The sequence below is a fragment of the Pseudohalocynthiibacter sp. F2068 genome (assembly GCF_023015645.1).
GTDB lineage: Bacteria > Pseudomonadota > Alphaproteobacteria > Rhodobacterales > Rhodobacteraceae > Pseudohalocynthiibacter > Pseudohalocynthiibacter aestuariivivens.
The window spans coordinates 56,960-172,302 of record NZ_JALKAK010000006.1 but is presented as its reverse complement, the minus strand read 5'-3'; the positions used below and the strand labels follow the sequence as shown (position 1 = coordinate 172,302).

107 protein-coding genes and 1 pseudogene (2 of these 108 running past the window's edge) are annotated in these 115,343 nt (G+C 52.9%); 50 read left to right on the top strand and 58 right to left on the bottom strand.

Features of this window, described 5'->3' with window-relative positions; all coding sequences use genetic code 11:
* The 4 genes from MWU63_RS09395 to MWU63_RS09380 form a co-directional block, all read left to right on the top strand.
* Positions 1–378 carry the end of a 1-acyl-sn-glycerol-3-phosphate acyltransferase gene (locus MWU63_RS09395; RefSeq protein ID WP_213887584.1) on the top strand. Its footprint begins 999 nt before the window's first position, so only the last 378 of its 1,377 coding nucleotides appear in the window; its start codon lies off the left edge, out of view; the stop codon is at positions 376–378.
* A gap of 147 nt (positions 379–525) precedes the next feature.
* The gene (gene ccrA / locus MWU63_RS09390) at positions 526–1,815 is read left to right on the top strand and encodes a crotonyl-CoA carboxylase/reductase (RefSeq protein ID WP_247077651.1); all 1,290 of its coding nucleotides are present in this window, start codon (positions 526–528) and stop codon (positions 1,813–1,815) included.
* A 209-nt stretch (positions 1,816–2,024) separates the two neighbouring features.
* Entirely contained in the window at positions 2,025–3,554 is a 1,530-nt protein-coding gene (locus MWU63_RS09385) for an AAA family ATPase (RefSeq protein ID WP_213887586.1), read from the top strand.
* A gap of 1 nt (position 3,555) precedes the next feature.
* Positions 3,556–4,293 carry an SDR family oxidoreductase gene (locus MWU63_RS09380; protein WP_213887587.1) on the top strand — a complete coding sequence of 246 codons (738 nt, stop codon included), beginning with the start codon at positions 3,556–3,558 and terminating at the stop codon, positions 4,291–4,293.
* On the opposite strand, the gene MWU63_RS09375 is transcribed toward MWU63_RS09380, so the two are convergent.
* The 10 genes from MWU63_RS09375 to fosX all read right to left on the bottom strand — a co-directional run bounded on the left by MWU63_RS09375 (position 4,290) and on the right by fosX (position 13,106).
* On the bottom strand, positions 4,290–5,045 hold the full coding sequence (locus MWU63_RS09375) for a TIGR02186 family protein (RefSeq protein WP_213887588.1): 756 nt from the start codon (positions 5,043–5,045) through the stop codon (positions 4,290–4,292). The genes MWU63_RS09380 and MWU63_RS09375 overlap by 4 nt on opposite strands.
* Positions 5,045–5,959 (bottom strand): sulfite exporter TauE/SafE family protein, encoded by a 915-nt coding sequence (locus MWU63_RS09370; RefSeq protein ID WP_213887775.1) that lies wholly within the window; start codon positions 5,957–5,959, stop codon positions 5,045–5,047. Before MWU63_RS09370 ends, MWU63_RS09375 begins: the two co-directional genes overlap by 1 nt.
* 86 nt (positions 5,960–6,045) lie before the next feature.
* Positions 6,046–7,164: an ABC transporter permease gene (locus tag MWU63_RS09365; RefSeq protein WP_246531574.1), complete on the bottom strand. Its 1,119-nt coding sequence runs from the start codon at positions 7,162–7,164 to the stop codon at positions 6,046–6,048.
* Positions 7,164–8,258: an ABC transporter permease gene (locus MWU63_RS09360; RefSeq protein WP_213887589.1), complete on the bottom strand. Its 1,095-nt coding sequence runs from the start codon at positions 8,256–8,258 to the stop codon at positions 7,164–7,166. Before MWU63_RS09360 ends, MWU63_RS09365 begins: the two co-directional genes overlap by 1 nt.
* Positions 8,258–9,823 (bottom strand): ABC transporter ATP-binding protein, encoded by a 1,566-nt coding sequence (locus MWU63_RS09355; protein ID WP_247077649.1) that lies wholly within the window; start codon positions 9,821–9,823, stop codon positions 8,258–8,260. The genes MWU63_RS09360 and MWU63_RS09355 overlap by 1 nt, the downstream gene beginning before the upstream one ends.
* A 9-nt stretch (positions 9,824–9,832) precedes the next feature.
* Positions 9,833–10,822: a BMP family ABC transporter substrate-binding protein gene (locus MWU63_RS09350; protein WP_213887591.1), complete on the bottom strand. Its 990-nt coding sequence runs from the start codon at positions 10,820–10,822 to the stop codon at positions 9,833–9,835.
* A 189-nt stretch (positions 10,823–11,011) separates the two neighbouring features.
* Positions 11,012–11,425: a GNAT family N-acetyltransferase gene (locus MWU63_RS09345; RefSeq protein WP_213887592.1), complete on the bottom strand. Its 414-nt coding sequence runs from the start codon at positions 11,423–11,425 to the stop codon at positions 11,012–11,014.
* The gene (gene tsaB, locus MWU63_RS09340; protein WP_247077647.1) at positions 11,422–12,057 is read right to left on the bottom strand and encodes a tRNA (adenosine(37)-N6)-threonylcarbamoyltransferase complex dimerization subunit type 1 TsaB; all 636 of its coding nucleotides are present in this window, start codon (positions 12,055–12,057) and stop codon (positions 11,422–11,424) included. The genes MWU63_RS09345 and tsaB overlap by 4 nt, the downstream gene beginning before the upstream one ends.
* Positions 12,047–12,607: a NifU family protein gene (locus tag MWU63_RS09335; RefSeq protein WP_213887594.1), complete on the bottom strand. Its 561-nt coding sequence runs from the start codon at positions 12,605–12,607 to the stop codon at positions 12,047–12,049. The genes tsaB and MWU63_RS09335 overlap by 11 nt, the downstream gene beginning before the upstream one ends.
* 97 nt (positions 12,608–12,704) lie before the next feature.
* Entirely contained in the window at positions 12,705–13,106 is a 402-nt protein-coding gene (fosX, locus tag MWU63_RS09330) for a FosX/FosE/FosI family fosfomycin resistance hydrolase (RefSeq protein WP_213887595.1), read from the bottom strand.
* Positions 13,107–13,336: 230 nt separating this feature from the next.
* On the opposite strand from fosX, the gene MWU63_RS09325 reads away from it, so the two are divergent.
* Positions 13,337–13,948 (top strand): LysE family translocator, encoded by a 612-nt coding sequence (locus tag MWU63_RS09325; protein WP_213887596.1) that lies wholly within the window; start codon positions 13,337–13,339, stop codon positions 13,946–13,948.
* Positions 13,949–13,995: 47 nt separating this feature from the next.
* Here MWU63_RS09325 and MWU63_RS09320 read toward each other — a convergent pair whose 3' ends face one another.
* The 4 genes from MWU63_RS09320 to trpS form a co-directional block, all read right to left on the bottom strand.
* Positions 13,996–14,451, bottom strand: coding sequence for a universal stress protein (locus MWU63_RS09320; RefSeq protein WP_213887597.1), 456 nt, complete (start codon positions 14,449–14,451; stop codon positions 13,996–13,998).
* Positions 14,452–14,511: 60 nt separating this feature from the next.
* Positions 14,512–15,375, bottom strand: coding sequence for a branched-chain amino acid aminotransferase (locus MWU63_RS09315; protein ID WP_247077645.1), 864 nt, complete (start codon positions 15,373–15,375; stop codon positions 14,512–14,514).
* 82 nt (positions 15,376–15,457) lie between these two features.
* A complete protein-coding gene (locus MWU63_RS09310; protein WP_213887599.1) occupies positions 15,458–15,946 on the bottom strand; it encodes a VOC family protein in 489 nt (162 codons plus the stop codon).
* Between the two features lie 98 nt (positions 15,947–16,044).
* The gene (trpS, locus tag MWU63_RS09305) at positions 16,045–17,067 is read right to left on the bottom strand and encodes a tryptophan--tRNA ligase (RefSeq protein WP_213887600.1); all 1,023 of its coding nucleotides are present in this window, start codon (positions 17,065–17,067) and stop codon (positions 16,045–16,047) included.
* An 80-nt stretch (positions 17,068–17,147) separates the two neighbouring features.
* Between trpS and MWU63_RS09300 the strand changes: the two genes are divergently transcribed.
* A complete protein-coding gene (locus tag MWU63_RS09300; RefSeq protein WP_213887601.1) occupies positions 17,148–17,831 on the top strand; it encodes a rhomboid family intramembrane serine protease in 684 nt (227 codons plus the stop codon).
* A gap of 11 nt (positions 17,832–17,842) precedes the next feature.
* Here the strand turns inward: MWU63_RS09300 and murJ are convergent, their stop codons facing one another.
* From murJ to MWU63_RS09285, 3 genes are read right to left on the bottom strand one after another with little or no spacing between them, the layout of a single operon-like run.
* Complete coding sequence (gene murJ / locus MWU63_RS09295) at positions 17,843–19,375, bottom strand: murein biosynthesis integral membrane protein MurJ (RefSeq protein WP_213887602.1); 1,533 nt, start codon at positions 19,373–19,375, stop codon at positions 17,843–17,845.
* Positions 19,372–22,122 carry a [protein-PII] uridylyltransferase gene (locus MWU63_RS09290; RefSeq protein WP_247077719.1) on the bottom strand — a complete coding sequence of 917 codons (2,751 nt, stop codon included), beginning with the start codon at positions 22,120–22,122 and terminating at the stop codon, positions 19,372–19,374. Before MWU63_RS09290 ends, murJ begins: the two co-directional genes overlap by 4 nt.
* A 28-nt stretch (positions 22,123–22,150) precedes the next feature.
* Positions 22,151–23,323, bottom strand: a complete 1,173-nt coding sequence (locus tag MWU63_RS09285; protein WP_213887604.1) for a penicillin-binding protein activator — start codon at positions 23,321–23,323, stop codon at positions 22,151–22,153.
* Between the two features lie 57 nt (positions 23,324–23,380).
* Between MWU63_RS09285 and rsmI the strand changes: the two genes are divergently transcribed.
* Genes rsmI through MWU63_RS09265 form a run of 4 tightly spaced genes read left to right on the top strand, consistent with a single transcriptional unit; the run spans position 23,381 to position 26,542 of the window.
* Positions 23,381–24,280 carry a 16S rRNA (cytidine(1402)-2'-O)-methyltransferase gene (rsmI, locus tag MWU63_RS09280; protein ID WP_246531575.1) on the top strand — a complete coding sequence of 300 codons (900 nt, stop codon included), beginning with the start codon at positions 23,381–23,383 and terminating at the stop codon, positions 24,278–24,280.
* Positions 24,277–24,630 carry a YraN family protein gene (locus tag MWU63_RS09275; protein WP_213887605.1) on the top strand — a complete coding sequence of 118 codons (354 nt, stop codon included), beginning with the start codon at positions 24,277–24,279 and terminating at the stop codon, positions 24,628–24,630. The genes rsmI and MWU63_RS09275 overlap by 4 nt, the downstream gene beginning before the upstream one ends.
* A gap of 55 nt (positions 24,631–24,685) precedes the next feature.
* Complete coding sequence (gene gshB / locus MWU63_RS09270; RefSeq protein ID WP_213887606.1) at positions 24,686–25,630, top strand: glutathione synthase; 945 nt, start codon at positions 24,686–24,688, stop codon at positions 25,628–25,630.
* The gene (locus MWU63_RS09265) at positions 25,631–26,542 is read left to right on the top strand and encodes an alpha/beta hydrolase (protein ID WP_247077642.1); all 912 of its coding nucleotides are present in this window, start codon (positions 25,631–25,633) and stop codon (positions 26,540–26,542) included.
* Between the two features lie 86 nt (positions 26,543–26,628).
* Here MWU63_RS09265 and MWU63_RS09260 read toward each other — a convergent pair whose 3' ends face one another.
* The 5 genes from MWU63_RS09260 to cobU all read right to left on the bottom strand — a co-directional run bounded on the left by MWU63_RS09260 (position 26,629) and on the right by cobU (position 31,165).
* Positions 26,629–27,318 carry an OmpW family outer membrane protein gene (locus tag MWU63_RS09260; protein ID WP_213887608.1) on the bottom strand — a complete coding sequence of 230 codons (690 nt, stop codon included), beginning with the start codon at positions 27,316–27,318 and terminating at the stop codon, positions 26,629–26,631.
* Between the two features lie 211 nt (positions 27,319–27,529).
* A complete protein-coding gene (locus MWU63_RS09255) occupies positions 27,530–29,047 on the bottom strand; it encodes a YifB family Mg chelatase-like AAA ATPase (protein WP_213887609.1) in 1,518 nt (505 codons plus the stop codon).
* Positions 29,048–29,098: 51 nt separating this feature from the next.
* Entirely contained in the window at positions 29,099–29,971 is an 873-nt protein-coding gene (locus tag MWU63_RS09250) for a glutathione S-transferase (protein ID WP_213887610.1), read from the bottom strand.
* 88 nt (positions 29,972–30,059) lie between these two features.
* Positions 30,060–30,629, bottom strand: coding sequence for a histidine phosphatase family protein (locus tag MWU63_RS09245; protein WP_247077640.1), 570 nt, complete (start codon positions 30,627–30,629; stop codon positions 30,060–30,062).
* Positions 30,626–31,165, bottom strand: coding sequence for a bifunctional adenosylcobinamide kinase/adenosylcobinamide-phosphate guanylyltransferase (gene cobU, locus MWU63_RS09240; RefSeq protein WP_213887777.1), 540 nt, complete (start codon positions 31,163–31,165; stop codon positions 30,626–30,628). The genes MWU63_RS09245 and cobU overlap by 4 nt, the downstream gene beginning before the upstream one ends.
* Before the next feature lie 277 nt (positions 31,166–31,442).
* On the opposite strand from cobU, the gene coaBC reads away from it, so the two are divergent.
* From coaBC to MWU63_RS09220, 4 genes are all read left to right on the top strand, one after another.
* Positions 31,443–32,639, top strand: coding sequence for a bifunctional phosphopantothenoylcysteine decarboxylase/phosphopantothenate--cysteine ligase CoaBC (gene coaBC / locus MWU63_RS09235; protein WP_213887612.1), 1,197 nt, complete (start codon positions 31,443–31,445; stop codon positions 32,637–32,639).
* Positions 32,636–33,103, top strand: coding sequence for a dUTP diphosphatase (gene dut / locus MWU63_RS09230; protein WP_213887613.1), 468 nt, complete (start codon positions 32,636–32,638; stop codon positions 33,101–33,103). Before coaBC ends, dut begins: the two co-directional genes overlap by 4 nt.
* A complete protein-coding gene (locus MWU63_RS09225) occupies positions 33,103–34,158 on the top strand; it encodes a HesA/MoeB/ThiF family protein (RefSeq protein WP_213887614.1) in 1,056 nt (351 codons plus the stop codon). The genes dut and MWU63_RS09225 overlap by 1 nt, the downstream gene beginning before the upstream one ends.
* Positions 34,159–34,225: 67 nt before the next feature.
* A complete protein-coding gene (locus MWU63_RS09220; RefSeq protein ID WP_213887615.1) occupies positions 34,226–36,250 on the top strand; it encodes a M3 family metallopeptidase in 2,025 nt (674 codons plus the stop codon).
* 17 nt (positions 36,251–36,267) lie between these two features.
* On the opposite strand, the gene MWU63_RS09215 is transcribed toward MWU63_RS09220, so the two are convergent.
* Both MWU63_RS09215 and MWU63_RS09210 read right to left on the bottom strand, forming a co-directional pair.
* On the bottom strand, positions 36,268–37,158 hold the full coding sequence (locus MWU63_RS09215; protein WP_247077638.1) for a cation diffusion facilitator family transporter: 891 nt from the start codon (positions 37,156–37,158) through the stop codon (positions 36,268–36,270).
* Entirely contained in the window at positions 37,142–37,660 is a 519-nt protein-coding gene (locus MWU63_RS09210; RefSeq protein ID WP_247077634.1) for an SH3 domain-containing protein, read from the bottom strand. The genes MWU63_RS09215 and MWU63_RS09210 overlap by 17 nt, the downstream gene beginning before the upstream one ends.
* A gap of 128 nt (positions 37,661–37,788) precedes the next feature.
* On the opposite strand from MWU63_RS09210, the gene MWU63_RS09205 reads away from it, so the two are divergent.
* On the top strand, positions 37,789–38,775 hold the full coding sequence (locus tag MWU63_RS09205) for a D-glycerate dehydrogenase (RefSeq protein WP_213887618.1): 987 nt from the start codon (positions 37,789–37,791) through the stop codon (positions 38,773–38,775).
* A gap of 320 nt (positions 38,776–39,095) precedes the next feature.
* On the opposite strand, the gene MWU63_RS09200 is transcribed toward MWU63_RS09205, so the two are convergent.
* The 3 genes from MWU63_RS09200 to panC form a co-directional block, all read right to left on the bottom strand.
* A complete protein-coding gene (locus tag MWU63_RS09200; protein ID WP_247077632.1) occupies positions 39,096–39,890 on the bottom strand; it encodes a TauD/TfdA family dioxygenase in 795 nt (264 codons plus the stop codon).
* Positions 39,891–39,973: 83 nt separating this feature from the next.
* Complete coding sequence (panB, locus tag MWU63_RS09195; RefSeq protein WP_213887619.1) at positions 39,974–40,783, bottom strand: 3-methyl-2-oxobutanoate hydroxymethyltransferase; 810 nt, start codon at positions 40,781–40,783, stop codon at positions 39,974–39,976.
* A gap of 10 nt (positions 40,784–40,793) precedes the next feature.
* Entirely contained in the window at positions 40,794–41,639 is an 846-nt protein-coding gene (gene panC / locus MWU63_RS09190; protein WP_213887620.1) for a pantoate--beta-alanine ligase, read from the bottom strand.
* Between the two features lie 185 nt (positions 41,640–41,824).
* Between panC and MWU63_RS09185 the strand changes: the two genes are divergently transcribed.
* The 3 genes from MWU63_RS09185 to MWU63_RS09175 all read left to right on the top strand — a co-directional run bounded on the left by MWU63_RS09185 (position 41,825) and on the right by MWU63_RS09175 (position 46,480).
* Positions 41,825–44,332, top strand: a complete 2,508-nt coding sequence (locus MWU63_RS09185) for an FAD-dependent oxidoreductase (RefSeq protein WP_213887621.1) — start codon at positions 41,825–41,827, stop codon at positions 44,330–44,332.
* Between the two features lie 143 nt (positions 44,333–44,475).
* Positions 44,476–45,363, top strand: coding sequence for a DMT family transporter (locus MWU63_RS09180; RefSeq protein ID WP_213887622.1), 888 nt, complete (start codon positions 44,476–44,478; stop codon positions 45,361–45,363).
* Between the two features lie 112 nt (positions 45,364–45,475).
* A complete protein-coding gene (locus MWU63_RS09175) occupies positions 45,476–46,480 on the top strand; it encodes a class I SAM-dependent methyltransferase (protein ID WP_213887623.1) in 1,005 nt (334 codons plus the stop codon).
* An 86-nt stretch (positions 46,481–46,566) separates the two neighbouring features.
* On the opposite strand, the gene MWU63_RS09170 is transcribed toward MWU63_RS09175, so the two are convergent.
* The 3 genes from MWU63_RS09170 to MWU63_RS09160 all read right to left on the bottom strand — a co-directional run bounded on the left by MWU63_RS09170 (position 46,567) and on the right by MWU63_RS09160 (position 49,175).
* Positions 46,567–46,959, bottom strand: coding sequence for a response regulator (locus MWU63_RS09170; protein WP_213887624.1), 393 nt, complete (start codon positions 46,957–46,959; stop codon positions 46,567–46,569).
* Between the two features lie 198 nt (positions 46,960–47,157).
* Positions 47,158–48,240, bottom strand: a complete 1,083-nt coding sequence (locus tag MWU63_RS09165; RefSeq protein ID WP_213887625.1) for an FAD-binding oxidoreductase — start codon at positions 48,238–48,240, stop codon at positions 47,158–47,160.
* The gene (locus MWU63_RS09160) at positions 48,240–49,175 is read right to left on the bottom strand and encodes an aldo/keto reductase (RefSeq protein WP_213887626.1); all 936 of its coding nucleotides are present in this window, start codon (positions 49,173–49,175) and stop codon (positions 48,240–48,242) included. The genes MWU63_RS09165 and MWU63_RS09160 overlap by 1 nt, the downstream gene beginning before the upstream one ends.
* 144 nt (positions 49,176–49,319) lie before the next feature.
* Between MWU63_RS09160 and proS the strand changes: the two genes are divergently transcribed.
* From proS to MWU63_RS09130, 6 genes are all read left to right on the top strand, one after another.
* Complete coding sequence (gene proS / locus MWU63_RS09155; RefSeq protein ID WP_213887627.1) at positions 49,320–50,657, top strand: proline--tRNA ligase; 1,338 nt, start codon at positions 49,320–49,322, stop codon at positions 50,655–50,657.
* Between the two features lie 154 nt (positions 50,658–50,811).
* Positions 50,812–52,089, top strand: a complete 1,278-nt coding sequence (locus MWU63_RS09150) for a lipoprotein-releasing ABC transporter permease subunit (protein ID WP_247077631.1) — start codon at positions 50,812–50,814, stop codon at positions 52,087–52,089.
* Positions 52,082–52,759 (top strand): ABC transporter ATP-binding protein, encoded by a 678-nt coding sequence (locus MWU63_RS09145; RefSeq protein WP_213887629.1) that lies wholly within the window; start codon positions 52,082–52,084, stop codon positions 52,757–52,759. Before MWU63_RS09150 ends, MWU63_RS09145 begins: the two co-directional genes overlap by 8 nt.
* Before the next feature lie 32 nt (positions 52,760–52,791).
* On the top strand, positions 52,792–53,769 hold the full coding sequence (locus MWU63_RS09140; RefSeq protein WP_247077630.1) for an Ldh family oxidoreductase: 978 nt from the start codon (positions 52,792–52,794) through the stop codon (positions 53,767–53,769).
* Positions 53,770–53,896: 127 nt separating this feature from the next.
* On the top strand, positions 53,897–54,301 hold the full coding sequence (locus MWU63_RS09135; RefSeq protein ID WP_247077628.1) for a c-type cytochrome: 405 nt from the start codon (positions 53,897–53,899) through the stop codon (positions 54,299–54,301).
* A 24-nt stretch (positions 54,302–54,325) separates the two neighbouring features.
* Complete coding sequence (locus MWU63_RS09130) at positions 54,326–54,730, top strand: cytochrome c (protein WP_247077626.1); 405 nt, start codon at positions 54,326–54,328, stop codon at positions 54,728–54,730.
* Positions 54,731–54,738: 8 nt separating this feature from the next.
* Here the strand turns inward: MWU63_RS09130 and MWU63_RS09125 are convergent, their stop codons facing one another.
* Entirely contained in the window at positions 54,739–55,182 is a 444-nt protein-coding gene (locus tag MWU63_RS09125; RefSeq protein ID WP_213887633.1) for a DMT family transporter, read from the bottom strand.
* On the opposite strand from MWU63_RS09125, the gene MWU63_RS09120 reads away from it, so the two are divergent.
* The gene (locus MWU63_RS09120; protein ID WP_213887634.1) at positions 55,181–55,375 is read left to right on the top strand and encodes a hypothetical protein; all 195 of its coding nucleotides are present in this window, start codon (positions 55,181–55,183) and stop codon (positions 55,373–55,375) included. The genes MWU63_RS09125 and MWU63_RS09120 overlap by 2 nt on opposite strands.
* A gap of 79 nt (positions 55,376–55,454) precedes the next feature.
* Here MWU63_RS09120 and MWU63_RS09115 read toward each other — a convergent pair whose 3' ends face one another.
* From MWU63_RS09115 to MWU63_RS09095, 5 genes are all read right to left on the bottom strand, one after another.
* Positions 55,455–55,988 carry a hypothetical protein gene (locus MWU63_RS09115; RefSeq protein WP_213887635.1) on the bottom strand — a complete coding sequence of 178 codons (534 nt, stop codon included), beginning with the start codon at positions 55,986–55,988 and terminating at the stop codon, positions 55,455–55,457.
* A gap of 56 nt (positions 55,989–56,044) precedes the next feature.
* The gene (gene parE, locus MWU63_RS09110; protein WP_213887636.1) at positions 56,045–58,012 is read right to left on the bottom strand and encodes a DNA topoisomerase IV subunit B; all 1,968 of its coding nucleotides are present in this window, start codon (positions 58,010–58,012) and stop codon (positions 56,045–56,047) included.
* 237 nt (positions 58,013–58,249) lie between these two features.
* Entirely contained in the window at positions 58,250–60,556 is a 2,307-nt protein-coding gene (locus MWU63_RS09105; protein ID WP_213887637.1) for a transglutaminase domain-containing protein, read from the bottom strand.
* Positions 60,557–60,726: 170 nt separating this feature from the next.
* On the bottom strand, positions 60,727–64,650 hold the full coding sequence (locus MWU63_RS09100) for a PEGA domain-containing protein (protein ID WP_247077624.1): 3,924 nt from the start codon (positions 64,648–64,650) through the stop codon (positions 60,727–60,729).
* The gene (locus tag MWU63_RS09095; protein WP_247077623.1) at positions 64,647–70,940 is read right to left on the bottom strand and encodes a DUF6531 domain-containing protein; all 6,294 of its coding nucleotides are present in this window, start codon (positions 70,938–70,940) and stop codon (positions 64,647–64,649) included. The genes MWU63_RS09100 and MWU63_RS09095 overlap by 4 nt, the downstream gene beginning before the upstream one ends.
* 225 nt (positions 70,941–71,165) lie before the next feature.
* Here MWU63_RS09095 and MWU63_RS09090 point away from each other — a divergent pair, with 225 nt between their 5' ends.
* The 4 genes from MWU63_RS09090 to MWU63_RS09075 all read left to right on the top strand — a co-directional run bounded on the left by MWU63_RS09090 (position 71,166) and on the right by MWU63_RS09075 (position 74,989).
* A complete protein-coding gene (locus MWU63_RS09090) occupies positions 71,166–71,714 on the top strand; it encodes a hypothetical protein (RefSeq protein WP_213887640.1) in 549 nt (182 codons plus the stop codon).
* A 100-nt stretch (positions 71,715–71,814) separates the two neighbouring features.
* Complete coding sequence (locus MWU63_RS09085) at positions 71,815–72,423, top strand: peroxidase-related enzyme (RefSeq protein ID WP_213887641.1); 609 nt, start codon at positions 71,815–71,817, stop codon at positions 72,421–72,423.
* A 111-nt stretch (positions 72,424–72,534) separates the two neighbouring features.
* Positions 72,535–73,494 (top strand): polyphosphate kinase 2, encoded by a 960-nt coding sequence (gene ppk2, locus MWU63_RS09080; RefSeq protein WP_213887642.1) that lies wholly within the window; start codon positions 72,535–72,537, stop codon positions 73,492–73,494.
* 139 nt (positions 73,495–73,633) lie between these two features.
* Positions 73,634–74,989 carry an MATE family efflux transporter gene (locus MWU63_RS09075; protein WP_213887643.1) on the top strand — a complete coding sequence of 452 codons (1,356 nt, stop codon included), beginning with the start codon at positions 73,634–73,636 and terminating at the stop codon, positions 74,987–74,989.
* A gap of 16 nt (positions 74,990–75,005) precedes the next feature.
* On the opposite strand, the gene MWU63_RS09070 is transcribed toward MWU63_RS09075, so the two are convergent.
* Together MWU63_RS09070 and MWU63_RS09065 are read right to left on the bottom strand one after the other, a co-directional pair.
* A complete protein-coding gene (locus MWU63_RS09070; RefSeq protein ID WP_213887644.1) occupies positions 75,006–75,416 on the bottom strand; it encodes a hypothetical protein in 411 nt (136 codons plus the stop codon).
* 9 nt (positions 75,417–75,425) lie between these two features.
* Positions 75,426–76,628: a pyridoxal phosphate-dependent aminotransferase gene (locus MWU63_RS09065; RefSeq protein WP_247077621.1), complete on the bottom strand. Its 1,203-nt coding sequence runs from the start codon at positions 76,626–76,628 to the stop codon at positions 75,426–75,428.
* An 88-nt stretch (positions 76,629–76,716) separates the two neighbouring features.
* Between MWU63_RS09065 and MWU63_RS09060 the strand changes: the two genes are divergently transcribed.
* The 3 genes from MWU63_RS09060 to MWU63_RS09050 all read left to right on the top strand — a co-directional run bounded on the left by MWU63_RS09060 (position 76,717) and on the right by MWU63_RS09050 (position 77,971).
* Positions 76,717–77,115 carry a helix-turn-helix domain-containing protein gene (locus MWU63_RS09060; protein WP_213887646.1) on the top strand — a complete coding sequence of 133 codons (399 nt, stop codon included), beginning with the start codon at positions 76,717–76,719 and terminating at the stop codon, positions 77,113–77,115.
* A complete protein-coding gene (locus tag MWU63_RS09055; protein ID WP_213887647.1) occupies positions 77,112–77,372 on the top strand; it encodes a succinate dehydrogenase assembly factor 2 in 261 nt (86 codons plus the stop codon). The genes MWU63_RS09060 and MWU63_RS09055 overlap by 4 nt, the downstream gene beginning before the upstream one ends.
* Positions 77,373–77,476: 104 nt before the next feature.
* Positions 77,477–77,971, top strand: a complete 495-nt coding sequence (locus MWU63_RS09050; protein ID WP_213887648.1) for a winged helix DNA-binding protein — start codon at positions 77,477–77,479, stop codon at positions 77,969–77,971.
* Positions 77,972–77,993: 22 nt separating this feature from the next.
* Here the strand turns inward: MWU63_RS09050 and MWU63_RS09045 are convergent, their stop codons facing one another.
* Entirely contained in the window at positions 77,994–78,473 is a 480-nt protein-coding gene (locus MWU63_RS09045) for an Lrp/AsnC family transcriptional regulator (protein WP_213887649.1), read from the bottom strand.
* A gap of 106 nt (positions 78,474–78,579) precedes the next feature.
* Between MWU63_RS09045 and MWU63_RS09040 the strand changes: the two genes are divergently transcribed.
* Positions 78,580–79,452: an EamA family transporter gene (locus MWU63_RS09040; protein ID WP_213887650.1), complete on the top strand. Its 873-nt coding sequence runs from the start codon at positions 78,580–78,582 to the stop codon at positions 79,450–79,452.
* Between the two features lie 33 nt (positions 79,453–79,485).
* Here MWU63_RS09040 and MWU63_RS09035 read toward each other — a convergent pair whose 3' ends face one another.
* The 3 genes from MWU63_RS09035 to MWU63_RS09025 are packed head-to-tail and all read right to left on the bottom strand — an operon-like array spanning position 79,486 to position 81,333.
* The gene (locus MWU63_RS09035) at positions 79,486–80,223 is read right to left on the bottom strand and encodes a DUF1194 domain-containing protein (RefSeq protein ID WP_247077619.1); all 738 of its coding nucleotides are present in this window, start codon (positions 80,221–80,223) and stop codon (positions 79,486–79,488) included.
* Positions 80,210–80,911, bottom strand: a complete 702-nt coding sequence (locus MWU63_RS09030; RefSeq protein WP_246531578.1) for a DUF1194 domain-containing protein — start codon at positions 80,909–80,911, stop codon at positions 80,210–80,212. The genes MWU63_RS09035 and MWU63_RS09030 overlap by 14 nt, the downstream gene beginning before the upstream one ends.
* Positions 80,905–81,333 carry a VOC family protein gene (locus MWU63_RS09025; protein ID WP_213887652.1) on the bottom strand — a complete coding sequence of 143 codons (429 nt, stop codon included), beginning with the start codon at positions 81,331–81,333 and terminating at the stop codon, positions 80,905–80,907. The genes MWU63_RS09030 and MWU63_RS09025 overlap by 7 nt, the downstream gene beginning before the upstream one ends.
* A gap of 209 nt (positions 81,334–81,542) precedes the next feature.
* Here MWU63_RS09025 and MWU63_RS09020 point away from each other — a divergent pair, with 209 nt between their 5' ends.
* The 4 genes from MWU63_RS09020 to argE all read left to right on the top strand — a co-directional run bounded on the left by MWU63_RS09020 (position 81,543) and on the right by argE (position 85,284).
* The gene (locus MWU63_RS09020; RefSeq protein WP_213887653.1) at positions 81,543–82,376 is read left to right on the top strand and encodes a thymidylate synthase; all 834 of its coding nucleotides are present in this window, start codon (positions 81,543–81,545) and stop codon (positions 82,374–82,376) included.
* A 2-nt stretch (positions 82,377–82,378) separates the two neighbouring features.
* The gene (locus tag MWU63_RS09015; RefSeq protein ID WP_213887654.1) at positions 82,379–82,864 is read left to right on the top strand and encodes a dihydrofolate reductase; all 486 of its coding nucleotides are present in this window, start codon (positions 82,379–82,381) and stop codon (positions 82,862–82,864) included.
* A 109-nt stretch (positions 82,865–82,973) separates the two neighbouring features.
* Complete coding sequence (locus MWU63_RS20475) at positions 82,974–83,759, top strand: HNH endonuclease (RefSeq protein ID WP_213887655.1); 786 nt, start codon at positions 82,974–82,976, stop codon at positions 83,757–83,759.
* Between the two features lie 370 nt (positions 83,760–84,129).
* Positions 84,130–85,284, top strand: a complete 1,155-nt coding sequence (gene argE, locus MWU63_RS09005) for an acetylornithine deacetylase (RefSeq protein WP_213887656.1) — start codon at positions 84,130–84,132, stop codon at positions 85,282–85,284.
* Here argE and MWU63_RS09000 read toward each other — a convergent pair.
* Genes MWU63_RS09000 through MWU63_RS08985 form a run of 4 tightly spaced genes read right to left on the bottom strand, consistent with a single transcriptional unit; the run spans position 85,281 to position 89,044 of the window.
* A complete protein-coding gene (locus MWU63_RS09000) occupies positions 85,281–85,958 on the bottom strand; it encodes a DUF1028 domain-containing protein (protein WP_213887657.1) in 678 nt (225 codons plus the stop codon). The two genes, argE and MWU63_RS09000, sit on opposite strands and share 4 nt — an antisense overlap.
* The gene (locus MWU63_RS08995) at positions 85,955–87,118 is read right to left on the bottom strand and encodes an SRPBCC family protein (RefSeq protein ID WP_213887658.1); all 1,164 of its coding nucleotides are present in this window, start codon (positions 87,116–87,118) and stop codon (positions 85,955–85,957) included. The genes MWU63_RS09000 and MWU63_RS08995 overlap by 4 nt, the downstream gene beginning before the upstream one ends.
* A gap of 10 nt (positions 87,119–87,128) precedes the next feature.
* Positions 87,129–87,539 carry a RidA family protein gene (locus MWU63_RS08990; RefSeq protein WP_213887659.1) on the bottom strand — a complete coding sequence of 137 codons (411 nt, stop codon included), beginning with the start codon at positions 87,537–87,539 and terminating at the stop codon, positions 87,129–87,131.
* 47 nt (positions 87,540–87,586) lie between these two features.
* On the bottom strand, positions 87,587–89,044 hold the full coding sequence (locus tag MWU63_RS08985; protein ID WP_213887660.1) for a 4-hydroxyphenylacetate 3-hydroxylase family protein: 1,458 nt from the start codon (positions 89,042–89,044) through the stop codon (positions 87,587–87,589).
* A 166-nt stretch (positions 89,045–89,210) separates the two neighbouring features.
* Here MWU63_RS08985 and MWU63_RS08980 point away from each other — a divergent pair, with 166 nt between their 5' ends.
* The 3 genes from MWU63_RS08980 to MWU63_RS08970 all read left to right on the top strand — a co-directional run bounded on the left by MWU63_RS08980 (position 89,211) and on the right by MWU63_RS08970 (position 92,948).
* Complete coding sequence (locus MWU63_RS08980; RefSeq protein WP_247077618.1) at positions 89,211–90,113, top strand: LysR family transcriptional regulator; 903 nt, start codon at positions 89,211–89,213, stop codon at positions 90,111–90,113.
* 107 nt (positions 90,114–90,220) lie between these two features.
* Positions 90,221–91,837 (top strand): GMC family oxidoreductase N-terminal domain-containing protein, encoded by a 1,617-nt coding sequence (locus MWU63_RS08975; RefSeq protein WP_213887662.1) that lies wholly within the window; start codon positions 90,221–90,223, stop codon positions 91,835–91,837.
* 10 nt (positions 91,838–91,847) lie between these two features.
* Positions 91,848–92,948 (top strand): mandelate racemase/muconate lactonizing enzyme family protein, encoded by a 1,101-nt coding sequence (locus MWU63_RS08970; protein ID WP_247077616.1) that lies wholly within the window; start codon positions 91,848–91,850, stop codon positions 92,946–92,948.
* On the opposite strand, the gene MWU63_RS08965 is transcribed toward MWU63_RS08970, so the two are convergent.
* Complete coding sequence (locus MWU63_RS08965) at positions 92,945–93,514, bottom strand: PAS and helix-turn-helix domain-containing protein (protein WP_246531579.1); 570 nt, start codon at positions 93,512–93,514, stop codon at positions 92,945–92,947. The genes MWU63_RS08970 and MWU63_RS08965 overlap by 4 nt on opposite strands.
* Before the next feature lie 77 nt (positions 93,515–93,591).
* Here MWU63_RS08965 and MWU63_RS08960 point away from each other — a divergent pair, with 77 nt between their 5' ends.
* The 4 genes from MWU63_RS08960 to MWU63_RS08945 all read left to right on the top strand — a co-directional run bounded on the left by MWU63_RS08960 (position 93,592) and on the right by MWU63_RS08945 (position 97,994).
* Positions 93,592–94,752, top strand: coding sequence for an acetyl-CoA acetyltransferase (locus MWU63_RS08960; protein WP_213887664.1), 1,161 nt, complete (start codon positions 93,592–93,594; stop codon positions 94,750–94,752).
* 1 nt (position 94,753) lies between these two features.
* Positions 94,754–96,274: an AMP-binding protein gene (locus tag MWU63_RS08955; protein WP_213887665.1), complete on the top strand. Its 1,521-nt coding sequence runs from the start codon at positions 94,754–94,756 to the stop codon at positions 96,272–96,274.
* Between the two features lies 1 nt (position 96,275).
* Complete coding sequence (locus MWU63_RS08950) at positions 96,276–97,085, top strand: 3-hydroxybutyrate dehydrogenase (protein WP_213887666.1); 810 nt, start codon at positions 96,276–96,278, stop codon at positions 97,083–97,085.
* 312 nt (positions 97,086–97,397) lie between these two features.
* Positions 97,398–97,994 carry a DUF6639 family protein gene (locus MWU63_RS08945; protein ID WP_213887667.1) on the top strand — a complete coding sequence of 199 codons (597 nt, stop codon included), beginning with the start codon at positions 97,398–97,400 and terminating at the stop codon, positions 97,992–97,994.
* 315 nt (positions 97,995–98,309) lie between these two features.
* On the opposite strand, the gene MWU63_RS08940 is transcribed toward MWU63_RS08945, so the two are convergent.
* Entirely contained in the window at positions 98,310–99,503 is a 1,194-nt protein-coding gene (locus MWU63_RS08940) for a cation:proton antiporter (protein WP_213887668.1), read from the bottom strand.
* Positions 99,504–99,867: 364 nt separating this feature from the next.
* Here MWU63_RS08940 and MWU63_RS08935 point away from each other — a divergent pair, with 364 nt between their 5' ends.
* Both MWU63_RS08935 and MWU63_RS08930 read left to right on the top strand, forming a co-directional pair.
* Entirely contained in the window at positions 99,868–100,293 is a 426-nt protein-coding gene (locus MWU63_RS08935; RefSeq protein WP_213887669.1) for an HIT family protein, read from the top strand.
* A gap of 377 nt (positions 100,294–100,670) precedes the next feature.
* Positions 100,671–100,832: pseudogene (locus MWU63_RS08930) on the top strand (tautomerase family protein); the annotation flags it as partial.
* A gap of 67 nt (positions 100,833–100,899) precedes the next feature.
* Here MWU63_RS08930 and MWU63_RS08925 read toward each other — a convergent pair.
* The gene (locus MWU63_RS08925) at positions 100,900–101,268 is read right to left on the bottom strand and encodes a hypothetical protein (RefSeq protein WP_247077613.1); all 369 of its coding nucleotides are present in this window, start codon (positions 101,266–101,268) and stop codon (positions 100,900–100,902) included.
* Positions 101,269–101,441: 173 nt separating this feature from the next.
* Complete coding sequence (locus MWU63_RS08920; protein ID WP_213887672.1) at positions 101,442–102,377, bottom strand: AraC family transcriptional regulator; 936 nt, start codon at positions 102,375–102,377, stop codon at positions 101,442–101,444.
* A gap of 137 nt (positions 102,378–102,514) precedes the next feature.
* On the opposite strand from MWU63_RS08920, the gene MWU63_RS08915 reads away from it, so the two are divergent.
* Positions 102,515–103,039 carry a DUF4142 domain-containing protein gene (locus MWU63_RS08915; protein ID WP_213887673.1) on the top strand — a complete coding sequence of 175 codons (525 nt, stop codon included), beginning with the start codon at positions 102,515–102,517 and terminating at the stop codon, positions 103,037–103,039.
* Complete coding sequence (locus MWU63_RS08910; protein WP_213887674.1) at positions 103,036–103,383, top strand: cupredoxin family copper-binding protein; 348 nt, start codon at positions 103,036–103,038, stop codon at positions 103,381–103,383. The genes MWU63_RS08915 and MWU63_RS08910 overlap by 4 nt, the downstream gene beginning before the upstream one ends.
* 148 nt (positions 103,384–103,531) lie before the next feature.
* Here MWU63_RS08910 and MWU63_RS08905 read toward each other — a convergent pair whose 3' ends face one another.
* Complete coding sequence (locus MWU63_RS08905) at positions 103,532–104,149, bottom strand: HD domain-containing protein (protein ID WP_213887675.1); 618 nt, start codon at positions 104,147–104,149, stop codon at positions 103,532–103,534.
* Between the two features lie 99 nt (positions 104,150–104,248).
* Here MWU63_RS08905 and MWU63_RS08900 point away from each other — a divergent pair, with 99 nt between their 5' ends.
* Positions 104,249–105,091: a LysR family transcriptional regulator gene (locus MWU63_RS08900; RefSeq protein WP_213887676.1), complete on the top strand. Its 843-nt coding sequence runs from the start codon at positions 104,249–104,251 to the stop codon at positions 105,089–105,091.
* A gap of 20 nt (positions 105,092–105,111) precedes the next feature.
* Here the strand turns inward: MWU63_RS08900 and MWU63_RS08895 are convergent, their stop codons facing one another.
* From MWU63_RS08895 to MWU63_RS08880, 4 genes are all read right to left on the bottom strand, one after another.
* Complete coding sequence (locus MWU63_RS08895) at positions 105,112–105,849, bottom strand: aspartate/glutamate racemase family protein (protein WP_213887677.1); 738 nt, start codon at positions 105,847–105,849, stop codon at positions 105,112–105,114.
* A gap of 28 nt (positions 105,850–105,877) precedes the next feature.
* On the bottom strand, positions 105,878–107,128 hold the full coding sequence (locus tag MWU63_RS08890; RefSeq protein ID WP_213887678.1) for an FAD-dependent oxidoreductase: 1,251 nt from the start codon (positions 107,126–107,128) through the stop codon (positions 105,878–105,880).
* Between the two features lie 7 nt (positions 107,129–107,135).
* Positions 107,136–109,358, bottom strand: coding sequence for a TRAP transporter fused permease subunit (locus tag MWU63_RS08885; RefSeq protein ID WP_247077610.1), 2,223 nt, complete (start codon positions 109,356–109,358; stop codon positions 107,136–107,138).
* Positions 109,359–109,461: 103 nt separating this feature from the next.
* On the bottom strand, positions 109,462–110,472 hold the full coding sequence (locus MWU63_RS08880; RefSeq protein WP_213887680.1) for a TAXI family TRAP transporter solute-binding subunit: 1,011 nt from the start codon (positions 110,470–110,472) through the stop codon (positions 109,462–109,464).
* 170 nt (positions 110,473–110,642) lie between these two features.
* Between MWU63_RS08880 and MWU63_RS08875 the strand changes: the two genes are divergently transcribed.
* A complete protein-coding gene (locus tag MWU63_RS08875) occupies positions 110,643–111,575 on the top strand; it encodes a LysR family transcriptional regulator (RefSeq protein WP_213887681.1) in 933 nt (310 codons plus the stop codon).
* Between the two features lie 25 nt (positions 111,576–111,600).
* On the opposite strand, the gene MWU63_RS08870 is transcribed toward MWU63_RS08875, so the two are convergent.
* From MWU63_RS08870 to MWU63_RS08860, 3 genes are all read right to left on the bottom strand, one after another.
* On the bottom strand, positions 111,601–112,413 hold the full coding sequence (locus MWU63_RS08870) for a PaaX family transcriptional regulator C-terminal domain-containing protein (protein WP_213887682.1): 813 nt from the start codon (positions 112,411–112,413) through the stop codon (positions 111,601–111,603).
* 108 nt (positions 112,414–112,521) lie between these two features.
* Complete coding sequence (gene paaZ, locus MWU63_RS08865; RefSeq protein ID WP_213887683.1) at positions 112,522–114,552, bottom strand: phenylacetic acid degradation bifunctional protein PaaZ; 2,031 nt, start codon at positions 114,550–114,552, stop codon at positions 112,522–112,524.
* Positions 114,553–114,562: 10 nt separating this feature from the next.
* Positions 114,563–115,343: the 3' portion of a cytochrome P450 gene (locus MWU63_RS08860; RefSeq protein WP_247077608.1), read on the bottom strand. It continues 410 nt past the right edge of the window; the window shows 781 of its 1,191 coding nt (coding positions 411–1,191); the start codon falls outside the window, past its right edge; its stop codon occupies positions 114,563–114,565.

Below are 115,343 nucleotides of genomic sequence, written 5' to 3'. Positions count from 1 at the left end.
TCTTCATTCTTGAAGGATGGCAATCATACGACAGAGAAAGTCGGCGAAGAACTCATGAACCGAATCAAAGAGGTTCTGCCGGTCTTGCCCGTACCTCTTGTTGCAACAGTGCTTCAAAATGCGCGTGGGCCATTGAGTGAAGCAAATATAGAGCATGCCGTTTCAGAGCTGATCGATCGGCTTTCAGATCATGGCGCCTATATTCATTTACCCCGGGACAGCAAGGAATATGCGGCAGAGGTTGGACTGCGGATGTTGAAACTTCGGAACATGGTGACGGAGACAGAAGGCAACTTCAGCGTCAATCCTCATGAAGCCCCTGCGATCGCATTTTATGCGGCATCAATCTCGCACCTGATAGATGCACCTGCGGCATAAATAGCCCCTTTCCCATTTCATAAAGTCATAAAGTTACAAAAACAACCCTTTTGAGGTTGCATAATTACCCTATGAATTCTATTTCAGCCTTAAAGCGCTGCGCCGATTCTGCGATGCGGCAAAATCGATACTGTTAAGGAGGCTATGATGGCTCTGGACACCATACCCGAAATCACGACCTACGACGCGCCTGAAAAGGATCTCTATGAAATTGGGGAAATCCCACCCATGGGGTATGTTCCAAAGCAGATGTATGCATGGGCGATCCGGCGTGAACGTCATGGTGAACCTGATAAATCCATGCTGACCGAAGTTGTGGACGTGCCATCTATCGACAGCCACGAGGTGCTGGTTTTGGTGATGGCGGCAGGTGTGAACTACAACGGTGTCTGGGCTGGCCTCGGTATTCCAATCAGCCCATTTGACGTGCACAAGGCAGAATATCACATCGCGGGATCGGACGCTTCAGGTATCGTTTGGGCGGTTGGTGACAAGGTGACACGTTGGAAGGTTGGCGACGAAGTTGTCATCCATTGTAACCAGGATGATGGTGATGACGAGGAATGCAACGGTGGCGATCCGATGTTTTCACCCAGTCAGAGAATCTGGGGATATGAAACACCAGATGGCTCTTTTGCGCAGTTCACGCGCGTTCAAGCACAGCAATTGTTGCCGCGTCCCAAACACCTGACATGGGAAGAAAGCGCCTGTTACACGCTGACGCTCGCAACAGCCTACCGGATGTTGTTTGGTCACCATCCGCACGAGCTTAAGCCAGGTCAGAACGTGCTGGTCTGGGGAGCATCGGGTGGTCTCGGATCATTTGCGATTCAGCTCATCAATGCGGCGGGCGGCAACGCAATTGGCGTTATTTCTGATGAGGACAAACGCGACTTTGTGATGGACCTTGGGGCAAAAGGCGTGATCAACCGTAAAGATTTTAGCTGCTGGGGGCAGCTTCCGACGGTGAATACTCCGGAGTACGGCGCATGGTTCAAAGAAGTGCGAAATTTCGGCAAAACGATCTGGGACATTACCGGCAAAGGCAACAATGTCGATATTGTTTTTGAACACCCGGGCGAAGCGACATTCCCGGTTTCGACTTTTGTCTGCAAAAAAGGCGGTATGGTCGTGATCTGCGCCGGGACCTCTGGTTTTAACTGTACCTTTGATGTGCGCTATCTCTGGATGCACCAGAAACGGGTACAGGGCAGCCACTTTGCACATCTGAAACAGGCGGCAGCAGCCAACCAACTGATGATCGAGCGTCGGATTGACCCTTGTATGTCAGAGGTTTTTCCTTGGGACGAAATCCCGGCCGCGCATATTAAAATGCTGCGTAATGAGCATAAACCAGGCAATATGGCGGTTCTGGTTCAGGCACCAATAACGGGTCTTCGCACGTTAGAGGATGTGCTGGAAGCAGGTCCGCTTTAACCAAGTTTCTTAAGATTTATCTCCTCTGGGCCGGTGTGGTTTGTACGTGCTAATCACACCGGTATTTTTTGTTCTTTGTCTGATTAGCCGTGATATTATTGTTGAGTATCAGATGATTGCGGTGTGATTGCCGCTAAATGTAACTTAACGATACTGATATCAGTCGGATCGCTCTGGCAACCCGGTAGGCTGCCCTGTAGGGTCGCATCATGAGCGTGCGCAAAGTTGTATTTTCCGAAGACCAGGCCGAAGCCTATGACCGTGTAACAGAGCTGTTGCGCAGTGCGGGGATTGATCTGGATGACTCTCTTCTGACCCCGCTTTCGGATGGGAAATCAAGCGTTCTGGCGGTTGTTGGGAAGGCTGGGTCAGGCAAGACCATGCTTCTTGCCGAGCTTTACAAAGATATCGAAGCGGCGGGCGTAGACGTAGTTTCGGGTGACTATGAAGGGCGAAAACGCAAAGACAGACGAACGCTGGCCATTCTTGCGCCAACGAATAAAGCAGCAAGTGTTTTGCGCAATCACGGTGTTCCTGCGACTACGATTCACCGAATTCTTTATACACCAGTTTATGACCCAGAATATGAGAAGATCGCGGATTGGCTGGCGGGCAACGGATCGCGACCCGAGGTGGAGGGTTTAACCGAAATTGCCCTGGACCGGGCAGAGGTCTTTTATAAAGTCAACAAATCGATCCCCGGTGCGCTGGCAGCAGCCGGATTGCGCGGGTCAGATTTCATCACCGGCTGGAAGCGCCGCGAAGACCCGCTTGATATCGGCTTCATCGACGAAAGTTCGATGCTTGATGAAAAGCAGTTTGAGGATTTGAAGGAGATTTTCCCGACACTGGTCTTGTTTGGCGATCCGGCACAGCTTGCCCCTGTCGGGCAATCAGGTGCGATGATTTTTGATAAATTCAAAGACAAACGCAAGATCACGCTCAGCCGGGTGCATCGCCAGACACAGGACAACCCGATCCTTGATCTGGCCCATGCTCTTGGAGATGACAGTATCGGGTTCGAAGCGTTCGAGCGCATGGTGGAAGAGGCTGCCGCACGTGATGACCGTGTTGTCTTGGGTCAGCGCGTCGAAAGTGATTTGATGGCGCGCTCACCCGTTTTGGTCTGGCGCAACGCGACGCGCATTCGCCTGATACATGCGTTTCGGGCGGCATTTGGTGCCCCGCCTGATGAATTGTTGCCTGGGGAACCCCTTATTTGCGATGGCATTGAACTGCCGTTGAAGCACCGAAAAAAGCGGATCGATCTTGAAGCACGCGGCCTTATCAAAGGCGCACAGGTCATTTATCTGGGCCCTGGTCGTAAAGCAGGATTTTCGCGCCTGCACGTGATCGGCGCGGAAGAGCCACAAGTCAGCGCCGCTTCAATCATAAAAATTGAGTTGCCCGACGAAGAAGAACCGTTCATTCCATTTGCGGCGAACATGGGCGCGGCGTTTTTGCACGGTTCTGCTGTTACAATACATAAGGCTCAGGGGTCGCAATGGGAAAACGTACAGGTTTTCGCACCAGATATTTTTGCAGCAGCGAGAATGGGCCGCAGCGAGGCTGGACAACCTTTGTGGAAACGACTGGCCTATGTTGCCATTACGCGGGCTGAAAAGCGGTTGTTCTGGGTCGTACGAAACCGGTTGGCGCGTCCGTCCGGACCGCTCGTAACCGACGATCTGCGAAGCGGGCCGGCACCGCTGACACTGGCCAGCGAAGAGGAGGTTTAGAATGGGAAAATCAATAATCATTACCGGGGCAAGCTCTGGCATAGGGCGTGCAACTGCCGAGGTTTTTCTGGATGCAGGTTGGCAGGTTGGCATTATCGCGCGTCGACGCGAGGCACTCGAAGGCCTTGCAAAAGGTCATGATAAAGCAGTGGTCCTGCCGGCAGATGTGATAGACAGTGAAGCACTTTCCAAGGCCTTTTCAGAATTTGAGCGTCAGGTCGGGCGGCTTGACGTTCTGTTTAACAATGCCGGAAGTTTTGGCCCCTCTGGGCCCATTGACGAGATTGATCTGGACGAATGGCATAAAGTTCTGAACGTCAATGTGTCCGGCATGTTTTATGCAGCGCAACTTGCTTTCAGGCAAATGCGTCGTCAGACGCCACAAGGTGGCCGGATCATCAACAACGGATCGCTCTCTGCCCATGTACCGCGTGCCGGGTCGGTTTGTTACACCACCACCAAGCACGCGATAAGTGGTTTGACCAAGACGATCAGCCTTGATGGACGACCCTTTGATATTGCCTGCGGCCAAATTGACATCGGCAATGCAAAGACGGAACTGGTCGCAGATCTCAACGCGCGGGCACTGGCAGCAAACCCGGATGCAGAACTTATGCCTATGATGGACGTGATAGATGCCGCCAACGCTGTTTTCCACATGGCCAGTTTGCCGCCAGGTGCAAATGTCCAGACGATGACAGTCATGGCGACTAAAATGCCCTATATTGGCCGTGGCTAGGTCAGGAAGTATCTGAAAACTGCAGAGGCTGACCAACCAGCGACTATCGCAATGAACAAAGAAAAAATGCCGTAAATCAACGGGCGATCATGCGCAAGGTTGTAAATCCAGCGCTCCAGACCCACTTTCTGAACGTTGATCACGGTTTCATACGCGTCGACGACAGAGCCGTTACGCGTCAGGAAAATACGTGTTTTGTATGCGCCCTCTGTCAGGTTTGCAGGAAGCGCAATCGAGGTACGGAAGAGTGTGTCTTCGGAAAGTTCAACCTGGTTTTCCAGCTGCTGATAAAGCCCGTTCTTGGTGCGGATGCGGATCAAGGCTTCGGTAAAGGCTTCTGAATCAACGACTGTCTGCGGTGCACCTACAGAACGGATTGCGCGCGGAATGCTCACCTGATGGCGCAAATCTTCGGTATCACGCAGGATATCCACCAACGGCCCGGTTGTCGCGACAGCGTAAAAACTGGGGGCGGCATCTACTTCAACCGCTTCCGTGTTTACCCAGATACCCAGTCGTCTGTCTTTGCGCCGGACGGTGATAGGCTCAGATGGGCCAACAACGGCAACGATAACCTCTAGCGGCTCAGTCGTCGAAATTGGATCTTCACGTTTCACAGCGCCAAAGATCAGGATTTCTGAGCCGTCAAAATTTGCCGTTATAGCAATCCGGTTCTGGCTAAGCCCTGCAACAACTTCTTCAGCATGGGCGGGGAGGGCCAGGGCCAGACAAAGGAGCAAGATACGTAACATCAGTGCCCCCTCGCGCCGAGTGAGTAAAGTTCGCTAGGTTGCAGTAACAGATCAAGCGCCAGTTTACCGCAGACTGCCAACACCATAATGGCGAGCAGGATACGCAACTGCTCTGCCTTCATCTTGACGCCAATTCGTGTACCGATTTGCGCGCCAATGACGCCGCCGACCAAAAGTAAAACAGCAAGGGCCATATCAACGGTGTAATTCGTCGTGGCGTGAAGCAGCGTGGTAAACCCAGTCACGAAAATGATCTGGAACAAGGACGTTCCAATCACAACTTTCGTCGGCATACCAAGCAGATAGATCATTGCCGGCACCATGATAAAGCCACCGCCGACACCCATGATTGCTGCCAAGACCCCTACAAACACCCCAACAATTAAAGGCGGAATGACCGAGATATAAAGACCAGAAGTGCGAAACTTCATCTTGAACGGAAGGTTGTGGATCCAGTTGTGTTTCTTTCGCGCAGCGACAGCGCCGGGTTTGCGTGATCTCCGGATCGCGTTCAGGCTTTCAAAGAACATCAACCCGCCGATGACCCCAAGGAAAACGACATAACAAAGTTTGACGAGCAGATCGACCTGTCCAAGACTTTTAAGCGTATTGAACAGCTGTACACCAAAAGCGGCGCCTACGAGGCCACCGATCAGAAGCACAGTTCCCATCTTTAGATCAACGGTGCGTCGTTTGAGATGCGCCAGTACGCCTGAAAATGAAGAAGCAACAATTTGGTTGGCTTCTGTGGCAACCGCGACGGCGGGTGGAATACCGATGAAAAACAGCAGCGGAGTCATCAGAAATCCGCCACCCACGCCAAACATACCTGACAGGATTCCCACGATCCCTCCAAGGCCAAGCAGCAAGAAGGCGTTTACAGAAACCTCGGCGATGGGAAGGTATATTTGCATGGGCATTATTAATCCGGGTTAACCGGTAAACTCAACGCCCCTTTGCGCAATATTCTTGCTAAAACGGGACTAAAAGACCCGTTTTTTCATCTTTCTTTGACATATGGTTCGCCGCCAGCACGGGGCGGCGTGGCTTTACCCACAAATCCTGCCAGAATCACCACTGTCAAAATGTATGGCAGCGCCTGTATGAATTGCCCTGGAATGGCGGTTTGACCAAATAATCCGCTGGAAAACAAGCTTACTGTACCAACCGTGACAAGCAGGAAAGCAACCCCGCCGAGGACGGCTAAATCCAATAGTGATTTTCTCGAAGACCAGACCAGCCCTGCGGCCATCACTATCAAGATCGCGACAATTATATAGGTCGGAGCCTCAATGCTTTGATAGCGGTTCGAGAGCGCTTCCAGAACGCCAAAAAGCATGCATGCACCCATTGCGTGCCAAGGACGCCATTTTGCAAAAATCAGGGCAGCTAGCGCAATGAAACCACGCCCCGCCGTCATATCCTTCACAAACCCGGCTGCAAGTCCTGTCGCAAGGTAAACTCCGGCGAGGCCGCACAGTACGCCGCAAATCGCGACTGCCGCATATCGGAGCCGTACAACCGAAATACCAGCCGTATCGACAGCGGCAGGGTTTTCACCCACCGCGCGTAGGCGCAGGCCAAAGCGCGTTCGAAACAGGATGAACCAGCTTGCAGGTACTGCCAGCAAGGCGACATAGACCAGAAATGTGTGGCCTGAAATTAACTCGCTATAGAGCGGCCCAGCGATTGGAATGCCTTCCAGAGTTTCAGTCAAGGGCCATTCAAGGGATTTGAAGCGGCCTTCGCCCATGAGCGATGGCGTTCGACCACCAAGCCCGAACCAGCTTTGGCCGATGACAACTGTCAAACCTGCCGCAAGAAAGTTGATTGCCACGCCGGAAATCAACTGATCTCCGCGAAATGTGATAGAGGCAAGGCCATGCAACAGGGCCAGCAGGATTGAGATACCAACACCAGCGAACATTCCCAGCCAGACGTTACCTGTTACTGCGGCAACAGAGGCTGACAGCATCGCAGCGGCAAGCATTTTTCCTTCCAGCCCAATGTCAAAAATTCCACCACGTTCGGAAAACAAACCAGCAAGACAGGCAAGCAACAATGGCGTCGCCAGACGAACTGCAGAATCGAGGATCTGGATGAGTGTCAGAAAATCCATCACGCGACCCTTTTCTTGAACTTGAGAAACAGTCGCTCAACGGGCGCGCGCACCATGTTATCAAGTGCTCCGGTGAACAGGATGACCAGTGCCTGAATAACAACCACAAGCTCGCGCGGAATGTTTTCCCAAAGTTGAAGCTCAGCCCCGCCTTGCGTCAGGAACCCAAACAGTAACGCGGCCAGAAAAACCCCGACAGGGTGCGACCGCCCCATAAGCGCAACTGCGATTCCGATAAATCCGGCACCCTCTACGGAATTCAGGATCAGACGCTCGCTTTCGCCCATCACATTGTTGATCGCCATAAGCCCGGCTAGCGCACCTGATATCATCATTGAAATCATGATGATCTTGGTAGGTGAAATCCCTGCATAGCGCGCTGCGGTTTCGCTGTGCCCAAATGAGCGAATGGCAAACCCAAGGCGCGTGCGCCAGATCAGGACCCAGAACAAAAAGCAGCACAGCAAAGCCAGTAAAAAGCTGATGTTCGCAGGGGCGTGTTTGCTGAACTCTATGCCGAAGGGCGCGAGCATTTCGTGGAATGATGGCAAATGTGCCCCTGCCGGAAAATCACGGGTTTCTGCAGCCATATTCCCCGGTTCTTTCAGTGCATTTACAAGCAGATACCCCATCAACGCCGCTGAAATGAAATTGAACATAATGGTGGTGATTACGATATGGCTGCCGCGCCGGGCTTGCAGGTAAGCTGGTATAAGCGCCCAGCCAGCGCCAAAGATGGCGGCACCAATGGTCGCGGCGGGCAGCGCAAGGGTCCAATGCGGCCAATCGACAGCAAGGCAGACAAGGGCGACACCAAGCCCGCCGATTGCTGCCTGACCTTCGCCACCGATATTGAACATGCGGGCGTGAAAGGCGATTGCGACGGCAAGTCCGGTAAATATGTAGTTGGTGGCGTAATAGAGCGTATACCCCCAAGCGTTCGTACTACCGAATGACCCCTCAACCATTGTTTTGATTGCCACCAAAGGGTCTTTGCCAATCGCGAGGATCACAAGCCCTGAAAGAATGAAAGCCAGCAGCAAGTTGATAAATGGGATCAGAAGGACATCGGCCCATTTAGGCATTTTATCCATCAGGCTGCCTTTCCGTTCATCCCGGCCATCAACAGACCCAGTTCTTTTTCGTCTGTTTCACCGGGCAGACGTTCCCCCATGATCTGACCATCGAACATCACTGCAATCCGGTCTGACAGCGACAGGATTTCCTCAAGTTCAACGCTGACCAACAAAATTGCTTTTCCTTGATCACGCAGCGCTACAATTTGCTGATGAATGAACTCGATAGCGCCAATATCAACACCGCGCGTTGGCTGACCGACCAGCAAGAGGTCAGGGTTGCGTTCTATTTCGCGTGCAAGGACGATTTTTTGCTGATTGCCACCCGAGAAATTCTTGGCCTGAAGCCGCGGATTAGGGGGGCGTACATCGAACCGCTCCATCTTGCCTTCGGTATCGGCACGGATTGCAGCATTGTCCATGAGGAGTACGTTTTTGTTATAGGCCGGGTCGTTGTGATAGCCAAAGGCGATGTTTTCCCAGGCCATAAAATCCATGATCAGACCTTCGCGTTGGCGATCTTCGGGCACATGCGCGATTCCCTGCGCGCGGCGGGATTGGCCATCTGAAAATTTGCCTGTCAGATCGATTGGATGCCCGTTGATGTGGATATCGCCAGTCGCAGTTTCAAATCCGCCAAGCACCTCAAGCAATTCAGACTGCCCATTGCCAGACACGCCTGCGATCCCCAAGATTTCACCGGCACGCACATCGAACGAGATACCTTTGAGCCGCACGACACCTTTGGAATCGGTCACTCTTAAATCTTTGACTTCTAAAACGCTCTTACCAGGTTTAGCTGGTGTCTTGTCCACCTGAAGCAAAACTTTACGGCCCACCATTCGTTCAGCCAGATCTTCTGGCGAGGTATCCGCAGTTTTGATCGTGCCTTTCATTTCTCCGCGCCGCATGACACTGACGGTATCCGTCACATCCATAATTTCGCGCAGCTTATGCGTGATCAGGATGATGGTTTTACCTTCGTTCTTAAGGTTGCGCAGGATGCGAAACAGGTGGTCTGCTTCTGCAGGGGTCAAAACACCTGTCGGTTCATCCAGAATGAGAATATCGGCATGCCTGTAAAGCGCTTTCAGGATTTCCACGCGCTGCTGGTGGCCAACGCTCAGATTTTCAATTAAAGCGTCGGGGTCAACGTTTAGCTCGTATTCTTTGGCAAGTTCAGTGAGTAGCTTGCGCGCTTTTGCAAGCGATGGGCGCAGCAACGCACCATCCTCGGCCCCAAGCACGACATTTTCTAGAACAGTAAAGTTCTCAACAAGTTTAAAGTGCTGGTGCACCATTCCGATACCGGCAGAAATTGCGGCTTGGCTGTCAGGAATCGCTGTTCTTTCGCCGCCAATGAAAATTTCGCCAGCGTCTGCTTTGTAAAAACCATATAGGATCGACATCAGCGTTGATTTTCCGGCGCCGTTTTCACCGACGATGCCATGAATCGCGCCTCGTTCAACCGATATCGAAATATCTTTATTGGCCTGTACCGGACCAAAAGCTTTTGAAATACCGCGAAGTTCTATCGCGGGGGCGGCAGTGTTCTGCCGCCCCAACTGGGGTGCGTCCTGCATTCCGCGCCCTTACATCACCGGGCAGGATTCGTCGGACATATAGTCGTGGACTGAGATTTCACCGGATATAATTTGCGCCTTTGCTGCATCAACAGCAGCGCGCATTTCATCATTCAGCAAAGCGTCGTTATGTTCGTCAAGCGCATAGCCAACACCGTCATTCGAAAGGCCAAGCACGTTAAAGCCGGTTTCGAGATCGGCCCCTTCGGTGAAGGCGTTGTAGACGGCAACATCCACGCGTTTTGTCATCGAGGTCAGAACTGAGCCCGGGTGCAAGTGGTTCTGATTGCTGTCCACGCCAATAGAGAAGATACCTTCGTCAGCAGCGGTTTGCAGAACGCCAAGGCCGGTTCCCCCAGCTGCGGCATAAACCACGTCAGCGCCTTGCGAAATCTGCGCACGTGTAAGCTCGCCACCTTTCACCGGGTCATTCCATGCTGAAGGGGTTGTACCCGTCATGTTCTGAATAACATTTGCATCAGGGTTCGCCGCCTTAACACCCTGAACGTAACCACAGGCGAATTTCGAAATAAGCGGGATGTCCATACCACCTACAAACCCGACCGTACCCGTCTTTGAGGCCATGCCAGCCAACAACCCAACAAGGTAAGATCCCTCATGTTCGTTGAACACGACAGAACGTACATTTGGTTGATCAACGACCATGTCGATGATGACAAATTTTGTGTCAGGAAAATCCGGTGCAACCGTTTCAAGCGCGGACGCAAAGGCGAAACCAGCCATAACAATCGGGTTCGAGCCGGATTCGGCAAAGCGACGCAGGGCCTGTTCGCGCTGAGCTTCTGATTGAAGCTCTACTTCACGGAATTGGCCGCCGGTTTCTTCGGCCCAGCGGGTCGCACCTGTAAAGGCGGCTTCGTTAAAGGATTTGTCGAATTTCCCGCCAAGGTCAAAAATGATAGCCGGATCGGCCAAAGCAGCCGTAGCTGCCAGCGCGAGCGATGCAGCCGCGCCAAGGAATGTTCGCATCAATGTCATGACACTCTCCCGATTTGTTTTTTATGGGACGATGGCCGAATACCAGCGCACCCCGAGTTTATGAGCAGATCTAGGTTGATCATCCGCGATTAAGGCCGAAGCGCTAAGAGAGCGTCAATAGCTTTTTACCATTTGGTCGCAATTCTGACGTCAGATTTGATAAATCTTAATACTTACGGGCCCTAAGGTTCAGAAAAGTTCGCGTTCAAAGACAACCGCATCAACGGCGTCTTCGTTCAGACGCCGATAATAGTCGCGCCGCTGGCCACATTTCAAGTAACCGACGGACAGGTAAAGCGCTATTGCGGCATTGTTGTTTGCCGCAACTTCGAGAAACGATTTTTGAGCCCCAAGCTTTTTGGCTTGCGCTTCGAAATCTAATAGGCGAGCACGCCCCAACCCCACACTTCGCTCATTCGGATGAACTGCCAAAGTTAAAAGTTCTGCTTCATCGGCAACGACACGGCCAAGTGCAAAACTCGCCTCGTCTTTTACCAGAAACACCCCCCGGCTCTTGAGCAACGATGCGAACTCCTTTTCGTCCCAGGGGCGGGGCGTTTCAAAGGATAACGCGTGAATATGGGCGAGTTCCGCAGGTGTCATGGCAAAATAACTGGTGCCGGATCGCGTGGGGGCGCAGCGTCAGCCGCACGAATGTAAAGCGGTGCGGGTCGCGCCTGCTGCGTTCTGTACCGTTTGGCTGCAAGATATGCGATTGCAACGGCAAGCGGGAAAGCTGGCAGGCAGATGTTTGGCAAACTATCTTCAAGCGATGTTCCAACCACCTGTTCAGATTTTAGAAACTTTTTTTGTTCGCGTGCTAGCAATTGCGGTTCAGCGACAGTATTCTCACCGATTTTCTGAAGATAAATCTGGTTACGGTGCGCATCAATGATGGAATAGACTGGCTTTTTCTGGCCATAGGCCTGCGCCTCAAATCCAGAGACGCCGACCGCTGGAATGTCGAGCGCGAGCGCAAGACCACGTGCCGCTGACACGGAAATGCGAATGCCAGTAAAGTTACCGGGGCCAATGCCAACACCGATTGCTGAAAGATCAGACCAGTCTGAACCGCCCTCATCCATTACCTCCTGAAGCAAAGGCACAAGCCGTTCTGCCTGACCTTTCTGCATAGGTTCAAACTTTTGAACAAGAACGCGATCCCCAGATATCAAAGCGGCCGCGCAATGCGCGGCCGATGTATCAAAGCCAAGGATAAGGTCTTTAGGCGGCAACAGGCCGTACCTCAACGACTTCCGGGATATAGTGGCGCAGCAAGTTTTCGATCCCCATTTTCAAGGTCAGTGTCGAAGATGGACAGCCCGCACAGGCCCCCTGCATATGCAGATAGACGATACCCTTGTCAAAGCCGTGAAAGGTGATGTCACCACCGTCCTGAGCAACTGCCGGGCGTACGCGCGTATCAAGTAAATCTTTGATTTGGTTTACAATTTCACCATCAGGGCCGTCGTGATCAGCATGACCAGCATTTGCGGCTTCGCCTTGCATTGCGGGCTGGCCTGATTGAAAATGTTCCATGATTGCGCCAAGGATCGCTGGCTTGATGTGGTTCCAGTCAACCTCTTCGGGCTTTGTCACCGTAACAAAGTCACCGCCAAAAAACACGCCGCTTACACCTTCCACAGCGAATATACGCTGGGCAAGCGGTGAATTGGTTGCCGCATCAGCATTGGGAAAATCTGCTGTGCCCGTCGCTAGAACGGTTTGACCGGGCAAAAATTTCAGCGTTGCTGGGTTTGGGGTAGATTCTGTCTGGATAAACATTCGTGCCTCCTGAGCGCGTCTTTGATATGCGCCCGGACGTGGGTTTTGTCAAGGTTTAGAACCGTTCTAAACCGTCCGGGCAGCGTCGAAAACTACGCTACTTGGCGTAACGGGCAAGACGCTCTTCCAGCGTCCCACTGTGCAATTCTAGCAAGTGATTGTCGTAGTCATAAAAATAAATCGATCGCCCCTCACCTTCGACACGCGACCGCCCGGTGCGTACCTTAAGGCCAAGCGCATTAATTCGGTCCAGATAGTCGTCATATTCCGCATCGGATATCTTGAAAGCGACGTGATTATACGTTTGTTCAGGTAGTGGTTCCCCTTCCATCGTGGCAATCCAAAGACCGCCAATATCGAAAAACCGTTCTCTGGAAATTGAAAATGTGCCAGCACCGCTGTCGTAAATTTTTTTTGCGCCAAAAACCTTTGTCAGCATGTTCTCCATACGATCAAGATCTTTGACGATAAAGGTTATGTGGCTGAGACCTTCAATCATTTGCCATCGCTCCCTTTTGTTCGTTCGTCAAAACGTATTTTGAATTTGCGGTAATGCCATGATCGATAGCAAGACCAGATCTGATAGTTATACCGCGCGATTTACTAAATATTAGTGAATTGAGTTGAGCTAGGAATCTCTAAATTCGCCTTTTTGAACCTTACTGGCTTGCATCTTCGTTCGCTTTTACGAAACATCTACTAGGTTGCTTTTTTGGAAAGTTGTTATCCATGGAGCTCGCATCGCTCGTTTTGTTTGCAGGCGCTTTGCTTGTTGCTGCAGGTTCACCTGGGCCAAGTATTGCTGCGCTTGTCGCAAGAGTACTGTCGCGCGGCCCCCGGGATGTAATGCCATTTCTTGCGGCGATGTGGTTTGGCGAAGCAATCTGGCTCTCGCTCGCGGTGTGGGGTTTGGCCTCTATCGCAGAGTCATTTCACGCAGCATTTTTGGTGCTCAAATGGGTTGGTGTTCTCTACCTTGTGTATTTGGCCTGGAGGATGTGGACCGCTCCTGTCGCATTCGAAGTGTCGGATCTGACAGGGCGTCGTTCAGGAACAAAGATGTTTGCCGCCGGGTTGGCAGTGACTTTGGGCAACCCGAAAATCATGGTGTTTTACATGGCGTTATTGCCATCGATCATAGACCTGAAAATACTGACAGTTTCAGGTTGGGTCGAGCTAACAGCAGCGATGCTTTTTGTGCTTGTTTCGATTGACCTTGTTTGGGTGGCTTTGGCTGCCAGAGCCCGCAGTTTACTTAAAAGTTCGGCAGCGGTGCGTGTCGCCAACCGTTGCAGCGCTGGAATAATGGCAAGTGCGGCGGCCCTTATTGCAGCGCGCTAGAAACAATCAGGCTCTTTAAAACTTGGAAAGCGTAACTCTTTTTGGGCTTAAGTTATCGCTTCCAGCCGTTCCTTGGACAAATCGCCCGGCACAATGGTCAACGGGATCGGCAGGTTGCCCGAGGCGCGGGACATCTGCGTCACAAGCGGACCTGGGCCTTTTTTATCTATGCCAGCACCAAGCACCAGAACGCCAACTTCCGGGTCTTCATTTACCTGAGCAAGTATTTCTTCCACAGCTTCGCCTTCGCGAATAACCAGTTCCGGGTCAACGCCTTGCTTGTCACGCATCCATTTTGCGAAAACCTCAAAATGGGCATGGATTCGTTCGCGCGCTTCTTCTTTCATCAAATCGCCGACACCGATCCAGTGGTTGAATTCGTCAGGTGGAATAATGGATAATATTTCTACGCCACCGCCTGTTCTGGCTGCACGCATCGCAGCAAAACGCATGGCATTCAGGCATTCGCGGCTGTCATCCAGCACAACCAGAAACTTACGCATGTAGGGCTCCCTTTAACAGCGCAATGATGACCCAGCGTTGCGATACGCGCAAGCATCCATTCACTTGGCTGAATGCGCCCAGTCCCAGTAAAGCTCTCTCGCACGTCTTGTGACGGGCCCAACCTGATAATGCGTGCCGTCAAATTCAGTGACGGGCGTAATTTTTGACATGTTTCCGGTTAGAAACACCTCGTCCGCTTCTCTGAAGTCGTCAAAACTGAGTACAGTTTCATGAATGCGAAGGCCATCTGTTGAGAGGTTTGAAATATGGCGGGCGCGGGTGATCCCTGACAAGAATGTTCCGTTTGGAATCGGCGTAAAAACCTCACCATCTTTCACCATGAACACATTGGCTGTCGCGGTTTCGGCGACATTGCCAACAGCATCCGCAACCAGTGCGTTGGCGTATCCTTTGGAGCGGGCCTCTGCCAGCATCCGCGCGTTGTTTGGGTAAAGACACCCTGCTTTCGCATTCACAACATTGTCTTCCAGCATAGGACGCCGGAAACGGGTTGTGGTCAGCGTTGTAGACGCTTCTGCGGGGGCCATAGCAATTTCTTCGAGACAAATGGCAAAACCCGGTTCCCCCTCTGCGGGGATAATACCGCTGTGCCCGCCGTTTATCGCCCAGTACATTGGCCGGATGTAGACTGCGGCATCTTTTGAAAACCCGCTCAGCCCTTCCCAGACAAGCTCCACCATCTTCTCGGCGCTGACAGAAGGCGTGATCATCAGCGCTGTCGCTGAACGGTTCACGCGTTCGCAGTGTGCCCGAAGGTCGGGCGCAATGCCTTCAAAGAAGCGCGCGCCGTCAAAGACGGTCGTCCCAAGCCATGCCCCATGATCCGCCGCACGAATGACCGGCACGTCACCCGTGTGCCAGCTTCCTTTAAAATAGGTGCGGATATTTATACCGATGACCATGATGCTTCTCCCTTTGTCGCGCGGAGCGTAACGGAGGTTTAAGTCAGACGTCCAGACCCAAAATGAGACATTTTTTCTGACATTAAAGTGTGTCAGCCTCTGCCAACAGCGCTTCTAAATCCAGCCGCGCCGTCGTCATGGCCAGGCTGCCATCTGTGGAACGTGGCCAGTCTTTTTCGGCACGATCCACGTATAGCTCTATGCCGTTACCATCTGGATCACTCAGATAAACGGCTTCGCTGACACCGTGGTCTGACGCGCCCTCTATTTTGATACCGGCGTCGATCACTTGGCGCACCGCACGGGCAAGCTCTGCGCGGTTCGGGTAGAGAAACGCTGTATGAAACAGACCGGTATGGCCAGGAGGTGGTGGTGTGCCACCCGCGCTATGCCAAGTGTTTAGACCAATATGATGGTGATACCCACCGGCAGATAAAAAGGCGGCTTCTGTTCCGTACCGGGTCTGAAGCTCAAAGCCCAGAACACCCGAATAAAAATCGATCGCGCGCTCAAGATCGGCGACTTTCAGATGCACATGACCAATTCGGGTTTCCGGATGCGCAGTTGTCATGGGGCTAATCCTTTGTGATGCTCCCCAACAACATAGCAATCAACGCGCCCCCTTTCATCCCAAGGGCGCGCGCAGAGTCTGTGCATTGAAGCAGAGCGTCAGCGGGACCGGATCATCCCGACAATGTCATAAGTTTTTTCAAGAATTGGTCGTGCAATTGCGCTGGCCTTGCTTGCGCCGAGGCCCAGTATTCGATCAATCTCTGACGTGTCCTGCATCAGACGCGCCATTTCGCCTGAGATTGGTGACAGCTTTTCGACCGCGAGTTCAGACAGCATTGGCTTGAATTCTGAGAACTGCTTGCCACCCACATCGGCAAGCACAGCGTCGACCGTCTGATCAGCAAGAGCGGCATAAATATTTACAAGGTTCTTTGCTTCTGGGCGGTCTGCCAATCCCGCGCTTTCCGACGGCAGAGCATCCGGATCGGTTTTTGCCTTACGAATCTTCTTCGCGATAGTGTCAGCATCATCGGTCATGTTGATGCGACTTGCGTCGGACGGATCAGATTTTGACATCTTCTTGCTGCCGTCACGCAGTGACATCACCCGTGTTGCAGCGCCTTCAATAACGGGTTCGGTGATTGGGAAAAAATCGACGCCGAAGTCATTATTGAACTTCGTTGCGATATCGCGTGTCAATTCCAGATGCTGCTTTTGGTCTTCGCCTACCGGAACGTGTGTCGCGTGGTAAACCAGAATGTCTGCCGCCATAAGGTTCGGATAGGCAAAGAGCCCGACAGAAGCATTCTCTCTGTTCTTGCCAGCTTTATCCTTGAACTGGGTCATCCGGTTCAGCCATCCCATACGGGCAACGCAGTTGAAGATCCACGCGAGCTGCGCGTGCTCTGCAACCTGGCTTTGGTTGAAAAGGATCGATTTTTCAGGGTCAATTCCAGAGGCAATGAAGCCTGCCGCAAGTTCGCGCGTTGCACGGCGCAAATCGTCAGGGTTTTGCCAGACGGTGATCGCATGCAGGTCGACCATGCAATAAATCGTTTCAATACCCCTGTCCTGTGCCTGCGCGAAACGCTTCAGTGCGCCAAGGTAGTTGCCAAGGGTCAGGCCGCCCGAAGGCTGGATGCCTGAAAAGACACGGGGTGTATGGACCACCTCTGTCATTATGCTTACTCCATCTGGATTTATACTACTGGCTGCCTTACCCATGGGGAAACAGGCCGTCAACCAATGGAGCCAATGATATGAGCAGTGATCCCAATGCGTCACCCGTAAACCCGTTACCACCAGTGGTGGTGGCACTGGCCGCTTTGATTTTTGGTATCGAGGTATTGTTCAATCTGGGTGCGCGTGGCCTTTTGGGTGGCGCCGAAGCTGTTGGCTGGCGCCTATCAGCGCTTGAAACCTACGCGGTGCCGGGTGGATTGCAAAACTGGATGCTCGAAACGGGCCGCTTTTCTGGTGACAACTTGATCCGTTATGTAACCTACTCGTTTGTGCATGTGAGCTTTACCCATATGCTATTTGTCGTTGTTTTCGTGCTGGCCCTTGGCAAGATGGTGGGTGAGGTTTTTCGCGCCTGGGCTGTGCTTGCCGTATTTTTTGGCGCGTCGATTGTTGGGGCGATAGTTTACGGCTTATTGAACGAACGGGCAGGGCTTATCGGCGGGTATCCGGCTGTCTACGGCTTGATCGGTGCATTTACCTTTTTGCTTTGGGTCAATCTTGCGGCACATGGCGCCAACAAGTACCGCGCCTTTACCTTGATTGCGTTCCTACTGGGCATCCAATTGATCTTCGGTCTGTTCTTCGGTGGTGGTAAAGACTGGGTCGCCGATGTTGCAGGTTTTGCAACAGGCTTTGGTCTTTCCTTCTTTGTTTGTCCCGGCGGGTGGTCCCACGTTATGGCCGTCCTACGCCGCAGATAGTGGTGGCGGTTTTATCGTCGGCGCATTGCAGCACGGAAATCAGCGACATTGAACGCACCCAGCCAGTGGCCGAACAAAGCGTAGCTGACGGTGCCGGAGGCGACCAGAATCAACAAAGCCAGATATCGCCATCCGGCAATTCCAAACATTGGTCCGATCACTAACATAGTCACCAAAAGGCACGCGCCCATAAGGGCAGAGGCTACGATAAGACGCCACAGTCTTTGCTTGAAGCGGGCGTCGAACAGTGCCGCATTGCCCATTTGGCGCGATCCGGCCCAAAGCAACCAGAACATTGCCCAGCCAGCAAAGGTTGTTGCCAGTGCGGCTGAAACATAGCCGATAAACGGTGCAAGACCGATTGCGATCACTGCATTCAGAACCATCGCAATCAAGGCGTAATAAAACGGGGTTTTGGTATTTCCTCGGGCGAAAAACAATGGCTGCAACACCTTTTGCAGCACGAAGGCAGGCAGGCCCAACCCATAGATTGCAACCACGAGCGCAGTCGCGGCAGTGTCATCAGCGGTAAACAGCCCGCGTTCAAACAGAACCTGGACAAGCGGCATTGGCACAATCAGCAACGCAACGGCCGAAGGCAAAGTAAGCGCAAGCGCCATTTCCCCGGCGCGACTAAGCGCTTCTTGCCCGCCTTTGCTGTCATCGGCTTGCAACCGTCTTGAAAGCTCTGGCAACAGAACAATACCAATCGCAATGCCAACAACGCCGAGGGGCAATTGATAGAGGCGGTCTGCGTTGTAGAGCCATGAAATCGCTTTATCAAACTGGCTCGCAACTTGCCGTCCAACGAGGAGGTTGATCTGCACAACGCCGCCGGCAAGGGCTGCGGGGGCTGCGATGATAGCCAGACGTTTAAGCTCGGGCGTCCAGCGCGGCCAGCTCAGTGTAATCGTAAAACCTGCGCGGCGTGCCGCCCACCAGACCAGAGCCATTTGCAAGACACCGGCAATGGGGACGGTCCAGATCAGTGCCGACGCGATATCCCAGCCCCGAAATGCCGCAAGGATCATTGAGGATATGAAAAGAATGTTCAGCAAAACGGGCGCGGCTGCGGCGGCTGCGAACCGCCCCGTTGAATTCAAAACGCCTGACAGCAAAGCAGCCAGTGAAATGAAAATAATATAGGGAAATGCTATACGTCCGTAGTCAACCGCCAGATCAAACTTTGGCGTACCGGCAAATCCTGCCACCTGGGCATAGATCAACCAAGGCATTATCAGTTGCGCGACGACGGTCAGCACAATCAGTATGGTTGTCAGCACGGAAAACGCGTCTTTGGCAAACCCTATGGGGTCATCACCACTTTCCAGCTTCTTCGAAAACATGGGCACGAAGGCCATGTTAAATGCGCCTTCTGCAAAGAAGCGCCGAAACAGGTTTGGCAGGGTAAAAGCCGCAACAAACGCCTGATGCGCCGGACCGGTTCCCAGGTAAGCCGCGATCAGAACATCACGAACAAATCCCAGTATCCGGCTTGCGAGAGTCCAGAACCCAACCGTAAAGAACCCGCCCATCATTCTCATTCTGATTGTGCCCTTTCGGCGCCTTGCCGGATCGCATCGCGAAGCCGTTTTTCCAACGTTTTTTGTTTTGCTTCGGAATGGAACTTTAGCCCGAACATGTCTTTTACATAGAATGTATCGACCACCTGTTCGCCGTAGGTCGCGATAACTGCGGATGCTATATAGACGTTTGACGTCGCCATTGTGCGGGTCAGATCGTAAAGCAGGCCCGGTCGGTCACGGGTATCAACCTCGATAATCGTATAAATTTCCGAGCCGTCATTATCGAAAGTTATCGAGGTTGGAACACGGAATTCACGTTCGCGTTTCTTAATTTTGTCGCGGTCTTTCAGGGCGTCCCGTGCAATCACTTCGCCTTTCAGCGTCTTGTTGATCATGCTGCGCAACCGGTTAAGGCGATTGACTTCGTAGGGGTGCCCCTCGGCGTCCTGTATCCAAAAAACAGCCGTCGCAAACCCGTCTTTTGAAGTGTAAGTCCGCGCGTCAACGACGTTGGCCCCAACCAGCGCCAACGCCCCTGCAAGACGGGAAAAAATCCCCGGGTGATCGGCCAGCGCGAAGGCGGCTTGCGTCGCATCTCTGTCTTGGTCCGGCTTAAGGTCCATGCGGATTTCATCGTCTCCGATCCCAAGAAGCAGGCGTGCAAAAATCTCGTGCTGGGCTGTCTGAAGGCCTTGCCAGTAAGGTGAATAGTGGCGAGACGTTTCAACGCGCAGATCTTTTTTGTCCCAATCAGACAAAGCCTCGCGCAAGGTGCGCTTTGCTTCATTGCTGCGGGCGGCGTGATTGAGGGTTTCATAGCCCGTCTCAAGTGCAGAGGCAGTTTCGGCGTGCAGTCGGCGCAGCAGCATGGCCTTCCAGTTGTTCCATGTTGTCGGGCCAACTCCGCGGATGTCGCAGACGGTCATAACTGTCAGCAAATCAAGTCGCTTCCTGGTTTTTACCGCTTTTGCAAAATCGCGAATAGTACGCGGATCACCAATGTCGCGCTTTTGTGCCATATCCGACATCAGCAAATGATAACGTACAAGCCATTCGACGGCATCACATTCGTCGGGTTTCAAACCAAATTGGGGCGCTAATCTTCGCGCAACCCGTGCCCCAAAGATCGAATGGTCCTCTGGGCGACCCTTGCCAATGTCATGCAACAGCAGTGCAAAATACAAAACCTTCCGGTTAACACCCTCTTTCAGGATGCCAGAAGCAACGGGTAGTTCTTCAACCAGTTCCTCGCGTTCAATCTGGGCAAGGACAGAAATGCACTGAATCGTATGCTCATCAACGGTGTAGTGATGGTACATATTGAACTGCATCATCGCCACAATCGGTTCAAAATCCGGGATAAATGCTGAAAGCACGCCAAGTTCGTTCATGCGCCGCAGCGCACGTTCAGGGTTACCGTGTTTCAAAAGCAGATCAAGAAAGATGCGCACGGCTTCCTTGTCTTTACGCATGTCATCGTCGATCAGATCGAGGTTCGCCGCGATCAGCCGCATGGCATCCGGGTGAATCAGATAACCAGTGCGAAGGGCCTCTTCGAAAATGCGAAGGATGTTTAATTTCTCGCTTAAAAAAGCCTTCTCGCCTGTGATGCTGAGGCGGTTTTGCACGAGCTTATAGCCGGGTTTGAGTTTCTTCCGTCGTCTCAGGAAGCGCATCAAGCTTGGCGCACGTTTTACGTGGCTCGCTTCAAGTGCAGTCAGGAAGATGCGGGTTAGTTCCCCCACGCTTGTTGCATGGCGAAAATAATCTTGCATGAAATGCTCAACCGCTCGCCGCCCACTGTGATCTGTGTAACCCATGCTTGAGGCCACTTCGACTTGCAGATCGAATGTTAACTGATCCATTGCACGGTTGGTGATCAGGTGCAGGTGGCACCGGACGGCCCATAAGAAGCTTTCCGCCTGGTCAAACCTGTCAAACTCTTCCTGTGTGAACACTTTGACAGAGACAAGCTCTGTCGTGTCGTGCACCCGGTGAACGTATTTTGCGATCCAGAACAGCGATTGAAGATCGCGTAGCCCGCCTTTGCCCTCTTTGACATTTGGCTCAACCACATAGCGTTGACCACCTTGCTTTCTGTGGCGCTCTGCGCGTTCAGCAAGTTTCGCCTCGATGAAGTCAGAGGCGGTGTTTCGAAACAGGTCTTTCCACAAAACCTGCTTGAGTTTCGCTGCAAGTGGTTCATTCCCACCAAGATAGCGATGCTCAAGCAGCGCCGTGCGAATAGTATAATCTTCGCGCCCAAGGGTGAGGCAATCGCGAATGGTCCGGCTTGAATGCCCAACCTTCAGGCGCAAATCCCAAAGGATGTAAAGCATTGATTCAATGACGCTTTCGGCCCATGGGGTGATTTTATAGGGCGTCAGAAACAGAAGATCGATATCGGAATGCGGTGCCATTTCCGCACGGCCGTACCCACCGACTGCCACAAGGGTCAATCGTTCCCCTTCTGTTGGGTTTGACAACGGATGCAGCCAGTTCTGCGCAACGTATAACGTAACAGCAACAAGGCTGTCAGCCAGATAGGTATAGGCGCGTGTCGTGGGGCGCGCATCAAGTGGTCTGGCTTTGAACGCGTCTCGTATTGCCGCGTTCCCGCGCTTTTTAGCGTCCGTCAATACTTTTACGGTGAGTGCGCGAATGGCCTTACTGTCTTCGGCCTCAGGCAAGGCAGCCAGCAGTGCAGTCACAACGGCACCATGGTCAAATATTTCTTGTGCCGGACAAATCAAATCGTCCGGCACAAGAAACGGTTGCGTTAAGAGGATCGGTTCAGAGACCGATTCCTGTGAAGGAGCGTGGGGCAGGGTCAATTACAATAACCTGGTTCTCGCGGATCTGGGCAATCGCCAGCCCGCGTTGGTTGGTTCCATCTGGAAGCAAGCGGAACACTCCGTTCACTCCTACAAAGCCTGATCCTTGGGTCAGTGCGGCGGTTGTTAGAGCATCAGACTGACCTGATTTGATCAACGCGCCAATTGCGGCGATTCCGTCATAGGCTAAACCGGCAATAGGGTGCGGCGGGGTGCCATAGGCGGCTGCGTAACGATCACGAAAGCGATCATTCAGTGCGGGATCAGGCAGCGCAAACCACCCATTTTGCACGCCGGGCAAGGCCAACGCAGTTGCAGGGATGTCCCAGCGGCGCAGACCAATAAACTGGCTGACATCTGTCTCGACACCGTTTTCCGGCAAAAGTTGCGTCAGCAAAGGCAAGGCCCCGTCGGTACCAGAGGTGAAGAACACTGATTGCGCACCCGAAGACTGCACCTGACCCGCAATGCCAGGAATGGCGTCAATCAAGCCTTGTTGCGATAGTTCAAATCCTGCTACTCCCGCAAGGGTGCCACCGCTTCGACCAATTGCTGAAATGATCGCATCACGCCCAATTTCTTCTGAGATATCCTGACCATGCACGACCATGATGTTGCTACGCCCCTGGCTGACCGAGTAACTAACCAACCGGTTCGCGGTGTTTTCAAATGTGTTGCCTAGGACAAAAACGTTTCCGCCTGCAATCTCTGTATTGTTCGAAAAAGACAGAACGTTGACGTTGCGGTTTGCAACTGCGACGCCTGTGGCGTTCGCTGCGTCAGCAAAAACCGGGCCGAGGATAATTTTCGCCCCGTCGTTAACGGCACGGCGCGCCGCTTCGGCGGCTTGGCCACTAAGACCGGCAGTTGGATAAACCCGCAGATCAATTTGCACACCCTCTAGGTCTGAAATCGCAAGACGTGCGGCATTTTCCAAACTTTGTGCCAAAACAGAATCGCCCGGGTTAACTGACCCTTGTGGAACCAGAAGCGCGACGGCAACCGGACGGTTCGTATTAATTGATGGACCACCTCCAAGTCCGCCGGGCTGACAAGCCGCAAGCAAAACAACAGATAGTAAAACGAAAGCAATTCCCAGCGACTTGCGGGCAGAACTCAAAACAGCAAACATAGGGTTATCCTCACTCCCTCGGCACAACATACGAGCCTTGCCAGAGTAAGCGGTTGAATGACAAGTGTAAACGAAAAGCAAAAGGCGGAATCACAGGTGAATTTTCAAAAGAAGCCATTGTCCGCCGGTCTGTATTTCGTGGCGACACCGATCGGCAGCGCGCGAGACATTACGCTGCGTGCACTTGATATTCTGGCTTCTGCTGATGTAATAGCGGCTGAAGACACCCGTACGGCGCGAAAGTTAATGGAAATTCACGGCGTCCCACTAGGGGACCGTCCATTAATTGCCTATCATGATCACAACGGTGCGCAGGTGCGTCCGCGACTTTTGGCAATGCTGGAACAAGGCAAATCAGTGGCCTATGCGTCAGAGGCTGGCACACCGCTTGTTGCCGACCCGGGCTATGCGTTGAGCAAAGCTGTAATCGAGGCGGGTTACTTGGTGACCAGCGCGCCGGGGCCTTCGGCAATACTTGCAGCACTTAGCATCGCAGGCCTTCCAACCGACAGGTTTTTCTTTGCTGGTTTTGCGCCAAATGCCAAAGGACAGCGGCAAAAATTTCTGGAAGATCTACGCGATATTCCAGGTACGCTGGTATTGTACGAATCTCCGAAGCGACTAAAAAGTTTTCTTGGCACTTGTGAAACTGTGTTTGGGGGCGAAAGATCGGCAGCGGTTTGCCGTGAACTTACCAAGAAATTTGAAGAAGTCGTTCGTGGCTCTGTTGCTGAACTCAATCAGGTATTCGCAGAGCGAAGCGTCAAAGGCGAAATCGTGGTTCTGATTGATCGCGCACGTGGTGAGGGAGCGGACGCTGCCACGATGGAAGAGGCGCTGGGGAACGCGTTGAAATCAATGTCTGTCAAGGACGCGGCCAACGCAGTTTCAGAGGCGCTGTCGATTCCACGCAGAACTGTTTATCAGGCGGCACTGGCAATGGCGAAAAACAGATGAGCGGTAGAACGTCTTACCTTGCCGGTCTATCCGCAGAGGAAATTGTAGCACGCCACTATTTGGCAGAAGGATGTGAAATCAGGGCAATGCGCTGGCGAGGAACGGGAGGCGAAATTGATCTGATCGTTCAGGATGGCGCGCATTTGATTTTTGTCGAGGTTAAGAAGAGCAGGGACTTTGCCCGTGCCGCCGAACGTATTCGTCCAAACCAGATGCAACGTATCTACGCCACCGCTTCGGAGTTTTTGGCGGGCGAACCGGCAGGGCAAAACACCGATGCTCGGTTTGATGTGGCGCTGGTCGATGCAAGTGGTTCGTTGCAGATCATCGAAAATGCCTTCGGCCATTGAACCGTTTCGCATCATCCTCCATGTAGGGACAACGTGAATTAGGAGAGCCCTCGCCATGCCGTTGAAAGTTGCCATTCAGATGGACCCGATTGGCCCCATTGATATTGATGCCGACAGCAGTTTTCGCATTGCCGAAGAGGCACAGGCGCGCGGGCATGAATTGTTTTATTACACACCTGACAAGCTTGCTTATAGCAGCGGCCGCATCATGGCCAAGGGTTGGCCGCTGAAAGTGCGGCGTGAAAAGGGCAATCATTTCAAACTTGGCAAAGAGCAAGAGATTGATCTGGCAGACTGGGATGTTGTCTGGCTGCGTCAGGACCCACCCTTTGACATGAGCTATATCACGACGACCCACCTGCTTGACCGAATTCACCCGGATACTCTGGTGGTGAATGACCCCTTTTGGGTGCGGAATTATCCCGAAAAACTGCTTGTGCTTGATTTTCCTGACCTCACGCCACCAACCATGATTGCGCGCGATCTCAACACGTTACGCCAGTTCAAGGCAGAACATGGCGATATCATCCTGAAACCGCTTTACGGGAACGGTGGGGCCGGGGTGTTCCGGCTGGAACATAGTGACCGAAACCTCGCGTCGCTGCATGAACTTTTCGCGGGCATTAACCGCGAACCCCTCATCGCGCAGAAATTCCTGCCGGATGTTTCAAACGGCGACAAACGGATTATTCTTGTTGATGGCGAACCTGTTGGTGCGATCAACCGGGTGCCTGCAGCAGGTGAAACACGTTCCAACATGCATGTTGGTGGGCGGCCAGAAAAAATTGGCATGTCTGAGCGCGACCTTGAAATCTGCGCGGCAATTGGTCCGCTGCTGAAAGAAAAGGGACAGATTTTCGTTGGGATCGACGTGATTGGCGACTACCTGACCGAAATAAACGTGACCTCGCCAACCGGTATTCAGGAACTTGAGCGGTTCGACGGCACAAACGTTGCCGAAAAAATCTGGCTCGCGATCGAGGCACGCAAAGGGAAGTAGATGAGCCTGCAACTGCGGCTGTTCAATGTCTTGTGTCGAACTTTGGTAAAGCCCCTGCTTCGCAGAGAGGCAAATCCAAAAAGGGCACGCCGCAGTTTTACCCTGCTCGCCCGGTTGTTGTTTCGCCCACCTCCGTTTTCGCTGTTCTTGCCCGCGTCTTACAAGACCAACAACGGCCCGGAAAGGGCGCTATGGGTGTCTTCAGGCCGGGTTAAAACACGCGAAGTTTTGCTCTATTTTCACGGGGGCGGTTACATTGCAGGCAGTACGCGGACACATCGTGCGATGTTGGCCCGTTTGTCACGATTGACGGGGCTGCAGGTGTTTTTACCAAACTACGGACTGGCCCCTGAATCTCCTTTTCCAGCCGCTTTTGACGACGCAATGGCATCGTATGATGCGCTCCTGACGCGTGGGTACAAGCCATCCGATATCATTGTTGGTGGTGATAGTGCTGGCGGTGGATTGGCCCTTGCCGTGCTTGCCAAACTTTGCCAGCAAGGACGAACCCCAAGAGCAGCTTTTGCGTTCTCACCCTGGACAGACCTTTTGGTGACCGGCGCATCACTGCGGGAAAATGCGCAGGCTGATGTGTTGTTCTCACCAGAACGAATTCCGGTGTTGCGCGACATGGTTGTTTCTGAAGAGGACGCCGATGATACACGCATTTCACCGCTTTACGCAGAGTTCCCAAATTGTCCGCCGGTTTTCTTTCAGGCATCGGAGAGCGAGATTTTGCGCGACGATACACTTCGCATGGCGGCGCGGCTTCGCGAATTCGGAGCAGAAGTGACTGATGTTCTCTGGCCTGATGTTTCGCATGTCTGGCAATTGTTTGATGGCTTGATGCCTGAGGCGCGGGCTGCGCTTTTAGAAACAGCCGGGTTTATCCATGGCCAGTTGGAAACCTGACGCCTTCAGTTTTCGAGACCTCAAAAACGAAAAAGAAAGCGCCTTAACAAAGACGCTTTCAATATTACTTTTAGATATTGAGAGAATTAGAAGCGGTAACCAATACCGACACCAACCAGCCATGGGTCAAGGTCAACACTTGCCGGAGTTGCTGCACCGGTGACTGTTGCATCAAGGTTCAGCCAGAGCTTCTTGACGTCCACGTTGAAGCTCCATTTGTCGTCAATGGCGTAGTCAAAGCCAACCTGTGCTGCCAGTCCAAAAGATGAATCCCAATCGTCAACGCCACCAATGGCAGCGGTTGGGTCACTATCAATGATGGTCGTGTAGTTAATGCCAGCACCGACATAGGGTTTAAACGCACCCAAAGGGTGGTGGTACTGGAATGTCAGTGTTGGCGGCAAAAGCAAAACGTTAGAAATTTGCGCGGCACCTAAGAACACGTCATGCGGTGTCACAGCAAGGATAAGCTCTGCTGCAAAGTTGTCATTGAAGAAGTAGGTAATATCAAACTCTGGTACGACGGCATCTTCAGCTGTTAAGGCTGCTGGCGCACCGCCTAAAAGACCATTGCTTTCATCCGGCAGAACGCCAAGCGCCCTGGCACGGAACATCCATTTCGTACCAGCCCATGGGTTAGCAGGGGTAGCAACTGGAGCAGCCACGTCTGTTTCTGCTGGCGCGGTGGTCATACTACCTGCTGAAGCGGCTGCTGTAGAACAGAGCAGCGCGGCCAAAGTCGCGGAAATAACTTTTCCAAAGAGTTTCGTTTTCATCTATCTTCTCCTGATTTCAGCGACCCTCAATATACGAATCGCCCTCTTCTGACAGGAGCTTTAGGACTCTCCTTCAAACTTGTTTTTGATTCATATCAAGCTTGTTAACTTTTTGTTAAGAAGTGCTGTTTTGTCGCGTTTTCGTACTCATTATTTCCGAAAACCTATTTTGGAAACCGAACATTTATTGGGTTTTCACAATTTGTAAGACTCAGTTCCCTGCAGAAGACGCTGGCAGCCGATAACTGACTGCTTCGGCAACATGTGGCAGTGTCACGTTTTCCTCCCCCTCAAGGTCAGCGATGGTTCTCGCCACGCGTAGCACGCGATGATATCCTCGAGCCGATAGTCCAAAGCGTTCTGCTATTCGTGCCAGAAGTGCACGCCCCTCTGCATCCGGCGTTGCGACATCTTCAAGCAATTGTCCCTCAGCATCTGCATTAACACGCACACTCTCATACCCTTCATAGCGTTGGTCCTGTACTGCGCGTGCGCTGTCAACACGAGCTGCTACCTGCTCAGACGTATCCCCACTTGGTGGAAGGTCGAGGTCAGTATAGGCAACCGGTGGAACATCGATTCGCAGATCAAACCTGTCCATCAGCGGCCCAGAAATCCGCCCAAGGTATTCCTCACCACAGTTTGGTGCACGGGAACACGCCCTTGCCGGGTCCGACAAGTATCCGCATTTGCAGGGGTTGGCTGCAGCAACCAGCATAAAGCGGCAAGGATAGCGCACATGTGCGTTTGCACGCGCAATCACAACTTCGCCGGTTTCGATGGGTTGCCGTAACGTTTCCAGCACCGCACGCGGGTATTCAGGGAATTCGTCCATGAACAGAACACCGTTGTGGGCAAGCGAAATCTCACCCGGTTTTGCATTTCTACCTCCGCCAACTATAGCTGCAATCGAAGCGGTATGATGCGGCTCACGAAAGGGGCGTGCGCGCGAAATGCCACCTTCGTCCAGCAAACCGGAAAGCGAATGGATCATAGATGTTTCCAGTGCTTCGGTGGCTGATAGCGGTGGTAAAATCCCCGGCATTCGCGCTGCAAGCATGGATTTGCCTGATCCGGGTGTCCCGATCAGCAGCACGTGGTGGCGCCCGGCTGCAGCAATTTCAAGCGCGCGTTTGGCCCGTTCCTGTCCTTTCACGTCGCGCAGATCACGGTTGCCTGCCACCGGGTGTACTTCTCCGGGATCGGCGGCCGGAAGGCGTGATTGTCCATTGAAATGTTGGACGATTTCGATCAGTGTTTTTGCCGCCAGAACTTCTGTCGCGCCCACCCACGCGGCCTCTGCGCCGCAAACACTCGGGCAAAGCAAAGCCCGGTCGTCTTCAGCTGCAGCCATAGCAGCAGGCAAGGCCCCAACGACCCCGATCAGGGACCCATCCAAAGACAACTCTCCGAGTGCGACAATGCTTTCTGCAGCGTCACGTGGAATAATCTCGATGGCAGCCAAAAGCGCCAAAGCGATAGGCAGGTCAAAATGAGACCCTTCTTTGGGCAAGTCAGCAGGTGACAGGTTGATGGTGATCCGTTTTGACGGCAATGCGATTGACATTGATGTCAGTGCTGCGCGCACCCGCTCGCGTGCTTCGCTGACCGCCTTGTCGGGCAAGCCGACAATCGTGAACGCGGGCAGGCCGGGTGCAACTGCACATTGCACCTCTACTTTACGCGCTTCTATTCCCTCAAAGGCGACCGTGTAGGCGCGTGCAACCATGGGCCTTCCTCACCGCATTAACCAATGAGTTAACGGATAAAGAGGGATGGTTTACGACTGGTAAATTTCCATGAAACCCGGCCAGGCCTCAGGGTCAGCGACTGTCTTGTCGCGACAAAATGCGTTACAGAACCCAAAAGTCCGACCTGAAACCTCCATAAGATGCGTCGATGGTTTTCCGGAATAAGGGCAGGTTTCGTTTTCCGGCGTACCAAGTGCGACGGAATGCGCTGCAACGGGTCTTGGGCCGGGCCAATCGCAAGTGGTGAAATCTCGTTTATAGAAAGGCTGATCCGGTCCGTCGACCAGACCCATTGCGCGCCAACGGCGAAAAGCCGGGTCTGCCAGGTGGGCATCAACATAGGCTTGAGCGCTCTCGCTCACACGCAGACCATAACCCGCAACGCGCGCTGCCACTGGCGCGAAAAACACGTCTGCGGCTGAATAAGCGCCGCAAAGCCAGGGACCATCGACACCAAGTTCAGCGCGCGCAGTGTCCCATATCAATGCAATGCGCTCTAAATCAGCCTCAACCTCTTCACTTGGCTCAAAGCTTGAATACGCAACCCGCAAATTCATTGGGCAAGCCTCTCGCAACGCCCCAAAGCTCGAATGCATTTCCGCTGCCAGGCGCCGCGCAATGGCGCGGGCTTTCGGGTCTTTCGGCCAAATTCCGGCTTCGGGATGGCGACTTGCAAGCTCTTCAGCCATCGCCAGTGTGTCTGTGACCACTGTACCATCCTGTAGTTTGATCGCGGGCACAGTGCGTGACGGTGCAAAGTCACGCAGCAGGTTAGGCAAGTCGTCTGAGTAAAGCCTTCCGATATGAAGGCGATAGGGTAGACTAAAATTTTCAAACAACAGCCACCCACGAAGTGACCAGCTGGAATATGCGCGATCACCGATAGCCAGATCGTAAGTCATGTCTGCAAACCCTGTGTTAAAATGTGTTGGAACCAGAGGGTAGCGAATGATCGACCATCAATAAAACGAATATTTTTGCTAATACTCATCAAGGATGATGATTGATGTGGCGCGCGTGCCATACACCGTTGTCGTGGGTGAGCGCTGTCACAGAAAAATTCTCGATCTTCTGCGCCAGTGTTTCATAGGCACTCAGCCCAAGCGCGCGCTGCACCTGGGTCAAAATGGTGCCCATATGCGCAACTGCTATGATATGTGCGGGAGCGTCATGCGTGTCGACAAACGCGCTGACACGTGACGATAGTTCATTCCAGCTTTCGCCGTCCGGGGCTGCAAGATCGCCGGGCATTTCCCAGAACTGGCGGATCAACGAGTCCTCTTCGCTGTCGATCTCATCAAAATGACGCGCTTCCCAGCTGCCGAAATTGATTTCTCTTAAAGCACGCACATGGGGCAGACGGGCCCGCTGCCCCTGTATCGCGCTCGCTGTGTCCGATGCGCGACTGAGATCAGAAGAAACAACCGGCGCTTGGGCAGGTAAGAATTCATGCAATCGACGAAGCCTGTACACATCAGACAAATCCGCAGGAGCATCTGTCCAGCCAATCATATCTTTACGATGCGTCGGCCCATGTCGAACCCACCACCAGGTTGTCATAGCCAACCTTTCGGCAAATCGCCCTTCAGAACCATTGGCAAACCTGCCATCACTGTAACCACAAGGTCAGAAACCTCGGCAAGCCGTTGATTAAGCTGGCCTTGTGCGTTTCGAAACTGCCGCGAAAGCGCGTTTTCAGGCACAATGCCTGCACCTACCTCATTGCTGACAACAACAACTGGTGCTGCACAGTTGGTAAGTGCGGCCAAAAGATGGGCTTCTTTGGCAACAAGGTCATGCTCTGCCAGCAGATGGTTTGTTAACCAAAGTGTCGCGCAATCAAAAAGCACAACCTCAGCAGCACCCGCACCAACCAATGCATCTGTTACATCAAATGGTGCTTCAACAGTGCGCCAGTCCGGGCCCCGCCTTTCTCTGTGATCAGCGATTTTCGCTTCCATTTCGGCGTCAAAACTTTTCGCTGTCGCAATGTAAACCCTGGGCCGTTCGCTACGCGCAACCAACCTTTCTGCAAACGCGGATTTACCAGAAGCAGCACCTCCAACCACAAGGCTGAGCGAAGGGAGCATGAGCATTTCCTTTGTTATCAATTTGTCGCAACAACACCGAATGCTGATAGCGATAAAACAGTACATTATCGCCGGAAAGACCAGATGCAAACCTGACGCTGGCTTTCGTCGCATTTCAAATCACCGCTTTCTTTATCCCTTAAATATCCCCGCGCGGAGCGCAAAATCGCACGAAGTGCCAGAAAAAATGGCGCGGTACGCGCCTCGATCTAAAACTTTGTTTGCTTGTCACTCTGGTCCCGGGGCCGTAAACCTTTGTTGTAAAGAACAGAAAGGCCTGGTCATGCTTGCTGGAAAACGCATTCTTCTGATCATCGGCGGTGGGATCGCGGCGTTTAAGTCGCTTGATCTGATCCGTCGGTTGCGTGAACGCGGCGCAACTGTGACCCCGGTGCTGACGCGCGCCGCTGAAGAATTTGTAACGCCACTGTCGACATCTGCACTGGCCGCTGAAAAAGTTTACCGCGATCTGTTTGATCTGACGGATGAGGCCGAAATGGGCCATATAGAGCTTTCTCGTTCTGCGGATTTCGTTGTTGTTGCTCCGGCAACCGCGGATTTGATGGCAAAGATGGCGGGTGGTCTGGCGAATGACCTTGCATCGACACTTTTGATGGCCACGGACAAACGCGTACTTGTTGCTCCGGCGATGAATGTGCGTATGTGGCAGCACCCGGCGAACCGGCGCAACATTGCGACCCTGAAAGGTGACGGCATCCTTTTTGTCGGTCCGAACGAGGGTGATATGGCATGCGGCGAATATGGCCCCGGTCGCATGGCCGAACCATTGGAAATCGTGGCAGCGGTCGAAGCTGCGCTTGTCTCAGGTCCACTCAAAGGCAAACACATCATCGTAACCTCTGGCCCGACACATGAACCGATTGATCCGGTCCGATATATAGCCAACCGGTCGTCTGGTGCGCAGGGCACTGCGATTGCCCGTGCGCTTGCGGCTTTGGGGGCGGAGGTTACGTTCATAACCGGACCCGCGGAGGTTGATCCGCCTGTGGGTATGGCCGTCAGACGTGTGAATACCGCTAATGAGATGCTTGCGGCTGTTACGTCGGCTTTGCCGGCTGATGCCGCAGTTTTTGCCGCTGCCGTTGCTGATTGGCGTGTGGCTTCTGCTTCGGACTCCAAGATCAAGAAAGACGGCAGTGGTGCACTCCCAGTATTAGAATTCGCCGAAAATCCGGATATTCTGGCCACGGTTTCTAAGATGAAAAAAGATCGTCCAAACCTGGTTGTTGGTTTTGCCGCCGAAACCGACGATGTGATCGCGCATGCAACTGCCAAGCTTGAGCGAAAGGGGTGTGACTGGATCGTCGCAAATGATGTGTCACCGGAAACCGGTATCATGGGGGGCGCAGAAAATGCCGTTACCGTGATCAGCGCGGATGGGGCAGACAACTGGCCGCGCATGACAAAAGCCGCCGTTTCCGAACGCCTTGCCGCTAAAATTGCCGAGGCGCTTTCATGATTCCGCTCATCCGGTTGACCCGCACAGACGACGCTGATCACGCCATTGCGCTTCCCTCTTACGAGACTGCGGGTGCTGCGGGCGCGGATCTGAGAGCAAACCTTGCACCGGATCAGCGTGAAACGGGAATTCATCTTGCACCCGGCGCACGTGCACTTGTTCAGACAGGCCTGCGGCTCGAAATTCCGCCGGGGTTCGAAGTGCAGATCAGGCCGCGATCTGGACTTGCGCTGAAACACGGTATTACGCTTCCAAATGCACCTGGGACAATCGACAGCGACTATCGCGGCCCACTAGGGGTGATCGTGCTGAACGCCGGGCAGGAGACGTTTCACATCGCGCATGGAGATCGCATTGCACAGATGATTGTGGCACCTGTGATTCAGGCTGGCTTTCAACTGGCTGAAAGCCTTTCTGATACGGCGCGTGGTCAGGGCGGATTTGGGTCGACCGGGCGGGGCTGATGGCGTTTTTTCTTTTTCTTTCCTGTGTGCTCTGGGGCATCGGGCACCTGATGCGGGCCCCTTATCGGATGCGCTGGGCGATGATCGGCGTTCTCTATCTTGCTGTATTACTTGCGCATTTCACGCTTCCTGACGAAAATCCGTTACGGCAGAGCATTGGTGGCACCGCCGGTGGCTGGCTTGTACTGGGCGGCGCTATCGCCCTGATTTACGGATATTCCCGTCTTTTGAAGCGGCTGAAAGCGAAGCCTACACCAGCAGAAAAGCCTTCAAATGGTTTGTTTACAGAGACTGAACTAGATCGATACGCACGCCATATTGTCTTGCGTGAACTTGGCGGACCGGGGCAGAAAAAGTTGAAAGAGGCGCGTGTTCTGGTGATCGGGGCAGGCGGGCTCGGCTCACCCGCATTGCTGTATCTCGCGGCAGCGGGTGTAGGGACCATAGGTGTTGTCGATGACGACATCGTCGACAATTCCAACCTGCAAAGGCAGGTCATCCATCGGGACGCGGATATTGGCATCCCAAAGGTTTTTTCCGCTGAACGCGCAATGCTTGCGCAAAACCCCAATGTTGTCGTGAAGCCGTACAATCGCCGCTTAAATGAAACTGACGCTGCTGAACTGATTGCTGACTATGACATCGTGCTTGATGGCACTGATAATTTTGATACCCGCTATCTTGTAAACCGGGCATGTGTTGCGGCGGCGAAACCTCTTGTCTCCGGGGCCCTGACTCAATGGGAGGGCCAGATCAGCACGTTTGATCCGGCCAAGGCCACGCCCTGCTATCAGTGCATTTTCCCCGAAGCTCCAGCGCCAGAGCTTGCGCCGTCCTGTTCGGAAGCCGGTGTGCTTGGTCCGCTGCCGGGCGTCGTTGGGTCCATGATGGCAGTTGAGGCGATCAAGGTGATCACGGGTGCAGGAACGCCGCTTCACAATGCAATGCTGATTTATGATGCCCTTTACGGGGAATCGCGCCGGATCGGGTTGAAACCACGTTCAGATTGCCCTGTTTGCTACTCTGGTGCTCACGAAAAAGATAAGACTGCCTAGAATTAGATTTCGGGTCTGGAACTCTCCTCGCTCGCGCCATAGCTTGCTGTCAAAGGAGATACGCGCCATGACAAACCCGCTGCTATCGCAATGGAATACACCGTTTGAAATTGCCCCGTTTGACAAGATTTCGGACGACGATTTCATGCCTGCCTTTGAAGCCGCGCTTGCCAAAGACCGCGCGAACGTTGATGCGATAGCGAAAAATCCAGAGCCAGCCAGTTTTGCCAATACAATTGAGGCGCTGGAGCTTTCCAGCGAGGCCTTGCATAAGGTTTTGTCTGTCTTCTATACGCTCGCTGGTTCAGACAGCAATCCGGAACGCGAGGCACTGCAACGCGCATTCGCACCTAAACTGGCCGCTTATTCTTCTGAAGTGTTCATGAATGCGGTGTTGTTTGAACGTATTGAAACTCTTTGGAAAAGTCGCGATTCACTGTGTTTGAACAGCGAGCAAGACCGCGTATTGATGCTAACAAGACGCAGTTTTGTAAGGGCAGGGGCCAACCTGCAAGGGTGCGATCGTGAACGCTTGAAAGAGGTAACAAACAGGCTCGCCGTGCTTGGAACCGAGTTCACGCAGAACCTGCTGGCTGACGAACGAGATTGGTTCATGGAATTGGGAGCTGACGATCTTGAGGGTTTGCCGCAATTTGTACTCGACACCGCAAAGTCAGCAGCCGAGGAAAAGGGTGTTTCCGGGCATGTGGTGACCCTGTCTCGCTCGCTCATCGTGCCATTCCTTCAGTTCTCCAGCCGCCGCGATCTGCGCGAAAAAGCGTACCGCGCGTGGGCGGCACGCGGCGCAAATAACGGTGCAACAGACAACCGGGCTATCGCCGCAGAAACGTTGGCGCTACGTCAGGAACGCGCAGAATTGCTGGGCTACAAAAGTTTTGCTGATTTCAAGCTTGAAACCGAAATGGCGAAAACGCCCGCAGCCGTGCGTGATTTGCTGATGCAGGTTTGGTCGCCCGCCAAGGCACAAGCCGATAAAGATGCAGGGGTTCTGACGCATATGATGCAGGACGACGGTGTGAATGGTGTGCTGGAACCCTGGGACTGGCGCTACTACTCGGAAATGCGCCGCAAGGCAGAACATGATCTCGATGAGGCGGAACTTAAACCGTATCTTCAGCTCGATAAAATGATAGAGGCTGCATTTGACTGCTCCACTCGGCTTTTTGGTTTGAAGTTCAAACCGCTTGATGTTGCGCTTTATCATAGTGATGCGCGAGCATGGGATGTCACGCGTAGCGGCAAGCATATTGCTGTATTCATTGGAGACTATTTTGCGCGCGGCTCAAAGCGTTCGGGTGCCTGGTGTTCTGCAATGCGATCTCAAAAGAAGCTTGGCGGTGAAAAGCAGCCCATCGTCATAAACGTCTGCAACTTTGCCAAACCTTCTGCGGGCAGACCCGCATTGTTGTCCTATGACGACGCAAGGACGTTGTTTCACGAATTTGGGCACGCTCTGCATCAAATGTTGTCGGACGTAACCTACGAATCCATTTCCGGCACCTCTGTTGCACGGGACTTCGTTGAACTGCCAAGCCAGCTTTATGAACACTGGCTGGAAGTTCCAGAGGTGTTAGCAAAGTATGCAGTACATGCCGAGACAGGTGAACCAATGCCAAAGGCGTTGTTAGACAGTCTTCTGGAGGCACAGACTTATGATATGGGCTTTTCGACGGTTGAGTATGTCGCATCTGCCCTTGTTGATTTGGCTTTTCACGAAGGCGCTGCTCCATCCGATCCGATTGCGAAACAGTCCGAGATTTTGGAAGAAATAGGTATGCCGCATGCGATTGAAATGCGCCACCGGACACCTCAGTTTGCCCATGTCTTTTCAGGCGACGGCTATTCCAGTGCTTATTACAGCTACATGTGGTCAGAAGTAATGGATGCCGACGCCTTTGAGGCCTTTGAGGAAGCGGACGGTGCGTTTGACCCGGAGATGGCGGAAAAACTTGAAAAGCATATCTTGTCGGCGGGTGGCTCTGAAGAACCCGATACCCTCTATACAGCATTTCGCGGGCGGATGCCGGGGGTTGAGGCATTGCTGAAAGGGCGCGGGTTGATTCAGGCATGATCTAAACAGGACGTTGTTTAGACAGGGTCCTTATGGATAATCAGATCAACCTCTGGATAACGGCTGATTATATCGCGTTTCAATGCGGCACCAATAGCGTGGGCGTCCTTCAAAGACAGATCACCGTCAAGTTCCAGATGCAGGTTAATATAAACCTTTGATCCAGCTGTACGTGATTTCAGATCATGATAGCCAAGAACACCTGGCCAATTGGTAATGATTGCTTCTATCGCTGCAATGAGTTCGAGATCTGCATTTCTGTCCATCAATGCATCCCAGGCTTTCTTGCCTATTCGTGTGCCGCCAAAAAAGAGCAAACCAGCAGCGCCAAGCGCCACAAAACTATCAAGCGAAGCAAAGCCATATCGGGAAGAAACCCAAAGCGACACCAGCGCACCGATACTGGGAATTAAATCCGCCAGATAATGAACTGAGTCCGCCTGAACCACTGCATTTGACGTCCGCCTCACGACGTGACGCTGCCAAAGCAACAGCAAAACCGTGAGGCTGATCGAAATAATCATGACCACCATTCCGCGGCCTTCGGCATTCAGTTGAACAGGGGACTCTGATGTTAGCCTGCTTATGGCGGCCCAACAGATTGCACCGGCGGAAATCAGAATAAAGACCGCCTGACCGAGCGCGACAAGGTCTTCAGCTGAGGTGTGGCCAAAGGCATGATCCTCGTCAGGGGGCCGCGCCGCATAAATGATCGCCGTAAGGCCTGCCAGTGACACGATGAGATCAAGTGCGCTATCCGCCGCCGAGGCTGCGATCGACAATGCCCCTGTTTCCCGAAGCGCCCATACTTTCAGGAAAACCAGAACCAACGCGACGCTGACGGAGAGCGCACCAGCGCTAAGGCTAAGTTTCAGTCGTTGTTTATGCGGGTCATTCGCGTTCTTCATTGGTACCGACACCCCAAAGGGTGGATTTTTGCGCCCACCCGCGATACCCGTCTGCGGTGATCCGACACCAATTGATGTTACATTCACCGAGTCTCGCGATCACGCCGAGCTCAAGCCGTGCTGTTACCGGGGCGTTTTCAGCAGGGGTGGTTCGCAAAGCGAGCATGTCTTCTTCAATAATTACGGTGCGAGCCCCGGATAGCAATGAGTAATGAATCCACCCGCCAGCACCATCACGGTCCTGCACGCGGCGCCAATTCCCGTATTCAGCAGTAATTTTTAAGGGCATTTGCGGATGTCGGAAGATCCAGTCAATCCGGTGTGTCAGCCCGGGGCCGCGCCTTACATTCCCCTCTGCCGCTTTCATCGAAACAAACCGCGGTATTGGCAAGTTGGTCACCGGCCCTCGCGCGACTGCCTGCGACGAATCCTGACTATTGGCATGGGTTTGGCTTGCCCAAAATGCGCAAACTGCCAGAACAATAATGAGAATGCGGGTCATGCTGGTCTCGCCCGAAATAGCCTGTTACCATTTTTTGCCGTCCTGCGGCGTCCGGGTTCTTGTGTCCCGCGTTTCTATCAGTCACTTTGCCATTAAGAAGAGTTGTTGGAAAGTAGAGGGAGAGCAAAATGCCTGCTGAGCGTCTAAGTGTTGTCGTGACGCGACGGTTGCCCGAGGTCGTCGAAACCCGGATGTCGGAACTTTTCAACGTGGAGTTGCGTGAAGATGATTTGCCGATGACTCGGGAAAATTTGGTCAATGCGATGAAACGCGCCGACGTATTGGTACCCACCCTCACGGATACGATTGATTCCGGTATGCTGGCAGCAGCCGGGGACAAACTGAAGCTGATTGCGAACTACGGTGCCGGTGTGGACCATATTGATGTGCAATCAGCGCGTCAGCGTGGCATTCTTGTCTCCAATACGCCAGGTGTTGTGACAGAAGACACAGCAGATATGACGCTTGCACTGTTACTGGCAGTGACGCGGCGCATTCCGGAAGGTTTGTCGCTCATGCAGTCTGGCGAATGGCAGGGCTGGGCGCCTACCGCCTTGCTCGGTGGGCGTGTCGGAGGACGGCGGCTTGGCATATTGGGAATGGGACGCATCGGGCAGGCTGTGGCACGTCGCGCCCAGGCCTTTGGTATGCAGATCCACTATCATAACCGTAAACGTGTTCACGCCAATATTGAAGAGGCGCTTGAGGCAACTTGGTGGGACAGCCTTGATCAGATGGTAAGCCGTATGGACGTTTTGTCGATCAATTGCCCTCACACGCCAAGCACGTTTCACCTGATAAATTCCAGACGATTGAAACTTATGAAACCAACCGCGGTCATCGTTAATACGTCACGTGGAGAAGTGATTGATGAAAACGCGCTCACACGGATGCTGCGCACGGGCGAGATTGCGGGTGCGGGACTTGACGTTTTCGAGCGGGGTGCAGAAATCAACCCACGTCTGAAAGAACTAAAAAATGTTGTGCTCTTGCCGCATATGGGCTCCGCCACGATAGAGGGCCGCGTTGAGATGGGTGAGAAAGTTTTAATAAACATCAAGACCTATGCGGACGGGCACCGCCCGCCTGATCTTGTTGTTCCAAGCATGCTTTAATGTGAAACGCCCGGCTTTACCTCGGATTGAGCTCACCAAACTGAGGCGCGGAACGCGCCACTTCTTCTGGCACTTCGTGCGGTTTCGCGCGCTGCGCGGGGATATTTAAGGGATAAAGAAAGTAAAGATTGTCGCTTTCTTTATCCCTTAAATATCCTCAGTGCGAAGCACATAGCGAACCCCAACCGGGGTGAGTAAAAACAGTGGCGCGTTCCGCGCCTCATTTTACAAGCTTAATACTCCTATGCGCGCTTGGAATTTTGCGTGTGTGTCAGTGAATCGGAACGACAATCATTTGTCACTGTAACCCGGTTCTTAATTCAACGATGTGGTAGATAGTCAGAAATGGCATAATGCATGGTGCGTCGGTTGTCCCATATGGCAATTGCATTTTCGTTCCATTTGAAGTGGACTTGAAATTCGGGCTGGTCCATATGGTCAAAAAGATAATACAAAAGGCGTCTTGACGCGACAGATGTCATGCCAACCACATGAACGGTGACTCCGGGGTCTGCAAAAAGAAAGGGCCGCCCCGTCGTCGGATGGTTTCTGACAATCGGATGAATAGCACTGCCAAACCGTTGGTGTGCGGCTGTGAGCCGGTTTGTGTCACCGTCAGGTTCATTGACCGTAAAGTTGTTGCGGAAGTCGCTCATGTTATGAACCGCACGAAGTTCCGCCAAATCTTGTTTCATACCATTGGGCAGTGCGTCATAAGCCGCAGTCATTGATGACCAGAGCGTGTCTCCTCCGACAGGCGGAATGACGCGGCTATACAGAATCGATGCGAATGGCGGCTCTGCTTTGAAGGTTGCATCCGTGTGCCAAGCATCGGTGTCTGGAGGATTATCTATGCTGAAATCAAGCAACATAACCTGAGGGTGGCCTTCGACATGTGGGCAAATTGGGTGCGGGGGTTCAGGTTCCCCAAAGCTTTTCGCAAACTCTAGCTGGCTTTCCGGCGAAAGGTCTTGATCACGAAAAAAGAGCACCTGATGCGCCATCAGCGTGTCATAAATCTGGTCCTGAACTTTATCGCTGAGCGGTTTCGAAAAATCGATGCCGCTGATTTCGACACCGATGTGCCTCGTCAACTGGTTGATTTCAAATGTCAAAGACCCCTCCTTTTCTCAAAGGAGAGTGACTGATGTTAACACCGGGTTGCCTGTTTGGGAAAAGACAAAAGATCCCGTGCGTGTCAGTTGTAGGTTTGATCTTTCCCCGGGAACACCCGGCTTTTTACTTCGTCAGTGTAATCAGACACTGCTTTTTCGATCATTGGCCCAAGAGTTCCGTAGACCTTCACAAATTTCGGTGTCCATGGGTTCATGCCCAGCATATCCTCAAGCACAAGAATTTGGCCGTCGCAATCGGCCGAGGCGCCAATGCCTATTGTCGGAATGTCGATCTGTTTCGTAATTTTTGCCGCCAGCGGTTCAACCATTCCTTCAAGAACGACGGCAAAAGCACCCGCTTCGGCAACGGCAGTAGCATCTGCCTCATGTGCGGCCCATGTTTCCTCGTCGCGCCCTTGCGTTTTGAAGCCACCCATCACGTGGCTTGATTGTGGTGTAAGACCGGTATGGGCCATCACTGGAATACCGCGTTCGGTCAGAAATCTGATCGTCTCTGCCATGCGTGTTCCGCCTTCAAGCTTTACCGCGCCACACCCTGTTTCCTTCATGATTTTTGCCGCATTGCGAAAGGCCATGTTTGGGCTTTCCTCGTAAGTTCCAAAGGGCATGTCGACGACGATAAGCGCTTTTTCCGTGCCTCTGACCACCGCCTTGCCATGCATAATCATCAGATCAAGCGGGACGCCAACCGTGCTGTCCATACCATGCATCACCATGCCAAGACTGTCCCCGACGAGAATAAAGTCGGCGTATTTGTCGACGATAGCTGCGGTATGGGCGTGATAGCTGGTAAGCGAAACAATGGGTTCTCCGCCTTTACGCGCAGCAATTTGCGGAACGGTTGTGCGGCGGACTTTGTTTTGAACGGACATTGAAGGCTCCTTATGGGTGGGCGACGCGCTGGTCGATCAGTAGTGTTTCGCCAAATTGCGCGGAAATCATGATTGCGACCGGCGAGGTGATTTGGCCGGATACCTCTGACAAATCGTCGGCACCACAGATATCCACGGCTTTCACACTAGCACGGGGTTCTGCAGAGATAACGCTTTTAACGGCGTCACGCAGGGTTTCAACGGTGCATCCTTTGGCGACCAGTCGTTCCGCTTCGTCCAGAGACTGGTTCAGAACAACAGCAGCTTTACGATCTTCTGCTGCAAGACGCAGGTTGCGCGAAGACATCGCAAGACCGTCCGCCTCGCGTACAGTCGGGAGCCCCACGATTTCCACTGGAAAATGCAGATCGTGAACCATTCGACGAATGACCTGCAATTGCTGATAATCCTTTTCACCAAACACAGCGACATCGGGTTGCACGATGTTGAACAGTTTGGCGACAACAGTTGTGACACCACGAAAATGCCCTGGCCTGACAAGCCCATGCAGCATGTTCGCAAGGCGTGTTGTTTCGACAATCGTTTCCGCGCCTTCCGGGTAAATCACATTGGCATCCGGCATAAAGACGGCAGCTACATTTGCGGCTCTCAGTTGTCTAAGGTCTTCGTCAATTGTGTCCGGATAGGCGGCCAGGTCGTCGGCGTTTTCAAACTGTGTCGGATTGACAAAGATCGAAACAACAACCTGATCCGAGATACGGGATGCTTCTTTCACCAATGCAAGATGTCCGGCATGAAGCGCGCCCATAGTCGGCACCAAACCGACCCGTGCTCCGCCATTGCGCATGGAAGCGACACTGCCACGGATATCGCGAACGTTGTGGTAAACGTACATTCCGGCTTCTCTTTTTCTATCCTCAGCGTGTTATGACAAGATAATGCTGCGACTGCAAAATAAATTCTGCCTTACATCATTTCGCGTGCAGGTCGGTTTCGCGCTATGTTGGGTCGGATGGACCTCTCATTTCACGGGAAAATCCGTCAAATTAACATCAGAAAATTCCAAAGAGAGTCGTGACGATGAAAACGCATGTCAAAGCACTGGTAGTTGGTGGTGGAGCAGTAGGAAGTTCCATCGCATATCATCTGGCTAAAGCGGGCTGGGAAGATGTGATGCTGTTGGAGCGGGATGAACTGACCTCTGGTTCAACCTGGCACGCCGCAGGTTTGCTGCCGCTGTTCAACATGTCGTATGCGACAACCCATATCCACAAGTATTCTGTGGACTTCTACAAAACGCTTGAGGAAGAGACTGGCCTCAACGCCGGTTTTGCAGTCGTCGGAAACTTGCGAATGGCACAAACGCAGGAGCGTATGGATGAATATATGCTCTATGCGTCAACGGCTGAAACCTGCGAAGTGCCATTCGAATGGTTGACCGCGGATGAAATCAAGGCGCGCTGGCCGCTGATCCGCACAGACGACCTGAAAGGCGCGATCTATCACAATACCGATGGCTACATTAACCCGGCAGATGTGACGCAAGCGATGGCCAAGGGCGCGAGGCAACGCGGAGTAGTGATTGAACGCAAATGGCAGGCGGATGCGTTCCACTGGAACGGCGAAGCCTGGGAAGTGACCTGTACTAAAATGATCGAAAAGGGTGGCAACCTTGTCCCGTCAGACGAACAGATCGTCGTGACAGCCGAACACGTTGTAACCGCCTCCGGCAACCACGCGCAACGCACCGCTAAAATGCTGGGCATCAAGATTCCGGCGATTCCGGTTGAACACCAGTTTATTGTTATGGATCAGGACCCGGAACTGGTGAAATACCGTGCCGAGGGGAATGCGGAGCACCCGGTTATTCGGGATGCAGACGCACAAAGCTACGTGCGCGAAGAACGCGGTGGCTGGATTCTGGGTGTTTATGAGAAAAACGCACCTGCCGTATTTGAGCATGGTGTGCCCGACAGTTTCCGTGCTGACCTGTTCCCGCTCGATCTGGAGCGGATCGAAGAACAATATATGGCGATGATCCACCGTGTTCCCTCGTGCGAAGAAAGCGGCTTGAAAGACGATTTCAACGGCCCGATCTGTTACACCCCTGACGGCAACCCGTTGGTTGGCCCTGCACCGGGTTTGCGCAACATGTGGCTTGCGGAAGGGTTTTCCTTCGGGATCACTGCTGCAGGTGGTACCGGATACTTCCTGGCACAAATGATGGTTGAAGGCGAAGCCGAGATCGACATGGCATCGCTTGATCCGAAACGCTACAGCCAGAACTGGATGACCACCGAGTTTGCAGCGCGAAAGAACGAAGAGTGCTACGATCACGTTTATGTCCTGCACCACCCTGACGAAGAGCGCCCTGCGTGCCGCCCCTTGCGAACTGTTCCAGCCTACGACCGTCATAAAGCGCGTGGCGCACAGTTTGGTTTTGTGAATGGATGGGAGCGCCCCAACTATTTCGGCCCACTGGATGCGCCGGAAAATTTCGACCACGACAGCCGCTCTTTCCGCCGCGGCGAATGGTGGCAATATGCCGTGGAAGAAGCCAAGGCGATCCGCAATGGCGTTGGTCTGATTGATGCATCTGCCTTTACCAAGCACGTTGTTAAAGGCCCAGGTGCCACACAGTTTCTTGACTGGTTCACTTGTAACAAGCTGCCAAAGATCGGCCGTATCAATCTGACCTATGCCCTGACAGACCATGGAACCACCCGCACGGAATACACGATCGTGCGGAATGGCGAGAATAATTACTACCTCGTCTCTGCGGGGGCGTGGACAGAATATGACGCGGACTTCCTGCGTAAAGCGGCCGAAGACAAGATGGATGAATTTGGCTACATCGAAATTCAGGATGTAACGACACAATGGGGTGTTTTCGCCATTGCTGGTCCAAAATCCCGCGATGTTCTGAAAGACGTCATCAAAGACGCTGATCCTGAAACCGCGCTGTCCAACAAGCGGTTCCCATGGCTGTCTGCCAAGCAGATTGAACTTGGCATGTGCCCGGTAAATGCGATCCGCGTTGCGTACACGGGTGAGCTTGGCTGGGAGCTGCACCACCCGATTGAAATGCAGAATTACCTGTTTGATCTGCTTGAAAAAGCGGGCGAAAAACACGGAATGAAACTGGTTGGTGCTCGTGCTCAAAACTGGTTGCGTCAGGAAAAATCCTACCGTGCCTTTGGCAACGAACTTGGCCGTGATGCGAATCCCCTAGAGGCTGATCTGCCGCGGTTTGTTGACCTATCAAAAGAGTTCAATGGCAAAGCAGCGATGGAAAAAACCGGTGTCCGCGTAAAATGCGTGACCTTGCTGATAAATGGCCCATCTGATGCTGATCCATGGGGTCGTGAGGTGCTTTATACACCTGACGGTACCCGCGTGGGTCGCCTGACCTCTGGTGGGTATTCTGTGGCATTCGAAAAATCCATCGGCATGGGGTATGTCAGGCCAGAATATTCTGAAGTCGGAACAAAGCTCAAGGTGCGGCTGCAACGCGAGCTTTGGGATGCGGAGATCGTCGAAGATAGCCCCTATGATCCGAAAAACGCGGTGATCCGTATAGACGGGTAAGTGTCGTTGCGCCCGGAGTCCTCCACGACTCCGGGCGGTTTTAAGTTTCATCCCCCCTAGCTTTGGTGTCGAGGTTGCGCTTTGACATCCCGCGTCCTGTTGGTGTAGCCGCGAAGTTGTAAGTCTTTCTGGAAAGCCGTGTGATGCAGCTTCATCCTCCAACCCCGGGCTTTGCGTCAGGGGCAGTGTTTGTTTCTGCGTCTGCGTGGGGGCTTTACTGGATTCCACTACGGTATCTGGAAAATCAGGGTGTGGACGGTACGTGGGCGATTGCCTTACTAAATTTCCCCGCTGCCTGCGCGCTTGCAGTCGTTGTTTTGTTGCAATGGCGTTCACATAAGGAAAGTCTTGGTAAAGCCGCCGCGATTGGTGCCTTGGCAGGATTCGGTCTGGCGCTTTATGCCTCTGGGTTGGTATATTCGTCCGTCGTGCGCGCAACGCTGCTTTTCTATCTTACACCGGTCTGGGCAACACTGATTGGCATGGTATGGCTTGGCGAAAAAGCATCCTGGCAGCGATGGGCCGCGATCTTAGGTGGCCTCGCAGGTTTGGTGCTTCTGGTGTCAGGCGGTGGTTCTGTCCCTTTCAACATCGGGGATGTGTTCGCACTATTTTCCGGGGTTTTCTGGGCGCTTGGTGCGGCAATGATTATGCGGTTTGATGCAGTGCCTTTGCCGGGAATGACGATGTTTCAATTCGCCTTCACGACACTTGGTGCGCTGGTGCTGGGATATTCTGTCAGCATCGTCGATATACCCCACCCAGACTTAGCAAATCGCCTTATACCTTTTGCGTCTATGATTTCGGTTTTTGCCATCCTGCCCGCGGTTGTTGTTCTTTTCTGGGCGCAAAAGTTTTTGTTTCCGGGGCGGGTTGGCTTGCTTATGATGTCAGAAGTTCTTGTTGCAGTGATCACCGCAAGCCTGTTTTTGCCAGAAGAGCATATGTCGCCAATCGAATGGCTGGGCGCTGTGCTCATCATCGGTGCTTGTCTGTTTGAAGTTCTGCTTACACCGCGTGAGAATTTTTAAGTTGTGCGCCCGCAAAACTGGCGTGCCAAACAAGCTTTTCAATTTAGTGATTTGTCTCCAGGCTCTTTTTTATGTTCAGATAGCAAATCTCTTTTGATTGAAGGAGGCCAGAATGGAACTTTCAGAAGCGGAAATTCAAGTTCTTGCGTCACTGGAAAAGGCGCGTGTCGAAAGCAAAGATACAGATAGGCATTCGCTGGAAGCAGAGGCTGACAGGTTTTGGATTTTCCTTGAAGACTGGTCTGACGCCTATTTCAGCCTTCAGAAAAAGGGCCTGATCGAAGGCGATCAAAAGGGCTACCGCCTAACTGAAAGCGGTCATCCCCTGGCGCAACAATATCACCACCAGCGGCCCGATATGTACTGGTATTATTACCAAAGGTTCTATCAGGCGGCGCGTGCAAGTGCGGCGCATTCAGAGCTTTGCAGGCAGGTTTTCGGTAAGGATTTATGTCAGGAAGGCCAGACAGATATGGCCGCACTTGATGATCTGCTCGAGCTTCTGGATCTCAAACCGGGAGAAGAGGTTTTGGATCTTGGTTGCGGCGCCGGTGTGATTGCGGAACATATTTCTGACCAGAAAGATGTATCTGTCACCGGGCTGGACTACGCCGATCCGGCGATTGCCGAGGCAGTTGAACGAACCAAAGCGAAACGTTCAAAGCTGAAGTTTTTACAAGGCGATATGAATGCACTTGATTTGTCTGAAAACTCCATAGATGCGGTCATTTCGCTTGATACCCTTTATTGGGTTTCAGACCTTGAAAAGACGTTGTCGATGCTGATGATCGCTATGCGCCCGGGTGGTCGAATGGGAATATTCATGAACCATCACATAGCGGACGGCGATGACCAGTCTGAGTTGGCACCTGAGTCTGCCGATCTTTCAAAGGCACTTACCAATCTTGGGGTGTCCTTCACGACCCGTGACTACACGGTTCAGATTGGGGGCTTCTGGCGCAAAAACTGGAAAGCGGCAGCTGACTTGAAGCAAAGGTTTGAGGCCGAGGGCAACGGCTTTATCGCCGAGAGCCTCATTCGCGAAGCTGAAGAGGATTACTTGCCCGATATCAATTCTGGAAAAATCGCGCGCTACCTATACTACGTTCAGTGCTGATCCAGCGTCTGCACTGAATCAACTTTCAGTTCCAAGATGTTGTAATAAATAAAAAATGGTTCCTGATTACCGGGACCAATCTGACTTCAGGACCCTTTTTGGAACTTGTCCCATGCTGCAGTGATCTGCTCGCCAAGTTCGACAGGGTCAAACGGTTTGGTGATCACGTCAATTGCGTCCGTTTTCATCAAGCCTTCTATTGCGGTTTCTTCTGCCTTGACGGTCAAAAATATCGCTGGAGTATTTGCAAATTCCGGCACCTTGTGAAGCTCTCGCAAGGTTTCTTCACCACTCATATTTGGCATCATTGCATCAAGCAAAAACAAATCCGGCGAAAATGCTTTTGCGGTCTCAACTGCCGCGCTACCGGAGGCGCATTGCTCAACAATAAAGTGCCCCACCAATTCAAGTGACAACCGGGTGACGGCGCGCGTGTCTTCGTCATCATCAACATGTAAAATTTTTCTGAGCTGCGCCATGTATCAACTTTCCTTCGAAACGCTTGTTTAACAGGAAGACAGGCTAAGAAGTCTGTTCATTTCCCTTTATTACGATGAAAAAAAATGAATTTTCAAATCAACGATATAATCATTCAACCCTTCACACAACCTTAGAGAGTTTGGGGGCGACGACATACCGCTATCGGCATTGCAGGGGAAGATCAAAAGCCAAATATTCTAGTGGTTTCCAAAGCGACTTGGGCTAAGTGCCGTAACTGTGACGGCGTCGATTTCCGGTTGCTTCCCTTCAATCAGGTCAGCCGCCAGTTTACTTGCCGCTGGTGAGGTTTGAAAGCCGTATCCACCTTGCCCGGCGACCCAGAAAAAATCACTTTGCTTTGGGTCAAATCCAATAACGAGCGATCGGTCCGGTGCGAAGGTACGCAACCCTGCCCAACTGGTTTCAAGGCGTGTGACCGGTTCTGTCACCATCGCCTCGTACCGCGCGAGCCCTTCGGCAAGCACCATGTCGTCCGCCCAGGCATCGTGCGGCTCAACCGGGTCTTCTTCGGCGGGGGACACCAGCAGCTTTCCTGCATCGGGTTTGGAATACCAGCTTTCGCCGGGCCCAAACATCATTGGCCAGCTACTGACATCGTGCCCACCCGGGGCAGGTAAACGTGCCATGGAGCGGCGATAGGGCTGAACGCCAAGCGGTTTAACCCCCGCAAGGTTTGCGACATGGTCAACCCAGGCACCTGCCGCATTCACCAGTAGCCGGGCCTCGTATGTTCCTTTGCTGCTGTCGACCTGCCAGCCGTTTTGGGTGTGTTCAATGGCAGTCACATGCGCATTGGTCAGGATTTCTCCACCATTGCCCCGCGCCTCGCGTGCGAAATTTTGGATCAAAAGGTCTGTATCTATGTCCCAGGCTTCGGCGTGGTAGCCAAACTGTGTCGCGGTTGCAGGGTTCAGGATCGGGACATGTGCCAGCGCCTCATCCCGGCTGATCCGCGTCATTTCCATGATTTCACAATCTCTGGCAAACAGATCTTCCTGTTCCACGCCACCCAGCAAAAGCATGCCGCGCGGTGATAGAACTCCGCCGTTTGCGTCGCGATGATACGTGTAGCTCGCTTTGTTCAGCGCCACGGTGCTGGGCAAACCATACGTGCCTTCAAACATTGCAGCGGACCGGCCAGAGGCGTGGTAGCCAAGCCCGGATTCACCCTCAAGCAATGTTACAGTTCCCAGATGCGACAGGCGGGCAGCAGCGGATATTCCGGCAATACCGCCGCCAATAATCAAGAAATCGCGCATCAGGCTTCTTCCAGTCGATCTGTCGCAGGAGGTGGAGTAGGGGATAGGTCACACATTCTTTGGTAAAGCGCATCAGACATTTCAAATTTGCCCGCTGATAAAGAAGGACGCAGCTGTTCAACGGATCTCGCGCTGATGATCGGTGCCGTGACCGCAGGGTTCTGCGCGACCCATGCTACGGCAAGCGTTGCCGGATGCTGGCCAACCTCTGCGGCCAGTTCTTTCAATGCGCTTGCCGCCTCATGCATCCAATCGGGGCTGTAACGCTTTGTGTAGCTGCTGTCATCAAGCAGGCGCCCACCTTCACCTCTCGCATATTTCCCGGTGAGCAATCCGCCGCCCAGTGGAGAATAGGGTGCAATGGCAATGCTTTCGGACAAAGCCATCGGAAGAATCTCAACCTCTGCCTGACGTTTTACGAGGTTATACATTGGCTGCAATATCGAGATCGGCAGATCAAACTCTGCGGCAACATTTGCGGCCTTCATGACCTGCCATGCCGAAAAATTCGACAATCCGACATATCGAATTTTTTCTGCATCACGCAGCGTGGCCAACGCCTCAAAACTTTCCGCCAGTTCTGTATCGCCGTCCCATTTATGTAGGTAAAGAATATCAACCATATCCATGCCAAGCCGCGCCCGGCTTTTGTCAAACTGCGCGTTTATGTTGGCGGCACCTGCGCCATCTTTCCACGCACATTTGGTCGCGATAATCAGTTTCTCTCGCTCTGGCCCAGCGAACTTTCCAAGCAAGGTTTCAGAGGCGCCATCGGTGTACACATAAGCGGTGTCGAAAAAGTTTATTTCCGCCACGCGGCAGGCATCATACATACCGCGTGATTCATCGGCACTGGCTTTGCCGCCAAACTGCATAGCGCCAAAACAAAGTGCAGAGGGCGCGGTTCCATCGGGACTGGTGAGCAGGTTTTTCATGGAGAGAAACTGGCACGCACCGAAGCAAAGGAAAAGCCCAATTTATGCTTGAACGAGGTAACAAGCCGCAGCGCTCTCTTGTCTGGACCAACGCGATAGCCTAGACCGGGCAAAATTAGAGAATTCGCAAGGATATCGCTGCTCATGCGCCTGACCCGCTACTTTCTTCCCGTGCTGAAAGAAAACCCTTCAGAAGCGTCAATTGTTAGCCACCGCTACATGCTGCGCGCTGGCATGATCAAACAGTCAAGCGCCGGTATCTATTCCTGGTTACCGCTTGGATTCAAAGTGCTGAAGAACATCGAAAACATCGTGCACGAAGAACAAATTCGTGCCGGGCATATCCCGATGCTGATGCCAACGATACAGCCTGCGGACCTCTGGCGTGAAAGCGGTCGTTACGAAGACTATGGCGAAGAAATGCTGCGGATCAAAGACCGGCACGGGCATGACATGTTGTTTGGCCCCACCAACGAAGAGATGATCACTGATATCTTTCGCGCGCATGTTGGCAGCTACAAAGACCTGCCACTAACGCTTTATCACATTCAGTGGAAATTCCGCGATGAACGCCGCCCACGGTTTGGTGTGATGCGGGGCCGTGAGTTTTACATGAAAGACGGCTATAACTTCGACCTTTCAAAAGAAGATGCTTTGCACGCCTACAACCGCCATTTGGTCAGCTACCTTCGGACCTATGAACGTATGGGTTTGCAGGCCATACCTATGCGCGCTGATTCAGGGCCAATTGGCGGCGATGACACGCACGAATTTCTGGTCCTCGCCGATACCGGAGAAAGCGAAGTTTTCTACGACAGCGCGATCACTGACCTGAAATTTGGCGACCGCGAGATAGACTATGACTCGGTCGAGCAATGCCAAAATGTTCTTGAAGAATTCACCTCTCGCTATGCCCGCACAGATGAAACTCATGACGAAGCTGCCTTTGCCAATGTGCCGGAAGAACGCCGCCGCTCTGCGCGAGGCATCGAGGTTGGGCAGATTTTCTATTTCGGCACGAAGTATTCCGAGTCGATGGGGGCAACAGTCATCAACGATAAGCAGGAGCAGATTCCGGTTCATATGGGCAGTCACGGGATTGGCGTCAGCCGTCTGGTCGGCGCGATTATTGAGGCCAGCCATGACGACAAGGGCATAATCTGGCCCGAAGGCGTGACTCCGTTCCATTGTGGGATTGTGAACCTCAAGCAGGGCGATGCAGAGGCAGATGCCGCATGTGAAGCACTATATAGCGCACTTGAGTCTCACGGACTTGAGCCGCTTTATGATGACCGCAACGAACGCGCGGGCGGAAAATTCGCAACGATGGATCTGATTGGCTTGCCGTGGCGGATCACCGTCGGCCCACGCGGATTGAAAAACGGGGTAGTTGAGTTGACCAGCAGGAGAACCGGGGAAAGCCAAGAAATGGCACCGGACGCGGCAGTTGCGCGCGTCGCCGAAATTTACGCAAACCTCTGAGTATGGTCCAAGAGTTTTATCAAAACTCTTGTCAAAATCTTTTGCAAAGATTTTGGGGCCTCGTGGGCGGGGAAATTTGCCCACCTGCAGCTCTCGGACTTGACCCCGGGCGTCTGCCCCCACAGACTTTGTACAACAAAAACGGAGAGCAGTTTTGACCGGCCCTTTCGCACGTTTTGAATGGTTGATCGCATGGCGATATCTGCGCGCACGCCGCACCGAAGGCGGGGTCAGCGTTATGACCTGGATATCGTTGATCGGTATTATGCTGGCTGTCGCCGCCCTGATCATCACCATGGCCGTGCGTGCCGGGTTCCGCGCGGAATTTGTTGATACAATTCTTGGCGCGAACGCGCATGTCACCCTCTACAACTCTTCTATCGTGACCGAAACCGGCCAGATCACGCGGGTTATTGATGACTACGCAGAAAAAGCTGAAGCTGTAAGGGCGGTCCCCGGCGTTGTTCGTGCAGCCCCTCTGGTTAAGGGTCAGGTCATGGCCAACAACCAAAGCTACAACATTGGTGTTCAGGTCTTCGGCATTGCGCTTGAGGACCTTAAGGGGATACCGCGGATCGCGGATGCAAATACCGGGCAGGGCGATATAGCGCGGTTTGACGAGGGGATCGCACTTGGCGCGGGTGTCGCAACTGACCTTGGTGTTGGGATCGGTGGCCGAATCAGGCTGATCTCTCCCAATGGCGTGCGCACTGCGATGGGCACCAGCCCGCGCGTTAAGGCCTATGAGGTTGTCTATATCTTTTCTGCGGGCCGCTATGACATCGACCATACCCGCGTCTATATGCCGTTCGCCGAAGCGCAGAGTTATTTCAACCGCGAGGGTTTGGCGGATGAACTTGAAATCATGGTTGAAAATCCCGAACTCGTCGATGAACTGAACGCCGATTTGATGAAAGCAGGGGGCGAGCGAACGCTGCTCTGGACATGGCGGGATGCCTCGGGCTCTTTCCTGCGTGCGCTTGATATCGAAGATACGGTGATGTTCGTTCTGATGGCGGTTCTTGTGCTTATCGCTTCGCTCAACATCATTTCGGGTCTTGTGATGCTTGTGAAAAACAAGGGCCGCGACATCGGGATTTTGCGAACCATGGGCCTTACGGAAGGGTCCGTCTTGCGGGTGTTCTTTATCTGTGGCGCGCTTGTCGGGCTGATTGGCACTCTATTGGGTGTGGTTCTTGGGTGCCTGTTTGCAGTCTATTTCGACATGATCCTCGCTTTTGTGAACAGCGCGACAGGTGGCGAAGTCTGGGATGCATCCGTTCGTGGTATCTACAGGCTCCCGGCCAAGCTCATGCTGGGGGATGTGCTTGCCGCAGTTGCCCTGTCACTTGGTTTGTCCTTTGTTATCACGCTTTTCCCCGCACGCCGCGCTGCACGGATGAACCCGGTAGAGGCGCTGCGTTATGAGTAATGCCGTTTTGGAACTTGAAGGTATCAGCAAAGCCTACAACAAGGGAAAGATCAGTGAAGTTTCCGTACTTAAAGGTGCAGATCTCAAACTAAGCGAAGGCGAGATCGTTGCCCTTGTTGCTCCTTCCGGGGCTGGCAAATCGACCCTTTTGCATATCGCCGGATTGTTAGACACGCCTGACAGTGGCGTCATTCGCATTGCGGGCGAGGAGGTGGCGCATCTTTCAGATCGCCGTCGCACGGCGATACGGCGGGCGGGTGTCGGGTTTATCTATCAGTTTCACCACCTGTTGCCGGAATTTTCGGCGCTTGAAAATATCGTTCTGCCGCAGCTTGCCAATGGCACGGCGCAAGCTGCTGCAGAGGCGCATGCGACCAGCCTGCTGAGCCGCGTCGGGATTGCAGAGCGGGCGCATCACCGCCCCGCAGAACTTTCTGGCGGAGAACAGCAGCGCGTTGCCTTTTGCCGCGCACTTGCCAATCAGCCGCGTCTTTTACTGGCGGACGAGCCTACGGGAAACCTTGATCCTGAAACCTCGGATCAGGTCTTTGGAACATTGGTGGAACTTGTCCGCGAAACGGGTTTGTCAGCCTTGATCGCCACACATAACCTTGACCTTGCCGCCCGGATGGACCGGGTGATGCATTTGGAGCATGGGGTGCTCGTCTAACTTTTTTCAAGGCAAATGCCGAAGGATATGAAATGCCCGAAGTAACGCTAGATCAAATAGAAACAGCAACGCACGCGGCCCTGACCTATCATGGGGCAGAACCCTGGATTGCGACAGAGGTTGCACGCGCCGTTCGCGCTGCTGAATCCGTCGGCAACAAAATCTGCGGGCTTTACTATCTTGAAAGCTATTGCCAACAACTCAAATCCGGCCGCGTTAAAGGTGATGTGGAACCAGTTGTCAGCCGTCCGCGGCCCGGCGCAATTTCTGTCGATGCGCGCTATGGTTTTGCACAACCTGCCTTTGCACGTGCATTGCCGCAAGCGCTTGATGCTGCGCGTGAAAATGGCACCGCGACACTTGCCATCTGTCATGCCCACACCTGCACGTCGCTTGGTTACTTCACAGAACAGATCGCGCGTGCGGGCCTTATCGGGATTGGGTTTACCAATGCATCGCCCATCGTGGCCCCGCCGGGTGGAAAGACCCGGATCATTGGCACAAATCCAATCGCTTTTTCAGCACCGGACGGGCAGGGCGGTATCGCGATGCAGTTTGACCAGTCAACCACCACGGTTGCGCTTGGCAAAATTACCATGGCCAAGGCCGCGGGTGAGGCTATCCCATTAGGTTGGGCCGTAGATGCGAACGGTGAGCCGACCACTGATCCCGCCGCAGCCATTGCCGGTTCCTTGGTCTCAACGGGCGGCTACAAAGGCTGGGGCTTTGGCCTGATGGCCGAGCTGCTGGCGGCGGGTATGACCGGTGGCGTCGTTTCGCGTGATGTAAAACCGCTGAAAGCCCCCGAGGGGCCGCCGCATGACCTTGGCCAGTTCTACATCCTGATGGACCCCGATGTGTCCGGTGCATTCTTTGACCGGATGGCGCAGGTGCAGGCCGCGATTGACGCCGAAGAAGGCGCGCGCATGCCCGGGGCTGGCAAAAAGCCAATGCAGGTCATAGCTGTTGAAGACAATGTTTGGGAATTGGTGCAATCGCTGGCACGATAAAGAAGTGCATCGTATTTTGGCCACGATAGCCCGATACCCAAAAGGTAGCGCTATCTGATGCGGATCAATGTTGCGCCCGGATGGTTGTGCGAGAGTGATTGAACAAAACAGAAATAGGAGACGTGTTGTGGCGACTGGAAAATATCTGACTTTGCTCTTTGCGGCGTGCCTTGCAGGACCAGCGGTAGCCCAGGACGCGGAAGACGGCCAAGCACTTTACTTGCGCCACTGTGTAAGTTGTCACGGGGCAGAGGCGCTGGGCAGCGGCCCGATGGCACCGGTTCTTCTTGTTCAGCCAGCGAACCTCAGACAGCTTGCCGCAACAAACGATGGCGTCTTTCCGACCGAACGGGTTGTTGCACGTATCGATGGGCGTGACCCGTTGGTCAGTCACGGCAGTTCGATGCCCGTTTATGGGGATTTCTTTGAAGGCGATGATACAGCCGTGAAAACACCCGCGGGTCAACCGATCCTGACCAGTGCGCCAATCGCTGATTTGCTGGCCTACCTCGAAACGTTGCAGACAGAATAACGCGGGAAACGAAGGGGCGCAGGTATGAAGTATTTGGCAGGAATTGTGGGTCTGGGATTTATTGCCGCCTGCACCGTAGACGCAATGCCGGAACCTTATGAAGGGCAGGCGTTATATGATGACAACTGCGCGATCTGCCATGGTGCGTCGGGTCGGGGGGACGGTGCTGTTTCCGATGTCACAGGAACCGCACCCAAGGATCTAACACAAATCGCGCTGCGCAACGGCGGGGTTTTTCCACGGGCAGAGGTGCTGTCGATGATCGACGGTTATCACCGCGAGGCGCTACCGGGGCCGAACATGCCTGAATTCGGTGCGCTGTTACGGGGCGAGCAGGTGCCTGTTGATACGGGCGATGGGGTGATGACCCCAACCCCAAGGCCGCTTGCCGCACTTATGATCTATCTTGAAAGCATTCAGGACGGTTAAGTCCCTCGTTAGGCCAGTTGCGTTACAAACACTCCAACCGCCATGATGCCGATGCCCGCCGCGCGGGTCAGCGACAGGGGCGAGATTTGCGCCCCAAACAGCCCCAGATGGTCAATGGCAGCGGCAGAGATCAACTGCCCCAGCAGCACAAAGAACACCGCATTGCCAACGCCGAATTTTGGTGCGGCCCATGTGATGGTCAGCACGTAGAATGCAACCAGCAGCCCCGCCAGAAACAGGTGCTTTGGCGCGCCGACCGCGTGTTTCAACGGGCCGGGACCTGCGAACATCAGAACAATACCTGTGCCCAGCAAAGCCACGCAAAACAGGATCATCGCCGCCGCAACCGGCGAGCCGAGCCGTTGCCCAAGGGCTGCATTGAGTGCCGCAAGTATCGGAACGCCAAAGCCAGCAAGCAGCATGGTAAGCGCGTAAAACATGGTGGGGGGCATGGCAGACTCCGAATTGGTTTGCCGTAAATTGGGTGAAACCCGCGTTTTGTTCAAGGCGGAAACGGCAGGGCCAGATAAGCAGCTTGTGATTTCTGTTAACCCATCGCTGCCTTTGAGGAAGCAACAGGCCCGCCCACGCCCCCCACGGGGGCGGGCCCATGATCTTGCCAGAGGCAAGATCATGGTTGGCTAGTCTTCAATAGTATCCTCAAGCTGGTGAGACGCGGCTGAAGAATTTCCTAAATACCATCCAACAGATAATGAAATGAGGATTAGTAAAACGTAAACCAAAATCTCGTCTCTATTACGTACCCAGAAACTTCGATTTTTTTTCTCGTTACTTTACTTGATAACAAATAGGCGATCACTCTTAAAACAGGCCAAATTAGAAGAAGCGTTAGAATTGAAGCTAGAAAGAAAAGAATGACAAATTCGGTGTCAGCAGTACTTTCCCCGAAAAAGTTGGCGAGATAATTATAGAAAACACTTACAATCAGAACAAAACACACCCTAGAGACGAGGTCGCCCAGCGGATGTCTCCACCAAACCCATATCGATTTGAAGTAATCTAGTGAGTTTATAATTGTTAAAACAACGGCCTCTTGTTCGCGAGTTGAATTGATTGAAACTCCCACATCGCTCAATTCCATTGTGATGCCATCAAATTCAAATTTATAAGGAGAGCTGATATTATTAGCGTTTTTCATTATTTCGCTAACACCTACGTAGACTATAGAATTACTTTCACACTCTACGATTTCTGGGTCTTCAGCGCTGTCTGAAATTATTCCAACAATATCTTCCACAGAGATTTGAATGGATCGAAGGGGTCCATAAACGTATTTGCTAGGCGGAACAGTCCTCAAACATCCAGCTCCTCAACGAACTGGGCGTTTTCCTGAATGTACTGAAACCGCATCTCGGGTTTTTTGCCCATCAGGCGTTCCACCAGATCGCTGGTTTCGCCCGGCTCGTCCTCGTCTATCGACACGCGGATCAGCTTGCGGGTTTCGGGATTCATCGTGGTGTCTTTCAGGTCTTTTGCGTCCATCTCGCCCAAACCCTTAAAGCGTGACACGTCGATCCGGCCCTTGCCGCCCAGCCCCTTGGCCAGCGCCGCCTCTTTTTCCAGCTCATCGGTGCAGTAAACGCGCTTTGCGCCCTGGGTCAGGCGAAACAACGGCGGGCAGGCCAGGTAAAGGTGCCCCTTGTCGATCATCGGGCGCATCTGGGTAAAGAAGAACGTCATCAGCAACGCCGCAATATGCGCCCCGTCAACATCCGCATCGGTCATGATGATGATCTTGTCATAGCGCAGATCATCAACGTTGAACTTGGTGCCGATCCCAACGCCAAGCGCCTGACATAAATCATTAATCTCGGCGTTCGTGCCAATTTTTGACGAAGCCGCCCCAAGCACGTTCAGGATTTTTCCGCGCAGCGGCAGCAGCGCCTGTGTCTTCCTGTCCCGCGCCATTTTGGCCGATCCACCGGCAGAATCCCCCTCGACGATGAACAGCTCTGTCCCCTCGCGGTTGGTGGCCGAACAATCGGTCAGCTTGCCGGGCAGGCGCAGCTTTTTCGTGGCTGACTTGCGTGCGGTTTCCTTTTCCTGACGGCGGCGCAGGCGCTCCTCGGATTTCAGCACCAGATAATCAAGGATCGCGCCTGCGGCCTTGGTGTTGCCTGCAAGCCAGTTGTCAAAATGGTCACGAACCGAATTTTCGACCAGCCGCTGTGCCTCGGTCGTCGCAAGGCGGTCTTTGGTCTGGCCCACAAACTCCGGTTCGCGGATGAAACAGCTGACCAGTGCGCAGCCGCCATTCATGATATCGTCACGGGTAATCTGGCTGGCTTTGCGATTGTTCACCAACTCGCCATACGCGCGGATACCCTTTAGTATCGCCGCCCAGAACCCGGCCTCATGTGTGCCGCCCTCGGGCGTAGGCACTGTGTTACAATAGCTTTGGATGAACCCGTCGCGTGACGGGGTCCAGTTGATCGCCCATTCGACAGATCCGGCGGTGTCAGCGCCAAATTTCTCGGCAAACTGCACTTTCCCGGCAAAGGGCGTGTCTGCATAGGCGGTAGAGCCATTCATCCGTTCGTTCAGGTAATCCGCCAGCCCGCCCGGAAAGTGGAACACGGCCTCGGTCGGGGTTTCACCATCATCAATTGCGCTTTTCCAGCGGATTTCAACGCCGGAGAACAAGTAGGCCTTGGAGCGCACCATGGTAATCATGCGTTTGGGTTTGAACCTGTGATGGCCGAAAATCTGCTCATCCGCGTGGAACGTCACCATCGTGCCACGGCGGTTCGGGGCGGCGCCAATCTTTTCGATCGGGCCATCTGGTATGCCACGTGAAAACTGCTGCATGTAGAGTTCTTTGTTCCGCGCCACTTCGACACGCATGTAGTCTGACAAGGCATTTACGACGGATGCGCCAACCCCGTGCAGACCGCCAGATGTCTGATAGGCCTTGCCGCTGAACTTACCACCCGCGTGAAGAGTGCAAAGAATAACTTCAAGCGCTGATTTGTCAGGAAACTTGGGATGCGGGTCTACCGGGATACCCCGGCCATTATCGCGGATCGTGACAGAATAATCTTCGTTCAGCTCGACCTCAAGCCGGTTGGCGTGCCCGGCGACAGCCTCGTCCATGGAGTTATCGAGCACCTCGGCCACCAGATGGTGCAACGCACGTTCATCGGTGCCACCGATGTACATACCGGGGCGTTTGCGGACGGGCTCCAGCCCCTCCAGAACCTCGATAGAAGACGCGTCATATGCAGTTTCCGGTTCATTTTCCCGAAGTAGGTCGTCGGCCATGTTTTGCTGCTCTTTTATTGGCTGTTTCGAGGATAATAGAACATCCCATTGGGGCAAGCCATGTGATTTTCACAAAATATGCTGTTTTACGGCGCTATGCCCATAGGTAAATGCATTCTTTTATGTTTTGCTTGGCGCGTTCACACTCCAAAGCAAGACTCCACCGAAATGGACCTTCAGAAATCTACGTTTCTCTGTCGCTAGAAGGGCGCACCAGGCAGAGTTGCCAGAAACCGATCAAGGTCTGCGAAGTGGCGCTGGCCGGGTCGGATTGAACGGATCGAAAGGTTTTTTCGGGACCGGCCGACCTCTGGGCGGCAATGGTGAACGTGGACGCGGTGGAATCTGCGTTCGTGGGGGTGGAAACGGCCTTAAACCTGAATTTGGCGGAGGACCGAATTTATACGGTCCCATTCCCGGACCCGCACCGCCACCGGGAGGAGAACCACCAGTGGGTGGGCGCCCCCGCGCACCGCCGCCGCGTCGTGCGCAGGAATCAAGAAGCTGCTGCGCACCCTGCATTAATCCGGGTGGCATGTGAGCGAGAGGCCCCATTCCTGACCCGATAGAGATTGCCAGGGAACCGAGACCGCATAGCAGTTGCCGGGCGCGCAAACTGAGAGAGGATTGTTGCGCATTTAAGTCAGTAGTTTCAGCGCCTCCCTGATGTGAGCCGTCCTCCATCTGGTCCTGTGTTCTGCCCGTAACCACGTCTATACCCCACCAGCCGACAGTGGGTGTGTTCCCAAGCGTGACTGGCCGGGTGGGAACAATCACCGCCATATTTGCAGCCATGTCGGTGTTCAGTCGCGTCAACGCTTCGTCTGACAAGGAAAGCCCGTTTTGCATTGCAACGTCAGCAGGGGCTAGTGTGTTGACCTCTATCTGATCGGATGCTGCGACATTAAACACGTCTCCGACGCTGATGCTTGTCATCGGTCCGTCTGCAATTGCCCACGCGGTTAACGCAACGGTCAAACGTTCGACTTCGTGATCAAGAATGCCGTCAAAAACCCGTTCATAAGGGCCAATCGCATCTGCGTCCTTTGCGATTACGCGTCGCGATTTCAGCGCATGGTCAATTGCAAAGGCACTTGGTGGGCCATCGGCGTCCTCTGGGTCGCTGCCAATATAGGTCAGGAACATGAGGTTTGGTCCAGACGGGTAAGAGATGATATCTGTCATGTCAAAGCTCATAGAAGGCACCGTTTCCCGAAGATAGCCGTAGAAATCTAGGATCAAAGCGCCGGCAGCAGCCGAAGCGCGGTTCGGGTCATTACTGGTCAAAGCCTCCATCCGTCTATGCTGCAGGCTTGCTGGCGAGAACCCTGTGGTAACGGTAAAGGCGCGCAGCGTGTCTGCCCAGTCTGCCTCTACCGCAGGCAGTTCCGCGTAACTTGGGTTTCCGGCGATCCGTGCAGCGTGACCTATCCGGTCATAAACTTCATGGCGAACCGTTTGCATCGCACCTGTGGGGTCAACGAATGTCAAAGACAGCCATTCTGCAACCAATTCGGTCGGTTGCTCATTTGACAGCGCTGTTGACAGGGAGTTCAGACCGCCAAAAAGTCCGCCGCCACCGCTGCTTCCGCTATCGGCTTCTACTTCGACGACCAGTTCTACCGGCTCCCCTTCAATCCTTTGGTCGCCAGCAATAAGAACGGGTGTGAAACTATCGTTTACGCCCTGTGCGAAGGTTGTCACGCCGCTTTGACCGGGTTGTTCGTGTATCAGAAGGAAGGCGGTCCCCGAGATATCTGCGGTAAGGGCTGAAAACGAAAAGTTTGTGTGCGTTGTTGGTACGCCATCCTTGACGGTTTCCGTATCAAGCGAGATTTCGACGCGATGAAATGCGGTTTCAGGAAGCTTTTCGACGGAACCGGATTGTTCGCAATGCGTTTCTCCGATTGGCCCGGCGAATGCTGGGTCAAAGTCTGTCCATCCTTCCGCATCGCGCATCTGAACCCAGATATGATCGGATACTGTTTCGCGAAGTTCGTCCTGAACAGAAGGGGAATCTTGGTTAAATATAACATTGGCACCAGTCAAATGCTCTTCGACAAAGATGTAGGTCGCTGATACCCGATCTGCGAACTGATCAATAACTGCTGTTTCGCCCTCTTCGACAAAAATCTCCAGGTTCGGCGACTCTTCCAGAGATACCGTTGGGTTTGCGATTGAGGCGATAAGTGCCTCTGACTTGTCTACGCCAAGGCGACATTGCGCCAGCCGTGTCTCAAACCCTGCGTCACGCAGCAGATTGGAAAGCAGCAGGCTTTGGTCGTAACTATTCCCTGCGCGACTTTGAAGCGCACCATTTGCGCCACGCAAAACACCGGGGTAGGCGTGAAACGCAACATTCTCAGCAACAAATTTATAAAGTGATTCTGGTTCCGCAGAGTGTTCTTGTAATACATCCTCAATCGACAAAATCTGAGGTTGCAAAGCAGCGTCGCCCGAAGTTTGTGCCAATCCCGAACCGCCCGAATTCACAAAGCAGAACATTGCAAACATCAACGGGTGTTTCAGAGAGTGAATACGCAAGGTGCTTTCCTTCTGGATGTTCGGTTGGGGGCCCTAATTAAAGTTTCTATAGTCTTCATGCTAACATTCCGGCGCATGTCCGATAACCCTGTAATAAGAGTGGCGTGAGTTGCAGGTCTCTCAACTTATCATTTGAATTCCGCATTTTTGACCACGCCTCCTTAAAAATCTCATTGGTTTCTGTTCACGAAATCTATCACATCCGCAAAGGTCTGTTCGTTTGGATAACGTGCCTGCCCTGCGCGCGCGACTTGCATCGCCAAATCCAGATTGCCTGAGTTGGCAGAATCCACCGCCCAGTTTGCATAGATCACCCGCAAATTTTGGTTCAGGTTGTCATTGGCACCGAAGATGGAAATCGTGGTTTCAAATGTTTCCACAGCCCCTTGGCTGTCACCTGCTTCATAGGCGCTTAAAGCCGCCTGATTGCCAATTGATTGGCCTTGTTGTTCAAGCCGGGTCAGATTTGGGTAGTTGTTCAGCGCATCGACCAAAAACCGCATTGCGCGCACGGTATCCCCGGTTGCAAGTATAGCCTCGGCCTGCTGACCATAGGTATAGGCTAGCAAATCTTCGGAGTCCGAATTTGGGTTGGCACCGTAAAGTACGTGGGCCGCGGACAGCGCATTTTCAAAATCGCCCGCTTCAATCGCGGTGATTGCCGTGTTGTGGAACACATTTGTCAGAATGCCCGCCAGATCCGGGCCACTTCCGTGTTCACGCGTTAAGCGCTCAAGCGTTTCAAGCACCGCATCGCTTTGTTGTCGTGAAACGGCGTCCATAGCAAAATTCTGGAATGCAACACGCAGATTATTGATGGTGCGTTCGTTTTCCTCCCACCTGTAATGAGCGGATGCCAGAACAAGCCCTTCGTCAAAACGCGCCCCATTGATGGCATCAACGACAGCATTTCCAAGTAAGATACTTGCGACACTACGCAACTCGGCAGCGTCCTCAGGATGTTCAGCGCTTTCTGCATCGACCCATGCAACAGTGTCTTGCGCGTTCTCCGGCGTGAACCTGCTGCGTAAATCTTCCTGATAAACATACGTGATATTCTGGCTGGCAGCTTCGAGCGATGGGTCGCGCAACAAAGCCTGCCTGTAGTGATGGCGGGCGTCTTCCCATTGCTGCTGTTCGGTAAAAGTACCCGCAAGCCTGAAATGCGCGTTGATGAGTAATGTTACAGCGTCTTCTGGCGTGGTTTCAGAGTCTGCAAGGTCGGTCAGAAATTCGAGCGATTCAGCTACCAACCCCTTGCTCTCCATCGCAGTTGCCCATTCATCAGCCGCATAGATCAACGTGCCAGCAACGCGTGTGTCGAGCGGACTGTTGGTATAAGCGTCGTATGCTCGTGCAAAGGCGCGCCCATGATCGCCCGCCTTAATCAATGACGTGATCAAATTGTACTGACTACCCGCCGCTCGATCCGCCCCGAGGGCCGGGTAGGGCTGGCCTGCGCCAATTGGTTCAGCGGTAAAGCGCGCGGTAACCGCGCTGGTTAGTCCGGGTTCAGCATCTTCAAACCCCTCGTCCAGTGAAACAACCAAACGTGCCGCTGCAGGTATCGGGTCGTCTGCGTGTGAATTGGCTGGCAGCGCAATCTCCGCTCCGCCTGTTTCGTTGAAGCACAAAAGACGGGCGTCAGTGTCATGCAAAACGACCGTTGCTGTTTGTAACAGAAATACTGGTTTGGAGGCACCCGGTACGGTTTCATCCGCCTGCAGCAAACAACGGGTATTGAAATCACTAAACTCCAGCAAACGTACCTGAGTAGGTGCGCCGCCAACCCGGATGTCGTGAATGCCATAGCCGATCCACGTCGGGCGAGACCGCACATCGAATGTATCGCTTCCAAGGCCCAGGTAACTGGGGTTGTTTTCACCTACCAGCGAGGATCGAGAGTGATATGAGGGCCTTTGGACCGGGGTCGTCGGATTTGCTGGTTCCATACGATTTGCGATTAAATGTGCGACGCTTGCGTAACCACCTTCTGCGCGCAGATCGACACCATGATCACGTGTCGTTATTTGGTTGCCAATCAATACAAGCGGGTCAGCCGTGCGCGATGATATCCCCACGGACACATTTTCTATGACGCTGCCCGTCATCGTAATAGACGCGACGTTTGCCTGAATACCCCGATTGCCGTCGGAAAATGTGCTGTTTGTCAGTATAAAGTAACTGGAATTCGCTGTTACAGCGGTATCGAATTGCGTGACAGTCAAACGGTCCATGATCACAGGGTAGGAATCTTCCAGCAATATCCCGGCTCCAGACAAGGAAAGATTGTCCAGTCTAAGGCCCTGTGCGCGTTTGAAATTCAGCGTTGAACCGTCAGTGCTGCGAATTGTGCCGCCGCCGGTCAGGCGAAGATTGCTCTGTGATATCTCGCCAAGTGTCGCGTCGATATCCAATGTGCCCGGAATAATGATTTCACTTTGCTCCGCGTCCGACACTGTAGCGAGCGCGGCAAGAATATCCTGCACAGTTGCAGTCTGTGGCAGTGTTTCACGAACAATTTCTTGCGCTTTGTAAACGTTGTTATTTTGCGAGAAATGCACAGGTGATTGTTCTGCAAAGATGGCCTCACCAATCGGACGAAGAACATTGTTGATTTCTACGACACCAAGCACCCCACGCGCCGGACGGGGAAATACCGCGCGGCGGCGGCTGACACTGACCGGCTCGTAAGCGTCGGAATCCAGAATTTCTGCTTCAATTTCGGTAAAGCCGGGTGAATTGCCTGTTGCCTCTACGACATTTATCCGAAAACCAAAGAAATCCAGCTCGGGGTCGATGGCAATTTCATTCATTAGCGGATCGGCATCTAATTCAAAACTTTCAATGACATACCCGGTGTGCCCAAGCAGACTGAAGGTGAACTTTACAAGCCGCGCTTCGGATTGCAGGTGGTGCAGTGTGAATTTGTCGGTGCGCATGGGCCGCTGCCCCATCACCTGCATATGTTCATATTCCGGGGGATCTATGAATTCCCACTGGAAATAGTCACCGTCCATGCCGTCGTAGACATGCCACGGCCAACGCTGGTCAGACTGCCCAGCCCCGAAAATGTGATACATGTGATAGCTGGTCGTGGTCGCGTCCAGCCCTTCGACCTCTCGCAACGGGCGTGTTTCGGCGTGGCGAACAAACAGGTTGCTTGCGCCGCTTGGTTCTACCCAACCTTCAACGACAGAGTATCCTTCTTCGCCAGGTGGACCTGAATAAAGTGTCAGATTATCAAAGTCATCGAGCACTATCGCGTCAACGAAGCCATCAATAATTCCATCACCGTGGGCAAGTGTGTTTGTAGCGAGGTTTATTGCATCCGCGCCGCTAAGCAGGAGCTCTGCGCCATCAGAGGCACTGAAGCCGACAAAGCCTCCGATAACTGAAACATCGCGCACAACCATCGTGCCAAACCCTTCGGCAGACAGGCCAATGTCAAACCCATCAATGATCAGGTTTTCAACTTCGGTTTCCGGCCCCATGACCAGCCCGGCTCCACGCACCGTGTATCCGTGCGCCATCGCAATGCTCGCGCGCTTCGCAGGTCCGCTTAGCCGATCACCATTACCAGACAGGGGTGGCAAAGGTTCTGTCATGGTCAGAACGGGGCTTGGCCCGTAGCCTTCGACGGATATCACGATATTGTCGGCGCGCATTTCACCAACAGGGCCATTAATTAAAACGCGATCTGACCCTACAGGGCGGTTAGCTCCCGAAGCGTAGTTCAAAGCCTCTCGCAACGTGATAACGCCGTCAGCTGCGGAAGGCCGGTCGTCTGTGACTGTCACAGGAATTATTGTCGGGCGCGTGACGAGTTCCGCAGCAATATTTATTGGGGTCTCATCTTGCTGAAAGGCGTGCGAAAACACATCGTATCCTGGCTTCACAAGTCTGAGTTCAGAAAGACCGGCTCCTGTGGATAGGGCGACATCTGCGGGAGTGACCCCGACCACAGCCCCATTCAGGAAAATCGTCGCACCGCTTGGTTCCGAACTGACAGGAATTGAAAGGCGTTCCTGCGCAGAAACTTGGGTGGCAAGGGAAACAACGACGATGGAAAGAATGAGTAAAGAACGTTTCATCTCAGCAGGTTCCCCAATCTTGACATGCCGCCAGGGCCTTTCCGCTCTGCAGGAGTGGGCTGTGCCGGTGCCGTGCTTGGCCGCGGCGATCCACCTGCAAAACCGCTTATTCCACTCGGCTGACGACCCGGCGGTGCTGGGCGGGGCGGGGGGTTAAGTTGTGCTGCAGGGGGTGCAACAGGCGGTGGTGTTGAAATCTGTTCCCGGAACAGGAACCGAAGCCTGTCGCTTGTGCGATTCCGGAACCCTTCACGCTGTCGCAGGTTTTCGCGTAGCAAGGCATGTGGATCGCCCTCGTTGCCAACACTTGGTCCTGTGGCGGGTTCGCCCCAGGGTGCGGTGTCTTCGTCGTAGAGGCGATTATAACCGTTTAGGAAAACGTCTTCTTCATCGAGCCACTGATTTCTCACCTCTTCCGGCAGGATTTCATGCGCAAACCGGGAGTTTCGTTTAAAAGCGGATTCTTCGGCTCTTTGGCGCGCCTCAATTTCTGCAATTCTTGCGCGTCGATCACGTGCTTCCTCTTCCCTTTCGAGGTCCCTTTCGCGTCTGCGTTCACTTGGTGTGTAGACGGGTTCTCTGCGGTTCTCGGTTGCGTTGTTGCCAGCGGACCCGGTGCTTGGCTCCGATCCGCCAGAGCCGCCTTGGTCATTGTTGTCCACGTTACCGCTATTGTCTTCATCAGAAGCGCGGCCGATCTCGTCTTCGACTTCATCTTTGAAAATGCTGGTGACGTTGTCCCAGATCTTCGCAATGCTATCGAATAAACCCTCTGTCGGTTCCACATCTGCGCCGATCCCACCATTTCCGGATGGAATTGCGCCGGTTGTATCGCGGAAAGTGAAAGGATCTCCCGCCGCATATTCATAGGGCAGCGGAGAGGCCAGTGGACCAAATGGTTCTGGCGAAAGGAACTGGCCGATCTCAGGGTCCATCGCGCGGATCGCGGTCAGATAAAGTCCCGACGCCGGATCAAAAAGCATTCCGTCAAGTTGGGGTTGTGGAATATCTGGCGTGCGCATGACACCTTCGTTAAGGAATTCGGGCATACCAAATGCTGACAGAAAGATGCGTGTGCCAAACTTTCCATCCGAACCGATGTAGGCCAGTGGCCCACCGCCAAAGTCAAGCGCAAGCAACTCAAGACCAGCTTCGGAAACGCGTGCAACGGGCACATTGTTTGGGTCCAGGATGTGTTCAGCCGCTGGTTCACCGTTTCGATAAACGCCGGTAATCGTACCTCCGTCATAGATGATATCATCGGCACGTCCGTCACCACGTAAGGCAACCACACGTCCTTGTCCGTCGCGCAGCAATTTAGTTGTCGTGCCGTTCCACTCAACGGTGGAAACAAGTCCAAACGGATCGCGCACTATCGTCCGGTCGTTCAGTACGGTAACCCGCCCGTCAGGATCAAGCGTTGCGAGCGAGGCATCTTCCGCGTGGGTTGGCAGCCACGGGCTTGACTGACCAGCGGAAAGCCTCGCACCCGCTTCATCAAAGCTAAACTCTTCTTTACGCAGTTCTGGTGAACCTGAATCGCCAAGTCCACCTTGGGAAACAGAGGTGATGCGGCCAGCTTCGTTTCGCTCAATCCTTTGCGGATCGCCAAACAAAGGCTCATCAATGGCAGCGGCGCGGCCGTTTTCAAAACGAATACGTCTGTCGAGCAGAGTTTGCCCGCCCCCCTTGGCGGTAACACGGAAAGCCGAGTCCGGCGCACCAGAGATTGGCAGCATGTATTCAACTACGGCGTCACCCATGGTTGCCGATAAAATTGCGCCCTCAGCCGAATAAACTAGCCTGATGGTATCGCGTCCGACGGCAACAACAACGGTTGAGTCATCCGGGTAACTGAATGTGGATGCTGTGCCACTTGGCAGTACCCTTTCCACCAATCGCCCCTGATCATCATAGCGGCGGGTTATCGAATAGGAGTCACTGTCAGCAATGCTAAGGCGGTCTTCAATTGGGGCGGCACCCTCGTAACGGCGGCTCCATGTGGTTTCATCCCTGCTGTGAGCGATCATCCGGTCAACGCTGTCGTAGGTGTATGTACGTTCCGCGGATTGTGCGTCAAAAGTTGCGACTTCGTTTGCCAATCTGCCATAGCCGTCACGTGTGGAAACTGTTTGTACCCCACGTCCATCGGTCCGTGTTTCAACCAGCCCTTCGCGCCGGAACTGCTGTGATGCGAAACCATACATCTGCACCACTGCTTGTTGCTCATCAGATTGATAAACAACTGAAAAAATGCTTTTCCCGTTGCGGGAAACTTCGGTCAGACGGGCCGCTTCATCAAGGGACGTTTGCCAGGTTGATCCATCGTTGCTTTCAAAACCGGTCACGCGCCCCATCAGATCGCGCTCCGTTGACACCGGATAAAGAGCAGCGCTTCTGAGGCCAACAGAAACAGTGCTGTCACCGCCGGGTAAAACAACCTTTTCCGTATCGTTTAGAGCTACTGCAATTGCGCTCAGGTCCCCGTCTTGCCCGCGTTGCAGGGAGATTTCCTGAACAACAGTCCCATTGTTAAAAACGGTCCGCGTGGCGTGGCGACCTTCATCGTCGTATGAGACACGAATAATGTCGCCGGATTGTGTAGCGGTTTCGATCCGCCTGCCAAACCCATCGTATCGGTGCGCGTGCGACCATCCCAAGCCCGACTCTGATATCAAGCGGCCTTCCACATCATAGGCAAACCGGCGTTCTTCGCCATCCGGCATAACCTCACGAACGGTTCGGCCGAGCAGGTCAATCTCGCGTGACCAGTTTCCGGTGGGGTCAGTTGCGCCAATCGCCCTGCCAAAGGTGTCGTAGCTGTAGGTTTCGACAATCGGCTCACCTGCATCCGCCCAGCGCCGGGTTTCCACAAGCCGGCCAAAACCGTCATAGACAAACTCTGCAGCTTTCTGGCCGTCGCGGTGTTCAGCGATGATCCGGTCAAAGGCATCATACTCAAACGACCGGTCCGGGCGGCCTGCCAGTGTGACACGCACCATTCGCCCAAGTGCGTCGCGTTCGATACCAATATAGCTGCTATCACCCACTTCAGCCCCGATAAGGCCGCCGTTTTCGTCCCAGTCATAGGTCGCGCTGGTCGTTTGCCTGCCTTGCGTATCAATCTCGGTGACTTGTGCTAGGTATCCTTGGTCAGAGTAGGTGTAGCGCGTCATGCTTCCGTCTGGACGGCGGGTTTCCGCACGTGCGCCGCTTGCAGTCCAGACATGGCTTGTGACGCCTGCGTCATCCGCTCTGGTTTCCTGAATCATCCGGCCTAGTGACTGATCAGTTAAACCATCTTGGTTCACGTCGCCAAGCGGCTGGTTGCCTGCGCTGATACCAAAAGCGCTCAGCGCAGCAGAGGCCCCAGCGCCCGCTTCTTCATAGTCAAAAATCCGTGTAATCCTGCGCTTGGCCTCAATCTCAGCCATGTCGCTGGGGATCGCTCCGATGAAGGGTCCAAAGAACGCCTTTTGCTGGCCAAAAACCGGTTCAGTCTCGACAACCCAGTGAACAGGTTGCTGGTCACTTCCGGGCTCTGGCGTGCGTGTTTCGATCGTCAGATTGGCGGCCGGGCCTGCGGTTGTCGTGAACGACGCGCCAGACGCGTAGATGCGCCCTGCTGGTTTGCCTGATGCGTCATAGAGCAGGTCGGTCATGATGTTTTCCGCATCGGGCATGATGTAAGTGGTGGCTTCATGCCGCCCGTCACGCGCGAAAAGATGAAGCTCCGCTGCGCGGCCCTCTGCCTGCAAGCGCGTCGTGAAGAGCTCTGCGCCATTTGTGGTCTGACGACCGTATTCAAAATTCTCAAAAAGGGTGCCAGTGCGTTGCGAGACCACCCGGTCAAAGCTGGCACCATCCGCTTCTTCACCATATTGAATTTCGAGGGATGGCTGTTGGTCTATGCCCCACGCAAGCCAGACCTGCGTTATGTTATGGCGCAGTTCCTGCGGGGCCTCTTCGCCGCCGCCGCGATAGACATAGCGGGTTTCGTTCAGCGCTGTACCAGTCTCTGTATTCAGGTCATATTTCGAATAGAGGTTTCCATCCTGATCATGGGCAAACCCCACGGCTGTGCCGTCGGGTGCGTCCACACGCACAAGGTATCCGCGATCCCCGTCATAGGTATAGCGCGCTTCAGCCCCGTTTCCGTCAACGACACGAACCAGCCGCCCCTGCAGATCATAGTCGAAATCCAGTCGCGCCCCACCAGCCGCCACTACATGTTCGAGCCGTGACTGATCTTCCAATCCGGTTTCTGGAACAAACGTATAGATCATGCCGTCGCGCGTCCGGATGACACGATCTTCAGCGCTGATCTTTAGCCGTGCCCCATCGGCGCTTTGAAACAGTGCCCCTTCGGTCGGGCGGAAATACTCATGCCCGCCATTTTCATCCCGAAGCCGCCAGCCGTCATCATCACGCACCAGTGCAAGCTGGTAGTTATGCACCCAACCATGCCCCATGCTGGTATGCACGGGTGACTGGCTGCGGTAGGTGCGCTGGAAACGCCAGCCCAGCCCAAGCGGCGCAGGCGCGCGCAAATCGACCGAGGTTTCGTAGAACTCCCCCGACGCCAGATAGACCGGATCTTCGCTGGAAGGGGGGTCGCCATATGTCGGGTCTGTCATACGTGGTGTGCCGTCGTCAGGCGGTGGCCCGTCAAAACCGTCATAGGCACGCTCAGCGAAATCCCGGATGTTATTTACGTTCTGACGCGCGAGTTCCTGCGCGCGCTCACGTGAAATTCTGGTGAAAATAGCGGGTCGCGTCGTGTCAGGTGCGTCTTCGGTAACGCATTCGTCTGGTCTGCCGCTGTTGTCGCCATAGCGCCGCATCATCGCGATCATTTCGGCAACCCAGCGAATGCGACCAGTTATACCGGCGCGGGGTATTGGTTCGCCCGCGCGGCTGAAGGCAAGCTCTGCCCGTGTCACAAAATCCTTGTAAACGACAGTCCCTGAAATTGTTGTGGCCTGATTCTCTTCGTCACCAAAGGTAATGTTGAAGCCATATTCACCCCATTGCGGCGGGCATTGTGGAAACCGGACATGGTAGCTGCCACCCGCAACTTGCACGGCGTGATCTTCATAATAGCGACGTCGTTCGCTGTTAGGGTCATCATAGTTCAGCGGGCGCATCGCGCTGTATGATCGATCTGCAAATGTACCACGCACAAAAACATCACCGATGTCATACCCGGCCAAGGCCTGATCGACGGTGGGTGCACGCATTATTCCCTCAAACGCGCCACCTTGTTGGATAATCTGTACAACGCCGCCATCATGTTCGTAGTAGGTCTCGCCGTCAGCAAGGTCTTCTTTTCTCACAACAACTGTTTGTCTTTCGCGGTAACGCTCTCCGTTTTCTGTGATGGCGCGTAGTTCAAAATGATAAGTACCGGGTTCCGTGAAAGTTATTTTGCGGCGGCCTTCGTTCTGCCCAACGAGTTCGCCGGTGCCGATGATCTCTTGCCCGTCTTGCAGAACGCCAGCCCGGCGTACGTCACCTCCGGGGACATTTGCCCTTACAGTGACTTCAACCGGGGCGGCCCCGCTTGTTGGCGCAACGGTGAACCTCAGGCGCGGCGCGTCATCGACAGTTACCATGCGTGCGGCGCGCGCGCGATTTCCGTCATTCCCTCGTATTTCGAGGCGGGCAAGATACCGGCCCGGTCGACTGTAAGTGTGTGAGATCGTTTGAAAGGGCAGGACCCTTACGATTTCCCCATCGCCAAAATTCAGGCGTGCAGCACGGGCAGTGAAGGGCAGGCTGTCTCCGCCAATCCGAAAGGTTGCGGTGTGCGGTGCATCCCCACGATTGTCGTCAACCTGCAGCAACTCTGCCGGATCTGCGGGTGTTTCCGGCATCACAGTAACGCGGGCCTGTGACGTCACACGCTGGCCGTCTTCGGTGGTCATTGTCATACGGGCGGTGAACCTGCCAGGCCGTGTATAGCTGTGGCGCGGGTTTGGCCTGATCCAGCCCCGACCCGTATGCGCGACGATCACACCGCTGCCGTCGCCGGGGTCAATCTCAACCCGGGCAATTTTCCCTCTTGGGCGTGTTTCTGCCAATAGGTTGTATCTGACGGTAAGAGGTGCCGTTCCACGAGATTCTGATGAACTGAACCGAACGACATACCCTACCTCAGCGAAGGCTGATGTTGGTAAAAGCAGGCTGCCAAAAGACGTTAGTACAACAAGAAATAAAGCTGCGAGCCACCCCAAAAAAACCTGGCCAATTACAGGGGTGGACGTTTGGTCGTTCGCTGGACGTTTCATGCTGTACCGCCAAAAAATGATTGACCACCAACAACTTACACAATGAAATAACATAGCGCTGTAGAGCGCATTTTAATTTTCCGAACGATCAACACATGATGATCGCGATCCAAACAAGGGTTTGCTGGGCGAGGTCAGACTGTGATCTTGAAGCTTAAAATGGTAAACGTTTAACAGTTTGAGTCAACAATAGCGGAGCACGAACCACCCCGTGAGGACAGCGAAATGTTTGGAAGTAGGCGCAAACTAAGGCGGAAGCATCCACATCCGGTTGGCCCGGACTGGTGCATCTTGGGCTGGCTCGCCTCTTTGAGATTGGAACATGCCTTAAGGCGCCAGATGGCCCCGGATCACTGGATGCGCGGCAAAAGCTGGTCAGCATTTGCGCATGACACGAAGCAGGACGCTGTGCTTTACCTTGCAGCCGATGGGGAGGCCGCGCTGGTTCATCTCACATGGATGCGTGAGCGTACTAAAGACTGCCCCTCAGCCACTTCTTTTAAAACTCTGGATGATGCACTGCACGACATTGCTGATGCGATTGAAAGCGGATCTAACCCAATTTATTGCCCGGTTTGTAAAAGCGACTGGTCCTTGGACGAATTTGATCCCGGCTGTTTCTGTTGCGGCGGCGGCGCATTAGTACGGGACTGCCCGGTTTGCGACGGTCGATGCGGGGCTGAGTTCAGGCGCGCGATACTGGATTCTCAGGATAGTGGTGAGGCACATTGGAACGGCAGCTGCCTTTCAAAGGACCCGTTCGTTCCCAACTAAACCCGTAAAGTGAACCCACCACCGACTGACGGATTGTTGATTGTGGAACCAGCGTTTTCTGTGGTCTGAATTATATGTGAACCAAATGGGACAGAAACGAATGAGCTGGATCAAAACAATCGCCTACACTGATGCCACCGGAAAACTCAAAACGCTTTACGACCGGGTGAAAGGCCCCGACGACAACGTCGACAACATCATGATGAGCCACAGCCTGCGTCCGCACACGATGGAGGGGCATATGGCGATCTACAAATATGTTCTGCATCACAGCGGGAACAAAATTCCGAAATGGTTTCTTGAAGCGCTTGGTGTTTGGGTCAGTGCATTGAACAAATGTGACTATTGTGTTGAACACCATTTCGCCGGAATGAAGCGGATACTGGGAAATGATCCACGCGCCGATGCAATTCGCGCCTCGATCGTGTCGGGTGATATCTCAACCGCACCACTTGATGATGCACAGAAAGAAGCAATGCACTATGCGAATGTCTTGACGAAAGACCCGTCTGCATTGACCGAAGAAAACATAAAACGCTTGCGGTCAGCCGGATTTGACGATGGTGAAATCCTCGAAATCAATCAGGTTTCCTCCTATTTCAGCTATGCAAACAGAACTGTACTTGGACTTGGGTGTTCAATTGCAGGTGACATTGTTGGCCTGTCGCCCAACAATTCTGATAACCCGGACGACTGGAACCATAGCTAGGTCAGAAAACGCCTCAAAAATAGGGAGAATTGCTGGAAATTGTTGATCCAAGTCAAAGCACGTGCCTTTGACTTCCGTCAAAGTCTTAGCCGAATTTGAAAGGAGTCGTTCATGACCGCGCGCAACGTAAGTACCACTAAATCGTCCACAGCAACAGCCGCTCCGGCTGTTACTGAGGAAGCAACCGACGCCAATATAGAGAGTTTTCCAAATGTCTCGCCTGACAAGATTCGTCAAGCTTTTGAGACCGGAACCTACCCCTATACGGAAAAGATGCGTAAGAGCGAGTACGAGGCTCAAAAAGCCCTGCTTCAGGCCGAACTGCTGAAGGTTCAGAAATGGGTGGCTGAGACCGGGCAGAAGTTCGTGCTCTTGTTTGAAGGGCGTGATGCGGCAGGTAAAGGCGGAACCATCAAAAGGTTCATGGAGCACCTTAATCCTCGGGAAGCCCGCGTTGTTGCGCTGAACAAACCGACCGATAAGGAACGTGGTGAATGGTATTTCCAACGCTACATTCAACACCTGCCTACCGAAGGTGAAATGGTGTTTTATGACCGTAGTTGGTACAACCGCGCGGGTGTCGAGCGCGTGATGAACTTTTGCAGTCCAAATGAATATCTGGAGTTTATGCGCCAGACACCAGAGTTTGAGCGGATGCTCACACGCTCTGGTATCAGGCTTTACAAGTACTGGTTTTCTGTCACGCAGAAGGAACAAAAGGCCCGCTTTGACAGCCGCAAAACCGACCCGTTAAAGCGCTGGAAGCTGAGCCCGATTGATCAGGCGTCGCTTGCCAAATGGGATGACTACGCCGAAGCAAAAGAGGCGATGTTCTTTTACACAGATACGGCGGATGCGCCTTGGACGATTATCAAGTCAAATGATAAAAAGCGTGCGCGCCTGAATTGTATGCGGCACTTTCTGTCAACGCTTGACTACCCTGATAAAGATGAAAGCGTTGTGGGTTCACCCGATCCGCTGATCGTCGGACGCGCAAGCCATGTTGTGCACGGGTCCGATCATATTCTGGGCGCGTCGCTGCACCCGGAAAACCGTAGAAACAGATCTTGATCTTGAGCCGGGCCTTTCAGAAATGAAGGGCCCGTATTCATTGGTAGAAGTTAGCTAAGCCAAATTGCTGTTGCGCGTCCTTACGGGCGGAGCGTATCTCATACTTGCCGCCGGGGTTTTTCTGCCCTAAGCGGGTTTGATGAGCACTCCATCCCCATATCGCGAAGATGCCAAAAAGCTATTGGTCTTGGGCTTTCCGCTGATCCTGAGCAATCTGGCCCAGATGGCGATTACCGTGACCGATACGATCATGCTGGGTTGGTACAGCATCGAAGCGCTTGCCTCCATAACGCTGATGGGCACGATGATTTTCCTGTTCTTCATCGTTGGGTCCGGTTTTGCCTTTGCGGTGATGCCCCTTGTTGCCGAAGCGGCGCAGCGTAGTGATGACGTTCATATCCGGCGCGTTACCCGAATGGGAATGTGGCTATCGGTTCTGTACTTTTTTTGCATCGTATCGCTGCTCTTCTGGTCAGAGACGTTGCTGACTCTGCTAGGGCAGGATCCGGAAATTTCCGCCATTGCACAAAGCTATTCGCGTATCGCCGCCTGGGGGACATTGGGTGCCCTTCTGGTCATGGTTCTGCAATCTTACCTATCGGCGCTTGAACTGACTAAAGTTGTGCTTTGGGCGACGATTTCGGCTGCGGTGATGAATGGTTTTGCCAACTATGTTTTGATATTCGGAAACTGGGGTGCGCCTGAACTGGGTGTACGCGGTGCGGCTATCGCCTCTGTGCTTTCTGTTTTGGTGTCGCTGGTATTTCTGTCGTTCTATGCGGTGTACAAAAAACCAGAACACGCCCTGTTCCAAAGGGTTTGGCGTCCTGACTGGGAAGCGATGGGAACAGTCTTTCGTCTGGGTTGGCCGATTGGCATGACAAGCCTTGCTGAAACGGGTTTGTTTGCGGCGACCTCTGTAATGATGGGCTGGATCGGAAAAATACCGCTTGCCGCACATGGTATCGCGCTTCAGCTTAGCGCGATCACCTTCATGGTGCATGTCGGTCTGTCAAATGCTGCAACCGTTCGCGCAGGGCGCGCGCTGGGCCGCAAGGACGAGGCTGGGTTAAGGCAGGGCGCGAAAGTCGCTATTTCCATGTCTGTGACCATGGCGATTTTGACAATCATCCTGTTCCTGAGCCTGCCAGAGTTTCTAATCGGGTTGTTTCTCGACTCAGAAGATCCGGAACGCGGCAACATTGTTGCAGTTGGTGCTGGCCTTCTGGCAGTTGCTGCGGTTTTTCAGTTTGCCGACGGGGCGCAGGTTATGGGCCTGTCGCTGCTTCGGGGGGTGCAGGATACGCGTGTGCCGATGATCTATGCCGCCGTGAGTTACTGGTTGATCGGCATGCCCGCGAGTTACATTCTCGGGTTTAAATTTGATTTTGGCGGCGTTGGAATCTGGGCCGGGCTCGTCTGTGGCCTTGCCGTTGCCGGGATGTTTATGATGGCGCGGTTCTGGGGCCGTTCGGTGCGGATCGGCGCACATTAAGCCAGACTAGGCCGGGCTATTCTTCATGCTCTTTCATCAGGCGGTCCGCTTTTTTGCGCACCAGAACGGATCGCAGATCATGCATCGCAAGCAGCAAAGCGTCTGTTACGTCCTCAAGCTGTTCGTCCGTTGCGCGTGACTGGGCCCATTGCGTTGTAAGGTTCATATGGTCAACGGCACGGTGAATATCATCGACATCCCGTTCTGCCAGCAGTTCGATCCGGTCTTCCATCCACTCTTGGATGATTTCCATATCGTCATCTGAAAGGATGCGGTCTCCATGGGCTTTGATCTCGCCGTTCTTGACGTTCACAACGGCAATCTGGTCCATGTCAATCCGACGCTGCCTGTTTTCCGTATCAATACGGAAAACAAGTGCGCCGTTTTCGCGAACTCGGAAATAATACTCTGGCAGCTCTCCGGCCATCTAGCCCTCTTACTTCAATCCCTGACAAAACTGCTGGATGCGGGTGCAGGCCTCTTTCAGCGCGTCATCAGAGGTAGCGTAGCTGACGCGGAAGTTCGGGGAAACCCCGAAGGCGGCTCCAAAGACCACCGCAACACCAGTTTCTTCCAAAAGTGCGGTGGCGAAGGTCTCGTCGTCGGGAACCATGGTGCCGGCAGGTGTTGTCTTGCCGATGCAGTCTTTGATGGATGGGTAAACATAGAATGCACCTTCCGGTTTCGGGCATGAAATGCCGGGGGCTGCGTTCAGCATGTCGACCACCATATTGCGACGGCGCACAAATGTGGCGTTATTGGCGGCAATAAATTCCTGTGTGCCATTCAGCGCCTCGACAGCGGCCCATTGGCTGACCGAACAGGGGTTGGATGTAGACTGGCTTTGGATTTTCCGCATCGCTGCAATCAATGTCTCTGGCCCGGCTGCATAGCCAATCCGCCAGCCGGTCATCGCATAGGCCTTGGAAACGCCGTTGCAGGTAAGCGTGCGATCGTAGAGCCCAGGCTCCACCTCAGCAGGGGTGCAGAACATGAAGTCGTCAAACACCAGATGTTCATACATATCATCTGTCATGACCCAGACCTGCGGGTGCCGCATCAGAACATCGGTCAGTGCCTTTAGCTCGTCCCAGCTATAGGCTGCCCCGGTCGGGTTGGACGGCGAGTTGAAGATCAGCCACTTGGTTTTTGGTGTAATCGCGGCTTCAAGCTGCGCAGCGGTCATTTTGAAATCAGTTTCAATACCCGCCTCAACCGTCACCGGTTCGCCGCCTGCCAGCAACACCATGTCCGGATAGCTCACCCAGTACGGGGCAGGGATGATCACCTCGTCACCCGGGTTCAATGTTGCCATCAGGGCGTTGTAAAGGATCTGCTTGCCACCGGTTCCAACGCTAACCTGCTTGGGCGAATAGTTTAACCCGTTGTCGCGCTTGAGCTTGTCACAGATCGCCTGTTTCAACTCGATAATGCCGTCAGGCGCCGTGTAGCGGGTCTTGCCTTCATCTATCGCGCGCTTTCCGGCTTCGCGAATATTCTCAGGTGTGTCGAAATCCGGCTCACCGGCACCAAGACCGATAACGTCACGCCCCGCCGCTCTTAGTTCTTGTGCCTTGGTCGTTACAGCAATGGTGGGCGACGGTTTGACGCGCGACAGAGTGTCGGAAAGGAAGGACATATCGGTCTCCGGTTTGTATATTCCGGTCCCATGTCATAGGGTGCGCGCAAATCCCAATCAAGCCTATAACCCATAAAGTGAGTTGAAAATGAGCATAGCTGAAACAAACTGGTACAGCGAAGAATCCGCAACGCTTGGAGACCGGATTGCTGGGGCTCGTGAAATGGCCGGAACGTCTCAGGAAGATTTGTCAAAACGGCTTGGTGTAAAGCTTAAGACCATCCGCGCATGGGAACAGGACCTGAGCGAGCCACGCGCAAACAAGATTCAGATGCTTGCAGGGATGCTGAATGTTTCGATCATGTGGCTGATGAATGGCGAAGGTGATGGCGTAGAAGCGCCGGTTGACGAAGTTTACCTGACCGCAGACGTCAATGACCTGTTGACTGAAATGCGCCAGATGAAAACACAGATTTCCCAAACGGCAGAGCGACTCGGCCACTTGGAAAAGCGGCTTCGCACCGCACTAAAAGAACCATCTGAATGAGCGAAACTGCAGAAACCCGGCTGAAACGGTTGAAAATGCGTTCCTCGCGACGAGGCATAAAAGAGATGGACCTGATCCTCGGGGCCTATTCGCATTCAGAGCTTCCCAAACTTCAGGATCCGGCTCTCGATATCTATGAGGATCTTCTGGAAGAAAACGATCATGATTTATATCAATGGGTTACCGGGCAAATGCCCACACCCGACCGTTATTTGCCGCTGATTGTGAAAATCGCAAAACACGCGAACAGGGTCTGACATTCAGCGGAAAAAACTGTGTTTTTCTAAATAATTCCAGGTTAACGGAATGTTTGGCATTTGCCGACACTCTTGTCCCCGAACGGTTATCGGCGGAGAGAGACATGAACATTCAGTCAACGGTTAGCGCCCCGGAAACTCATTTTATGGTCGGGTATCTGGACTCACTTGCACTGGTAGAGCGGCTTCATCGGCTGCTCCTTGATGTGATCAAGGATGAATTCGAACGTGTGGGCGTTCTGGAAATAAACGCGGTACAGGCATTGCTTTTGTTTAACATAGGCGACCATGAGGTCACGGCTGGCGAGCTTAAAAGCCGTGGTTATTACCAGGGCTCGAACGTTTCTTACAACCTCAAGAAACTCGTCGAGACGGGTTACATGCACCACCAAAGAAGTCAGGTTGATCGCCGCTCGGTTCGTGTGCGCCTCACGCAAAAGGGGCGCGCGGTACGCGATCTTGTTGCAAAACTGTTTGGTCGTCATGCGGACGGGCTGCAGTCAAAAGGTGTTCTAGGTCCTGAGGGGATAGAGGATATAAATACCGCCTTGCGCCGGGTGGAACGCTATTGGACCGAACAGATACGGTACATTTATTAAGTGACTCTCCCGGCTCTGCGACTCAATCAGCGTTGTTCACAGGCAATGGTGGAAGCCGGCGCTTTACCGGTGACGATTGTATGACAGACGTATTTGTCATGGCATAGGGTATGATCTTGTCGATTATGCGCTCCATGTCCCCCACGGTTTCAAGGTGCGCACGCGCAAGAAAGCAATCTTCCCCTGTTACGCGATCACATTCCGTGATTTCCGGAATGCTTCGGATAATTTCAACCACGCGGTCCAGCATGCCAGGAACAGGCCGGATGCGTAGCCAGGCCGAAATGGGCAAGCCCGCCGCCGCCGGGTCGATCAACGCGGCATATCCGGTAATCACCCCCGCCTCTTCAAGCCTTTTAACACGCTCTGCAACACTGGGCGGTGAGAGCCCGATAGAACGGGATAAATTTGCGACGGATATCCGCGCATTTTCAACAAGCATTCGGAGAATCTTTTCGTCTATCGCGTCCAGTTGGCCATTTTGATAATTAAGGCGTTTCATGAAATTTACCTTTTAACTGGTGGCAGTTTTTTTAAATTACCCTTTTGTGATCTATATAAAGCTCCGGTTTTCCCTTTCATAGTGCGGTAAATAACCGGGGAAGCAAATGACTGCGAATTCTCATCGCCTGAACAAGGCAGCAACAAGCGTTCCGCCCCATGCATGGTTCGGCATTAGTGCGGTGTTCCATTATCTTGGTCCGTCTTTTGCCGTGCTTCTCTTTCCCGCTGTCGGAGTGCTGGGTGTCGCGTGGTTTCGCATCGCGTCTGCCGCGGTGATTTTTGCGCCATTCACAAACCCATTGAAGACTATCCTGCAGGCTGATCGGCGGACACGCCTATTGTTGCTGGGCCTTGGTCTGTGTCTTGCGGTGATGAACACATCTTTCTATCTCGCGCTTGACAAATTGCCGATGAGCCTTGTCGCAGCGATGGAATTTGCTGGTACGATTGGTGTCGCGCTTTTCGGTTTGCGAACACGGCGCAACCTGGCCGCGCTCGCGCTCGCAGTGCTTGGTGTCTTTATTCTAATCGATGTGAAATGGGCTTCTGACCCGCTCGGCCTGTTCTGGGCGTCACTCAACGCGGCTCTTTTTGTTGGCTACATCATTTTGGGGCACAAAGCCGCCGAAGACGGCGCAAGCGGGGGTGTTGAAAGATTGGGTGCCGCAATGGCGATTGCGCTTATCATACTGATGCCCATAGGGTTTGTTGAAGCATTGCGTGCATTTGGAACACCCACTCTTGTACTTGCGGGTATCGGTGTTGGCTTGTGTTCCTCTGTCATACCCTATGTCTGTGATCAGCTTGCGATGTCGCGGCTGCCCCGATCTTCCTTTGCGCTTTTGCTTGCGTTGCTTCCGGCAACAGCAACGATCATTGCGGCGGTCGTTCTGGCGCAACGTCCATCTGTGCAAGACCTTATCGGTATCGCGCTGGTGATGATCGGTATCGCGGTCCACCGCCCCGCAAAAGGGTGAGCGCAAACGTGTAAGCGGTTTAAACAAGCGTCGTTAATCTTGCAGATGCGAAAGGATCATTCCTTCCAATTCCCGCAATAATTTCCGGACCATAGAGGCTTCAAAATCCTCAAAGCCGAGGGCGGCTTCGACAAAGGCATCAGGCCCTAGAATGACTTCGCTGCGAAAATAGGATGTCAGTTCGCCAATTTCGCTTTGTAGAAGGTCACCTATATCGGGTGAATCAGCCCCAATGACCAAAGCATTGATTGTGATGCCTGCAAATTGATTATCCTCTTTCACTTCGCGGGGCCGCGGCCCTGTGTTGGATGTTCCGTCACCGGAAAGGTCTAGCGTACGGCTCCAGCAATCTCTGCGCTGGGCAAGCAAAACCCCACCAAACAGCATCGCGCTGCCAAGCGCGGTTGAAGGGTCTGCCGCAACGCGCTCGGTGTTGTGCAGGCGGGCAACGACAGCGTCCAGCCGTGCCTCAGACTCAATTGCGGTCCAGTCCAGCAGCAACCTGTGGGCTGACCTGCCGCTCCATTCAAAAACGGCAAGCTCAACGGGTGTCGTGGGCATCGCCAGCAAAGCTTCTTTCACTTTTGGATCCATCAAGGCATTGGCCAGCCCGTCCAACTGCAGCCTGTATTCCCGCGCGTCAACCGATCCTGAAACATCAAGCCCCAGCGCCAGCGCCTGTCGGCAGGTGGCCATACCGGCGGTGGGTAATCCCACCCACAAAAGCAGGGCGAACACTGCAATCCAGTATTTTACCTTAACCCCCACCATGCGGAAGATGCTCCGTATCCATACCCAGCGTCATAACGCCAATTTCGCGGATGAGCTTACTTTCCATAGCCTCTTCAAACGCATGATAATTCTGCGCAAGCACAACAAACGCGCCCGGCCCGCGGATAACATCGCTCAGGTAGAATTGCTGCACTTCGGGGTCTGCCCCGCCGATGACCAGACCGTTGACCGTTACATTGTTTAGCGGAAAGGCCGAATACGCCAGATGCGGCGCGAAGCCGTCATTGTTTACCCCATCGCCCGAGACATCCAGCGTTGCACGGTCACAGCGTGGGGCTTTTGCAAACAGGCTCGCGCTATAGCCAAGCGCATATCCCATCGCGGTGGGGAACTCGCTGTGGCTGCGCTTAGCCGCAGCGATCTTTTCAGCCGCAGAAAAAAGCGCCTCTGGATCGCGAATTTCTATCCAGTCCAGCACGACCGCATGTTGATACCGCCCGCTCCATTCATAGACGGCAAGGCTCACCCAATCGCCGGGGTGGGCGAAAAACGCGTCTTGCACGTTTTCCGATAACAAAGCAGACGCCAGCCCATCGCGTTGAAGCTGATACTCTGCATCATCAACCGACGAGGAGACATCCAGCGCCAATGCCAGCGCCAGATGACAGGCGGCATTCGCCGGGCCACCCACGAACAGGGTGGCCAGTAAGGCGAAAGCCCTTACCAATGCCCCGTGTTTTCCATGCTTGCCCAGGGTTCAACCGGGGCCAGTGGATCACCGTTTTGCAAAAGCTCGACCGAGATATTATCGGGCGAGCGGATAAAGGCCATGCGCCCGTCGCGCGGGGGCCGGTTGATCACCACGCCATTGTCCTGCAAATGCTGGCACAGCGCGTAGATATCATCGCACCCATAGGCAAGATGCCCAAAATGCCGACTGTCAGAGGGCAGGCCATCGTCGCCATCCCAGTTATAGGTCAGCTCTACCGGGCAGTCCTCTTGTCCCGGTGCCGCCATGAACATCAGCGTGAACCGGCCGCCTTCGTTGTCCCAGCGGCGCGTCTCTTTCAGCCCCAGCAGTTCAAAAAACGCTTTGGTTTTGTCCAGATCCAAAACCCGGATCATTGTGTGCAGATATCGAAGTGCCATTCTGTCGCCCTGTATTGTATAAGATTGCCTTAACAAGACCCCTCAAATCGCGCTTGCGCAAGGGGGTAGCGGTCAACATCGTGTGCTCTGGGGACGGTCAAGGTGAATTTTACCCGATATTGTGGTTCCGATACCGGCTTTGCGCAGATATAGTTGCGGGCGACTCGCTATTAAATGCCACTCAATTCAGAACATCAGCGGAGGGTAGAGTGCGCCAATACCATCAGGCACTAAGAGATATACTTGATCACGGTGAAGTTTCGACAGACCGCACAGGTACGGGAACCATCGCCACCTTTGGCCATCAAAGCCGCTATAGCCTGGCCGATGGGTTTCCGCTTGTCACGACCAAGAAACTGCATCTGCGCTCTATCATTCATGAGCTGCTCTGGTTTCTTTCGGGCGACACCAACATTGGCTACCTGAAGGAAAACGGCGTTTCGATCTGGGATGAATGGGCCGATGAAAACGGCGATCTGGGTCCGGTTTACGGTCATCAATGGCGCAGCTTTCCGGCCCTTAGGGCAACCGAACAAACGCTTGAGGGTCAGCCGCTGTTCCTGGCGCGAAGCGTTGACCAGATTGCGGAACTTGTTGATAACATTAAGAAAAGCCCTGACAGCCGTCGGCTGATCGTTTCCGCGTGGAACCCGGGCGAGGTGCCTGAAATGGCGCTGCCCCCCTGTCACACGCTTTGGCAGGTACGGGTTTTGAATGGCCGGATGCACCTGCAGCTTTACCAGCGTTCTGCCGACATGTTCCTTGGGGTGCCGTTCAATATTGCGTCCTATGCTTTGCTGCTTTTGATGCTGGCCCATGTCACCGGGTATAAGCCGGGTGATTTTGTCCACACCCTTGGTGACGCGCATATCTATTCGAACCATATGGATCAGGTCAGCGAACAACTGGCCCGTACGCCAAAGCCCCTGCCGAAAATCCGCATCACACGTGATGTGAAATCGATCTTTGACTTCAAGTTTGAGGATTTCGAGGTGCTGGAGTATGACCCGGACCCCGCAATCCGCGCACCCGTGGCGGTCTGACGATGATATCTTTAATCGTGGCGCGCGCAGAAAACGGCGCGATTGGCAAAGACAACACCATCCCATGGGAGGCGCCAGAGGATCTGACATTTTTCCAGCGCGAAACGCTGGGTGGCGCGCTGATCATGGGGCGCAACACCTGGGAAAGCCTGCCGTTCAAACCCCTGAAAAGCCGCCTGAATATCGTGGTTTCAACAAAGGGGTGTGACGCGGAGAATGTGTTTTCTGACATTCAGTCCGCAATCGATTTCGCCTATTCCAAAGGCTACCGCCGCCTCTACGGCATGGGCGGTGCCGGAATTTACAAAGCTCTGTTGCCGCTCTCTGACAGACTGCTGATCACCGAAGTTTCGGTTGCGGTTGAGGGGGCTGATACGTTCTTCCCCGAAGTCGCGGAAGACGAATGGAACTGCATCGGACGGATGGTTCTGCGGGAAGGTGATCCGAGGTGTGAGTTGGTGGAGTATTTGCGGGAAAGTGGAGCGTAGTTGATCGCGGTATAGGCGATTATACAAGAGAAAATTATGCTTAAGGTGATGTGGCTATCTCGGAGAATTTCACCTAATAGTTAGCTCATGGACGAATTGGGGACAGAAGGTGAATATTTCCCAACTTGAAGATGTTTCGTCGGTTGACGTCTATTTCATTTGCCAAATGATAGATAACATAGCTCGCGAACCGTTTCCTTACTTACGCAATATAGAAGATATCTTTGGAGATGCATCTTCGCAGGCATTGACGCGCAGTTACCCCAAATTCACGGCACTCCATGTTTTTATCGAAGAAGTTATCTCAAGCGTAATCTGGGAAAAAGCGTCTTCAAGAATGGAGACACTCGAAAATGGACTTTGGGTAGACCACCTATTTGAAGCAAACAATATTAATATGGACTTCGACGAATGGAGAGGGGGTGTTGCATTCGGTTGCTCCATCGGAGAATACCTAACGTTTTTGTCTGAAGAAGGTTTCATAGACCAAGTTTGTGAAAAGGTTTCAAAGCAAGTTTTCTACATTCTGTTTTCTAATAGGAAGACACTTTCTTCATTTTCAAGCATGATTAGAGGCTATGTTCTCAATGCTGCACCTTCGTTCTCACCAGAAAAGTTTGCTGCAAACGGCAGGCTAAAACGGACAAGAATTCCCAGTTGGGCGAGAGGTGCAGTTTTTCACCGGGACAAGGGAAGATGTGTTTTATGTAAAACCGATTTGACTCGTTTGTTTAGTCAAAAAGAAAAAATCCACTATGATCACATAGTGCCTTTAGCACTTGGTGGAATGAACTGTGTTACCAATCTTCAACTTACTTGTGAAAATTGTAATTTGAGGAAAGGCTCCAGAAATACTGACACTTCGTTCGAGTACGAAGTCTGGTATAATTATTAGATTCCAAAAATGATCTGACACAGTCAGATCATAGGCCCACCCCCGTGGGGGGCGTGGGCGGGCCTGTTGCGGCGGATAGGCTGGATTTGCCATGTGTGTTTTCGGGTCGCGTGGCGCTGTGCACCCCCAAAATCCCCCGGTTTAAACTCTTTAAAAAGTTGCAAATCCGGGTGTTCACAGCATTAAAAAGATTAAAGAACAGACGACATTCAGGCAAAGCCAGCATCTGGTTCAGACGTCAAAGGGCAGGCGTTTTTCATCGGGAAATCCAGCATCTTTTCGAAATTCACCGTTCAATACTAATGCAACTGCCCTTCGGGTGTTCTATGCATTGTGCAAAGACACAATTGCAGACCGGAGTTTTTGCAATATGACATCTGCCGCGATACTTGAGAAATTGATTGCCTTTGACACCGTCAGCCGCAACTCGAATATGGAGTTGATGGGTTATATATCTGATTATCTTAGTAATTTCGGTGTGACGTCCGAACTTATCCCGAATGAAACAGGCACCAAGGCGAACCTTTATGCAACAATCGGGCCTGCAGACCGTGGCGGGGTGATGTTGTCCGGGCATACGGATGTTGTGCCAATTGATGGTCAGAACTGGACGAAACCCGCGTTCAGGCTGACATGCGAGAATGGTAAATACTACGGTCGCGGTACAACCGATATGAAGGGTTTCGTCGCCTGTGCGCTTCGGGCCGCGAAAAAAGCAAGTGAAAACAAGCTACTTACGCCCCTGCATCTGGCGTTTTCATATGACGAGGAAATTGGCTGTCAGGGCGTTAGATCTATGATTGACATGCTTGCCGTCATGCCTGTCCGGCCTGCAATGTGTATTGTCGGAGAACCGACAAGCCTTTCTGTTGCAACCGGGCACAAAGGTAAGGCTGCGTTTAAGGCATGCTGTACCGGGCGCGAAGGTCATTCCGCCTTGGCACCAATGGCATTGAACGCGCTGCATCTTGGGTGTGATTTTGTAAGTGTTTTGCGTGATGTGCAGACCCAGTTGCGCGAGAACGGTGCGCGGGACGCGGACTATGACGTACCCTATACAACAGTGCATGCCGCCAAGATCAACGGTGGCGTCGCGCTAAACATCGTGCCGAACCGCTGTGACGTTGACTTTGAAATTCGCAATGTTGCGCAGGATGACCCGACGAAAATCTTGGCAGACATCAAGGCCGGTGCCGCAGCAATTGTTGAAAAGGCAAAATCGCAGGCATCCGAAGCAGACATCGCAATCGAGGCAGGGTTTTCCTATCCGGGCCTGAACACGCCAACCGATGCTGGCGTTGTTGAATTCGTTAAATCCCTGACCGGGGCAAATGCAACGAACAAAGTATCCTTTGGCACCGAAGGCGGTTTGTTTTCCGAGCGGTTGGATGTGCCAACGGTTGTTTGCGGCCCGGGGTCTATGACGCAGGGCCATAAGCCAGACGAATATGTCGAAGTTGAGCAGATTGAACGGTGCGACGCTATGCTTGATACATTGCTGAACCGTCTGGTTGCCGGCCTTTAGGGATCTCCGGCGACGCCGTAGCTAGGTGCTATAGAAGGATTGATCGCGCGGTTCAGGTAGTCTTGCATCTGAGGTTCATAGTCCGTCCAGAGCCTTCGTAGCTCCACAATCGGATCAACATCGTGCCAGTCAACGCGCAGGTCAACCAGCGGAAACGGTTGATCGCCAGAAACCAGAAGGGCGGCTGAATGCACAGGACCTTCTTCACCACCTGCTGCAATTCCTCCTTCGATCCCTTGCAGCAATCGCTCTGCCAGATGCGTCGTGGGGTTTGCGTTGAAACCATCTGTGATAGCCTTGGCAATTGCAGCGCTTGACAGAAGATTACCGGCGGCGACGCAATCGGTATCTTCGCTAATCGCGTTGGTGCCAAGGATATGCGCACCGGTAAAATGGGCGGTGGAGCCGTTCGTATCAATTGCCGTGAGCTGCCGATAATCGATATGCGGACGATCCCGAATAACACTTTTGATTGCAGTCTCGGCATCCTGCCCTGACTGGAGCGCATCCAGAACCAATATTCCGAGATTTGGATCGGTGATGTTTTGCGTTGCGACTGCCCCAACGCCAGCACGGACATGGGGGCATCTGGCGCCAACGCAGATTGAGGACGTCGTGATCGCAACCCCAAACATGCCGGTTCTCGCGCATCGGCCTGCAATCGAAAATGTCATGCTTTTTCCTTTGGTGTTTTGCTCAGACGACGGGACAGGTATTTCTGAAAATCATGAATTTCACGTTCTAGCCAGCTAAGCTGCCCGGGCACTGCAAAATCAGATTTGGAACCAGCAAATATTCCTTCGACGACGCTGCGATCTTCCGTGTTCACATGGTCAAAGAATTTTATCAACTCTGCAACCCATGCATCGCGATCCGCAATGCTCGCCTCAACCTCCGGTGCTAAGGCAACGCCAAAGCGAACATCTACCTCACCAACCCCTTTCGGTCTAAGCGAGAGATACCAGAGGTGATCGGGCGCAAGAACATACATATGCGTCGGGAACACCGTGGGCAGAACTGATGTGTTTCGCCAATCCCCTTTAAGCGCGGTATTTTCCTCATGGGCTTTGCCGTAGGTAGCATCACCTGATTTCATGAAAGTCTGGTAGGTGAAGGTGTCATAAACCTCTTCGGGGAACATTGTTTTTTCAACAGGAAACCATGCCCCAACGGTTGCCTTGTGGGCGACTGGAAGGTGGTATCCCTCCATGAAGTTTTCGGTCAACAGTTTCCAGTTCGTTTGCCAGACATGGTCCTGGTTCACGACGGGAACGTAGTCTGCCATCCCGTATCGCGCGACAACTTTGTCCAATGGTGCGAGCGCGTCTTTTACAGGTTTGGCGTCGGGGTTCAGGGTAACATAAATCCAGCCATTCCAAATTTCGGTTCGAATTTCGGGCAGACAGATTTTGCTTTTGTCGAAACCTTCGGAACGCTCCATATAGCCGGCACCGATAAGTTGGCCATCATGTCGGTAGGTCCATGCGTGATAGGGGCAGACAACGCGTGAAGTTCGCCCACGCCCTTGGAGCAATTGCATCATCCGGTGGCGGCACACGTTGGTATAGGTTCTTACCCTGTCGGATTTATCCCGGATGCAAAAAACTGGCTCCCCGGCAATCGTATAGGTCAGGTAATCACCCGTTTTGGGAATTTCGGCTGCGAGGCCGGGGCACACCCAGTCTTTACGAAAGATCTGCGTCTCTTCGACCCTGGCGATGCTTTCATCCCAATACAATGCGGGAGATAGGCCCGTTGCTTTCGCCAGAGGCTTCTTCGCCGTTTTAGCGAGGTCTTTTAACAGTTGGGCCAAGGAGGGAGCTGTCGATATCATGGCAAACCCTTTAGTCCGGTATGACAGCGGTTACTTCGATTTCGACGACCCATTCCGGACGGGCCAGTGCCGGAACGACGAGCCCGGTTGAACAGGGGTGAACACCCTTAAGCCATTTCCCCATTTCACCGTAGACAGCGTCGCGGTAGCGAATATCGGTCAGGTAAACCACGATCCGGCAAATGCTATCCATCGTTGTTCCTGCTTCTTCCAAAAGCATCTTGATGTTCTGCATTGTTTTTTCGGTTTGCTTGGCTGCGTCGCCAACATGAAGCGAGTCGCGTGTGTCCAGATCTTGCGAAACCTGCCCGCGCAGAAAGACCATGGTGCCGCGGGCGATCACACCCTGGCTCAGGTCATTGTTCAGGTTTTGCTCCGGGTAGGTTTCCTTGGTGTTAAACGGACGAATACGTTTGTGCATCGTGGTGATCCAATATGTTCTGCAGTATCTTTATCGCAGATTTGGTTTCAGTGTTTTTTTGCGCCCCAGACGTTGTCTGACAAACCGGCCGCTTTATGAGCAAAGTCGAGCGGGCCATTCCAGTCAAAATTGCGATAAACCGCCGCCAGCTGGGCAAAGGGTGGAGATTGTGCAAAAAGCTGGAACGTCAAACGGTGACCCGCGTAATCCGAGTTCAGAAGGTCGCGTCCAAGGGCGAGCAGTTTACGCCGGTCGTCCGAAATCCAATCGTCATTGATGGTGTAGAACTTATCAAGCCAAGGTTTCGTCTCCGGGTTTTCAAATGATGCGGCGTCAGGTGTCACACAAAGTTGCCCACCGCACAGTTCGCGCGCCAGATGCATCATGCGGGGCAGGTTGGTAAGCGCATGAACACGGCCAGACATCAGCATCGATTGATGTGGCATCAGCAATCCATTTGGGCTTTTCTCGGCCATCGCAATTGATGCGGTGAGGAATGCATCTATTCCTTCCCGCCAGACTGCGAGTTCGGACAGCTTTTCCTGAACCGCCTGTTGTTTGTCGAGCCCGGTTTGTCTCACATTCCAGAGCGCGGTTCCGATGATGAGGTCTGCGTAAGACAGCGTGCGTTGCACAAAAGGAAACGCGGAATACCGGTGCAGCGTTGCCCTGATAAAGGCCGCAGCGCGCGTGTGCTGGTAGAAAAGAACGTCTTCCCACGGCACAAGCACATCATCCAGGATCATCAGCGTGTCGATCTCGTCACAACGACTGGACAGCGGGTAGTCGGCGGCGGGGGCGCGGTCGGCAAAGCCTGATCGGCAGATGTGTTTCACGCCGGGTGCGTCCATTTTGACGATACAGCCAAGCGCATAGTCAGAAAGCTCTGCATTTCCCCAATTGGCGATGGTCGGTTTCAGAAAAGCCTGATTGGAATAGGAGGCCGCGGTTTCATATTTTGCGCCCCGGATAACGATACCGGCGTCGGTTTCTTTTACGACATGAACCAGCATGTCAGGGTCTTGTTCTTGCGGCGCTTTGGAACGATCACCTTTCGGGTCCGTGTTTGCGGATACATGGAACGGATCATTCTTGATGGCCTGATGAATGTGACGCTCTATGTTTTCGGCAAACCTTGGGTCGATTTCATTCAGGATGTCCTTGCCATCCCAGAGCGACCACATTTCGCCAATCGTTTCATCACCAACGCGTGTTACAATGCCGCCGATGTCATGCATCTGCAGGTCGACTGCATCGCGTTTGTCCTGCCAGTCTTTTTTCTCATAGGGCAGTCGCAACCCGATGGCATAGCGTTCGCCATCTTCTTCATAAGTTGTGGCAGTCTGCGTTTTCTCATCGTGCTGCATGTCGTAAATTCGCGCACGAATATCGACGACGGGCTTCATCAGTCGATGAGTTGTTACGTCCTTGACGCGCTCACCGTTAATCCAGACCTCGCGGCCATCACGAATAGAGTCCCTGTAGAAATCGCCAGTCCGGATCATGAAACGCTCTCTTTTTATTATCTAATTCCAAAAATGGGGGTCTGATGGCCAAAAAAATCTGAAGACCACTCCCCCGATTCCAAGTTTCAAATTAACCCTCATTGAGTTCTTGGAATAAGTAAAATTCAATCTTTATTAAGATTGCATAGTTTTATACTATTTAGTCATGATCCAATACTCACTAAGACAGCTGGAATATCTGGTCGCCTGCATTGACACAGGGTCGGTTGCCGGGGCTGCACAAAAACTGAACGTCTCTCAACCCTCAATATCGGTAAGCATCACGAAGCTGGAGGCGACGCTGGGTGTACAGTTGTTGATCCGGCATCATGCGCAGGGGGTCAGCCCAACCGCGGCGGCAGAGCGCCTTGTACAATCCGGACGCAATTTGCTTAGCCATGCCTACGAGCTTCAGCGTCAGGCGCATCTGGAAGGCGAAGCGATCTCAGGCGAATTGTGTGTTGGAAGTTTCATAACCATCGCACCATCCTATCTGCCAAGAGTCATCAAGAACCTCAAAGGCGTTCATCCTGAAATTCAAATTCAGTTGCGCGAAGGTACACAGGACCAATTGGTCAGCAAGCTTCGTGATGGCCTTCTTGAAATGGCTTTTCTCTATGATGAAGACCTGCCCGAAGATCTGCGAAAGGTGGAGTTGGCAACGGTTTCACCCTACGTGCTGCTGCCCCGACATCATCCACTGGTAAAAGGGAAATCCGTTTCGCTTTCAGAGCTTGCACCAGAACCTTTCATTTTGTTGGATGTGCAGCCAAGTCGACGTTATTTTACAGGGCTTTTCGAGGCTGAGGACCTGACACCCAATATAGCCTATTCATCTTCGTCGCTTGAAACGGTGCGCGGACTCGTTGGCTGCGGGCTTGGATATTCTTTGCTTGTGACACGCCCAAAAGGGGATCTGACTTATGATGGTGCCGCGCTTGTTGTGAGGCCAATCAAAGAAATGTCTCGCAAAAGCAGGATCGTTCTTGCGAGCCTGAATGCGCTTCGCCCAACGCAGATTATGAAGAGCTTCGAGGAATTCTCTGTCGCGCATTTCAAAGCTGGTTGAGCGCTGAACGAAAAAGCGTTTGGCAAATCCCTAAGTTCTGTAGCTAAGTGTGGGAAACTGCCCCGTTGGGGTTTCACAAAACCTGCGTATGACTGACGGACTGCTACATGAATGAATACGACTACATCATCGTGGGTGCGGGTTCGGCGGGTTCTGTCCTGGCAAATCGGCTTTCTGAAAATGAAAAGAACAGCGTGCTGGTGCTAGAGGCTGGAGGTTCAGATTGTAGTTTCTGGGTTCAGTTGCCGATTGGGTATGGCAAAACCTTTCACGACGAGCGGTTCAATTGGAAATACACAACAGAGCCTGACCCCGGATTGAACGGCAACCGGATCTACTGGCCACGCGGCAAGGTTATGGGCGGGTCCAGTTCGATCAACGCAATGGTTTATGTACGCGGGCACCCGCTGGACTATGATGACTGGGCCAAGGTAGCACCCGGGTGGGGCTGGTCCGACGTCGCCCCGATATTCCGCAAGGTGGAAGACTGGGCCGGAGGGGCCGATGGAGTGCGGGGTGAAGGTGGCCCACTTCATGTGCATGATATTTCAAATGAGGTGCACGGGCTTACGCGCACATATCTTACCGCTGCCAAACAGGCAGGCATCAGGTTCAATCTGGACTATAATGGCGAATATATGGAAGGGGCGTCACTCTACCAGATCACAACCCGCAATGGTCGACGTGAATCAACATCTCGCAGTTATTTGCGGCCCGCATTGCGGCGTCGAAATCTTGATCTGCAACTCGAGGCACATGTCACTCGTGTTCTTTTTGAAGGCCGCCAAGCCAGTGGTGTGGAATTCACGCAAGGCGGGGAAAAGAAAACAGCGAAGGCAAAGCGCGAAGTAATTCTGTGTGGTGGTGCGATAAATTCACCCCAGCTTTTGCAGCTATCCGGGGTCGGGCCAGAGAGCCTATTGCGAAACTTGGGCATTCCGGTTGTACAGGCATCACCAGAAGTTGGCCGTAATCTGATGGATCATCTGGGCTTTGGGCATCACTACAAGGCGAATGTTCCAACACTAAATCAAGACTTAAATTCTGTCTTGGGGAAGCTTAGGGCAGGCCTGCAATATTTGCTCAGGCGTTCAGGTCCTCTCTCACTCAGTCTAAATCAGGGTGGGGGTTTCGTTCGGATTGATACAAACGCTGACAGACCAGACACGCAACTTTACTTTTCGCCGTGCAGCTTTACCTCGGCGCCGGTCGGGACGCGGCCGGTGATGACTCTTGATCCGTTCAAAGGGTTCATGATTGGCTTCAACCCGTGCAAGCCGACCAGTGCCGGCCATTTGAGAATCCGCTCAGCCGATCCGTTTGAAACGCCTGAAATGCATGCAAACTATCTGGCAACGGAATATGATTGCCGGATTATGCTGGCAGGGTCAAAACTGCTTCGAAAAATTGCCCGAAGCCCTGCGCTTGATGCGGCTATTGAGCTAGAAATTCCAGTGGCTACATCTGCCATGCAGGATGATGAGTTGCTGTCGTTTATCCGTGAAAATGCGTCTACGGTGTTTCACCAATGCGGAACGTGCCGGATGGGGACAGACGCATCGGCCAATGTTGTGGACGCACGACTTCGGGTACATGGTGTCCACGGTTTACGTGTTGCGGACGCCTCGGTTTTTCCTACTATTCCTACAGGCAACATCAATGCCCCGGCCATTATGGTTGGGGAAAAGGCTGCAGAAATTACTCTGGAAGATGCGCATAGCTGAAAGGTGTCCGATGAAGATCAGGAAAATTGAGAGTTTCAGCAATGAATTTGTAGGATTCGTGCGCGTAACGGCCGAGAATGGGGCACAAGGCTGGGGTCAGGTTTCAACCTATCATTCTGACATTACCACGCAGATATTGCACCGTCAGGTGGCCCCCTGGACGCTTGGCAAAGACACGGGCGATCTGGACGACTTGCTCGATTTTATTTTCGAGCGCGAGCATAAGTTCCCCGGATCCTACATCAACCGGGCTATGGGTGGTCTGGAAACGGCGATCTGGGACATGCGCGGCAAGCAGGCGGGCAAATCTGTTTGCGAACTTTTAGGTGGAACACCAGGGACAATTCGGGCTTACGCCTCGTCCATGAAACGCGACATAACGCCGAAAGACGAAGCAGAGCGATTAAAGCGATTGCGTGACGAAAAAGGGTTTGATGCATTTAAGGTTCGGGCAGGGGCGGAAGTTGGTCGCAATCAGGATGAATGGCCGGGCCGGACTGAAGAGATAATACCGACCATGCGCCGTGAACTTGGTGACGACGTTGACCTGCTGATAGATGCGAACAGTTGTTATTCGCCTGACCGCGCCATCGAAGTGGGGCATATTTTACAGGATAACGGCTTTTGCCACTATGAAGAACCCTGTCCTTACTGGGAGTTTGACCAGACCAAACAGGTGACTGATGCTTTGGATATCGACGTAACGGGCGGTGAGCAGGACTGCATGATCCCGACATGGAAACAGATGATTGACAACCATATTGTCGATATCGTTCAGCCCGATGTAATGTACATGGGTGGTATCAGCCGCACGATGCGCGTGGTGCGCATGGCAGAGGCCGCTGGCCTGCCGGTCACGCCGCATTGCGCGAACCTGTCGATGGTCACTTTGTTCACAATGCATTTGCTACGCGCCATTCCAAACGCAGGGAAGTATCTGGAGTTTGCGATTGAAGGGCCAGACTATTATCCGTGGCAGGACGGACTATTTGTTCAGTCACCATTTGAGATTGAAGATGGAAAAGCCCGTGTCACGGACGCACCCGGTTGGGGCGTTGAAATCAACCCGGAGTGGCTCGCGAAATCCGCTTATCAGGTAAGCGAAGTTTAGACCGGCATACCGGACAGTTTCGCCATAAGCTCAAAGCCGTTCTTTGCTTCGAATTTTTGCAACAACTTAGCGCGGTAGACTTCTACCGTTCGTGGTGACAGCGCCAGGTCCTGCGCAATTGCCTTTGTTGGCAGTCCTTGCGTCAAAAGCATTGCGACCTGCCGTTCGCGTCGTGTTAATTTTACCATCGGGCGGCTGTCAGAGAGATCGACGAAACTCCAGACACAATGGGTAAACGGGTGCTTCGGGTCTTCGGATTGCCCACGTGCGCGGCACCAGAAAAGTTCGCCGTTTGCGCGCTTCATGATGCGTTCATCCTGATAGCGACCATTGGTAAGCATCTGTGCCCTGCCAAGTTTGCCGATGTCCAGAAATTCCTTGTTGCTTGGATAGAGCATCGAGAGCAACTGCCCTTCAAGTTCCTCTGCGGCATAGCCGAAGATTTCGCAAAATCGGCGGTTGCAACGCTCCACAATCCGCTCTCGCGTCACGACAAGCCCGATAGGTGCCATGTCAAAGCCAAAATTGTTTTCTTCGGGTTCTGTGCTGTTCGAAATTTTCGCCAAACTACGTAGTCTCACTAATTGCGCGGTTCAGTGAGGATGGGAATACTCTGCCGCGTAGTCAAGTCAGAGGAAATATCATGGACGCAAGGATCGTTGGATGGGGCCACACGCCCTTTGGCCACCTTAAGGAAAGCACGCTTGAAGACATGATCTTAGATGTCGCGAAGCAAGCGGTTTCACATGCTGGTGTGGAGTATGAGGACATTGACGGCATTTGGCTGGGGCATTTTAACTCCGGTATGGTGAGTGATGGTTTCGCCTCGTCCCTTGCACTGAACGCAGATGATGCTTTGCGTTTTAAGCCTGCCGTGCGGGTGGAAAACGCATGTGCCTCGGGGTCCGCTGCCATTCATGCAGCGCGCAATGCAATCCGTGCAGGAGACACAAAGATCGCGCTTGTTCTTGGTGCAGAAAAGATGACCAATTGCGATACCGAAAAGGTCACAGAGGCACTGGCAGGCGCGTCTTATCAAAAGGAAGAAGCTGGCGTTTCCTTCCCTCAAATTTTTGCACAATTCGCGCAAAGTTACTTTCAGCAAAATGGCGATCATTCAAAAACCCTTGCTCGCATAGCTGCTAAAAACCACGCGAATGCGGTGAGCAACCCGCTTGCACATCTGAAAAAAGACATGGGGTTTGAGGCATGCAACACGGTGAGTGAGAAAAACCCGCTGATTGCGGCCCCGCTTCGCATGACCGATTGTTCGCTCATCAGTGATGGCGCGGCCGCGCTGATTTTGGTGGCAGACGATATTGCCGAAAACTTTGAGCACAACATCGCATTTCGTGCGGCGGTGCAGGTAAATGACTACCTGCCAATGTCGCGCCGCGATCTGCTTGCGTTTGAAGGGCCAACTGAGGCATTCTCTCGGGCGTTTGAACAGGCGGGAGTCGCACTGTCAGACATCGACTTTGCGGAAGTGCACGATTGTTTTACAATCGCGGAGCTTTTGATCTACGAGGCTATAGGGCTTACCCCACGCGGGCAGGGCGCGCGGGCAATTGCCGAGGGGACGGTTTATGCCGATGGTGCCTTGCCGGTGAATCTTTCAGGCGGGTTGAAAGCAAAAGGCCACCCTGTAGGCGCTACTGGTGTTTCGATGCACGTTCTTGCGGCCCAACAACTGACGAACAACGCAGGCGATATGCAAAAAGATGGCGCGGAGCTTGGTCTGGTGTTCAACATGGGTGGCTCTGGTGTTGCCAACTATTGCAGCATTCTCGAAAACGGGAAGTGACATGAACCTTGCAAATTGGCTGATAAGAACTGCAAACCTACATCCGGATCGTCCCGCGCTAATCAAAGGCACGACCGCCTGCGCAAACTACGAAGAGTTTGCACGACGTGCGGCGGCAATTGGTGGATACTTAAAAAATGAATTGGGTGTTGGAACGGGCGACCGTGTCGCTGTTTTCATGCCAAATTCAACAGAATATCTCGAGGTGCTTTACGGCATTTGGTTTGCAGGTGCTGCCGCTGTACCAATCAACGCCAAACTGCATGAAAAAGAAGCCACCTGGATCATCGGAAATTCCGGTGCTGTAGCTGTGTTTACTAGCGATAAGTACCGGGCAGCTCTTGCAGAAACACCTATAGACAGTGCCGTGCCGCTTATTTCTGTGGATCGTGACGAGTATGCGTCGCTATATGAAACAGAGCCGCTTTCATCACCCGTCACGATAGGGCAGGATGATCTGGTCTGGCTGTTTTACACATCGGGAACCACCGGAAAGCCCAAGGGAGTCATGATTTCATCGGCCAATATACAGGCGATGACCATGTCATACTTTGTTGATGTTGATGAGGTCAGTGTTTCTGATGCGGCCCTTTATGCAGCGCCAATGTCACATGGGGCAGGGCTATATAACTTTATGCATGTTATCCGTGCGGCGCGGCACGTGGTGCCAGAGTCTGGTGCGTTTGACGCTGACGAAATTCTGGGAATTACACCGCAGCTAGATAACGTTTCGATGTTTGCCGCCCCCACCATGGTGCGCCGTTTGGTAGAGCGCGCCAAAGCACTGGGCAGCCGGGGCGAGGGTATCAAGACAATCGTCTATGGCGGCGGCCCGATGTACCTTGCCGATATCATTGATGCGGTTGAGGCGATGGGACCACGCTTTGTACAAATTCTTGGACAAGGCGAATGTCCAATGTGCATCACGGCTCTTAGTCGCGACCTTGTCGCTGATCGTAAGCATCCCAACTGGCGTAAGCGACTGTCAAGCGTTGGGGTTGAACAAAGCATGGTAACGGTCCGAATTTGCGGTGCCGATGGGCAGGAATTGCCAACGGGTGAAATTGGCGAGATTTGCGTTGCTGGCGTGCCCGTCATGCTCGGCTATTGGCAAAACGAGAAAGCCACAAGCGAGACGATCATCGACGGCTGGCTGCGGACAGGTGATATGGGTGCGATGGATCAGGACGGTTTTGTCACGCTGCATGATCGCTCAAAAGATGTTGTGATTTCGGGCGGCAGTAATATCTACCCGCGCGAGGTCGAGGAAGCCTTGCTTTTGCACCCAAATGTTTCCGAAGTGTCCGTTGTCGGCAAACCAGATCCGGAATGGGGTGAAATCGTTGCGGCGTTCGTTGTTTCAGACGGGGTTGATTCAGCAGTGCTTGATGCCTTTTGCCTTGATCAAATAGCACGTTTCAAAAGGCCAAAACTCTATAAATTCGTGAGCGAACTGCCAAAGAACAACTATGGTAAGGTTCTGAAAACTGAATTGCGCGCGCAGCTTGAAAGTGAGGGGTAAGATGACAGTTAATTCACTAGAAGGCCGGGCAGCCTTTGTTACCGGATCGGTACAAGGAATCGGGCTGGCGGTTGCCAAATCCCTTGCCAGCGCTGGCGCAAATGTTGCACTGCATGGTCTTGCAAACCCCGAACAAGCAGAGGCTGCCATGGCAGAGGTGCGTGCCGCGGGTGCACCTGATGTGATCTTTCTCGACACCGACCTCAGCAAGGCTGGGGCAATTGACGGAATGGTCAAAGCGCTGCGCGATTGGCGCGAGATTGATATCCTGGTCAACAATGCGGGCATTCAGAAAACCACGTCGATTGCGGATGCCACCGCTGAAATCTGGGAGTCGGTTCTTGCGGTGAACCTGAGTGCACCGTTTCACATCATGCGCCATCTGATGCCATCAATGGCGGAGCGTGGCTTTGGCCGGGTGGTCAACATCGCGTCAGTGCATGGCTTGGTTGCTTCGCAAAACAAGGCACCCTATGTGTCCTCCAAATTTGGCCTCGTCGGGCTTAGCCGTGTTGCGGCGCTTGAATATGCGTCGGCTGGGTCAAGGTCGACCGGAGGTGTGACCGTCAACTGCATTTGCCCGGGTTGGACGGAAACCGCGATTATCGAGCCACAGATTGCAGCGCGCGCAGCAGAGTTAGGTGGTGACAGGGATAAGGGCGTTGCAAGCCTTCTTGCGGAAAAGCAGCCGAGCCTGCGCACCTCGGACCCTTCTGAAATTGGAGAGCTTTGTGTCTGGCTGTGCAATAAAGTGGCCCACAACGTAACCGGAACGTCTATTCCAGTTGACGGTGGCTGGACGGCGCAGTGAAAAATAGTTCGATTTGCATATTGGAAATTACTGTTGGTGTTCGTCCGAGTGAACCATCGATTGTTCAGTTAGCATAGCTGCGTCGGATCATCATTTCGACTTCGCTTTTCATCTGCCTGAATAGAATGTGATTAATCTCAACTAAGCCTAGAAATATGGGGTTAGATTAGGTGAGATGATTTTGCAGAACTACTTGGCCTGGGTGCAATGCGGTTTACGATGAAATTAAGGAACACAAGCTTTTGCACAGTAGTACTTGGGAGTTTTGCTTTAGCGCCCATAGCAAAATCTGAGGTCGTACAGTGCGAGAATTTGGAGATCAGCGTCGATTCATCTGACAACGCTCTTGCCCAGCACATCTGCCAAGTTGCAGAACAGGCACGTGATCAGTTGAATGCGTGCCATCTGTTTCAGGCGGAACCAGTTCAAATTAAAATTACAGAGCAACCAAGGCTTAACCATTTTGATTGCTTGGGTGTGTTTAGGTGTGAAGACTCTGTTGTCGAAGTCATTAGACCATCCCGTATTCCTGAAGTTTTGGTTGAGGATGACCCGCTTATACTGATTTCAGAAAATATCGTTTTTGACAGTGTTATCGTGCATGAATTGACCCATGCTTTTGCGCATCAAACGTTAACAACAAGAAGTGGAAGTGTCGCTCAGGACGAGTATTTAGCTTACGCAATGCAGTTTGAATTTATGCCTGAAGACGCGCGAAATGTTATGCTAGAGACGCGCTCAATCGCAACAGATGTCACTCTGGATTCGCTCAATGAAATGATCTTGATGTTTGCACCCACTTTGTTTGGCTTGCGCGCTTGGACGCATTTTAACTATGAGAACAACGGATGTGAGTTTTTCCAGCTTATTCTGGACGACAAGGTGAATTTCGCACCGGAATTTGAGTGACGCAAAAGAGCGCATTATCGACCGCACACAACTAGTGGCTACCTGTCGTTAGCGAGTCTCTCTCAGTCGTTGTGCTGCAATACTGGAACGGTTTTCTATTACCGGTTCTGCCTGCAATGTTGCGAGAAATTCGATTTAAGGCAAAACGAAAATCTTCGCATAGATATCTGTCTTTTCGGGTGAAAAGGGACCTACTCTAGCGTCTTGGGTGGGGTGAAACGGCACTCAGGCGGTCCGCTTTTGATCAGGACGTACGACAAACAATTTATGATTGGTTTTCGTACGCGCTAAAAAATTAGTTCAAGCCGAAAGCTTTTAAGTGGCCTCAGAATCTTTCAGGTCCTGACCCCTGGCTGTGTTCACACGACCAATGGCAAACGACGTTGCCGCAGGTCCCAGAACTTCGAAAAAGACCGTCGTTCCAATTGTGAGTGCCATGATTGTTTCAGCCCAGTCCGGAAACTGTTTGCTTGCGACCAATGCCATACCAACCGCCACCCCGGCTTGCGGCATCAGCGCGGCACCGTACCACGGGCGCTCAGATTTTGGTACGCCAGCAACCTGAGCACCAAACCATCCACCCACAATTCGGGACACGCACCGGAAAACCACATAGGCAACCCCGATCCACCCAATCTTGATAAGAATAGCGGGTTCCAGCGAAGCGCCCGCAAGAATGAAAAACAGGATCATAAAGGGCCATTGGATATGTTCTATTTCATGGAAAGCGCGTTTATGGTGGCGTGCCCGATTAACGATTATCACACCAACAGTCATGCCGCTTATCAAGTATGAAAGTTCCAGCCAGATCGAAAACCCCGCAGTTAGAAAGACAAGAGCGAGCGCTTCGATTTGCAACGGTTCTCCCCCTGTTAGTCGCCCTGTTAGATATGCGGCGGGAAACCCGATTACAGCCCCAAGCAGGATTGAACCACCAAGTTCGCGGGCGACGCCAGAAAGTATCTCTGCGTCGCCGCTTCCGTTTAATTGATGCACAACTACGACAATCAAACTGAAAGCGATTAAACCCCACGCATCGTCGATCGCAACGATACCTTTCAGTGTTTTCGGGAATGCGCCCTTTGCGCCGGACTGGCGTATGACATCTTGGGTTGCTGCGGGGTCAGTTGCTGTCGCGATAGCACCAAGAAGCAGGGCAATTTTTATGTCCATTCCCAGCAACCAAAGCCCAACGCTAACAATGGCAAGCGTTGCAAGCACAATAGAAACCGATATTGCGACAATTGGTTTTCCATGCTTTCTCAGATTTTTTGTTGTCAAGGATCCGCCAAGCAGAAAAGCGACCATGGTCAATGCCACGATTGAAAGAAACTCGTACCAGGCTTCAACTTCGGTTGGGATGACATCAAAACCAGCGCCGCCCGCGATGATACCGCAGCCCAGTAAAAGCGTGACGCGTGGCAGACGTGTCTGATGCCCTACCTGATCAGCGGCAAGCCCGGCAACGAAGAGGGTTCCGAGCGAAATAAGAATGACTGCCAGATCCATTGAGTGGTGCCTCCTTTGGTATCTAGGTCATGGATAGATAAGCAGATTAAACGCGTCAGGGGAAACGTCTTTCATTTAATTTTCATTAACTGCCATGAATTGGCAACAAGGTTCTCAACGATTAGTAAATTGTTAAGGTTTTGACTGTGTAAGCTGCACAATCAATTCCTGAAATTCTGAACGATTATCAGGTCGTTTCCAAGTTGCACGCGTCAATACAAGACAGGAACGTACATTTGGTAAAACTCAGTCAGAAACTGCGGTGTTACGCGTTCTGGATACAAAAAATGAGTTGAACCAAATTGCAATTTCCAGTCAAAACAGCCAGCTTAGGGCCAACAGCAAAATCAAGGACGTTTGAAAAATGAGTTATGACAGCGACAATGTTTTCGCGAAAATACTGAGGGATGAAATTCCCTCCATGCGTGTATATGAAGATAGTGAAACGCTTGCCATGATGGACATCATGCCACGCGCGGACGGGCATGTTCTGGTGATTCCAAAGACACCGGCTAGGAATATGCTGGATGCGTCGGCTGAGCAGATGGCTGCTTGTTTGAACACTGTGCAAAAAATCAGCAGAGCCATGATGCAAGCGTTTGAGGCGGACGGTGTGACAGTTCAGCAATTTAACGAGACTGCTGGAGGTCAGGAAATTTTCCACTTGCATTACCACGTGTTGCCGCGTTTCGAAGGGGTCCGGTTGCGTCCTCCCGGCAATATGGAAGATGCTGAGGTTCTGAAAGCAAACGCTGAAAAAATTCGCGCTGCTTTGTCTGCTAAGTCATAGATTGTCTCATTGCGTTTCGTACGGTACGGCAAGTTATTTTACCGTGCCGTTCCTTCAACGAATGTCCGACATTCACGATTGCCTCGTTCGCGGGACCAGCTCTGCGCCAAGGTCGGCCAGTGAATACTCGACCGATGGCGTCGACGCTGGGTTTACATCCCTTATAACGACGCCGTTAGGTTCCAGTTCTCTTAACCTACGTGTCAGCCTGAACTGGCATTTGCCGATCTCTATTCCACAGGTTTTTTGACCCTCATATAGCACTACAGACTCTGGCAGATCATCTCAAAGGTCTTTGATATTTTAAAGAGTTCCGAAACCGTCTGAAAGGACCAGATATATCTTACGTTAATATCTAACTAACCCCAGAAAAAACGACACTCGAAAACAAAGACCGGCTTATAAAAGGAGCGACCGATTTGCTGGTGGATGTTTTGGGTAAATCACCTGCAACGATATTTGTGGTGATCGATGTTGTGGAAATCGAAGACTGGGAGCTTGGAGGGCTCCCTGTACATGAATACCGAAAACAGCAATAGTCTTAGGTAAGAAGCGCGCCTCAAAAGTCTGGGCGCGCTTTCAAGTTGTAACTTGGCAGGCTGTGGATCAGATTGAAACAACGCTTTCTTCTGGTTTATGAAGCGAAATTACAGTGACAACTGCAGCGCCATTCAGCCAATAGAAAAGTGCGTCAATTCCGCTAAAGCCAAAAAGTGTTGGCGCAGCCAGGAAAGTCAGACCAACTGCCAAGTCAACACCCATGTGAAACTTATAGGGCAGTATGCGGACAACACCCAAATGGTGGTCTGTCAAAAGGGTCAGAACAAAAGCGGCGACACCAGTTACGACAGAAAGCCAGAGTGCGAACACGTTACTATCCCCAAGACCAAGGACAAAAGGGAGTGTGATTAGGGCCATAGCGACGGGATAGTCCAGGTATGCGTGGATGGTTTTTGTTACAAAACGTAGGGACATGATCATTTTCCATTCGTGAGTTCAAATAAAGATACGGTCGGACGTCGTCTCGACGTGAGTGGAATTTATGATCAGAAGTTTGTACGATCAAAGCCAGAACGTACGCAATATTATGCAGATCGTTCAGTTCATATCTGAATAGAGAACGAGCGTGCTTTTTCTGATTATGAAACTTAGTGAACTGATCTGAATGCGGCAGGTGTTAGCCCAACCTCTTTCTTGAACACCCTCGAAAATGCAGATTCCGAAGCGTAACCTGTCAGTTCCGCGACGTCCGACACATTGAGGTTGCGTTCTGCAAGGCCCTGTCGGGCGATCTGCATGCGCCAGCTTGTCAGATATTGCATGGGTGTCACTGTCATTTTGCGTGCGAAAAGCTGGGCAAATCCCGTGCGTGATAAACCCGCGACCCGTGCAAGGCTTTCGACGCTCCAATTCTTTGCTGGGTCCTTGTGAAATGCTGTTAGGGCACGCGATAGATGCGGGTCAGCAAAGCCGGACAGGGCTGTGTCATCAGAGGCCTGCTTTTCGATATGGGCGCGAATGGCCTGGGCAAAGATTGCTTCGGACATCTTGAGTGCAATAAGATCGCCCCCTAACCGTGCGACTCCAGCTTCGTTGCCGATCACACGCAAGGTTGCCTCCATCCAGGTGCCAGCATCTTCGCCATAGTTTTGGATATGAACAAAGGATGGCAGGCGTTCAATGATCAGGTGACGCGACCCCGGAGCGAACGAAAAATGCCCACAGATTAACTGAGCTTCATGTTCCTCGTCCGGGCCGCCATGCACCAAAACGCCTTCGCCGGTGTAACCGGATTCTTCCAAAACCCTGTCCAGCTTCATAACGTTTTCCGGCAATGTTGTGTGGCAGTAAAGGCTATGGCCCACGCCATGTGGGATGATGACAAGATCGCCCTGCGCTACTTTCACGGTTTCACCGGTCTCCGTCAGGCGAATGATGCAGTTTCCGCGATGTGCAAAATGAAACCTCGCAACATTTTCAAAGGCAGGGACTTCCACACCCCAAGGCGCCGTAAAGCTGGTGCGGAAGTAAAGTGTTCCCTTGACGGACAAGCGGGTGAGGATATCGCTGAGCAAATCTAACATAGATTTCACATTACAGATTAAATCGTTTTCGTCCAGAGTTCTGAACGATTGAGCAGATACTTTGAACCCCACGGCATTCTAAGTTCAACTTAATTGGCGTTTGTTGATTACGTTGACACACATTGGGAGAAACCAAAATGAAGGCCACTATTCTTTCCGTACTTATCGCTACTGCCACTGGCATGGGTGCTGTACACGCAAGCGGACCATCAGAACTAAACGATCTGGAAATCGCGCATGTTGCATACACCGCTGACAACATCGACATTCGTTATGCACATCTGGCGCTCGCCATTTCGCAAAACCCCGAAGTGCGCAACTTTGCGCAAACGATGATCAACGACCATGAAGCGGTCAACGAAGCCGCGCTCGCTTTGCTCGAAAAGCTTGGTGCACAGGCGCAAGACAATGATTTTAGCCAAACCCTGAATGAGAACGCCGAGGTGATCATCAATGATCTTGCAGCCCTCAGAGCGGAAGAGTTTGATATGGCTTACGCGTCGAACGAACTAGCCTATCACAAGGCGGTTAACGACCTTGTCGAAAACACTTTCATCCCAAGCATCGACAACGCCGAAGTGAAAGCGTTGTTCCAGCAAGGTCTTGAAATCTTCAAAGTCCACGAAGGCCATGCTGAAAGCATGGTTAGCTCTCTGAAATGAGGCAAGTTTCAAGACGTCAAATCCTAACCAATGCGATGGCTTTGCCCATCGCGTTGGCTGTTTTTTCTCGGCAAGGGCGGGCGCATGAATCCTCGAAACTGCACGAGGTTGATATTGTAAACTTTGCTTTTGTTCCCGAAACGATTTCAGTGCATCCCGGCGATCGGATCGTGTGGACGAACCGTGATCTGAGCCCACATACGGCGACTGCTGAAAGTGGGGACTGGGATACAGGGGAGCTTGGGCAGGGCCAAAGCGCAGAACTCGCAGTGACCGAGGACATGGTTGGCTCATTTTTTTGCACCTTCCATCCAAATATGAAAGGCCAGCTCGTTCTTAGTTAATGTTTTTTAGCGAATCCCATCGGTGCGAATTATGGGAGCTCGCGACGCCAATGCCCGGTCATCGTCCCTAACTTCTGGTCGGGCATTCGAGGCTCCCTGCTGCTGCCTTTGGGCAGCAGCAGGGAGCCTCAATTTCAAATTAGTCGGATTACTCAGCCGCTGTTGTTGCTGTTGCGCTGTCGTCCAGCGTTTCGTTCAGTTCCATATGGCCCTCGCCTTTTGAAAAGACCCGACGCAACATAGGCTCAAAGAACTCCAGTGGTTTGGTTGGGTAATTGGGGTCAAAAGAGGTCTGGTCGTATGTATGGCAGAAATACTTGCAGTCCTCATAGTATGGGCTGTCCTTGTACTTTTCACGCGCGTTCCGATCACCGCCCAGAAAGTGGTTGTAGTAGTACCCTTGAAAAACGCAGTGATGCTGAATGATCCAGTGAGCTTTTTCCGAAACGTAGGGTTTCAGGATCGCCGCAGCCAGCTCTCCGTGGTTGTAGGGCGACAGGATATCGCCAACATCGTGGATAAGCGCTGCGATGATAATTTCTTCGTCAGCACCGTCTTCATGCGCGCGGGTCGCTGATTGCAGACAATGCTGGTAGCGGTTGACCGGGTAGGGGGTCCACTCTTCGTCAAGTGACCTGATGCTGTCCAGCAACCTGTCGACAAGACCGGCATTGTAGTCATCTTCATAATCCATGACCGCAAGGAAGTCTTCCTTGGTTGCGTTTTCAAAGCTGGTCCAGGTGGGTTTGTGGCTTTTGTCTAGCATCTGCATTTCCTTTGTTAGCGTTGAGAAAACATTAACGTTAGTTGAGTAACAAAAAAAATGAATTGATTTAATCAATTCGAACAATAATATTTCTCAGTTATGCAGATCAGAAACTTTGAAACATTTCTAGCAATCGCTGATTTTGGCGGCTTTCATGGTGCCGCGCAGCATCTGAACGTCACTCAAACAGCCGTAAGCGCACGGATCAAGGCGCTGGAAGAGACGCTGGGTACGCAGCTGTTTAGCCGCGGGCCGGGTGGAACGCGCCTTACGGCCTCTGGCCGTCAGTTTCGCCCCTACGCCGAGCAGATGCTGAGAACATGGAGCAACGTGCGTGTCGAACTGTCCGGCCAGTATAAAAACCGCCTTTCATTGCGTTTGGGGACGCAGCTTAGCATTTGGGACCCGCTTTTGGTGGACGTTGCAATCTGGCTTGAGACGGAGCTGGGCAAGCTGCCCATGACGCTTAATTACGATCACTCGATGAACATGCACGAGGCGGTTTGCCAACAGTTGGTCGATATTGCAATTACCAATGATGCCCCCGTTGGAACGCGGTTTGGTGTGGTGGAATTGCCCCCAGAAAAGCTTTTGCTTGTGTCAGACAAGGCATCGGACTTCGAGGATGGTGACTTCCCACTTTTCATGAACCTAGAACTTGGGGCGCAATACCAGGCCCAGTTGCAGGATATCCTGCCAGAGCGTAGCCAGCAGCATATTTTCCTTGGAAACGCGATGATGGGGCTGCGTTATCTGACGAAACGCGGCGGGATCGGATATTTCCCTGTAAACATGCTGGAAGAACCACTATCAAAGGGAGAATTGTACCTTGTCAGGCGTGCTCCGGAAATTGTGTTGTCTTGCTATGCAGTTCACCTACCTGAAAATCCCGCACGTGCGCAGATCAAAGAGGTTCTTTCCGGATTTGTTCAGCTTCGTTGATAGTTTTGCCGTTTGAGGATTTACTCATAAGGCATGAAGCCCGGATAGGGTGCGCGGGTAACCGTTTCATGTACCATCGCCGTTAATGTAGTCAGGTCAAAGATCGGCATTTTCAGGTGCTTCTGCAGAAGATGCGCATAGGGTGGCATATCGGTGCATTCCAGAACCAATACCCGCATGTCGGGATTATTACGGACCAGTTCAGTGGCAGATTCGAGCACTTCGGCCGCGATTTTGTTCAGATCCATCGCATTGCGTCTGCCTTGTAGGATTACCTCGGTGAACTCGGGCTGATGTTCCATGCCTTGAACCGCAACGGGAATGCCTGCAGCGCCAACAGATTCGAAATGCCTGTCAGTCAGGCTTTCGCGGCAGGCAGTCAAAACGCCAACCGGGCCTTTGCGCCCGGCAATGTTGTAGGCCAAAGGAATTTGAATAAGACTTGAGGCGAAGACAGGAATGTTTACAGCATCGGACAGTTCTTGCTGAAAAATGGCAAGAAAACCGCAACTACCGGTGATCGCACGCGCTCCTTCCCGTTCTAGATGCTGTGCCGCTTTGATAAAGGGTGCAAGGAATTCGGGTGAGGGGTTTGCCAGCAAGTCTTTTATCGATGCTCCGACAACCGTTTCGTAGAGCACCGGAAATGGAAGGCTTGATGGGTTTTTGATATGTCCCGGTGGTTTTGGAAAACCTGAATCAAGGCATAATACCCCGATTGAAACACCACAGATGTTCTGTCCACCTTGATAAATCATTCACTTGGTCCGTCTGTAAGGGGAAGTGCTAAAACCGATCGATCCGATAAGGCGAAAGCTCTGTATTGCTCCGTGCCTCTAGCACCGCGTCAGCCACCAGTTCACCTGTCTTGGGAGCCATCATCAGCCCGTAGTGGCTATGGCCAAAGGCTGCAAATAGACCGCTCTGCCCGGGAATGGGCCCAATTGCAGGCAGGCTGTCAGGGAATGACGGGCGCACACCCATCCAGCTTTTCGTCACTTCTGTATTGAGGTCAGGTAGCATTTTTTTCGTCTGTCCAATCAGCATCTGTGCCCGCTTCTCTGTGGGGGGGGCGTCTAGCCCTGCAAACTCTGCTGTTCCGGCAGAGCGAAGGCCGCCCTCCATCGAACTTGAAACGAATTTGAAGTCCGCATCCATGACGGAATTGTTCAGCTCAACACCGGGATTTTCAAACATGATATGGTATCCGCGTTCGGCCTGAAGCGGTATGCTGAGACCCAGCGGTTTTAAAAGGTTTGCCGACCAGGCACCTGCAGCAACCACGATCTTTTCCGCAGGAAAGGCCCCCTGATCAGTGGTGATCAGCCACGTGTTGTCAGATTTTTCAAGACCCCTGACTGTTGCGCGCAAAACCTCCCCTCCAAGAGACAAGAACTTTTCTGTCAGCACTTGTCCAATCCGTCCGGGGTCGCGTGCGCGTGCCTGACCCTTTATTAGTATCGCTGCCTTGTAGTCAGGCGATATCGCTGGTTCCAACCGACGTAGTGCTTCACCGTCAACGACTTCTACCTGCGCACCCTTTTCACGGCGTAAATCCCAACTTAGGCCCGCAACGCTTGCTTGTTTTGGATTGCGGTACACGTGAACGTAGTAGCTGTCTTCGATCAGGTTTTCATGGCCCGTACCAGCAAGGTGTCTTCTGAATAGTTCAATGTTTGAAGTGTTCAATGTCTCCATTGCATCTGAAATTTCGCGCACGCGTTTTGCACGTCCGGCATAAAGAAATCTAACGCCCCAAGGCAGAAATCGCGGCATATAGCTTAGCGGTAGCCGAATTGGGCCTTCGGGGTCTATCAGCCAGCCTGGGATGTTCTTCCAAAGCCAGGGAAGGGATTGGGGTACGACAGACCAGGGTGAAATGACCCCGGCGTTTCCAAAAGACGCGCCCTGCCCAGGTTCATCCCGATCAATCAGTTTTACGCTTGCACCACGTTCAACCAAAGCGAGCGCCGTGCAAATTCCCACTATACCCGCACCAACAACGGTTACAGGAGGGGACTGAGTTTCAATTTTCATTCTGGGCTCACGCGTTGATTGTTTTTCGAACCTGAAGTTGCTGTTGTAAAAACACCGGAACCAAAAGAACAAGCGAAATCAGATCGCTTTGACCAGACGGGGCCACCAGAAACAGCCCGCCAATGGCCGCAATAACGCGCCAGATGCCATTCAGAGGGGCTAAAAAGAAACCTGAGACCGCTGTTGCGATTACAAAGACACCAGCCGCGCAGGTCAGTGAAACCTGCAGGAAGGACAGTAACGTGAAGTATTCGGGCAGAACGATCAGCATCGTTGGTGCGTAGACAAAAACCATCGGCACCATTAGTTTTCCCAGCCCCAGTGTGAACGCACTAATACCGGTGCGGAACGGGTTTGAGCCGGCAATACCAGCTGCTGCATAGGCTGAGGCACAGACCGGCGGCGTAATCTCGGAAATAACCCCATAGTAAAGTACGAACATATGCGTTGCGAGCGCGGGAACACCCAGTTGCGAAAGTGCTGGCTGCGCGACAGATACCAGCATGATATAGAGCGCCGTCGTCGGCAAGCCAGCTCCCATCAGGATACAGGCGATTGCTATCAGCACGAGTGATAGGAACTGCTGAATTCCGGCTTGTGAGAAAGCCTCAGAAGGAATCCACCCAAGTAACGGATGAAGGACAGCAGCCATATCAGCGGCGCCATTGGTCACCATAAAGCCGAGGCGGAAACCCACACCAGTTGTGTTGATAACCCCAACGACAATTCCAACAGCTGCCGAAGCCGCGCCCACGGCGAGCGCATATTGAACGCCGACATGGAAGCTATCAAAGAGATCGCGGAAATTCTGACGCTCATTGCGATGAAGTGAACCAAGTATTGTGAGCGCGGCAAGAACGCCCGCCAAATTTGGCGAAAATCCTTCACCGCTCATGGGGGACGCTTTCCAGAAAATGAAACCCAGCAAGGCGAAGGGAACGATCAAGGTTTTGGGTTTGTCCAAGGCACAAAACCCGACGACGACACAAAGATTGAGACCCATGAACGCAGCCATATTTGGGGAATAACCAGAGAACAGAACAATCAGCAAAGCGATCAACGGAATAATTGTGAACCAGCCTTCACGCCAGACTTTGATGAGATTGGGTAATTCATCTTTCGTGTATGTCGGCAGGTTAAGACGTTTAGCAGTGAAATGAACAATCGACATGACACCGATGTAGTGCATCATCGCAGGAACGATCGCGGCAATAACGATTGTTGTGTATGGCACCTCAAGATACTCGGCCATCAGAAAGCTGGCAGCCCCCATAATTGGCGGTGTAATTTGCCCACCTGCACTTGCGGCCGCCTCCACACCACCAGCGAAATGGCCGGGGTAGCCCATTCTTTTCATATTCGGAATCGTGAGCGAGCCGGTCGAAACCGTATTGGCGATGGAAGAGCCGGATATCGTGCCAAAGAAAGCGGATGAAACCACTGAAACTTTCGCTGGCCCGCCCGTGTAGCGGCCTGCTGCGATCATGGCGTTGTCGACGAAAAATTGACCAAGCCCCATGCGCTGGGCAACAACGCCAAACAGCACAAAGTGGAAAACGACCGTCGAAACAACCCAGAGCGTGACGCCGAAGATACCTTCGGCCGGGAAATACATGTTGTTTACGAACTGGTGCCAGTCGACCCCCGGATGGCGCAAAATCTGAGCGGGCATGTAAGGGCCAAACAGGGCGTAGATCATGAAGACGCTGATAATCATTGGCAGCACAAATCCGATGGTGCGCCGTGCAATCTCAAGGACTGCCAAAATCAGAACAGATCCGAAAAACACATCAAGCCCGGTTGGGTTGCCTTGGCGTAGCGCCTGTTCAGGAATAGCCAGACCAAAACTATCTAAACCGCGCCAACTAAGCCATAAGAACAAAGCTGCGCAGACGCCAAGGATCATGATTGCCCAATCATAAATCGGGACGTTGCCTGGGGCTAGAATGCGTCCGGGGCGGTGCTCGTAGCTTTGTGCAAGCTTTAAAAGCGGGAAGCCGACGAATATAAAGATAAACAAACCGGAAAGGTGAATTCCCATGTGAACATGATCAACGGGTGTCCCGAAACCTGCTGTCCAAAGGTGATAAAGGGCAAAAGCGACCGTTCCCCAATACATGACTTTGGTCAGCTGAGGGCTGTTGTTCCGCGTCGCAAGAGCCGAGTCATATTTTCGCTCAAGCGCCTCTAGGGCTTTGGCGTCAAGTTCATGTGGGGCAGGCGAAGTCATACTGGTCACTCCGGATGGGGGGTGATTAAAAGGGGCAGGCCGAGGCTGTGCAACGGCCTGCCGTTCGTTTTGGGGTTATCGGTATACGAAAATCAGAAAGTGATTACTCGAGCATGCCAATTTCACGGTAGTAACGCTCTGCTCCCGGGTGCAACGGAACACCGATACCGTCAACACCAAGCAATGCTGTTTCCAGAGTGATTGCACGACCTTTGGGGTGACCGTTGTCCAACAACTTGCGAGCTGTGCTTGACCACAGTGCTTTGGTGATTTCGTAAATCAGGTCTTCAGACTGGTTTGCATTGGTAACAAGCATGCCTGAAACCGCCACAGTGTTAACGTCATAGGCTACACCGGGGTATACACCAGCCGCAATTGTTGACGGTACATAGTATGGTACGGTTTCATTTGCCTGACGCACTTCTTCCTCGGTGAAGGAGTAAAGTTCCATCCCTTTTGTGTTGTCGAGCTGGATCATCGCTGCAACGGGTGTACCTGCAGCATAGAAATAAGCATCGAGCTGCCCGTCAGAAATTCGCTCAGCGCTTTGGCTGTTGTTAAGCTCTGCTTCGTCGATGTTGTCACGGGTTATGCCGTGGTCACCAAGGATGAGCTCAACAGCAATCTGCGTACCAGAACCCGCCTGGGCGATTCCAACGCGTTTGCCTTCCAGTGCAGCCAGCCCGTCCAACGTTGAGCCTTTTGGTAGAACGAGGTGCAAATCTTCGGGAAACAGGTTCGCAATAACGCGAAGATCAGGTTTTGCGTCACCTTCGTATTTCCCGATGCCATTGTAAGCAAAATGCAGTGTTGCGGCGCCTGTAAGGCCTGCTTCCATCTGGCCAGCCTGGATTGCATTCACATTGTGCGCTGATGCGTTTGTGGATTGCGCGATAGCAACAAGACCGGGAACGCCGCAGTTCCCGCCTTCGTCACATGCACGGGACCCAGGAGGGTTCGAAATCGCGTTAGCGATTATGCCACCGATCGGAAAGTAAGTTCCGCCCGCACCACCCGTGCCAATACGGAAAAAGGTCATTTCCTGTGCAAAGGCTGTTCCAGCCAACATGGCGCTGGCCAATGCGACGCCCGTAAGTTTCGTAAACAATGTCATTATATTCCTCCCAGAACAAAAATCTCAATCCAAGTGGCGCGTATGTTTCGCATAATATGGACTTGGACTTGATGTCTGACAGAATGTCGCGGTAACTCAATAAAATCAAATTTTTATTATTTTGATTTCCATAAATTATTTTTATACTGAATGTAAGAGAGGGTTGCACATTGAACTTAAAACAACTCGCCGCGTTTCGGGAAGTCATGCTTAGCGGATCAGTTTCGCAGGCTGCCCGCAATTTGAACCTTACACAGCCCGCTGTCAGCGCGTCGTTACGTACTTTGGAAGATGAGCTCCAGCTGAAGTTGTTTGAGCGTCGTCAGGGAAGGTTGATCGCCGTTCCCGAAGCGCATTATCTTTTAGCAGAGGCGTCAGAAACGCTAGACCGGTTGGCCGCAGCAAAACAAAACCTTCGTAGCCTGAGCAGCAAGAAAAGCGGGGTTTTGCAGATTGTGGCAATGCCGGGTCCGTCGGTCTTTTTGTTACCCAAGCTCATAAGTCAGTTTGTGGCCGACAATGATGATGTCAAAGTTACTCTAACAACACGTAGCTCACAGCAGGTCCAGCAGATGGTGGCAACTCAGAATTTCGACCTTGGAATTGCTGATTTAGGGGCTGACAAAATTACCGGTGTGAACCTCGTTGAGGCTGATATCTTAAACAGCACCGGGGTTTGTGCTGTGCCAGCACGCGACCCGCTGGCGGAAAAACCACTCATTTCGGCATCTGATCTCGACGGAAAGCCGATGGCGGTTTTGCAGCACACGCATTCGAGTCATGTTTTGACAAAGGCGACGTTTGACGCTGTAGGGGCAACTTTCAATCCGCGTTTTGAGTCGCAGTATTTTTTGCCTCTCTTTACTTTTGTTGAAGCAGGGCAGGCCTATGCTATTGTCGACAAGCTAAGTGCGGAAAGCTATCGGCTCTATACACGCGGTGAACCTGAGATTGTCTTTCGTCCATACGTCCCCGAAGTCGTGCTTCGGTTTGCATTGCTCACACCCGCGCATCGCCCATCATCAATGCTCGCAAGTTCATTCGCGGAACTCTGGAAAGAAACAGTCGCAAGAATTGAAAGTGATGAATTGTTAGGGAGCTAGATCGACTGAACTCAAACACGGACGTTCAGGTCGTGCGTTCCAGACCGCGAAGTGAAGGGCGTTTGAGCATACCCAGAAGTTGGTGGACCAGAGCTCTGCATTCATTTTCGCGCCAGTCTTTTGAATAGAAAGTTTCTGGCAGTTCCGGATGTCGCAGCAGATTGCGCCTCCAGTTATGCACAACAAGCGTACGCAGCGTCGCGATCTCCAGCGGCGTGAGAGAGGTATCCGGTCTTACAAGCTCGGCTACGGCCAACAGGTTTTTTTCGAGAGACTTATACTCGGAAACCAGTTTCGCAGGGGCAATCGTTTTTTTCAGCCAGTTTGGTACAACCAACGTGCTGCCTTCCAGCGCGAAAACTTCTGGTAAAGTTTCCGAAGGCGCGCCATTTCCAAGATAAACACCTGTCCCAAGCACGACATAGTCCTTACCAAGGAAATCCCTTTCAAAACACTGCCTGTCTGTTTGTGTCATTGGCTTTGTCACAACGACGTGCCAGTTTTCGTCTGTTTTAACATTTCGGGCGTAGATGCGTGGTGTGGCCTTGGCACTTTGCACCAGACCATAGTTTGTCAGGCTGTAGAAACTGGTGCGTCCAACCTTTTCACTTTTGATCCATCCGTCTTTGCGAAGACGGTGAAGGGCAACGCGCATGGCTTCGGGCTTAATACCCATCTGATCGGTGATACGCGACATGAGCGGCCCACTGATCTGGTCACCGGGGCGTTGTGCAAGATCCCCGAAAAGGGTCACGATAATTGACCAGACCCGTTGTTCTCCATTTCGGGTCAGTTCTTCGACTGATTTTTGAAAGGCGTGGTCAGCAAGTGAATTCATACAGTCTATATAGGCGTTACCTTTTCGCCTGACCATACGGCACGGTGGCAACCCGAAGAGATGCAAGGTCTTGCCACCCTTCGGGTTTAAAACTGCAAGTTTCGCGTTTCAGTAAGCATTCATGGTCAAAAGTTCATACTCCGCGACAAGCTCGTCTTCCTGATTTGTAAGCGATACGTGCCAGCGCACTTCGCCATACTCCTCGTTTCTGCCCGTTTTCTTTTTCACCGTCAGGCGAACTTTTATGCTGTCACCTGCCTGAACAGGTTTCATGAATCGCAACCCGTCGAGACCGGTATTGGCCAAAACGGGACCAGGATTTGGTTCTACAAACAAGCCAGCAGCAAAAGATAGCAGAAGGTAGCCATGCGCGACGCGCCCAGGAAAGAACGGGTTGGCTGCTGCGGCCTCTTCATCCATGTGGGCGTAGAACGTGTCACCTGTGAACTCGGCAAAATGCTCGATATCATCCAGCGAAATTTCACGTGATGCGGTATGGATCGTTTCACCAATCGCAAGGTCGCCAAAATTTCTGGTGAAGGGGTGCTCCGTGCCTTCAATCTCTTGTGCGCCGGGATTCCATGTTCCGCTGATTGCTGACAGGATGTCAGGGCTGCCTTGGATAGCGGTCCGTTGCATATAGTGCATCACACCCCGTACCCCGCCCATCTCTTCGCCACCTCCAGCGCGACCTGGTCCGCCGTGCACCATGTGCGGCAGGGGCGAGCCGTGCCCGGTGCTTTCTTTCATGCTGTCACGGTTGTTGAAGTAAATGCGCCCATGATAAGCGCCAACTCCCATCACCAAATTTCGAGCAATGTTTCCATCGCGGGTAATGACAGATGCAACCAGGCTGCCTTCGCCACGGTTCGCAAGCTGAATCGCGTGATCCAGATCACGATAGCCCATGATAGTTGAAACAGGCCCAAATGCTTCGGTGCAATGCACAAGATCGGAAGTGTCCGGGTTTGCGCAGTGAAACAGCATTGGCGGAACAAAGGCACCCTTTTCAGCGCCTTCGCCCTGAAGGGTGAAATTGTCAGGGTCGCCATATACCCGCTCTGCCTGCTGCCCGATGATCGCCGCCTTTTCCAGAACATCGCGTTTCTGACTTTCAGAGACCAAGGCCCCCATGCGCACACCTTCAGCGCGAGGATCACCGATTGTTGTTTGATCGAGCCTTGCTGACAACGCTTTGATTAGTGCCTCGACTTGAACTTCAGGCGCAATGATCCTGCGAATTGCTGTGCATTTCTGCCCGGCTTTTGCGGTCATCTCACGGCTGACTTCTTTCACGAACAGGTCAAATTCGGGTGTGCCGGGGGTCGCGTCAGCCCCAAGAATCGAAGCATTCAGGCTGTCCTGTTCCGCAACAAACCGGATTGAATTTTGCAAAATGTTCGGTGCTGACCGCAGGCTGAGCGCGGTATGTGCTGAGCCTGTAAAGCTGACGATATCCTGCATTCCCAAACGGTCCAGCAAATCCCCCGTGCCACCTGAAATCAGCTGAACGGAACCCGCAGGTAACAGACCGCTGTCGAGCATGATCCGAACGCAAGCCTCGGTGACGTAGCAGCTGGAGGTTGCAGGTTTAACGATAGCCGGAACGCCAGCCAAAAGCGTTGGTGCCAGCTTTTCAAGCATACCCCAAACAGGGAAGTTGAAAGCGTTGATGTGCACCGCAACCCCCTGCAGCGGGGTGCAAATGTGTTGTCCCAGAAAGGTGCCATTCCGGCTAAGCTGTTCAATTTCACCATCTAGATAAACATGCCCGTCCGGCATCTCGCGCCGGCCTTTTGAGGCAAAGACGAACATTGTGCCAATCCCGCCATCAATATCAATCAGGTGGTCTGATTGCGTCGCACCCGTATCAAAGGAAATGTCATAAAGTGCTTGTTTGTGTTTTCCGATCTGCATCGCAACGGCTTTGAGCATCCGGGCGCGATCATGAAAGGTCATGGCGCGAAGCGCTGGGCCACCAACATCGCGGCCATAATCCAGCATAGATTGCACATCCAGTGCGTCATTGCCGGCCTTTGCAATCACTTCTCCGGTGATAGCGCTTTTAATAATACGTGCGGATTGACCGGGTTGAACCCACTGACCGGCGGCAAAACTGCTGATTTTCTGTATCGTCATGATGATATCCTTAGTTCAGTTGGGCGGGCAATCGGGCGTAACCGCGAAACCTGATGCGGCCGCCACGTTTTGCGCCTGAAGTCAGTTGGTAACTCGGGAAGCGTTCAAGAAAGCGCCCGATGGCGATGCGGCCTTCCATACGCGCGAGCGTCAGGCCGACACAGGTATGTGGACCACCGGCAAACGCGAGGTGTTTGTTCGGCTTTCGTTCAACAATCAGCCGATCGGGGTCGTCGAATTTTGCTGGGTCACGGTTGGCCGCGCCAATAGAAAGATGCAGATCAGACCCTTTGGGGATTACTGTTTCGTGCAGCGTTAAGTCTTGCGTGGTCAGCCGGTTTCCGAGCTGATTGGGGCTTTCCATACGCAGGAATTCATTGACTGCCGTTGTTATCAATGATGGGTTGTCCAAAAGCGCGCGCCGCGCGTCCGGGTGCTCTGTAAGCAGTGCAAGCGCATTGCCGATCAGGTTGGTCGTGGTTTCGTGCCCGGCATTCAGGATAAAGATACAGTTTTGGTAAAGCTCAACTTCGCTTAATCCCCCACCTTTGTCAGTTTGAATAAGCCGTGTCAGAACATCTGTTTCCGGGTCTCCCGGGTGGCTTCGGCGCTCAGCAACAATGACGCGTAAAAAATCCACAAATTCTTCAACCGAACGATTGCCCCAGTCCAGTTGCTCTTGTGAAAGTTTCGGTTCAAGCGCGCCAAGGATTGCGAGCGACCAATTGCGCAATGGTCCACGCTGGTCACGCGGTATGTTGAGCAGGTTGCCGATGACCTCGATTGGGATT

Coding starts and splice junctions, on each gene's coding strand:
- ccrA (WP_247077651.1), top strand. CDS start 526: ATGGCTCTGGACACCATACCCGAAATCACGACCTACGACGCGCCTGAA.
- MWU63_RS09385 (WP_213887586.1), top strand. CDS start 2,025: ATGAGCGTGCGCAAAGTTGTATTTTCCGAAGACCAGGCCGAAGCCTAT.
- MWU63_RS09380 (WP_213887587.1), top strand. CDS start 3,556: ATGGGAAAATCAATAATCATTACCGGGGCAAGCTCTGGCATAGGGCGT.
- MWU63_RS09375 (WP_213887588.1), bottom strand. CDS start 5,045: ATGTTACGTATCTTGCTCCTTTGTCTGGCCCTGGCCCTCCCCGCCCAT.
- MWU63_RS09370 (WP_213887775.1), bottom strand. CDS start 5,959: ATGCAAATATACCTTCCCATCGCCGAGGTTTCTGTAAACGCCTTCTTG.
- MWU63_RS09365 (WP_246531574.1), bottom strand. CDS start 7,164: ATGGATTTTCTGACACTCATCCAGATCCTCGATTCTGCAGTTCGTCTG.
- MWU63_RS09360 (WP_213887589.1), bottom strand. CDS start 8,258: ATGGATAAAATGCCTAAATGGGCCGATGTCCTTCTGATCCCATTTATC.
- MWU63_RS09355 (WP_247077649.1), bottom strand. CDS start 9,823: ATGCAGGACGCACCCCAGTTGGGGCGGCAGAACACTGCCGCCCCCGCG.
- MWU63_RS09350 (WP_213887591.1), bottom strand. CDS start 10,822: ATGACATTGATGCGAACATTCCTTGGCGCGGCTGCATCGCTCGCGCTG.
- MWU63_RS09345 (WP_213887592.1), bottom strand. CDS start 11,425: ATGACACCTGCGGAACTCGCCCATATTCACGCGTTATCCTTTGAAACG.
- MWU63_RS09335 (WP_213887594.1), bottom strand. CDS start 12,607: ATGTTTATCCAGACAGAATCTACCCCAAACCCAGCAACGCTGAAATTT.
- fosX (WP_213887595.1), bottom strand. CDS start 13,106: ATGATTGAAGGTCTCAGCCACATAACCTTTATCGTCAAAGATCTTGAT.
- MWU63_RS09325 (WP_213887596.1), top strand. CDS start 13,337: ATGGAGCTCGCATCGCTCGTTTTGTTTGCAGGCGCTTTGCTTGTTGCT.
- MWU63_RS09320 (WP_213887597.1), bottom strand. CDS start 14,451: ATGCGTAAGTTTCTGGTTGTGCTGGATGACAGCCGCGAATGCCTGAAT.
- MWU63_RS09315 (WP_247077645.1), bottom strand. CDS start 15,375: ATGGTCATCGGTATAAATATCCGCACCTATTTTAAAGGAAGCTGGCAC.
- MWU63_RS09310 (WP_213887599.1), bottom strand. CDS start 15,946: ATGACAACTGCGCATCCGGAAACCCGAATTGGTCATGTGCATCTGAAA.
- trpS (WP_213887600.1), bottom strand. CDS start 17,067: ATGACAGAGGTGGTCCATACACCCCGTGTCTTTTCAGGCATCCAGCCT.
- MWU63_RS09300 (WP_213887601.1), top strand. CDS start 17,148: ATGAGCAGTGATCCCAATGCGTCACCCGTAAACCCGTTACCACCAGTG.
- murJ (WP_213887602.1), bottom strand. CDS start 19,375: ATGAGAATGATGGGCGGGTTCTTTACGGTTGGGTTCTGGACTCTCGCA.
- MWU63_RS09285 (WP_213887604.1), bottom strand. CDS start 23,323: ATGTTTGCTGTTTTGAGTTCTGCCCGCAAGTCGCTGGGAATTGCTTTC.
- rsmI (WP_246531575.1), top strand. CDS start 23,381: ATGACAAGTGTAAACGAAAAGCAAAAGGCGGAATCACAGGTGAATTTT.
- MWU63_RS09275 (WP_213887605.1), top strand. CDS start 24,277: ATGAGCGGTAGAACGTCTTACCTTGCCGGTCTATCCGCAGAGGAAATT.
- gshB (WP_213887606.1), top strand. CDS start 24,686: ATGCCGTTGAAAGTTGCCATTCAGATGGACCCGATTGGCCCCATTGAT.
- MWU63_RS09265 (WP_247077642.1), top strand. CDS start 25,631: ATGAGCCTGCAACTGCGGCTGTTCAATGTCTTGTGTCGAACTTTGGTA.
- MWU63_RS09260 (WP_213887608.1), bottom strand. CDS start 27,318: ATGAAAACGAAACTCTTTGGAAAAGTTATTTCCGCGACTTTGGCCGCG.
- MWU63_RS09255 (WP_213887609.1), bottom strand. CDS start 29,047: ATGGTTGCACGCGCCTACACGGTCGCCTTTGAGGGAATAGAAGCGCGT.
- MWU63_RS09250 (WP_213887610.1), bottom strand. CDS start 29,971: ATGACTTACGATCTGGCTATCGGTGATCGCGCATATTCCAGCTGGTCA.
- MWU63_RS09245 (WP_247077640.1), bottom strand. CDS start 30,629: ATGACAACCTGGTGGTGGGTTCGACATGGGCCGACGCATCGTAAAGAT.
- cobU (WP_213887777.1), bottom strand. CDS start 31,165: ATGCTCATGCTCCCTTCGCTCAGCCTTGTGGTTGGAGGTGCTGCTTCT.
- coaBC (WP_213887612.1), top strand. CDS start 31,443: ATGCTTGCTGGAAAACGCATTCTTCTGATCATCGGCGGTGGGATCGCG.
- dut (WP_213887613.1), top strand. CDS start 32,636: ATGATTCCGCTCATCCGGTTGACCCGCACAGACGACGCTGATCACGCC.
- MWU63_RS09225 (WP_213887614.1), top strand. CDS start 33,103: ATGGCGTTTTTTCTTTTTCTTTCCTGTGTGCTCTGGGGCATCGGGCAC.
- MWU63_RS09220 (WP_213887615.1), top strand. CDS start 34,226: ATGACAAACCCGCTGCTATCGCAATGGAATACACCGTTTGAAATTGCC.
- MWU63_RS09215 (WP_247077638.1), bottom strand. CDS start 37,158: ATGAAGAACGCGAATGACCCGCATAAACAACGACTGAAACTTAGCCTT.
- MWU63_RS09210 (WP_247077634.1), bottom strand. CDS start 37,660: ATGACCCGCATTCTCATTATTGTTCTGGCAGTTTGCGCATTTTGGGCA.
- MWU63_RS09205 (WP_213887618.1), top strand. CDS start 37,789: ATGCCTGCTGAGCGTCTAAGTGTTGTCGTGACGCGACGGTTGCCCGAG.
- panB (WP_213887619.1), bottom strand. CDS start 40,783: ATGTCCGTTCAAAACAAAGTCCGCCGCACAACCGTTCCGCAAATTGCT.
- panC (WP_213887620.1), bottom strand. CDS start 41,639: ATGTACGTTTACCACAACGTTCGCGATATCCGTGGCAGTGTCGCTTCC.
- MWU63_RS09185 (WP_213887621.1), top strand. CDS start 41,825: ATGAAAACGCATGTCAAAGCACTGGTAGTTGGTGGTGGAGCAGTAGGA.
- MWU63_RS09180 (WP_213887622.1), top strand. CDS start 44,476: ATGCAGCTTCATCCTCCAACCCCGGGCTTTGCGTCAGGGGCAGTGTTT.
- MWU63_RS09175 (WP_213887623.1), top strand. CDS start 45,476: ATGGAACTTTCAGAAGCGGAAATTCAAGTTCTTGCGTCACTGGAAAAG.
- MWU63_RS09170 (WP_213887624.1), bottom strand. CDS start 46,959: ATGGCGCAGCTCAGAAAAATTTTACATGTTGATGATGACGAAGACACG.
- MWU63_RS09165 (WP_213887625.1), bottom strand. CDS start 48,240: ATGCGCGATTTCTTGATTATTGGCGGCGGTATTGCCGGAATATCCGCT.
- MWU63_RS09160 (WP_213887626.1), bottom strand. CDS start 49,175: ATGAAAAACCTGCTCACCAGTCCCGATGGAACCGCGCCCTCTGCACTT.
- proS (WP_213887627.1), top strand. CDS start 49,320: ATGCGCCTGACCCGCTACTTTCTTCCCGTGCTGAAAGAAAACCCTTCA.
- MWU63_RS09145 (WP_213887629.1), top strand. CDS start 52,082: ATGAGTAATGCCGTTTTGGAACTTGAAGGTATCAGCAAAGCCTACAAC.
- MWU63_RS09140 (WP_247077630.1), top strand. CDS start 52,792: ATGCCCGAAGTAACGCTAGATCAAATAGAAACAGCAACGCACGCGGCC.
- MWU63_RS09130 (WP_247077626.1), top strand. CDS start 54,326: ATGAAGTATTTGGCAGGAATTGTGGGTCTGGGATTTATTGCCGCCTGC.
- MWU63_RS09120 (WP_213887634.1), top strand. CDS start 55,181: ATGGCAGACTCCGAATTGGTTTGCCGTAAATTGGGTGAAACCCGCGTT.
- MWU63_RS09125 (WP_213887633.1), bottom strand. CDS start 55,182: ATGCCCCCCACCATGTTTTACGCGCTTACCATGCTGCTTGCTGGCTTT.
- parE (WP_213887636.1), bottom strand. CDS start 58,012: ATGGCCGACGACCTACTTCGGGAAAATGAACCGGAAACTGCATATGAC.
- MWU63_RS09100 (WP_247077624.1), bottom strand. CDS start 64,650: ATGAAACGTTCTTTACTCATTCTTTCCATCGTCGTTGTTTCCCTTGCC.
- MWU63_RS09095 (WP_247077623.1), bottom strand. CDS start 70,940: ATGAAACGTCCAGCGAACGACCAAACGTCCACCCCTGTAATTGGCCAG.
- MWU63_RS09090 (WP_213887640.1), top strand. CDS start 71,166: ATGTTTGGAAGTAGGCGCAAACTAAGGCGGAAGCATCCACATCCGGTT.
- MWU63_RS09085 (WP_213887641.1), top strand. CDS start 71,815: ATGAGCTGGATCAAAACAATCGCCTACACTGATGCCACCGGAAAACTC.
- ppk2 (WP_213887642.1), top strand. CDS start 72,535: ATGACCGCGCGCAACGTAAGTACCACTAAATCGTCCACAGCAACAGCC.
- MWU63_RS09075 (WP_213887643.1), top strand. CDS start 73,634: ATGAGCACTCCATCCCCATATCGCGAAGATGCCAAAAAGCTATTGGTC.
- MWU63_RS09070 (WP_213887644.1), bottom strand. CDS start 75,416: ATGGCCGGAGAGCTGCCAGAGTATTATTTCCGAGTTCGCGAAAACGGC.
- MWU63_RS09065 (WP_247077621.1), bottom strand. CDS start 76,628: ATGTCCTTCCTTTCCGACACTCTGTCGCGCGTCAAACCGTCGCCCACC.
- MWU63_RS09060 (WP_213887646.1), top strand. CDS start 76,717: ATGAGCATAGCTGAAACAAACTGGTACAGCGAAGAATCCGCAACGCTT.
- MWU63_RS09055 (WP_213887647.1), top strand. CDS start 77,112: ATGAGCGAAACTGCAGAAACCCGGCTGAAACGGTTGAAAATGCGTTCC.
- MWU63_RS09050 (WP_213887648.1), top strand. CDS start 77,477: ATGAACATTCAGTCAACGGTTAGCGCCCCGGAAACTCATTTTATGGTC.
- MWU63_RS09045 (WP_213887649.1), bottom strand. CDS start 78,473: ATGAAACGCCTTAATTATCAAAATGGCCAACTGGACGCGATAGACGAA.
- MWU63_RS09040 (WP_213887650.1), top strand. CDS start 78,580: ATGACTGCGAATTCTCATCGCCTGAACAAGGCAGCAACAAGCGTTCCG.
- MWU63_RS09035 (WP_247077619.1), bottom strand. CDS start 80,223: ATGGTGGGGGTTAAGGTAAAATACTGGATTGCAGTGTTCGCCCTGCTT.
- MWU63_RS09025 (WP_213887652.1), bottom strand. CDS start 81,333: ATGGCACTTCGATATCTGCACACAATGATCCGGGTTTTGGATCTGGAC.
- MWU63_RS09015 (WP_213887654.1), top strand. CDS start 82,379: ATGATATCTTTAATCGTGGCGCGCGCAGAAAACGGCGCGATTGGCAAA.
- argE (WP_213887656.1), top strand. CDS start 84,130: ATGACATCTGCCGCGATACTTGAGAAATTGATTGCCTTTGACACCGTC.
- MWU63_RS09000 (WP_213887657.1), bottom strand. CDS start 85,958: ATGACATTTTCGATTGCAGGCCGATGCGCGAGAACCGGCATGTTTGGG.
- MWU63_RS08995 (WP_213887658.1), bottom strand. CDS start 87,118: ATGATATCGACAGCTCCCTCCTTGGCCCAACTGTTAAAAGACCTCGCT.
- MWU63_RS08990 (WP_213887659.1), bottom strand. CDS start 87,539: ATGCACAAACGTATTCGTCCGTTTAACACCAAGGAAACCTACCCGGAG.
- MWU63_RS08985 (WP_213887660.1), bottom strand. CDS start 89,044: ATGATCCGGACTGGCGATTTCTACAGGGACTCTATTCGTGATGGCCGC.
- MWU63_RS08980 (WP_247077618.1), top strand. CDS start 89,211: ATGATCCAATACTCACTAAGACAGCTGGAATATCTGGTCGCCTGCATT.
- MWU63_RS08975 (WP_213887662.1), top strand. CDS start 90,221: ATGAATGAATACGACTACATCATCGTGGGTGCGGGTTCGGCGGGTTCT.
- MWU63_RS08970 (WP_247077616.1), top strand. CDS start 91,848: ATGAAGATCAGGAAAATTGAGAGTTTCAGCAATGAATTTGTAGGATTC.
- MWU63_RS08960 (WP_213887664.1), top strand. CDS start 93,592: ATGGACGCAAGGATCGTTGGATGGGGCCACACGCCCTTTGGCCACCTT.
- MWU63_RS08955 (WP_213887665.1), top strand. CDS start 94,754: ATGAACCTTGCAAATTGGCTGATAAGAACTGCAAACCTACATCCGGAT.
- MWU63_RS08950 (WP_213887666.1), top strand. CDS start 96,276: ATGACAGTTAATTCACTAGAAGGCCGGGCAGCCTTTGTTACCGGATCG.
- MWU63_RS08940 (WP_213887668.1), bottom strand. CDS start 99,503: ATGGATCTGGCAGTCATTCTTATTTCGCTCGGAACCCTCTTCGTTGCC.
- MWU63_RS08935 (WP_213887669.1), top strand. CDS start 99,868: ATGAGTTATGACAGCGACAATGTTTTCGCGAAAATACTGAGGGATGAA.
- MWU63_RS08925 (WP_247077613.1), bottom strand. CDS start 101,268: ATGTCCCTACGTTTTGTAACAAAAACCATCCACGCATACCTGGACTAT.
- MWU63_RS08920 (WP_213887672.1), bottom strand. CDS start 102,377: ATGTTAGATTTGCTCAGCGATATCCTCACCCGCTTGTCCGTCAAGGGA.
- MWU63_RS08915 (WP_213887673.1), top strand. CDS start 102,515: ATGAAGGCCACTATTCTTTCCGTACTTATCGCTACTGCCACTGGCATG.
- MWU63_RS08910 (WP_213887674.1), top strand. CDS start 103,036: ATGAGGCAAGTTTCAAGACGTCAAATCCTAACCAATGCGATGGCTTTG.
- MWU63_RS08905 (WP_213887675.1), bottom strand. CDS start 104,149: ATGCTAGACAAAAGCCACAAACCCACCTGGACCAGCTTTGAAAACGCA.
- MWU63_RS08900 (WP_213887676.1), top strand. CDS start 104,249: ATGCAGATCAGAAACTTTGAAACATTTCTAGCAATCGCTGATTTTGGC.
- MWU63_RS08895 (WP_213887677.1), bottom strand. CDS start 105,849: ATGATTTATCAAGGTGGACAGAACATCTGTGGTGTTTCAATCGGGGTA.
- MWU63_RS08890 (WP_213887678.1), bottom strand. CDS start 107,128: ATGAAAATTGAAACTCAGTCCCCTCCTGTAACCGTTGTTGGTGCGGGT.
- MWU63_RS08885 (WP_247077610.1), bottom strand. CDS start 109,358: ATGACTTCGCCTGCCCCACATGAACTTGACGCCAAAGCCCTAGAGGCG.
- MWU63_RS08880 (WP_213887680.1), bottom strand. CDS start 110,472: ATGACATTGTTTACGAAACTTACGGGCGTCGCATTGGCCAGCGCCATG.
- MWU63_RS08870 (WP_213887682.1), bottom strand. CDS start 112,413: ATGAATTCACTTGCTGACCACGCCTTTCAAAAATCAGTCGAAGAACTG.
- paaZ (WP_213887683.1), bottom strand. CDS start 114,552: ATGACGATACAGAAAATCAGCAGTTTTGCCGCCGGTCAGTGGGTTCAA.